The organism is Streptomyces sp. NPDC013187, assembly GCF_042899705.1.
GTDB lineage: Bacteria > Actinomycetota > Actinomycetes > Streptomycetales > Streptomycetaceae > Streptomyces > Streptomyces hawaiiensis_A.
Map to the genome: position 1 here is coordinate 364,735 of NZ_JBIBAF010000003.1, position 112,046 is coordinate 476,780.

Sequence of the window (112,046 nt, forward strand, 5' to 3'; positions counted from 1 at the left end):
CGCCCCTGAGGGCACGGGCCCGCCGCGTCTCACAGGGAAGAACCGCGCACCTTCGCCGCCGCCTTGCGGGCCGCCACCAGGACCGGGTCCCAGACCGGGGAGAACGGTGGGGCGTAGCCGAGGTCCAGGGTCGTCATCTGTTCCGCCGTCATGCCCGCGGTGAGGGCGACCGCCGCGATGTCGACCCGCTTGCCCGCGCCCTCCCGGCCGACGATCTGGACGCCGAGGAGGCGGCCCGTGCGGTGCTCGGCGAGCATCTTGACCGTCATGGGGGAGGCGTTCGGGTAGTAGCCGGCGCGGCTGGTCGACTCGATGGTGACCGACTCGAAGCGGAGCCCGACGCGGTGGGCGTCCTTCTCGCGCAATCCCGTGCGCGCGATCTCCAGGTCGCAGACCTTGCTGACCGCCGTGCCGACCACGCCCGGGAAGGTCGCGTAACCGCCGCCGACGTTGGTGCCGATGACCTGGCCGTGCTTGTTGGCGTGCGTGCCGAGCGGGATGTGCCGCTCCTGGCCGGAGACGAGGTCGAGGACCTCGACGCAGTCGCCACCGGCCCAGATGTCCTCATGGCCGCGCACCCGCATCGAGCGGTCGGTGAGGAGGCCGCCGTGCGGGCCGAGGGGGAGGCCGGCGGCCTTGGCGAGGGTGGTCCCGGGGCTGACGCCGATGCCGAGCACGACCACGTCCGCGGGGAACTCGCGGTCCTGTGTGACCACCGCCCGCACGGCCCCGTCGTCGCCGGTCAGGATCTTCGTGACCTCGGCGTCGTTCACCATCGTGATGCCCAGGCCCTCCATGGCCTCGTGCACCAGGCGGCCCATGTCGGGGTCGAGGGTCGACATGGGCTCGCTGCCGCGGTTGACGACCGTGACCTCGTAGCCGCGCTTGATGAGCGCCTCGGCCATCTCCACGCCGATGTAGCCGGCCCCGACCACCACCGCGCGGCGGCCCCGCGTGCCCTCCAGCGTGTCGAGGAGCGCCTGGCCGTCGTCCAGCGTCTGCACACCGTGCACCCCGGCCGCGTCCGCCCCGGGCATGTCCGGCCGGATCGGCCGGGCGCCGGTCGCGATCACGAGCTTGTCGTACGACGTCCAGGACTCCTCGCCCGAGCCGACGTCACGCGCGCGTACCCGCTGCCCGTCGAGGTCGAGCTCCGTCACCTCGGTGCGCAGGCGCAGATCGATGTCCCGGGCGCGGTGCTCCCGCGGGGTGCGGGCGATGAGCTGATCCCGGTCGGTGACGTCGCCGCCGACCCAGTAGGGGATGCCGCACGCCGAGTACGACGTGAAGTGGCCCCGTTCGAACGCCACGATCTCCAGCTCGTCGGGGCCCTTCAGACGGCGCGCCTGTGACGCCGCGGACATGCCCGCGGCGTCACCGCCGATGACGACCAGTCGCTCCCGTGTACGGCTCATGTTCATGCGAACACGCTACGGGAGCAGGGCATTTCAGTCCCCCTCACCCGGGTGTCGCGGCTGCGTGGACTCCGGCGCCGGCCGAGCCGTCGGCAGCGGGCCGAGCGCGGTCGTCGCGGGCACCGGCGCGGGGCGGCGCGGCAGGCGAGGGCGTACCAGGCGCAGCCACAGCAGGACGATCAGCGCCCCCACCGCCGCGAACGGCAGGACCGCGCCGAAGGCCACCGCGAGCCAGCGCAGCATCGTCACGAAGGCGCTCCAGCCGCCCGCGAGCGCGTCCACGAACCCGGGATCGTCGTCCTCGGCCGCCTTCTTCACCGGCGTCTCGGACAGCGACAGGGTGATGGTGGCCAGGCTGGTGCGGTCCTTCAGGGACTTCTGCCGGGCGAGCAGCGCCTCCAGGTCGGCCTGGCGGGTGCTCAGCTCACCCTCCAGGGTCACCACGTCACTGAGCTTGGTGGCCTGGTCCATCAGCTCGCGGATCCGGGCCACGCTGGCGCGCTGCGTCTTGATCCGGCTCTCCACGTCCACGACCTGGTCGGTGACGTCCTCGGCTTTCGCGCTGCGGTCGAGGAGCTTGCCGGAGCCCTCCAGTTCCGCGAGGACCTCGTCGTACTTCTCGACGGGCACGCGCAGCACGACCCGGGTGCGCTCGTGGCCCTCGGCGTCCCGGGTGGTGGTCTCGTTGCCGACGTAGCCGCCCGCGTTCTCCACGCCGGTGCGGGCCTGGTCCAGTGCCTTCGGGACGTCCTTGACCCGCACGGTCAGGGAGGCCGTGCGGATGATGTGGCTCGCGGCGAGCTTCGGCGGCGCCGTGGCCTTGGCGCCGCTTCCGGGGCCGCCGGGGGCGGCCTCCCCGGAGACGGCCTTGTCGTCCGCCCGGGAGGCGGCGGCCCCGCGGTCGGCGGTGGAACCGCTGCCGCCGTTGTCGTCTGCGCCGCCGCACCCGGTGAGCGCGAGGGAGGCGGCCAGCAGGAGCGCGGCCAGGGCCGAGGCAGGGTGTCGTACGGATCGTCGGGATCGTCGTGTGCGCATGCGGGCATCCCCCGGGGGTCGATTCTGCTGACGCTTCTTCGACGCCGGGGGAGCGCCGATCGTTTGGTCCGGGACGGTTCCGATGCGGTCACGGTCGGGACTCGTGAAGGACAACGGGGTGCGGCGGCGCTGTCAGAGGGGTCTGAGAAGCTGGAGGCATGCGCGAAGTTCAAGGGCGGGTCGTCGTCATCGGGGCGGGCATCGCGGGGCTGGCGGCCGCGCACCGGCTGCTGGACCGCGGGGCGAGGGTGACCGTGCTGGAGGCCTCCGGCCGGATCGGCGGCAAGCTGCTGCCCGGAGAGGTCGCGGGCGCGCGTGTGGACCTCGGCGCCGAGTCGATGCTGGCCCGCCGTCCCGAGGCCGTGGCCCTCGCCCGCGAGGTGGGCCTCGCCGACCGCCTCCAGCCCCCGGCCACGGCGACGGCCTCGCTGTGGACCCGCGGCGCCCTGCGCCCCTTTCCCAGGGGGCATGTGATGGGCGTGCCCGGCACCGCGTCCGCCCTGGCCGGCGTGCTGTCCGAGGAGGGCCTCGCCCGCATCGAGCAGGACGCCGAGCTGCCCCGTACCGAGGTCGGCGACGACGTGGCGGTCGGGGAGTACGTGGCGCGGCGCCTCGGCCGGGAGGTCGTCGACCGCCTGCTGGAGCCCATGCTGGGCGGGGTGTACGCAGGGGACGCTTACCGCATCTCCATGCGCTCGGCCGTTCCGCAGCTCTTCCAGGTGGCCCGGGCCCACACCTCCCTGACGGCAGGGGTCCGCGAGCTGCAGGCCAAGGCGGCCGCCTCCCAGCAGACCGGCCCGGTCTTCATGGGCATCCGGGGTGGCATCGGCACCCTGCCCCTCGCGGTGGCGGACTCGGTCTGGGCGCGCGGGGCTGAGATCCTCACCCGGACACCGGTCACGGAGCTGCGCCGCACGCCCGAGGGCGGATGGCAGGTCGCCTCCGGTGAGCGCGAGTGGCGGGCGGACGCCGTGATCGTCGCCGCGCCCGCTCCTGCGGCCGCCCGGCTGCTGCGTGCCGAGAGTCCCGGGGCCGCCGCCGAGCTCGACGCCGTCGAGTACGCCTCCATGGCCCTGGTCACCCTCGCCTACCGTCGTGCCGGGACGGCCCTGCCCGACGGCAGCGGCTTCCTCGTACCGCCGGTCGACGGCCACACCATCAAGGCGTCCACCTTCGCCTCGCAGAAATGGGGCTGGATCGCCGACGAGAACCCCGACCTGGTCGTCCTGCGCACCTCCGTCGGGCGGTACGGCGAGACGGAGATCCTGAAGCGCGACGACAGCGAGCTGGCCGACGTCTCCCGGCAGGACCTGAAGGCGGCGACCGGCCTCGACGCCACACCCGTCGCCACCCACGTCACCCGCTGGGACGACGGCCTGCCCCAGTACCCCGTCGGCCACCACGCGCGCGTGGCCCGCATCCGTGAGCACATCGCCCGCCTCCCCGGCCTCGCCGTCTGCGGTGCCGCGTACGACGGCGTCGGCATCCCCGCCTGCATCGCGAGCGCGTACGCAGCCGTCGACCGGATCCACGGTGACCCGGTAGCTGTGCAGGAGCTCACCGCCCACCCGGTGCAGAGCCTGCACGGCGGAGCGGGAGAATGAGAGGCATGAGTGACGACGCCTCCACCACGGCCTCCAGCGCCGGGCCCGACCGCATCCCGAACAAGGGCAAGCTGGCCAAGGACCTCAACGAGGTCATCCGCTACACGCTCTGGTCCGTCTTCAAGCTGAAGGACGTCCTCCCCGAGGACCGCGCCGGGTACGCCGACGAGGTCCAGGAGCTGTTCGACCAGCTCGCCGCCAAGGACGTGACGATCCGCGGCACCTACGACGTCTCGGGCCTGCGCGCCGACGCCGATCTCATGATCTGGTGGCACGCGGAGACCAGCGACGCGCTGCAGGAGGCGTACAACCTCTTCCGCCGGACGAAGCTGGGCCGCGCCCTGGAGCCCGTCTGGTCGAACATGGCGCTGCACCGCCCCGCCGAGTTCAACCGCGCGCACATCCCGGCGTTCCTCGCCGACGAGACGCCCCGCGACTACGTGAGCGTCTACCCCTTCGTGCGGTCCTACGACTGGTACCTGCTGCCCGACGAGGACCGCCGCCGCATGCTGGCCGACCACGGCAAGATGGCTCGCGGCTACCCGGACGTGCGCGCCAACACCGTCGCCTCGTTCTCCCTCGGCGACTACGAGTGGATCCTCGCCTTCGAGGCCGACGAGCTGTACCGCATCGTCGACCTCATGCGGCACCTGCGCGCCTCGGAGGCCCGCCGGCACGTCCGCGAGGAGGTGCCGTTCTACACGGGCCGCCGCAAGGACATCGCCGAGCTGGTCGCCTCGCTGGCCTGATTCAGCGGACGCTTCTGCGAGCCGCGGCCCCGGCCTTGTCCGGGGCCGCCGGTTTCGGCTCGGCGTGCGGGGCGCACTCCGCGCTCCGTCCCGGCAGCCGCCCCTCCAGCAGGTACGCCTCCACGTGGCCGTTGACACAGGCGTTCGGGCCGCCCGCCAGCCCGTGGGCGCCGGCGTCCCGCTCCGTCACCAGGACCGAGCCCGCGAGACGGTCGCGGAGGTCGAGGGCGCCGTCGTACGGGGTGGCGGCGTCCCGCTCGGCGGCCAGGATCAGCGTCGGCGGCAGCTCGCCCGGCCCGGCGCCGACGTCGAGCGGCCGCTGCCGGGGCGCCCGCCAGTAGGCGCACGGCAGGTTCGTCCACACGTTGTCCCAGGTCTCGAAGGGCGCCAGCCGCGCGAGCCGGGTGTTGTCCCGGTCCCACACCGTCCAGTCCGTGGGCCAGGGGGCGTCGTTGCACTCGACGGCCAGGTACACCGCGCGTGCGTTCTCCGCCTCGGCCGCCGCCTGCGGATGCTGCTCCGCCTGCTCGATCAGGGGCTTGGGGTCGCCCTTGAGGTACGCCGACAGCGCGTGTGCCCGGTGCGGCCACTGGTCGTCGTAGTACCCGGCCTGCAGGAACGCCCCCTGCAACTCGCCCGGTCCGACCTTCCCGCCCGCCGGCTCGGCGGCCAGCCGCGCGCTCGCCCGCTGGTAGCTGCGCAGCACCTCCCGCGCGGTCGCGCCCAGCCCGTACACGTCGTGGTGCCGGGCGACCCAGGTCCGGAAGTCCGCCCAGCGGCGCTCGAACGCCGCCGACTGGGCGAGGTTGTTGCGGTACCAGATCCGGTGGAGGCCGGGGTGGACCACCGAGTCGAACACCATCCGCCGCACGTGCCCGGGGAACATCGTCGCGTACAGGGCACCGAAGTACGTTCCGTACGACGAGCCCATGAAGGTCAGCCGCTCCTCGCCGAGCGCGGCGCGCAGCACGTCGAGGTCGCGGGCGTTGTTGAGGGAGTGGTAGTGCCGCAGGGCGCCGCCCACGCGCTCGGCGCAGCCGCGCGCATACGCCTTCGCCCGCGCGATGCGTTCCTTCTTGTACGACTCCGAGGGGTGGGCCGGTGCCTGCGAGGGCCCCTCGAAGAACTGCTTCGGGTCCATGCACGACAGCGGCGCCGAACGGCCGACCCCGCGCGGGGCGTAGCCGACGAGGTCGTACGCGGCCGCGATCCGCTTCCATTCGGGGAGCAGGCCGATGAGCGGGAAGTACAGGCCGGTGGCGCCCGGTCCGCCCGGGTTGAAGAGCAGGGCGCCCTGCCGTGCGACCGTCTGCCCGCCGTGGTGCGGGTCCTTCCGCGTGGCCCGGGCCCTGCTGACGGAGAGTTCGATCTGCTCGCCGTCCGGGCGGGCGTAGTCCAGCGGGACGCGCACCGTTGCGCATCGCATGCTGCCGGGCAGGTCCTGCGCGTCGGGGCAGGGGCCGAAGTCGACACCGGCCGCCTTCGCCCGCGCGGCGGCCACGGCGGCGCCGCGCCGCTCCGCCGCCCCCGTCGGGTCCTCGGTGTCCGGGGCCGCGACGAGGGTGCTCAGCAGCAAGGACCCGGCGGCCGAGTAGAGGAGGGCGGCTCTCATGCGTATCCCTTCGGTGCACTGTGGCGACGAAAGGGATGTTTCGTTCGGCGCGAGGCGAAGGCAAGCACCGTCCGCCGGTGTCGGGCTGCGTGCCCCGTGTGCGCCCCGGTCGGTCAGTCGTGCGACCCGCGGTGCGCGAACGCGGCGCGCAGGTCCGGTTCGCCGATCGCGCTGACGCCGCGCACGGCCACCGAGGTGAGGTACGTACGGTCGTCGGCTGTGCCGTCCGCCGTCCGGGTCAGGGTGCCGAGCAACTGCCGCCCGGCCGGGGAGGCCCAGCGCGAGTAGGGGTGGATCTCGACCCGCGCGACGGCCAGGCAGCTCAGGGTCAGGGCGAGCGGCAGCGCGAACCACAGGGCGACCAGGTGCCGCGGCATGTCCGGCGGAGCGGGCGTCAGCAGCGCGGCCACGCCCAGCCCGAGGACGGCGACGGCGGCCACGCGGACCTGCCGCACGGCCGTCGAGACCGTCGTACGGGCACTGTCCGGCACCGCGAGCCCCGCGCGCACCAGCCCCTCGGCGATCCCGCGTACCGCGTCGGCCGAGGCGGCCGTGGACCGCACCGGCGCGATCCGGGACTGCCCCTCGGGACCGATGGCCCCTATCACCGACCGCTCCATATCGTCCCGCCCGCGCGGGTCGACGACCGTCGCCCAGCCGGTGTGCGCCAGCAGCAGCCGACGCTGACGGGCCATCGCGACCAGCGTGACGTCGGCGACCCGGCGGGGGCCGCCGGAGAGGAACGCGGCCTCGTACAGCGTGAGTTCACGACCCGCGCCGGTGTTCGCGTCCACGGCCGCGGCGCGTACGGCGGCCAGGCACAGACGCGTGCACGCCGTGCCGGCCACGGCCCAGGCCGCCAGCAGGAAAAGAACCCAGAGCATATGTTGTTTGTATGTGACACGGTCCCGAAAACACCATGCCTTGTTCACGATCCGGACGGAGTGTTGTCGGTCTGTGACGTTCCGCTTCGGCTCGGTGGCGGGCTGTGGGCGGGCGGCGAACTCGCGGCGGTAGTGCGGACAGTTCGGGGGTGGTCAGGGACGAATGGGGAGAGGCAGAAATTCGCATACCTGGGTGAACAGGTGTGAAATGTACGGGCGTCTTCCGTGCGTGGGATCCAGGTGTCGGCCCCGCACACTCGGGCGCACAGACCCGGAGCCGGGCGACTAGCCCACCCGGGTCCTCTGGGCCGCCCGGACGCCGTCGCGGCGGTGTGCCCCGTGGCTGCCGCCCGCCCGATGGGCCATGTTGCTGAGCGTCGAGCCGATCGGCTCCGGCCGGACGCGAAGGAGGCCCCGCGGTGGGTGAGCTGTACATCGACGGCGAGTGGACGCAGGCGTCGGCCGGTGGCCGGCGTGAGGTGGTCAACCCCTACGACGCCTCGGTCGTCACCACCGTCGACGAGGCCGACGCCACCGACGTCGACCGCGCCGTGCGCGCCGCCCGGCGCGCCTTCGCCGAGGAGGACTGGGCGAACGCCCCCTCCCGCCGCCGGGCCGACCTCCTGCTGCGCGTCCACGACCTGCTGCTGCGCGACCGGGAGGACATCGCCCGCACCGAGACCCTCGACACCGGCAAGACGCTCACCGAGGCCCGCATCGACGTGGAGGACGTGGCGAACGCCTTCCGCTACTTCGCCGAACTCGCGGGCAAGGACGGCGGCCGGGTCGTCGACGTCGGTCCTGACGTCCTCAGCCGCGTCGTCTACCAGCCGGTCGGCGTGTGCGCGCTCATCGCACCCTGGAACTACCCGCTGCTGCAGGCCTCCTGGAAAGTCGCCCCGGCCCTGGCCGCCGGCAACACCTTCGTCCTGAAGCCCAGCGAGACCACACCCCTCACCACGATCGCCATGATCCGGCTCATCGAGGAGGCCGGAGCCCCGCCCGGCGTCGCCAACCTCGTGCTGGGCTCCGGGGCGACCGTCGGTGCGGCCCTGACCAGCCACCCCGACGTCGATCTGGTCTCCTTCACCGGCGGCCTGCACACCGGCCGGGCCATCATGGCCAGCGCCGCCGAGGGGCCGCGGAACATCGCCCTGGAACTGGGCGGCAAGAACCCCAACATCGTCTTCGCCGACGCCGACTTCGAGGCCGCCGTCGACTACGCCCTCGACGCCGCCTTCCTGCACTCCGGGCAGGTCTGCTCGGCCGGTTCGCGCCTGCTCGTCGAGGACGCGCTGCACGACCGGTTCGTCGAGGCCTACGCCGAGCGCGCCCGGGCGATCCGGCTCGGCAACGGCCTGGAGGAGGGCACCGAGAGCGGCCCGCTCAGTTCCGCCGAACACCGCGAGAAGGTCGAGGGCTACATCGCCGTCGCCAAGGAGGAGGGCGCCCGGCTCGTCACCGGCGGCACCCGCCCCGACGACCCGGCCCTCAGCCGCGGGTTCTTCCTGCTGCCGACGATCTTCGCCGACTGCGACCGGTCGATGCGCATCGTGCAGGAGGAGGTCTTCGGCCCGGTGGTCACCGTCGAGCGTTTCCGCGGCGAGGACGAGGCGGTGGAACTGGCCAACGACACCCGCTACGGCCTGGCCGGCGGGGTGTGGACCTCGGATGCGAGCCGCGCCCAGCGCGTCGCCCAGCGGCTGCGGCACGGAACCGTGTGGATCAACGACTTCCACCCTTACGTACCGCAGGCCGAGTGGGGCGGCTTCGGCCGCTCCGGCGTCGGCCGCGAACTCGGCCCCACGGGACTGCGCGAGTACCAGGAGGCCAAGCACATCTACCAGAACCTCGCCCCCGCCCCCTCCGGCTGGTTCAAGGGCTGACCAGCGCCCCACCGGCAACACCCCCACGGCCGGCCCGATCCACGACGAGACCGAAGAAGACCGTCCGCCGCGGCGCACCGGCCATCGAGGAAGGGCTGTCGGCCCGCGGCGCACCGGCCACCCGAGAAGGGCCGTCCGCCCGTGGGCACCGGCCGCTGAAGAAAGGCACCGCATGGCCACCACTCCCGCGCACGGCGACGAGTCCGCCTACGACTACGTCATCGTCGGCGGCGGCACCGCCGGCTGCGTGCTCGCCGCCCGGCTGAGCGAGGACCCCGACTGCCGCGTCTGCGTCATCGAGGGCGGTCCCACTGATGTCGGCGACGAGCGCATCCTGCGTCTGCGCAACTGGATCAACCTGCTCGGCTCGGAGTTCGACTACGGCTACACCACCGTCGAGCAGCCGCGCGGCAACTCGCACATCCTGCACTCCCGGGCCCGCGTGCTCGGCGGCTGCTCCTCGCACAACACCCTGATCAGCTTCCTGCCGCTGCCCCAGGACCTGGACGACTGGGTGAGCCACGGCTGCTCCGGCTGGGACCCGGAGACGATCCTGCCCTACCGCGACCGGCTGCTCACGCAGATCGTCCCGGTGGCCGAGGCCGACCGCAATCCCATCGCCGAGGACTTCGTCACCGCGGCCTCCCGTGCCCTCGGCGTCCCCGTCGTCGACGACTTCAACGCCGAGCCCTTCGCCGACGGCACCGGCTTCTTCTCGCTGGCCTACCAGCCGGAGGGCAACCTGCGCTCCTCCGCGTCCGTCGCGTACCTCCACCCGGTGCTGGGCCGGCCCAACCTCACGCTGAAGCTGGAGACCTGGGCCCACCGGCTCATCCCCGACGCGTCGGACCGGCTGACCCGGGTCGCGGTCCGGGGCGCCGACGGCGAACCCGCAACCGTGCGCGCCGAGCGCGAACTCCTGCTGTGCGCGGGCGCCATCGACACCCCGCGCCTGCTGATGCTCTCCGGCATCGGACCGGCCGACGACCTGCGCGCCCTGGGCATCAAGGTGCGGGCCGACCTGCCCGGTGTCGGGGAGAACCTCCTGGACCACCCCGAGTCCGTGATCGTCTGGGAGACCGCGGGACCGCTGCCGCCCAACTCCGCGATGGACTCCGACGCCGGCCTGTTCCTGCGCCGCGACAAGAGCCAGCCGCGCCCCGACCTGATGTTCCACTTCTACCAGGTGCCGTTCACCGTCAACACCGAACGACTCGGCTACCCCGTACCGCGGTACGGGGTCTGCATGACGCCGAACGTGCCGCGGGCCCGCTCCACCGGCCGCATGTGGCTGCGCAGCAACAACCCCGCCGAGCACCCCGCCCTGGACTTCCGGTACTTCACCGACCCCGAGGGCCACGACGAGCGCACCATCGTGGACGGTCTGAAGGTGGCGCGCGAGGTCGCCGCGACCGACCCGCTGCGGGACTGGCTCGTCCGCGAGGTCGCGCCCGGCCCGGACGTCGTCTCCGACGCCGACCTGTCGGAGTACGGCCGCCGCGTGGCCCACACCGTCTACCACCCGGCCGGCACCTGCCGCATGGGCGCCGCGGACGACGCCCTGGCCGTCTGCGACCCCGAGCTGAGACTCCGGGGCTTCGACGGCGTGCGGATCGTCGACGCGTCGGTGTTCCCGACGATGCCCACCATCAACCCGATGGTGACCGTGCTGCTCGCCGCCGAACGGGCCGCTGACCTGATCACCGCCGGACGGAGGTCCCGGCCGTGACCGGAACGCCACCTGCCGCAGCCGCGTCCGGCGTCCCGTCGGGGGAGCCCGGCTCCGAGTTCCGCAAGGACATGGGCCCCTGGGCCAACTTCGCCCTCGGCTTCACCTACCTCTCCCCGGTGGTGAGCACCTACACCCTCTTCGGCACCGCGCTCGCCGAGGGCGGCCCGCCGATGATCTGGGCGTTCGTGCTCGCCGGCTGCGGCCAGTTCCTGGTCGCGCTGATCTTCGGCGAGGTCGTCGCGCAGTACCCCATCGCCGGCGGTGTCTACCCGTGGGCGCGACGGCTGTGGGGCAAGCGCTGGGCGTGGATGACCGGCTGGGTGTACATGTGGGCGCTGCTGGTGACCATCACCTCGGTCGCCTACGGCGCCGGGCCCTACATCGCCATCCTCTTCGGCTTCGACCCGACCGTGCACACCACCGTGCTGTGCACCGCCGTGCTCATCGTCGTCGCCATCCTCATCAACTACCTGGGCACCAAGGCGCTGTCGGCGGCCGCCATCATCGGCTTCGCGGGGGAGCTCATCGGCGCCCTCGTCGTCGGCATCTACCTGCTGGCCACCCACCGCCACCACAACATCGGCGTCATCTTCGACACCTACGGCACCGAGGGAGACGGCTCCTACCTGCCGGTCTTCCTCGCCGCTGCCATCATCGGCTTCTACCAGTACTACGGCTTCGAGGCGTGCGGCGACACCGCCGAGGAGGTCGAGCACCCGGGCCGCGTCATCCCCAAGGCGATGCGCCGCACCATCTACATCGGCGGCGCGGCGGCCACGTTCACCTGCATGTCGCTGCTGCTGTCGGTCACCGACTACGACGCGGTCATCTCTGGGGAGCAGGCCGACCCGGTGGTGGACGTGCTGTACGACGCCATGGGCGAGACCGGGGCCCGGCTGGTCATGGCCGTCGTGCTGATCTCGTTCCTGTCCTGCACGATCAGCCTCCAGGCCGCGGCCGGGCGGCTCATCTACTCCTACGCCCGTGACGAGATGATCGTCGGGCATGGGCTGCTGCGGCGGTTCGTGCACGCCCGTGCGGTGCCGAGCTGGGCGCTGTTCGTCTCCGCGGCGGTGCCGCTGCTCATCGCCTTCGCCTCACTGGCCTCCGAGGACGCCCTCACCAACATCGTCTCGTTCGCGATCCTCGGCATCTACGCCTCGTTCCAGATGGTGGTCCTGGCCGCGTTGCGCGCCCGGCTCAAGGGCTGGCGTCCGGCGGGGGAGTTCACCCTGGGCCGCTGGGGCCTGGCGGTGAACATCGGGGCGCTGGCGTACGGCATCTTCGCCATCGTCAACATCTGCTGGGCGCGCACCCCGGAGAAGCCGTGGTGGGAGAACTGGATCGTGCTGCTCTGCGGCGCGGTCGTAGTGGGCACCGGTCTGCTCTACATGTTCACCACGCACCACTACGGCCGCGGCGACGCCCCGGCGGGCGATGCCGTGCCGGAGAAGGCCGGTGCGAGGACCGGCGGATCTCCTCCGCAAGCCCGGCGGGAGTGATACGAGGGGCGAGGGGCCGGGCCCCTCGCCCGTCAACGCCGCGACAGCACCCTGCGCGTGGCGCGGGCGAGGCGGTGACCGGGCCGCGGGGAGCGCGGTGCCGGGCCCGACCGCTCCAGCCACCATTCCCGCAGCTCCCGCCGTGCCCGCGTGTCTTCGAGGCGCCCGGCGGACAGCAGGTGCTCGGCGAAGGAGAGGGCGTCGCGCCGGTATCCGGCGGTCATCGGGCGCCTCCGGGCGTAGCCGAGGAATGCCGTGCGGTACCCGTCCCCGAGGATCACCGGCAACTCGGGAGCGACCTTCGCCACGACGTCCGCCCGCTTCGCGGCGAGCGCCCGCGCCTGGACACCGATCCGCACCCGGTCGAACCCCTCGGGTACGGGCGTGCCCGCGACCAGCGCCGACAGCAACGCGGCCTGCGCCAGCCCGAGCCGCTGCCGGGCGTCGCCGACCCCTTCCGGACGGGGCAGGCCGGAGACGCCCCGTGTCGCCCCGGCCGCCCCGGTCTCATGGTCGTGCCGCACCACGCGGCCCCCGTCCGCGACGGCTTGCCGCGCTCCGGCGCCGGTCGCCACGAGCAGCACATCACCGTGGCCCCGGGCCGCTTCCCGCGATCCGGCGCCGACCTCCCCGGCGCGGCCCGCGGCCGTGTCCCGTCGTCCTGCGGCGGCTGCCGCGAGGAGCGGTTCGCCGCTGACGGCTCCGGTCTCCCTGTCTCGCGTGGCGGCGAGCGCGGCCGACCGGAGTTCTGTCTTCACGCGTTCGACGGCCCCTGCCTCCAGCGCACGGCGGATCGTGGTCAACTCGGCCTCCAGCTCCGCCGGTTCCGGGAAGTTCTCGTCCCGTTCCAGGAGGACGCCGGGGGGACTGACGCGGGAGGCGAGGTCCGTCAGGATGTCGAGGACCGGCCGGGGGACGGGGTGGGCGTGGCTGTCGTGCCAGACGCCGTCGCGTTCGAAGCCGCCGGCGACATGGACGTAGGCGATGGCCTCCAGGGGCAGCTCGGCGAGGGCCTTGGACGGGTCCTCACCGCGGTTGACGTGGTTGGTGTGCAGGTTGGCCACGTCGATGAGGAGGCGGACGCCCGTGCGGTCGGCGAGGTCGTACAGGAACTGGCCCTCCGTCATCTCCTCGCCCGGCCAGCAGACCAGCGCCGCGATGTTCTCGACGGCCAGTGGCACCGGAAGGGCGTCCTGAGCGATGCGGACGTTCTCGCACAGGACGTCCAGAGCGTCCCGGGTCCGGGGCACGGGCAGCAGATGGCCCGCCTCCAGGTGCGGGGAGGCGGTCAGCGACCCGCCCGCCCGTACGAACGCGATGTGCTCGGTGACCAGCGGGGAGCCCAGCGCCTCGGCGCGCTCGGCCAGTGCGGTCAGGCGTCCGGCGTCGGGCCGGTCCGCGCCGCCGAGGCCGAGCGAGACACCGTGCGGCACCACGGTGACGCCGCGCTCGCGCAGCCGCCGCAGGGAGTCGGGCAGGTGCCCGGGGCAGACGTTCTCGGCCACCGTCTCGACCCAGTCGATCCCCGGCATCCGCTCCACGGCGTCCGCGATCTCCGGTCGCCACCCTATGCCCGTCCCCAGTCGCTCCATCGTCCCCTCCTCCACCCGGCCCGTTCCTCGAACGTGAGGGGGGTATGGCCCAGCCGTTCGCCCCCGAACCCCGCACGGCCCGCCTTCAGAGCAACATTTGAGGTTCGGGGGCCGGGCCGCCGCCCCCACCGACGGAGGCGCAAGGGTCGCGTCCCGGCCCGATACGTCGTAGACCGGACCTATGCCCGAAGGCAGCGAGCAGCCCCACCGCCCCGTGCGGAAGCGGGAGAAGGAGTTCGGGGCGGCCGCCGTCCGCCGGCTGCGGATCGGGGCCGGAGCCGTGCTCGTGGCGGGCGGCACGGCCTACTTCCTGTTGCCTCTGGAGGGCTTGGGCGCCGACCGCCCCTGGCTGGGCTGGCCGCTGTTCGTCCTGTGTCTGACGTTCGTCGCCGTACTGCTGCTGCGCCACGTGCGCGACGTCGTGCTGGAGAAGCCGCAGGCCCGGTCGGGCATCATGATCTCGCTGCTGATGTGCCTGGCCGTGCTGGTCTTCTCGTCCGGGTACTACGCCCTCGCGCAGCTGCCGGGCCAGTTCACCGGCCTGAGCACCCGGGTCGACGCGCTGTACTTCACCGTCGTCACGCTCGCGACCGTCGGCTACGGCGACATCACCCCGCGCGGGCAGGAGGCCCGCATGGTGACCGTCGTCCAGATCGTCTACACGTTCGTCTTCCTCACGGCGGCGGCCACCGCGCTGACGCGCCGGATGCACGCGGTGGTCGCGGAGCGCGAGCGTCGCCCGCCGCCTGACGCGGGAGGCCCTACACCGGGCGCGAGGAGCGGTAGTTGAACACCGACCAGAGCACGAACAGGCCGGTCACGATCATGATGATCGACCAGAACGGCTGGTAGGGCAGCCAGAGGAAGTTCGCGATGAGCGCCAGGCCGACCACGACCGCGCTCACCACCCGGGCCCAGGCGGCCCCGGCGAACAGGCCGAGTCCGGCGGCCACCACGAGCACCCCGACGATCACGTGGATCCAGCCCCATGCGGTCAGGTCGAACTCGAAGGAGTACTGGCCGAAACTCGTGTACACCTCGTCGCCGGCGATCGCCGCGATGCCCTGGAGCACCGCGAAGAGGCCGTAGACCACCATCAGGATGCCGCCGAGGGCGAGACCCCCGGCCGCCCACGGGGCACCGGAGTCGCCCGGGCCGGGGCCGCCGGGTGTGCGGTCGTCGGAGGCGGGCGGAGCGGGGGGAGGGGGCGCGGCGCTGGACATGGCTGCCTCCTGGAGTCGGGTCGGCTGGTAACCCCACTGGAGCACTCGTCCGGGACGGCCGCGCCCGAGGCTACGCCGAACGGGTGGGCGCCGCGCCACCGTTCCCGTGCGGCTCGCGGCGCAGCGCCGGGTGGTCCGCGACCACCGTGCACGAGCCGGGTGCGATCTCCGTGAACCCCGCGTCGCGCACCAACGGCAGCCCACTGCCGGTGAGTCCGGGCCAGTGGGCCGCGTCGGCCGTCCGGACGGCGAGCGGGAAACCCGCGTCGTGCCAGGCGGCTCGCTCCTCGTCGGACAGCTCCCACCAGGCCAGCTGGGCGGCGTGGCCGGCCTGCGCCATGGCCTTGCCGGCCGACATGCCGAGGTCCGGGTTCAGCCACAGCACGGGAGCGGACGGGTCCGCTTCCACCGGCGGCTGGGGGTCGTCCAGGTCGGTGCCGGAGACCTGAAGCCTGGCCAGGTCCTTGGGCCAGCCGTCCAGCGGGACGGGCGGGAAGACCCGCACCTCGGCGGCCTTGCCGGTGACCGTGATGCCGGGCAGCGCCTCGGCCCGCCGCCACTCGGCGCCGCGCGCCCGCCGCACGACCTTGCGGATCCTGGCGTCCTGCCAGTCCCGCATCGCCCCGGCCCACTCGCCCTCGCCGGCCGACCGCTCGTCGGCCAGGATCGTCAGCACCGCCCGCGCGGCCGTCTCCAGTGCGTCCGTGCGCGCCGGCGGGTCCGCCTTCTCCATCCGCACGACGAGCGGCAGCACGAACTGCGGTGCCTCGTCGCGCGCCGAGGGCTCGGACCGGAAGGGACTGCCGCTCTCGCTCACGGGCGTCGGGTTTTCGCTCACGAATCCCAGTGTGCCAGCCGGAAGATCGTGCAAGATGGCAGCATGCGACCCGACCTGTGCCTGCGCAACGCGGGCCGCCGTTACGGTCTGCGGGGCTCTTGGGTACTGCGCGGTGTCGACCTGGCGGTGGCTCCGGGCCGGCTCGTCCGCGTCGAGGGCGCCAACGGCAGCGGCAAGTCCACGCTGCTGCGGCTGCTCGCCGGCATCGACGCGCCGAGCGAGGGCCGGATCACCGGCCGGCCGCGCACGGCGTACGTCCCCGAGCGGTTCCCGCCCGCCTTGCCCTTCACCGCCGTCGGCTACCTCACTCACCTCGGCACCGTGCACGGCCTGACCCGGAAGGGGGCCGCCCGGGCCGCCGGGGAGTGGCTGGAGCGTCTCGGGGCCACCGCGTACGCCGAGACGCCGATGGCCCGGCTGTCGAAGGGCAGCAGTCAGAAGGTCGCGGTCGCCCAGGCCCTGCTGGCGGAGCCGGAGCTGCTGGTGCTGGACGAGGCGTGGACCGGTCTGGACACCGCTGCCCGCGCCGAGTTGGAGCGCGCGGTCGCCGAACGCACGGCGGCCGGCGGGTCCGTGGTCTTCGTCGACCACGACCCGCGCCGCCTCGCGGGCCTGCCCGACGCGACGTACGCCGTGCGCGACGCAGGCGTCGTTCGGCAGGAGCCCGCGCAGGCTCCGGCCGCGTCCGGTCCGCAGGTGCTGGTCGAGGCGCAGGGCCCGCCGGACGGACGACTGCCGGAGGAGGTGCGCCGGACGGTTTCCTCGGCCGAGGAGACCGGGCCCGGCACCTATCGCCTGTCCGTGCCCGCCCCGCACTCCGACGTCGTGCTCCGCACCCTGCTTGCGGCCCGCCCGCCCTGGCACGTGGTGAGCGTGGCCTCTCCGGAGACCGGCCCGGGGACGCAGGGGTGACAGCCCGCGGTACGGCACCGGGAGACTGCCGCCGAGAGCCGCCACCCACCGTCGTCAGGGTCAGCGCCGCCCGGTGGGCCGACCCGCGGGACGCCCACAGGAGCCGCCGATGACCGCCCTCATGCGCTACCACGCCGCCCTGCTGCTGCGCTCGCAGCGCTGGCTGCCGCCGTTTCTGCTGTACGCGGCCTTCCTCGCGATCAGCATCCAGGCCGGGCAGCCGGTGCTCGACTCGCTCGGGTACACGGCCGCCGCCCTGCTGCCCGTCGCCGCCTGGCTGGCACGCGTCTGCGTCACGGGCGAACCCGACACCGCCCGCGGCTGTGTGGCCGCGGCCGCGGGGCCCGGGCGAGCTCACGTGGCGTGCCTGCTGGTCGCCCTGGCCGGTGCGACGGCCCTCGGTACGCTCGCGACCCTGGTGGTGACGCTGCTCAGCGACCCGGTCTCCTCGGACCACCGCACCCGGGTGCCGCTCGCCGCCGCCTGCGGGGCCGGGATGCTCGCCGCCCTGGCCTGCGCCCTGCTCGGCACGGCCGTCGGCGCGCTCACCAGCAGGCCCCTGCTGCGCTCGCCCGGCCGGGCCGTCCTGGCACTGCTGCTCGCGGCGCTGCTGTCCCTGGTGGCCTCCGGCTCACCCGCCCAGGCGGCCGTGCAGGGCCTGGTGACCGGATCGCGGCAGGGCGAGGTCCCGCTGCCGCTGCTGCCCCTGGTCTGGGCGGCCCTGGTCACGGCCGCGGCGCTGACCCTGGCCGGAGCGCTGGCCTCCCGCAGATCACCCTGAACAGGCGGATCACCCTGAACAGGCCGTGCGCTGCGCCTCCTGCCACTCGCAGGCGGGGCAGAGCGTGATGCCCTTGTACGACTCGGGGTATTCCGTCGGCTCCCGGCACAGCACGCACTCCGCGTACGGCGGCCCGTCCGCCCGGGGCGGCCTGGTCGCGTCGATCAGGCAGTAGTCGTCCTCGCTCATACGTCCAGCGTAGGGCGGGGGCGGACCGTCAGAGGTCCCGCTGCTCCAGCGGTTTGGTCGCCGGGCCCTGGATCACCTTGCCGTCCGTGTCGAAACGGGAGCCGTGGCAGGGGCACTCCCAGGCGCGTTCGGCGGCGTTGAAGTCGACCAGGCAGCCCAGGTGGGTGCAGCGGGCGGAGACGGCGTGCAGCCCGCCGTCGTCGTCCCGGTACACCGCGACGCGGTGGCCGTCCGCGCGGACCACGGCGCCCTCGCCGGGCGGCAGGGACTCCACCGGCGGGGAGGGCCGCAGCCGGTCCCCCACGAAGTGCCCGGCGACCTTGGCCTGCGTCTTGAGGAACGTCGGCGCCTCCCGCAGCGCGGGCTTCACGCGGCGCGGGTCGTACAGCCCGCTCCACTCGCACTCCTCGCCCGTGATCTGCGCGGTGAGCAGCCGGCCCGCCATGATGCCGCCGGTCATGCCCCAGCCGCCGAAGCCGGTGGCCACGTACGTGTGCCGGGCGCCCGGGTGCAGGGGGCCGATCATCGGCACCGTGTCCGTGGGCTCGGTGTCCTGGGTGGCCCACCGGTGGGTGACCTCCAGGTCCGGGAAGTGGCCGGTGGCCCAGGCGGTGAGGCGTTCGAAACGCGCCCGCGGGTCGCCCGTGCCCGGCGTGAAGTGCTCACCGGTGACGATGAGCAGCCGCCGGTCGCCCTCGAAGGGCGCGGTGCGCACCGAGCGGGTGTCCTCGTCGGGCGTGATGAACATGCCGCCCGGGTCCTGGTCCGCGGGGATCGTCCCGGCGACGACCAGCTCACGGCGGGTGGAGAGACGAGCGAACAGCAAGGCACGGTCGAAGATCGGGTAGTGCGTCGCGACGACGACCTCCCGGGCCCGGACCGTCGCCCCGGTCGTGGTCGACAGCCTGCACGGCTCGCCCTCGTCCAGGCCGAGAACGGTGGTGTCCTCGAAGATCAGCCCGCCGCGCTCGACCAGGTCGGCGGCGAGTGCCAGCAGGTACTTGCGCGGGTGGAACTGGGCCTGCCCGGTGACCTCGACCGCGCCCGCCACCCGGAAGGGCAGCCCGGTCTCCGTCACGAACGCCGCGGGCAGCCCGGCCTCGGCCGCGGCCCGTGCCTCGGCGCGCAGCTGCTCCACGCGGCTCGCGTCGACGGCGTAGGTGTAGGCGCTCCTCGTCTCCCACTCGCAGTCGACGCCCAGCTCTTGGGCGATCCGGGCCGCGTGGTCGATCGCCTCCGACTGGGACCGCGCGTACAGCCGCGCGCCCTCGGGGCCGCGGGTGCGCCGCAGCTTGTCGTAGACGAGCGTGTGCAAAGCGGTGACCTTGGCGGTGGTGTGACCGGTGACGCCGGCCGCGACCCGGCCCGCCTCCAGGACGGCCACGCTCCGCCCGGCCCGCGTCAGTTCCCACGCCGTGCTCAGCCCGGCGATCCCGGCGCCGATCACCGCCACGTCGACGTCCAGGTCCTCCAACAGAGCCGGGTGGTGGCCGTCGGGTGCCGTCTGAAGCCAGTACGAGCTGCTGACCTGCTGGTTCTCGCTCATGAGCCGCCGAGTACCCCCGTCTGTCCGCTTCAGTGTCGGGCGGGCCCGCTTTACAGCCAGGGCGGACCGGGACTAATCTACAACCAAATGGTTGTAGATGAGTGGAGTGACGAGACGGTCGACCGGTTGTTCCACGCCCTGGCCGACACCACGCGCCGGGACATACTGCGCCGCTGCGTGCGCGCGGAACTGTCGGTGTCACGGCTGGCCGAGACCTACCCGATGAGCTTCGCCGCGGTGCAGAAGCACGTCGCGGTGCTGGAGCGGGCGGGGCTCGTCAGCAAGCAGCGCAGCGGACGGGAGCGGCTCGTGCGCACCGACCCCGATGCCGTGGGCCGCGCTCGCCAGGTTCTGGACGAACTGGAGTCGGCGTGGCGCGGGCGTGTGGACCGGATGGCCCGACTGCTCGCCGAAACCCCGGAAGCCGAAGAGAACGACACGACGGAAGGACCCGAGCGATGAGTGTCACCAGTGTCGACAAGGACCTCGACCACCTCGCCCTCACCCTGATCGCCGACTTCGCCGCCCCGGTCGAGCGGGTGTGGCAGCTGTGGGCCGACCCCCGGCAGCTGGAGCGCTGGTGGGGCCCGCCGACCTACCCGGCGACCGTGGAGCAGCACGACCTCACCCCCGGTGGAGAGGTCACCTACTTCATGACCGGCCCGGAGGGCGACCGGCACCGCGGCTGGTGGCGGATCACCTCGGTCGGCGAGCCGACGGACCTGCAGTTCACCGACGGCTTCGCCGACGACGACGGCAAGCCCAAGGACGACATGCCCACCATGTCCGTGACGGTGCGGCTCAGCGAACACGGCGGCGGCACCCGGATGGAGATGCGCTCCCTGTTCGACACCCGCGAGCAGATGGAGCAGCTGGTCACCATGGGCATGGAGGAGGGCCTGAAGGAGGCCGTCGGCCAGATCGACGCCCTGCTGGCCGCCTGACCCCTCGGATCAGGTCTGCTCAGCGCTGCTCCGCCAGCCGCTTCCGGCACGCGGCCACGAGGGCGGCCAGCCGCTCAAGGAGACGCAGTCCCTGTGTGCCACCGGGCCCCCTTCGCGGTCCTGTGCCTCGATGGTCCGGCGGGGCGCCGGGCTTACGCACCCGGCGCCCGGTCGGTGGCGGAGCGCCGGTCAGCGGCGCCAGGGGCCCGTCACCGCGAACGTGGTGCCGGGTGTGTAGCAGTTGACGTACATCGTGTCGCCGTCCGGGGAGAACGTCACCCCGGCGAACTCACCCCATTCCGGCTCCTGCTCGGTGCCGATGTTCTGCCGGTTGCGGGCCATCGCGTAGACCTCGCCGCGCCGGGTGACCCCGTAGACGTGCTGGGCGCCGTTGCCGTCCTCACAGACCATGAGGCCGCCGCTGGGCGCCAGGCAGATGTTGTCCGGCGACTCGCCCGGCAGCTGCACATCGGTGTCCGGGCCGAAGACGATCACCAGGGTGAGCCGGCGGCGCTCGGGGTCGTAGCGCCAGACCTGCCCGAAGTGGTCGGCGGCCGAACCGTCCGACCGGCGCGCGAACGACGACACGAAGTACACCGAACGGCCGCCCCAGTAGCAGCCCTCCAGTTTCTGCGCGTGCGTGATGCCCCCGCGGCCGAAGTCCTGGAACCGGATCGGCGTCTGCGCGGCCTGCGGGTCCGGGACGTCCACCCACTCGATGTGGTCGAACTCCGCGCCGACGTCCTGGATGGAGGACAGGTCCGGCACCCCGGGCACACGCATGGCCTGGAGCCGGCCACCCGCGCGCAGCGAACCCCTGCCGCCCAGCGGCCGGCTCGGCAGGAAGCGGTAGAAGAGGCCGAAGGGCTCCTCGAAGGCGTCCTCGGTCTCGTACACCACGCCCCGCCGGGGGTCCACGGCGATCGCCTCGTGCGCGAAGCGGCCCATCGCGGTCAGCGGCACGGCCCCGGTGCGGTGCGGATCGACCGGGTCCACCTCGAAGATGAAGCCGTGGTCCTTGGTGTAGCCGTTGGTGCCGGCCCGGTCCTCTGTCTCCTCGCAGGTCAGCCAGGTGTCCCAAGGGGTGGCGCCACCCGCGCAGTTCACGGCCGTGCCGGCGATCGCGACACGCTCCGACTGCACTCGGTTGCGGGAGTCGAGGGTCAGCGCCGTACAGCCGCCCTTGCCTGCCGGGTCGTAGGTGAGGCCCTCGACCGTCGGGACCGGGACCTTGCCGCTCACCCGGTTCTCGTGGTTGCGGACCAGATGGACCCGGCCGCCTCTGCCCCCGAAGGCCGACATGCCGTCGTGGTTGGAGGGGACCTTGCCCTCGCCGGAGCGGAGTTCGTCCCCCTCGCGGGAGAGGATCCGGTAGTGGAACCCTTCCGGCAGGTCGAGGACGCCCTTCGGGTCGGGGACGAGCGGGCCGTAGCCGGTGTGGCCGAGGCCCTGTGCGGCGGCGGTGCCCGAGAAGAGTTCGGAGAGGGCGCCGGAGAACGCGATCCCGACGCCCAGGGCGCCCGTTCCGGCGAGCATCCGACGTCGGGTGGCGACACGACCGGATGTGGTCATGAGGAAACCTTCCTGCTGGCGGACAGGAACTGTGATCCCGCTGTGTCTATCACCTGGTGCGGGCCGCGGGAACCACGCGCGTAGCGCGCGTCACTGCTCCACGGCCCGCCGCAGCCGTTCCATGGCCTCCCCGGCCTGCTCCGTCAGGTCGACGGTGCGCTGCTCGGTGAGGTCGACGGCGCGCTCCTCGATCTCCGCGCGGTCCGTGGGTTCCGCGCGGTCCGTGGGCTCCGTGCGGTCCGTGGGCTCCGTGCGGTTCGCGCTCTCCACGTCCCCCGCGTCCCGCGGCCGTCCCGGGCTCTCCGCCGCGGGCTGCGCCCCCCGCTCGAGGAACCGCAGGAGCTCCACCGGAATGGGCAGGACGAGCGTGGAGTTCTTCTCCGCCGCCACCGCCATGACGGTCTGCAGCAGCCGGAGCTGGAGCGCCGAGGGCGTGTCGGCCATCTGGTGGGCGGCCTGGGCCAGCTTCTTGGAGGCCTGGTACTCGGCGTCGGCGTTGATGAGCCGGGCCCGCCGCTCCCGGTCCGCCTCCGCCTGGCGGGCCATGGAGCGCTTCATGGTGTCCGGCAGGGAGACGTCCTTGATCTCCACGCGGTCGATGGTCACGCCCCACTCCACGGCCGGACTGTCGATCATCAGCTCCAGGCCCTGGTTGAGCTTCTCCCGGTTGGACAGCAGGTCGTCCAGCTCGCTCTTGCCGATGATCGAGCGCAGCGAGGTCTGCGCCATCTGCGAGACGGCGAAGCGGTAGTCCTCGACGTTGACGATCGCGGCCGACGGGTCCACGACCTTGAAGTACACGACGGCGTCGACCCGGACGGTCACGTTGTCGCGGGTGATGCCTTCCTGGGCCGGGATGGGCATGGTCACGATCTGCAGGTTGACCTTGCGCATCCGGTCGACCGCGGGGATCACGAGGTTGAACCCGGGCCGGCGCACGTCCCCGTGCAGACGCCCGAGCCGGAAGACGACCCCGCGCTCGTACTGCTTGACGACCCGCGCCGCGGAGGCCACGTACACCAGCGCACCGGCCCCGACCGCGGCCACCACGCCGACCAGCTCTTCGACCATGCCGACCTCCCGGTTCAGAGGTCCAAATCCGTCCGTTTCTGTAACGATATGCCCGAACCGGGGCGTGGGGCCATGCCCGGGGATCGCGCTCAGAGGGGGGCGGACGCGCAAGGTCCGGGGCGCGCAGCCGGCGCGCCCCGGACCAAGGGGTGGGTGATGGTCCGCCGGTCAGGCGGCGGTGACCTTCTCCGCCGGGGCCTCCTCGGGCTCCGTGACCTTCACCGGTTCGGTGCCCGTCGCGCTGTGGCGTGCGGCCCAGTTCTCCAGGGCCGTGCCGCAGGCGTGGTCGAGGTGGTGCAGGCCCGAGAGGTCCAGCTCGACCGGACGGTCCTGCGGCAGGCTCTCCAGGCTGTCGAGGATCTTCGGCAGCCGCAGGAAGGTCGCGTTTCCGGACAGGTACGCCTGGATCGGGCCGGCACCCTTGTCGATGATGTCGAGCTTGACGTGCGAGGCCTCCCAGGCGGTCTTGACGACCGACAGGGCCAGACCGATGAGCACACCCTCGAACATGTTCACCGCGACGATCGACACGGCCGTGACGATCAGGATGAGCGCCTCACCCTTGTGGGCCCGCCACAGCGCCGTGATCTGGCCGAACGGGATCAGCTTCCAGCCGGCGTGCACGAGGATGCCGGCGAGGGCGGGGATCGGGATCAGCGCCAGGGCCCACGGCATCGCGGCGGCGAACAGCAGCAGCCACACGCCGTGCAGCACCCGGGAGGCCTTCGTCTTGGCGCCCGCGTTGACGTTGGCGGAGCTGCGCACGATGACGGCGGTCATCGGCAGCGCGCCGAGCAGACCGCACAGGGTGTTGCCCGCGCCCTGGGCGATCATCTCCTTGTTGTACTCGGTGCGCGGACCGTCGTGCAGCCGGTCCACGGCGGCCGCGCTGAACAGGCTCTCCGCGGAGGCGATCAGTGCGAAGGCGATGATCGTGCCCCAGATGGCCGGGTTCGCCAGTTCGCCGAAGGCCTCGGCCCCGGGCGGCTGGATGACGCCCAGCAGACCCTCCACCTGGACGGTGGCGACCGGCAGGCTGAAGGCGATCGTGGCGACCGTGGCCAGGACGACCGCTGCGAGGGCGCCGGGCACGGTCTGGACCGCCTTCGGCAGCTTCTTCCAGAGCACGATGACGGCGATGGTGCTCGCGCCGATCGCGAGGGAGATCATGGCCTCGGTGCTGCCGAGCGTGTCGGCGAACATCCCGGGCAGGCCGGCGATCTTGCCGAGTCCGGACTCCGGTGCCTTCAGGCCTGCCGCCGCGTAGATCTGCCCGGCGATGATCACCAGCCCGATGCCGCAGAGCATGCCCTCGACGACGGAGACGGATATCGCCCGGAACCAGCGGCCGATCCCCAGGAAGCCCATGGCGAGCTGGAGCAGGCCGGCGAGCAGCACGATCACGCCGAGCGTGGCGACGCCGAACTGGCTGACGGCCTCGAAGACCAGCACGGTGAGTCCGGCGGCGGGGCCGGACACCTGAAGGCTGCTGCCGCGCATCAGCCCGGTGACGAGTCCGCCCACGATGCCGGTGATGAGGCCCAGCTCCGCGGGAACACCGGAGGCGACCGCCACGCCGACGCACAGCGGGACCGCGACCAGGAAGACGACGATCGAGGCGAGGAAGTCCTGCTTCAGGTAAGGGAACTTGGTCATGGTCGCCCTCACAGCTTCTCGAAGGAGTCGGTGTCCGCGCGGTGTTCGCGCACGGTGCCGGTGTGCACTTCGTAGAACCAGGCGTGCAGCCGGAGCCGGCCGTCCGTCAGGCGGCTCTCCACGCAGGGGTAGGAGCGCAGTCGCTCCACCTGTGCCAGGACATGGTTCTGCACGGCTTCGGTGACCGTCTTGTCGGTCGGGTCCGCGCACTTGGGCTCGTCACAGGCGTGCGCGAGCCAGTCGCGCACGGCGGGTACGCCGGAGAGGTCGTCACCGCGTACCACGGCGCCCACGGCGCCGCAGTGCGAGTGGCCGCAGACCACGATCTCCTTGACGCCGAGGACCTCCACGGCGTACTCGATCGTGGCCGCCTCCGACGTGGGGTGCTCGATGGAGTGCGGGGGAACGACGTTGCCGGCGGTGCGCAGCTCGAAGAGCTCGCCGGGGCGGGCGCCCGTGATCAGGGCCGGTACGACCCTGGAGTCGGAGCAGGTGATGAACAGGACGTCGGGGGACTGGCCCTCGGCGAGGTGGGCGAACTCCTCAGGGCGCTGTCCGAAGATGCGGGCGTTGTCGATGAGGGGTTGCATGAGTGTGGTGATCCTCCTGGCGCGCAGTGGGGGCGCGTCGGACGGGCATGGCAAGGGGTGGGGGGAACTGTTCCGCCGCTCAGCAGCGGAAGACCTGAAGTGCCGCTGGGGTGTGTGACGTCGAGGATCTCGACGTGTGGTCGTGCGCGGCGCCGGGTCTGACCGGTTCGGGCGCCGTCGTCCGGATGTGCCGTTGCAGCGGCCGCTCGGGGCCGGGGGGCGCGAGGTCCGCGGTGTGGGACCGGTCGCGGGTCCGCAGGGGACCGGTCGGGTCCCCGTGGTGCCTGGCGCGGCAGGTCGCCGTCTCGTCACGCAGCGCCTTCCCCAGGGACTTGTGGCCGGGGCGCGAGGACGTGCCGGAGGGCTTCGTTCCGGCCTGAGCTTTGGCCTCAACTTGACTGTGCGTGGGTGCGGATGCGAAGGACGCGGTCGGTGCGAAGAACTGAAGGGCGAGCAGGACGGCGGCGAGGATCGAAACCACGGTCCGTGCCGTCGTACCTCGGTACATGCGCCCCCCTTCCGGTGCTTCGCACGTCTAGTGCGGACCAACACTTGGTCAACGGCCGGTCAAGAAACACGTTAACCCTGCAAAGTCATTTGCAGGGTTAACTTAACGTTTCAAGCTGAAGAGAGCCTGAAAACCGCAGGTGGGATGGCTTGAACAGGCCCTACCCACGGGGCGGTTGGTGCGGTATGGGAGCTGTGGTCAGCGGGGGTCGGCCAGTGAACCCGCGTCGCGGGCGAGAGCGGTGAGCCGGGAAATGGCCCGGAAGTACTTCTTGCGGTAGCCGCCGTTCAGCATCTCGTCGCTGAAGAGCTGGTCGAAGGGCAGACCCGAGGCGAGCACGGGCACCTCGCGGTCGTAGAGCCGGTCCGCGAGAACGACCAGCCTGAGGGCCGTCGACTGGTCGGGAACCGGGTGCACACCGGTGAGGCACACGGCCTTGATCCCGTCGGTCAGAGCGCCGTACCGACTGGGGTGGACCCGGGCCAGATGGTCCAGGAGGGGCGAAAACGCGTCGAGGGACGCGCCCTCGGTGGCGTGCGCCGCGCGGGTCACCTGTTCGTCGGAGTACGGCGGCGGCGCCTCGGGCAGACCGCGGTGGCGGTAGTCCTCGCCGTCGATGCGCAGGGCGCGGAAGTGGGCCGACAGGCCCTGGATCTCGCGCAGGAAGTCGGCCGCGGCGAACCGGCCCTCACCGAGCTTGCCGGGCAGCGTGTTGGACGTGGCGGCGAGCGCCACACCCGCGTCGACGAGCTTGCCGAGCAGGGTGGACACCAGGACGGTGTCGCCCGGGTCGTCGAGCTCGAACTCGTCGATGCACAGCAGGCGGTGCCCGGACAGCGTCCGGACGGTCTCCTGGAACCCGAGGGCACCGACCAGGTTGGTCAGCTCCACGAACGTGCCGAACGCCTTGAGCGCGGGTTCGGCGGGAGTGGCGTGCCACAGGGACGCCAGCAAGTGGGTCTTGCCGACGCCGTAACCGCCGTCGAGGTAGACACCGCGCGGGCCGGTGGGGGCCTTCTTCGGCGCCCTGCCGAAACCGAACAGCCGCCGCTTGCCGGCTCCCGGGGACCCTCCCGAGTCGAGGCCCGCCGCGAAGCCCTCCAGGACCCGGACCGCCTCCGTCTGGCTGGGCTGGTTCGGGTCGGGGATGTACGTGCTGAAGCGGACGGAGTCGAACCGCGGCGGCGGCACCATCTCGGCGACCAGCCGGTCCGCGGGTACGTGCGGCTCACGGGCGCACAGGGACAGCGGGGCCGGGTCGGTTATGGGGCCGCTTCCGGAGGGGGCCAGGGGAGAAGACACGGTTCACCATGCTACGGCGCGTGGAACACTGCACGGCATGCGACGTCTGTTCCCTGTGACCGATGAAACAGCAGCTCCGGTGCCGGGCGGTGCGCCCGGTGAGCGTGCCGGGCGGGAGTGGAGCCTCCAGGAGCTGGCCGCCGCGTACGCCTATCCGGAGCCCGGGCCGGGGGGACCGGTTCCGTGGCTGCGCGCCAACATGGTGTCCACGCTGGACGGGGCCGCGCAGCACGACGGCCGTTCGCAGCCCATCTCCAGCGCCACCGACATGCGGATCTTCGGCACGCTGCGGGCGCTGGCCGACGTCGTGGTTGTCGGCGCGGAGACCGTGCGGCAGGAGGGCTACCGGCCCGCTCGCGCGCGGGAGGACTTCGCGGCGATGCGGGAGGCGGCCGGGCAGCGGCCCGCACCCGCGATCGCGGTGGTCACCGCCAGTCTCGACCTGGACTTCTCGCTCCCGCTGTTCACCTCGCCCCTGGTCCCCACCCTGATCCTCACGGGTGCCGCGGCCGCCCCGGACCGCGTCGCCGCCGCCGAGAAGGCGGGCGCCCGGGTGGTGACCGCAGGGGACGGCATCGGAGTGGACCCCGCCCGCGCCGTCCGGGCCCTCGCCGACCTCGGCCACACCCGGCTGCTCACCGAGGGCGGTCCACGCCTGCTGGGGCAGATGGTCGCGGCGGGCGTGCTCGACGAGCTGTGCCTGACCGTCTCCCCGATGCTCACGGCGGGCGAGGCCCAGCGCATCGCCGGCGGGCCGGCGGTCACCGTCCCGCACCGGTTCGGGCTGGTGTCGATGCTGGAGGAGGACGGCTTCCTGTTCACGCGGTACGGGCGCGCCCGAGCCGCGTACTGAAACGCCGGGCCCGGGGTACAAGGGCGGTCGGGAAATCCGGTCGACCGGGTACGCCGCGGCAGCGGGGTGAACCCGCCGTCGGTCCGTTCATCGGCGGAATATGCCGTTCTGTTTGCTTTTCGGAGGGCACACTGGATCCGGCGGTACCCGTGCGAAGACGGGGCAGGATGGTTTCCGCAGGGCCCGGCGCGGCCGGCCTGCGGCGAAGTGGGGCCTTGGGCCCCCGGAGCAGAAGGGGCGCCTGGTGTTCACCAGCGTATTGATGATCGAGAAGGCGCTGACGTCGGCCGACGTGGAGTTCGTCACCACCTTGCACGGCGAGGAGCAGGTCTCCTTCGAGGTGCTGCTGCAGCCGCGCGGCGAGCAGGCGGACCGCCTGCTGCGGGCCATCGACGACGTGGCGCTAGGCGAACTGGACGAGGCCGTCCGCGAAGGTGAGACGCCGGAGGGTGAGGAGGCGCTCAGCGTGGGGCAGCGGGCGCTGGAGGTGTCGCTCGCCGCGCTGCGCGCCTCGGGCAGTGCGGCGCAGGGACGGCTGATCGAGGATCATCCGCTGGACGCGCTGAGGTCCCTCGTGGAGGAGGTCGGGGCGGACGAGGTCATCGTGCTGACCGACCCCCACTACGTGGAGGAGTTCTTCCACCGGGACTGGGCTTCGCGGGCCCGGCACAAGGTCGGGGTTCCGGTGCTGAAGCTGTTCTCGCACAGCAAGGCGTAGGGGTGCTTCCGGACGCCCGCCGGGTGCGGATCGTGTGGGGTCGCTCCCGCCCACGCGACGGAGCCGCGTATCAGTACAGCCCCGCGCCCCTGATGGGCATGCCGGGCCTGCGCACGCAATAGGCTTGGCCCCGCTAACCTCGTCACCCGAACTTGGAGACACGCATGGCAGCCGGCCTTCCTCCCGCCATGGACCGACCGCACTTCATCGGGATCGGTGGGGCCGGGATGTCGGGGATCGCGAAGATCCTCGCCCAGCGCGGGGCCGTGGTCGCGGGCAGTGACGCCAAGGAGTCGGCGACGGCCGAGGCGCTGCGCGCGCTGGGCGCGACCGTGCACATCGGGCACGCCGCCGAGCACCTCGCCGACGACGCCAGCTGCGTGGTCGTCTCGTCGGCCATCCGTCAGGACAATCCCGAGCTGGCCCGCGCGGCCGAGCTCGGCATCCCCGTCGTACACCGCTCGGACGCCCTCGCCGCGCTGATGGACGGGCTGCGGCCGATCGCCGTGGCCGGTACGCACGGCAAGACGACCACCACCTCGATGCTGGCCGTGTCGCTGAGCGAGCTGGGCCTGAAGCCCTCGTACGCGATCGGCGGCGACCTGGACGAGCCCGGATCCAACGCCCTGCACGGCGAGGGCGAGATCTTCGTCGCCGAGGCGGACGAATCGGACCGCAGCTTCCACAAGTACGCGCCCGAGGTCGCCATCGTCCTCAACGTCGAACTCGACCACCACGCCAACTACGCCTCGATGGACGAGATCTACGAGTCCTTCGAGACGTTCGTGGACCGGATCACCGAGGGCGGCACCCTGGTGATCGCGGCCGACCACGAAGGCGCGCGCGAGCTGACGCGCCGCGTCCGGGCGTGCGACGTGACCGTGGTGACCTACGGCGAGTCCGAGGACGCCGACGTGCGCATCCTGTCGGTCGTGCCGCAGGGGCTGAAGAGCGAGGTCACCGTGGTGCTGGAGGGCGAGGAGCTGACCTTCACGGTCTCCGTCCCCGGCCGGCACTACGCGCACAACGCGGTCGCCGCGCTGGCGGCCGGCGCGGCCCTCGGCGTCCCGGCGGCCGAGCTGGCCCCGGCGATCGCCGCGTACACGGGCGTGAAGCGGCGGCTCCAGCTGAAGGGCGAGGCCGCGGGCGTCCAGGTCATCGACTCCTACGCACACCACCCCACCGAGATGACCGCCGACCTGGAGGCCATGCGCGCGGCGGCCGGTGACGCCCGGATCCTGGTCGTCTTCCAGCCGCACCTCTTCTCGCGCACCCAGGAGCTCGGCAAGGAGATGGGCCAGTCCCTCGCCCTCGCGGACGCCTCCGTCGTGCTGGACATCTACCCGGCGCGCGAGGACCCGATCCCGGGTATCACCAGCGAGCTGATCGTCGAGGCGGCCCGGGCGGCGGGCGCCGACGTGACGCCGGTGCACGACAAGGCGGACGTCCCGTCGGTCGTCGCGGGAATGGCGAAGCCGGGTGATCTCGTTCTCACCATGGGAGCGGGCGACGTCACCGACCTCGGCCCGCACATCCTGGACCGTCTGTCGAACTGAGGGGCTGGAAGCTCATGCCGTACGACGTCGAGAAGCCGGACGAACAGTGGCGCGTGGAGCTGAGCCCGGGCGAGTACGCGGTGCTGCGCCAGGCGGCCACGGAGCCCGCCTTCACCGGTGAGTACACCGACACCAAGACCCGGGGCGTCTACTCCTGCCGCGCCTGCGGAGCGGACCTGTTCACCTCGGACACGAAGTTCGAGTCGCACTGCGGCTGGCCGTCCTTCTTCGACCCGAAGGACACCGACGCCGTGGAGCTGATCGAGGACCGCTCGCACGGCATGGTGCGGACCGAGGTGCGCTGCGCACGCTGTGGCTCGCACCTCGGGCACGTCTTCGAGGGCGAGGGCTATCCCACGCCCACCGACCAGCGGTACTGCATCAACTCGATCGCGCTGCGGCTGGCCCCCGAGGAGGGCTGAGGCGGCGCTCAGCGGATCCGGCACTCCTTCTGGGTGAGGCGCTTCGTTTCCCCCGCGGTGCGACTGCACAGCACGTGGGTGTCGGAGGTGCCGTCGGTGGCGCGGCGGACCTCCTTGAGGACGATGCTGTGTCCGGTGCGGTCGCCGTAGAGCGGGGCGCCGGTGAAGTCGATGGTGCCGGTGGCCATGCCCTCGATCCTGACGTTGCGCAGGTTCACCCAGGTCGAGGCGCGGCTCTGCGGCCGGTCGTCGCGGGTGGCCGCCCAGAACAGGGCGCGGGTCGCGTCATGGGCGAGAGCGGTCTGGCCGCTGGCCAGGGCGGGACTGTCGTAGCGCAGGCGGTGGCCGCGCAGTCCGGGCAGGTGCTTGGCGGCGTCCAGGTAGAAGGCCGTCGCCTTGGCGGCCGTCTCCAGCTCCGCGAGGGCCGAGTGGTACAGCGTGACCTTCGGCGCGACGGACTGGCCGCCGCCTGCGAAGTCGGCCTTGGACAGGTCGTCGCCGGTGAGGATGGCCAGGGGCTTGCCGGCGCAGCCCGGCTCGGTGCCCAGCTGGGTCATCAGGGGGTCGATGTCCTCCACCCGGCCCGCGAAGTAGACCACGGACGGCACCCGGCCGCCCCGGCAGATCTCCTGGGCGTGCGAGCGGAGTTCGGGCTTGCCGCCGCTGAGGGTGTAGCGCCGCTGCTCGAGCAGGGTGAAGCCCTGTCGTTGCAGCATCTGCTGGCCGTAGCGTGCCTGTTCGTCGGTGTAGAGGTCGTCGGTCTTCGCCGTGTCACGGGCCAGGACGAGGGCGTACTGCCGCCGGTCGGGTCTGCGCAACTGGGCGGCGATCAGGCCGAGTTGCCGGGTCTGCCACTCGTCCGTGGCGGCCAGGCTGAACCAGTTGGCGAACTCGCGGGGCAGATAGGTCGCGGAGTTCGTGCCGGAGACGACCGGCAGCCCGGCCCGCATCAGGGTGCGGGTCGTCGCCCGGCTCGACTTCAGGTCGCGGCCGGTGCCGACGACCCCGACCACGGTCGGGTCGTGGGCGGCGTACGCGGCGATCGCCTTCGCCATCTCCTCCTGGTGGCCCAGGTCGACGCCGCCGTTGGCGACGAGGACCCGCAGCTTCACACTGGAGTTCTCGTTGATGACGGCCTGCGCCAGATACACGCCCGCCAGTTCCTCGGCGCCCTTCACGAGGGAGGAGCCGGCCGAGGCGTCGGCGCTGAGCGGCCCCGCGTAGACGACGGTGACGTACTTGCCGGCGTGGTGGGCGAGGACGTCCGCGTTCAGCCGGGCGATGTGGTCCTCCAGGTCGGCCACCGTCCAGGGCGTCTCGTCGTCGGCGTCGAGAGCTTTGACGTCGTCGCCGGGCTCGGGTGCGGGCAGCCAGTCGGCGAAGCGGACGTCGTGCGTCGCTATGCCGATGCACTCCGTGCTGCCGTCGGGCGCCGCCTCACGCCGCGTGTCCCGGTTGGCGGTCAGCACGGACGCCGAGCAGTACCGGTCGTGCAGGGCGTCGGCCCGCATGACGGTGGCCGCGGTGAGCAGGGCGATGACCAGGACCAGGGTGTGCAGGGCCCACACCAGCCGGGCGAGCGTCGGCCGGGAGGAGGCCCGCAGATGGTGGCGGCCCTCCTCGAGAGGGCCCAGCTGGTCGTGCGGCAGCGGGATCTTCATCACCCACGGCAGGACGGACCGCTCCCGGCTGGGTGACTGCTCGGCGCGCAGATTGCGGCCCCACTCCTGGTACCAGGTGCGCAGCCGGACGCCGAACGTCGGCGGCGTCGCGTCCGGGGCGGGCGGAGCCTGGACGACACTACGCTCCAGGCGCGGCACGTCGTGCGTGCGCACCGCGGCCACCACGAGCAGCGGGTCGAGCTCGCTGCGCCGGCTGCGGACGTCGCTGATGGCCCGGATCAGCTCGATGCCGCCGTTGCGGTCGTCCGCGTGCGGCAGGAACAGCATCGGCGGACGCGGCCGTTTGAAGCCGCGCAGGTCCCAGCTCCAGCGGCGGTGGTTGTCCCGCAGGTCCTCGCGCAGCGCCAGGACGCACAACTGGAGGTGGAAGTCGCCGCCCGCCGTGAGCGCCTCGGCCACGTCGTAGGCCCGGGCCGCGATCGCCTTCCAGGAGCGGACCGGCCGCAGCAGCGACACCTCGGTGGACTCCTCCTGGTCCGCCGCCCTCAGGAACGTCGTCGTCATGAACCAGCGGCTCTCCCGGCGCAGCCACAGGAAGATCGGGGCCCGGCCCGGCAGGACGTAGTTGAGGACCGTCAGCAGCAGCAGGAAGACGAGGCCGGCGCCGACCGCGACGTACCACTCGCTGCGGGCGAGGAGCGCGGCCAGGACGGTCACGAGGCTCGCCGGGAGGATGTGCGCCATGTCGAACAGCGGCAGGCCGGAACGCCAGCGGGCCGTGTTCTTCGGCCGCCAGCGCTGCTGCGCCAGCTCGTTCAGCAGCCGCTGCCGCTGGTCCTGCCCCGCCTCGGGGCTGCCCGCGGCGGGCGCGGGCCAGCTGTCGCCGAGCGCCGCGACCGCGTCGTCGATGGCGTGCACCAGCCGCAGCCGCGGGAACGCGTAGCGCCGGTAGATCGCCTTCGGGCCGCCCCACTTCCGCGGGTCGCTCAACGCCCGGACCAAGGCCGCGGCCCGGCGCACCTCCGTGGCGCCCTCGTAGGTGTCCTGCGTCACCGCGCAGCGTGTGCCGTGCGCCTCCTGACCCGCGTGCAGCTGGCGGACCAGCCCGGCCACCGCGTCGTCGTCCCCGCTCTCCTGGGCGTGCACGACGAACACCGGCATCGGCGGTTCGGTGCTCCTGCGGAAGTCCTGGATGAGCATCTCGAGCTGGTTCTGGAGATGGCGCCCGGCGTCGCTCTCCGGCATGCCGTCGTGGCCGCCAGGGCAGTCCGACGGCGTGCGATGGTCCTTCACCATGGGCAACCCCCCGTTAACCTTCGGTGACCTATGAGATTAACCGCTGCCGGTGGGGTGCGAGTGGGTGACGAACGAACTTCGAGGGCAACCTGGAACCGGAGAAGAAGTACGCGGGCCGCATACGCCGCACGGCGAGCTGAGCCCGGGCTCCGGGCCCCCGGGCCGGACGGCCGGGGTCCCCGCCGAGGACCCGGCCGTCCCGCGTCACCGCATCGGCCGAGGCCCGGGCCCCGGGTGCGGCCGGTTGTAGGACAGGATGCAGCAGCCGACCGGCCGGGCCGACGAACGCGCCGTCCTCACCTCGCTGTCCGGCCTGATCGCCCAGGCCCTCGACCGCGCCCTGCTCTACGACACCAAACACCGGCTCGTGCACGAACTGCAGCGCGCCCTGCTGCCGGACGGCCGGGGTCGCCGCCGAGGACCCGGCCGTCCCGCGTCACCGCATCGGCCGAGGCCCGGGCCCGGGCCCGCACCGAGCTTCAGCCCGGCGGGCTCTCTCCGAGGCCGCCGGGGTGACGTATGACGAGTTCGGCAACCTGTCCGACCCGCTGCCCGCCACCGGCACGCAGGCCCTCCCCCTCCCGCCCGGCGCGCACGCCCTGCACCGGGCGGACGGGCTGTCGCCGCAGGGCGCCGAGACCCCGGCGGCCTTTGAGCACCCGCACCTTGGCCACTGCTCGCCACCACCGACCGTCACGGGCCGGACTCACCTCCGTACCTGTGCCCACGGCCCTGCGGGACGTGCTGTCGGACGCCCGGTACGCCGACGCGGTGCCGCTCGGGCCGTGGGACGTCACGGCCCTGCAGGAACACTGGACGCGGCAACCGCCCGTCGTGCCCGGGGAGTTCCGGCCGCTCCGTGGGCTTCCCCAGCCCCGACGGCGGCCTCGGCTGCGTCGCCGGGGTCGGCTCCCGGGCGTGGGGACGGCTGTTCGGCGGCCCCCGGCCCGCCGAACTGCACCCGTTCCGCGAACTGGCCGGACCCCGGCACCACGCGCCGTCCACCCCGGGCGACCTGTTCCTCCACATCAGGGCCGCCCGCACCGACCTGTGCTTCGCGCTGGCCGCGGAGCTGGTGCGGCGGCTGCGCGGCGCGGTCACCGTGCGGGACGAGACACAGGCCTTCTCCTACTTCGACTCGCGCAACCTGCTCGGCTTCGTCGACGGCACCGAGAACCCGGTCGGGCAGGCCGCGGCGGACGCGGCACTGGTCGGCGAGGAGGATCCCGGCTTCCGGGGCGGCAGTTACGCGCTGGTGCAGAAGTACCTGCACGACGTGGACGCCTGGGACGCCCTCGCCGTCGAGGCGCAGGAGAAGGTGATCGGCCGCACCAAGCTCACCAACCTGGAACTGGACGCGCCCGGTTCGCACAAGGACGTCAACACCGTCCTCGGCCCGGACGGCGCGGAGCTGAGGATCCTGCGGTCGGCGATGCCGTTCGGCAGGCCCGGGCACGGGGAGTTCGGCACGTACTTCGTGGCCTACGCGGCCACGCCCGGGATACCCGAGACGATGCTGCGCAAGATGTTCCTCGGCGGACCGGGCTCGGGCCCCGACCCGCTGCTGGACTACTCGCGCGCCGTCACCGGCAGCCTGTTCTTCGTACCGCCGGCGGGTTTCCTGGAGGACCTGCCGGGCAGCGACTGACCGGCGCCGCCCGGTTCACGCCGCCGCGATCCCCTCCGCGCCCACCGCCGGGAATCCGGCACTGCGCAGCACCCGCCGGTCCGCGTCCACCGCGAACACCTCGCAGTTCTCGCGGGCGGCCGCCCATCCGACGCCCTCGCCGCCGAGTGCGAAGGCCGCCGTCGCGACCGTGTCCGCCTCCGTCAGGGTCGGCGCCACCACGGTCAGGCTGAGCAGGCCGGTCGCGGGGCGGCCGGTGCGGCCGTCAAGGATGTGATCACCGCGTTCGTAGCGGGCGGAGGTCGCCACGGCCCGGTCCGTGAGATCCAGGACCGCGCAGAGCCGGTCGGCGTGCTCGGGGTGGCGCACGCCGACGCGCCAGGGCCCGCCGGAGGCGATCACGTCGCCGCCGGCGTTGAGGCAGAAGCGGCGCGCACCCGCTGCCGACAGCAGTTCCGCTCCTCGCTGCACCGACCAGCCCTTCACCACGGCGCAGGGGTCCAGACCGCGGCCGGGCAGGCGCACGTCGAAGGCGCCCCCGGTGGCGATCCGGTACTCCTCGCACAGGTCCAGGACCTCGCGCAGTTCCGGGCCGGGCTCGCGCACCTCGCCCCGGTCCAGCCGTGACACCTCGCTGTCCGGGCGGAACGGGCTGAACCGCGCGTCGACCTCGCGCAGCCAGGCGAACAGACCGTCCACCGCCGCATCGGGGACGTCCTCGTCGTCGATCCGTACCGACACCGGGAACCCCATGACGTGCTCGACGCGGCGCATCCCCCTCATCCCGCTCCGCCCCTGGCGTCGATGGCGGCCTGCAGCGACTCCTTGTAGCCGTCGCTGGTGATCGTCGCGCCCGACACCGTGTCGATGTCGGCGCTCTGCGCCTGGAGCGTCTCCTCGATCAGCTGAGGAACCGCGGCCGTGGTCTGCGGGTGGTCCGGCTGCCGGAGCATCCGCACCGAGGTGATCCTGTCGCCGTCGAAGGTGACCTCGACCCGCACCGGGCCCTTCTCGGTGTCGACGAGGGACCCCGACACGACGGTGGCCGTGGTGCCGCCCGACGAGGAAGCCGAGGGGGTGGACGCCGGCGCCGCCGCCTCGGCGGGAGCCGACGACGAACCGGTGTCCTGCGAGGGCGCGTAGCGCCAGAGAGGGATCAGGCCCGCGACACTGAGGACGAGGACGGGCAGGGCTCGCTTCACGAATCTCTCCTCGTCATCCGGCCAGGCTGAAACGTTCGAAGTGGATCTGCGGCCCCGGCACACCCAGCTCGCGCAGGCTGCCGAGCACCGCGTTCATCATCGGCGGCGGGCCGCACAGGTAGACGTCCCGCTCCGCGAGGTCAGGCACCAGCCGGGCCAGCTCCGGCGGAGCCAGCCGGTCGGGCACGGGAGGGCCGGTGACCAGGTGCAGTTCGGCGCCCTTGGCGAGCGCGAGATCGCGCAGCTCGTCATAGAGGACGGCGTCCCGGTCCGTGGCCACCCGGTAGATCACGACCGCGTGGCCGTGCAGTTCCTCCAGCAGGGCCCGGATCGGCGTGACACCCACGCCGCCGGCGATGAGCACGGCGTCGGGGCGGGTGCGGTGCAGGGTGGTGAAGGCGCCGTAGGGGCCCTCGGCGAAGACGCGCGTGCCGACCTTCAGGTGCCGCAGGGCGGCGCTGCCGTCACCCGCCCGCTTGGCGGTCAGACGCAGGGTGCGGCCGTCCGGGGCGGCCGACAGGGAGAACGGGTTCGCCTGCCACCAGCGGTCCTTCGTCAGGAACCGCCACAGGAAGAACTGCCCGGCCCGGGCGGGCAGCCGGTCCAGGTCGCGGCCCGTGATGTAGATCGAGACGACGTCGTCGTTCTCCGGGACGACGGCCGTCACCCGCAGCCGGTGGCGCAGGTTGCGCCACAGCGGCAGCACCAGCCGGCCGGCGAACACCGCGGCGAGGGCCCCGCCCCACAGGGCGTACCAGTACGCCGTCGCCACCGGCGACGAGGCGAACGTCGTCCCGGCCGCGACCTGGTGCGTGAACGCCAGCACCACGGCCACGTAGGTGTACAGGTGGATGAAGTGCCAGGTCTCGTACGCCAGTCGGCGCCGGGCGTACCGGGCCGAGACCGCGCCCACCACCAGGATGATGGCCAGCGCGACGACTGCACGCAGCACGCCCTCGACCGTCTCGGCGAGGTCCACCAGCTGGTTCACCGGGTCCAGGGACGAGGAGGCGGCGTAGCCGAAGACGATGAACACCGCGTGCGCGAGCAGCAGCCACAGCACCGAGAAGCCCGTCCAGCGGTGCCAGGACGTCAGCCGGTCCATGCCGATCCGCCGGTCGAACCACGGCAACCGGGCCACCAGCAGCAACTGGAACGCGATCAGCAGCGCCGCGTACAGACCGGTCAGTCGGCCCAGCACGATCAGCGCGTTCGAGGCGAACCCGGCCTGCGCGAAGAGCACGGCCACCACGACCGCGTTCGCCAGCAGCACCGCGTACAGGCCGGCGCGGCCCACCACTCTGGGGCGCACACCGGGGCGGGCCGCCGCCACGGGAGGTTGTCGGAGGGTCGTCACGGTCGGCAGCTCCTCGATCGGCTCCTGGGACACCGAGCTTGGCGCGGGGGAGCTGTCGGGAAGCTGTCGCTCAACTTTCAAGTTTTTATCGATCCCGCGGCGGGAGGGCACGCGGCTATGGCGGCACCCGGCCCGTGCAGCACTATGAGCGCGTGGAGAAAGTACGACTTCTCGTCGTCGACGACGACCCGCCCATCGCCGATCTCGTCGCGACCGTCGCCCGCTACGAGGGCTGGGACGCGGTCACGGCGTACACCGGCGAGGACGCACTGCGGCGGGCCGCCGAGTTCCACCCGGACATCGTGGTGCTCGACCTGATGCTGCCCGGCGTGGACGGCTTCGGCGTCCTGGACCGGCTGCGCGCCTCCGGCACGATGGTGCCGGTGGTGTTCCTCACCGCCCGCGACGGCGTCGCCGACCGCGTCGCGGGCCTGACCCGGGGCGGCGACGACTACCTGGTCAAGCCGTTCGCCGTGGAGGAGCTGATGGCCCGGCTGCGGACCGTGCTGCGGCGCAGCGCCGGGCCCGCCTTCCAGCGGTCCGTGCTCCAGGTCGGCGACCTCACCATGGACGAGGACACCCGGGAGGTCCGGCGCGGCGAGCGGCTGCTGTCGCTGACCCCCACCGAGTACGAGGTGCTGCGCTACCTCATGCGCAAGTCGCCCACCGTGCTGACCAAGGCGCAGATCCTCGACCACGTGTGGGAGTACGGCTTCGGCGGCCGCTCCAACGTCGTCGAGCTGGTCGTCAGCCGGCTGCGCCGCAAGCTCGACGAGACCGATGAGACCGATGCGGGCGGATCGCCGCTCATCCACACCGTGCGCGGCTTCGGGTACGTGCTGCGGCAGGCCGCCGAGTGATCGCCCGGCTGCGCCGGGCCTACCGCGCAATGCGCCTGGGCACCCGGATGGCCCTCGGCCTCGGCGCCCTGTCCCTGGTCGTCTTCGCCGTCGTGGGCACCGCCCTGACCACGTACATGCGGGACTACCTGTCGGCCCAGCTCGACACCCAGCTCGCCCAGGCCCAGATCGCCCAGTCCAAGAGCATCGCGGACTACGGCACCCTCTCGGGCAAGAAGTACTACAGCTGGTTCTACGCCGTGTACGACGTGCGGGACGGTACGCCCGAGCTCCGCAGGCCCGAGGACCCGGCCGACCTGCCGGAGGACGTCGACGACTTCACCTCCCTCGCCCGGGCCCAGACCGCCGCGCACACCGAAATCCTGCGCACCGAGCAGCTCAGGGGCGCGGGCTCCTACCGGCTGCGCGCCTGCCAGGTCGAACCCGGGGTGGTCCTGGTCAGTGCCGCTCCCCTGGAGGACATCGAGGACACCGTCGGGCAGCTGATCACGATCCAGGTCGTCACCTTCGCCCTCGCGCTCCTCGCGCTGGTCGTCTTCGGCCGCCGGATGCTGCGCCGCGGCCTGAAGCCGCTCAGCGACATGGCGTCCACCGCGCACGGCATCGCCTCGCACGACCTGACCGAGTCGGCGGCCCGGCTGCCGCTGCGCGCCGACGGCCGGGACGGCGGGCCCGAGGTGGACGAACTGCGCACCGCCTTCAACACGATGCTGGAGCACATCGACGACTCCCTCGCCGTGCGGGCCGAGGCCGAGCAGCGGCTGCGCCGCTTCGTCGCCGACGCCTCGCACGAGCTGCGCACCCCGTTGATGTCGGTGCGCGGCTACGCCGATCTCTTCCAGTACGCCGCCGCCAACGCCCCCGAGGAACGCGACCGGCACCTGGCCCGGCTGCGCGCCGAGGCCGCCCGCATGGGCGTCCTCCTGGACGACCTGCTGCTGCTCGCCCGGCTGGACGCGGCGGAGGTGGAGGCGCCGCTGCGGCTGCAGGACGCCGATCTGGTCGAGCTGGTGGGCCAGGCCGCGGACGCCTTCCGCGCGAGCCGCCCGGACCATCCGCTGACCGTCCTCGCGGGGCCGGGGCCGGTGATGCTGCCGATGGACCCGCTGCGCATCCGGCAGGTCGTCGACAACCTCCTGACCAACGCGGCGGTGCACACCCCCGCCGGGACGAAGGTGTCGGTGGAGGTCGCCCTCGTGCCCGGAGCCGCCGAGGTGCGGGTCGCCGACACGGGGCCGGGCATCCCGCCCGACGACCGGGCGCGGGTCTTCGACCGCTTCTACCGCGTCGACAAGGCCCGCAGCCGCGATCGCGGCGGCAGCGGCCTGGGCCTGGCGGTCGCCCAGTCCCTGGTCCGCGCCCACGGTGGCCGCATCGAGCTGAACAGCGCACCGGGAGCGACGGTGTTCACGGTGCGCCTGCCCGCGCCGGGAGTCCACCCCGCCGACCGGTGAGAGGCGCCCTCTAGACTCGTCCGGAAACAGCCCGTACGACCATGGCCAACGCTTCCGCCAACCGAAGGGCTCCGGCGCCTTGATACGGATCGAATCAGTCACCAAGCGCTATCCGGACGGCACGGTGGCTGTCGACCGGCTCTCCCTGGAGATACCCGACCGCTCGATCACCGTCCTCGTCGGACCCTCCGGCTGCGGCAAGACCACCACCCTGCGGATGATCAACCGGATGGTCGAACCGAGCGAGGGAACCATCCTCCTCGACGGCGAGGACATCCAGCGCCGCCCCGTCACCACCCTGCGCCGGTCCATGGGTTACGTCATCCAGAACGCCGGCCTCTTCCAGCACCGCACGATCCTCGACAACATCGCCACCGTGCCCCGCGTGCTCGGCTGGGGCAAGCAGAAGTCCCGGGCCCGGGCGGCGGAGCTGATGGAACGCGTGGGCCTCGACGCCGCGCTCGCCAAGCGGTACCCGTACCAGCTCTCCGGCGGCCAGCAGCAGCGCGTCGGCGTGGCCCGGGCGCTCGCCGCCGACCCGCCCGTTCTGCTCATGGACGAGCCGTTCTCCGCGGTCGACCCGGTGGTGCGCAAGGGACTCCAGGACGAACTGCTGCGCATCCAGGACGAGTTGGGCAAGACCATCGTCTTCGTCACCCATGACATCGACGAGGCCATCAAACTCGGCACGATGGTCGCCGTGATGCGCGAGGGCGGTCACCTCGCCCAGTACGCGCCCCCGGCCGAGCTGCTGTCCAGCCCCGCCGACGCCTTCGTCGAGGACTTCCTCGGCGCCGACCGCGGCATCCGGCGGCTGTCGTTCTTCCCCTCCGCCGAACTCCCGCTGTCCACCGGACCGGTGGTCCCGGCCGACGCCACCGCCGAGCAGCTCGCCGCCCCCGGCGAACCCTGGCTGCTGGTCACCGACGCCGACGGCCGTCCCCTCGGCTGGGGTGAGCGGGACGACCTGACGGCCGGTGACATCAGGACCGACCGGCTCGTCCCGCACGGACGGCCCTTCGTCCCCGGCGCCGACTCGCTGCGGGCCGCCCTCGACTGCGCGGTGCTCTCCCCGTCCGGCCACGCCGTCGCCGTCGACGGCACCGGCCGCGTGACCGGCGTGGTCTCGCAGGCCACCATCGGCGAGGCGATCCGCAGCGCCCACGCCGGCGGCCACGCCGACGAGGCCAAGGTCGCGTCGTGAACGGCTTCTTCGACGGTTTCTTCGACATCCCGAGCGACCTCCAGCACAGCTACCAGGGCCTGATCGGACTGCACCTGCGCGAGGCCCTGCTGCCCGTGCTGGCCGGCCTGCTGCTCGCGCTGCCCCTCGCCCAGCTCTGCGTCCGCTTCCGCTGGCTGTACCCGCCGGTGCTCGGCGCCACCACCATCCTCTACGCCGTCCCGTCGCTGGCCTTCTTCGTCGTCCTCATCGACTACACCGGCCAGACCGAGCTGACCGTGATGATCCCGCTGGCCGTGTACAGCCTCGTGGTGCTTGTCCCGGCCATCGTCGACGGGGTGCGGTCCGTGCCCCAGGAAACCCTGGCCGCGGCCACCGCCATGGGGTTCGGACCCGTACGCCGTTACGTGCAGGTGCAGTTGCCGATCGCCGTGCCCGCCATCATCGCCGGGCTCCGGGTCGCCACCGTCTCCAGCATCTCCCTGGTCAGCGTCGGCACCCTCATCGGAAACCAGGGCGCCCTCGGCAACCTCCTCGCCGACGCGCAGAAGTACGACCGTCCCGAACTCGCCGTGAACTCCGTGATCACCACGGCCGTCCTGGCCATCGCGTGCGACGCCCTGCTGGTGCTGCTCCGCGTCGCGCTGACCCCGTGGATGCCGAACGGCGCCCGCAGGCGCCCGAAGCCGAGCACGCGGCAGAAGCTGCCCGCCCCCCAGGACGTGACCCGGTGAACGTACTGAACTTCGTCAACGCCTTCTTCAGCGACGGCGCCCACTGGCACGGCTACGACGGCATCCCGCAACGCCTGCTCGAACACGTTCAGTACTCCCTGCTCGCCCTGGCCCTGGCCGCCGCGATCGGCCTGCCCGTCGGGCTGCTGACCGGGCACACCGGGCGGGGCGGCAACGCGCTCGCCTTCATCGCCACCGCGGCCCGCGCCCTGCCCAGTTTCGGCCTGCTGGTGCTGATCGTCATCGTGATGGGCTTCGGCCTGCTGCCCGTGATGATCCCGCTGGTCGTCCTCGCCGTGCCGCCGATCCTGGTGACCACCTACGAGGCGGTGCGCACCGTCGACCCCTCTCCGGTGGACGCCGCCCGCGGCATGGGCATGCACGAGTCGCGGATCCTGTTCCAGGTCGAACTGCCGGTCGCGCTGCCGCTGATCCTGAGCGGTCTGCGCTCGGCGGCGATCCAGATCGTGTCGACGGCCACCATCGCCGCCTACGTCAGCCTCGGCGGCCTCGGCCGGTACATCGTCGACGGGCTCTACCAGCGCGACTACGAGAAGGTGGTCGGGGGCGCCACCCTGGTGGCCGTCCTGGCCCTCGTCACGCTGGCGCTGTTCTGGGTGGCGGGCCGGGTGGCCGTATCACCGGGGGTGCGCCGACGTTGATGGCCGGGTCTGTAACAAACCGTGACCAGGGCGCTCTTGACTGATCACAAAGCGGCTGGATTGGATCGGTGGATGACTTTCACCGCGAAGAGCAGCAGGTCCAGGACGAGGCACACCAGCGTGGCGGCCGTCGCGCTCACCGCCGCTGCGGCGCTGCTCGCGGGGTGTTCGTCCGGCGACTCCTCCGACAACCCCCTCGAGGGCGAGAAGGCGAAGGCCGGCACCGTCGTCGTCGGCTCCAACAACTTCGCCGAGAGCACCCTGCTCGCGGACATCTACGGCGAGGCGCTCAAGGCCAAGGGCATCGAGGTCTCCTACAAGCACAACATCGGCAGCCGTGAAACGTCCTACGGGCTGATGAAGAACGGCTCCGTCACCGTGCTGCCGGAGTACAACGGCTCGCTGCTGGCCTACCTGGACCCCAAGGCCGAGCAGAAATCGCCCGAGGCGGTGAACGAGGCCGTCAAGGCCAAGCTGGACAAGAGGCTGACGGTTCTTCAGTCGTCGCCGGCCGAGGACAAGGACTCGGTCACCGTCAACGCAGAGACGGCCCGGAAGTACAAGCTGACCTCCTCCTCCACCCTCGCGGACCTCAAGGACGCCGCCCCGGACCTGGTGATCGGCGGTTCGCCCGAGTTCCAGACCCGGCAGCAGGGTCTGAAGGGCCTGAAGTCGGTGTACGGCCTGGAGTTCAAGTCCTTCAAGGCGCTCGACGCGGGCGGCCCGCTGACCCAGGCGGCCCTGGCCAAGAACACCATCCAGGCCGCGGACATCTTCACCACGGACCCGACCATCGTGAAGGAGAAGTTCGTCGTCCTGAAGGACCCGGAGAACCTCTTCGGGTTCGCCAACGTCACCCCGCTGGTCAACAAGAGCGGCCTGAACCAGAAGGGCGTCGACGCACTGGACGCCGTCTCAGCCAAGCTGGACACCAAGACGCTCCTTCAACTGGACGCGCAGGTGCAGCTCGAGAAGAAGGACCCGCTGGAGGTCGCGACGGCGTGGCTGAAGTCGGCGGGCCTGAACTGACGGCCCGACGCTCCTGACGGGCCGACGGCCCGACGGCCCGACGGCACGACGGAGACCGGCCCGGGCGACCGCAACCGTCCGGGCCGGACCCTTCCGGCAGCCGCCCCTACGCCTGCACCGCCGAGGCGATCAACTGGTCGATCAGGGCGATCAGCACATCCCTGCACGACTCCCGGTCCCGGGCGTCGCACAGCAGCACCCGGACGTGATCCGGCACCGCCAGCGCCTCCCTGATGTCCTCGGGCGGATACGGGTGTTCGCCGTGGAAGCCGTTGACCCCGACGACGAACGGAATGCCCCGGCGCTCGAAGAAGTCGATCGCCGCGAAGCTGGACTCGGGTCTGCGCACGTCGATCAGGACCACCGCCCCGAGCGCGCCGAGCGCGAGGTCGTTCCACATGAACCAGAACCGCTGCTGCCCCGGCGTACCGAACAGGTACAGCACCAGTTCCCGGCTGATGGTGATCCGGCCGAAGTCCAGGGCCACGGTGGTGGCCCGCTTCTCCTCGATGCCGTCGAGGTCGTCGATGCCCAGACCGGCCATGGTCAGGGGTTCCTCGGTGCGCAGCGGGGCGATCTCGCTGACCGACCCGACCATGGTGGTCTTGCCGACGCCGAAGCCCCCGGCGATGAGGATCTTGACCGTGTCGGGTGCCGAAGACGCGTCAGTGGCAAGGTCAGAGCCGGCCAAGGCCGTCCCTCACTTTCTGCAGCAGGTCCAGGTCCGGGGAGGTACGGGAGACGAGGCGCGGCGGGCGGACGGTGATCCGGCCCGCCTCCAGCAGGTCGCACAGCATGATGACGACCACGCTCACCGGCAGGTCGAGCCGGGCGGCCAGCTCCGCCACGGCGACCGGCTCGGCGCACAGCCGCAGGATCCGGGTGTGCTCGGGCTGGCACCGGACCGCCGTTGCGGGCGGCGGATCGACCGCCGTGACCGTCGAGATGAGTGTGAAGTCGGCGCGGCTGGGCCGGGTCCGGCCGCCGGTCAGGGCGAACGGCCTGACGAGCCGGCCCGCCGGATCACCTACGTCCACCTCACACGCCGGGATCGACGACGGGTCCGGCCATGCCCCGAGGTGCCGCGCTGAGGTGCTCGCCGATCTTCTTCACCAGCATGTTCATCTGATACGCCACCACCCCGACGTCCGCACCCGGGCCGGTCAGCACGACCAGGTGGGCGCCCGGGCCGGCGGAGGTCAGGATCAGATAGCTGTTGGCCATCTCGATGAGCGCCTGGCGCACCGGACCGCCCCGGAAGTCCATGCTGACGCCCTTGCTGAGGCTCATCAGCCCGGACGCGGTCGCCGCGAGCCGCTCGGCGTCGTCGCGCAGGAATCCGGTGGACTTGCTGACCACCAGGCCGTCCTCGGAGAGCACCACGGCCTGGTTCACGTCGGCGACCCGCTCCACGAGTCCGGTCAGCAGCTGGTCGAGCTGGGTGTGCGTGGCGGGGATGGGGCGTGTCATTGCGGTGTCCTTCGTCAGCGGTCTGCGGGCGGAGTCGGGGCGACGGGATCGGCGGCGGCCTGCCGGGGCACCACGGCCGTCTCGTCGGGGTGGGGCGGCTCGGCGTCGTCACGGGCCCGGAGCGTGCCGCGCTGGAAGCCGGCCAGGGAGGACGCGGCGGCCTCCGCGGTGAAGTCGTCGAGTGAGCCGTCGTCGACGGCCGGTGCGGCCTCCTCGCGCAGTTCCTCCACCAGGCTGGTCTGCGGCACCCTGCGGGGGAGCGGGGCGAGACCGTCCCGGCGCGGGACGACCTCGCGGTCGGCGGACGGGACGACGGAGGCGGTGCGGGCCGTGACGAGGGGTCTGAGCTCGCGAACGGACCCCGCGGCGCCCCCGGGTCCCCCCGGCGCCCCGGCACGCTGCGGCGCCCCGCTCGGCCCGGCGTCCCTCGCATCCCCTCCGTCCACCGCCTCCACCGCCGACGGCCCGTCCTCCTGGACGTCGCCGTCCTCCGCGCCGCCGCCCGCTCCTCGCGGCCCGGCCGGGGCCGCGAGTCCGTTCGGGCCGGTTCCGGACCCGGCGGCCCGCGGCTGCGGCGCCGCGCTGCCCGCCGGCTCCCGCACCACGATCTCGTGCGGGATCAGCACGATCGCCGTGGTCCCGCCGTAGGGCGACGAGCGCAGGGTGACGGCGATGCCGTGCCGGTGCGCCAGCTGAGCGATCACGAACATGCCGAGGCGCAGGTCGTCGGCGAGCGCCACCACGTCGAACTGCGGGGGCACCGCCAGCTGTTCGTTGAAGGAGGTGTAGTCCTCCTCCGACATGCCTAGGCCCCGGTCCTCGACCTCGACGGCCAGGCCCTTGGCCACCATCTGGGCCCGCACCGTGACGGAGCTCGGCGCGGCGGAGTACGCGGTCGCGTTGTCGATGAGCTCGGCCAGCAGATGGATGACGTCGGCGACCGCGGGCGGCGCGACGCACACCTCCTCCTCGGTGAGCACCTCCACCCGCTGGTACTCGGCGACCTCCCCGACCGCGCTGCGCAGGATGTCCATCAGCGCCACCGGCTCGCTCCAGCTGCGGCCGGGCCGCTCGCCGCTGACGATGACCAGGTTCTCCTCGTAACGGCGCAACTGGCTGGCCGTGGAGTCCAGTTCGTACAGGCCCTTGAGGATGTCGGGGTCGGTGTGCTCGCGCTCCAGCGTGTCGAGCTTGCTCAGCTGGAGGTTGACCAGGTTCTGGCTCTGGCGGGCGATGCCCAGGATGATCTTCTGGAAGCCGCGCCGGGTGTCGGCGAGTTCGACGGCGGTGTGCACGGCCGTGCGCTGGGCGGTGTTGAACGCCCGTGCCACCTCGCCGAGTTCATCGTGTCCGTAGTCCAGGGGAGTGGTCGCCGACTCCGGGTCGACCGTCTCGCCCCGCTCCAGCCGCGCCACCACGTCGGGCAGCCGCTCCTGCGCGAGGCTGACGGCGGCCCGACGCAGGCCGCGCAGCCGCCGGGACAGCGAGCGGGTGATCCGCCACGACATGCCGACGCACAGCAGCAGCGCGAGCAGTCCGCCGGCGCTCAGCAGGGCCGCCTTGAGCAGCAGGGCGTCCGCCTTGTCGGCGCTGCGCTGCAGCAGGCTCGCCGTCTGCTGCTCGATGAGGGCCGTGTACTGATCGGACAGCCTGTCCATGGCGGCGGACCACTGCTTCTGCACGTCCGGCAGAGCGATCCGGTCGGCGCTGCCGGACGCGTTGCGCGAGGCCAGCACCCGGTCCTCGACGGACTGCAGCGTCTGCCAGTCCCGGCTCGCCAGGATCCGCTCGGTCTGCGTCTTGGCGCTGCCCGTCAGCTGCGGCATGACCTGGTCCTGGACCAGCCAGCGCCGGGTGTTCACCATCTCCGTGAACTGCGTCCAGGTCTTGTCGTCCAGGTGCCCGGTCGGCCAGGCCAGGCTCAGCTGCGCGTCCTCCCGGGAGACCAGCTCCGCCGCGTGCTCGAGACCGATCAGCGGGCCGGCCTGTGAGGTGAGGTCGCCGTCGTCGACCTGGGACAGCTCCTGGAAGGCGTGGATCTGGTCGTCGATGATCGACGAGTACTGGTCCAGTGCCTGCTGCGCGGTGATGTCCGTCGGGTGGTCCACCTGGTCCCGGTAGTACTCCAGGCTGCCCACCGAGCCCAGCACCGAGTACAGCCGGTCGGATATGCGCGCGGGTGCCTTCTCGATCGCGTCCGCCTGCCCGACCAGCTTGGCCACCGCCTTGTCGGTCTCCTCGCGCTGGGCGTCGAGCGCGGCCCGGGAGCCCTTCGCCGAGGCCAGCCAGGCGGCCGACAGGCTGCGTTCCCGCTGCAGCGCGAGCGTCGCGTCGGTGCCCATGGCGCCGGTCGACCGGCTGAGCTCCGTCTGGTCGCGCAGCCTGAGGCCCTCCGAGAACATCTGGATCGTCGTCACGCCCCACATCGCGGCGAGGGTGACGCTGGGCACGAGGGCCAGGAGCACCAGGGAGAGGCGTATGGAACCGAGGCGGCGCCGGGCACCTGTCCGTCGAGGCATCGTCGTCCTAGGGCGATCAGCGGGGGGTGAGGAACGGGGAGGAGGGGGAGAGGGCGGGGGGTGTGAGGGACGGGCGAGGGGGTGGTGCCGTCCCGGGCACGGCACATGGGATGCGCAGGATGTTATCCGTACAAGTGGACCTGCGGGCCGGGCCTGACCGAATCTTTGGCGACACCGTCACAACAAGCGCCCGGTCACCGGGTCCCGGCGGCCGCGAACCGCGCTACGGCGGACACGTTCGACCTGGTCACGAACGCGGGACCGGTGAGCACCGGCGCCGTGCCGCCACCGCTGACGTTGCCGTTGGTCCGGTACAGCCACAGGGCGTCCACCGCCAGGTAGCCCTGCAGGTAGGGCTGCTGGTCCACGGCGAACTGCACCTCACCGCTCTTCACCGCCTCGACCAGATCCTTGTTCAGGTCGAACGTGGCGACTTCGGCCCGGCTGCCGGACTGCCGCACGGCCTTGACGGCACTGAGCCCGTACTGGGCGCCCAGGGTGACGACCTCGTCGATGCTCGTGTCCTGCCGCAGTCGCGAGGCGATCGTGGCGGTCACCGCGTTCATGTCGCTGCCGTCCACGTACAGGTTGTCGGTGTCGCCGCGGAACGTCTTCCGCATCCCGGCGCAGCGTGCCTCGAGCGCGACGTTGCCCCGCTCGTGCACCACGCACAGGGCGTGCTCGGCCTTGACGTCGTCCAGCTTGTCGCCGACGGCCCGGCCCGCGACCGACTCGTCCTGGCCGAAGTACTCCAGCAGGCCCGCGGGCCGCCAGGCGTCGATGCCGGAGTTGAGTCCGACGACAGGGATGCCGGCCGCCCTGGCCCGGGCGATCGGGCCCCGCATCGCCGCCGGCTTGGCCAGCGTCACCGCGATGCCGTCGACCTTGTCGCGGACCGCGTCCCGCACCAGCCCGGCCTGCGCGGCCGGGTCGGCGTCGCCGGCGTACGTCAGGTCGACGCCGTCCTTGGCGGCAGCCGTCTCGGCGCCCTTGCGCACCAGGTCCCAGAAGGCGTCCCCCTTGCCCCCGTGGGTGATCAGGGCGACCTTCATCCCGCCGCCCGGTCCGCCCGCGGCGTCCCCGCCCGCCGCGTCGTCGGCCGCGCCCAGGACGGAGCAGCCCGACACCAGCAGACACAGGGCGGACAGCAGAGCCGCGACACGGACGCCTCTGCCGGAGGTGTGGGGCGGGCAAGGAGTGTTCATGGGGGGGCGGACCTCGCTGTGCGGCCGTGCAAGAGCAGGGTGAGAGTGCAGACGGGGCCGCAGGGCTGCACCGACCGGATGACTCTCGCTGGCCCGGAGCCAACCGTGTGTGACCACCGGTCGTCAAGTGAGCGGCCACCTGCCGTGAGTTGATGCTGCCGCATCGTGATGATCTGTCCGGCCGGTCGAACAAGGGGTGGTCGCGGATGCTCCCACCTCGGCTTTTCCATACCGTCCGCGCGGTTCGGACGCACGTGCGGACGGGTCTGACGACGTCAGAAACGCTTGCCGCGGGGGCCCTTCAGGGCCGCCTAGACTGGGCGGCGCACAGGCGAGGCAGGCGACGGAAGGGGCGGTGACGGTGGCGGCAGCCGGCGGTGGCTTCGAGGACCCCTCCGAGGACGTGCTCGCCCAGGCGGCCGCGTCCTTCGCTCTGCTCGCCTCGCCCGCCCGGCTGCACATCGTCTGGGCGCTGGCGCAGGGCGAGAGCGACGTGACCGGGCTCGCCGAGCGGGTCGGCGGCGCGCTGCCCGCGGTCAGCCAGCACCTCACCAAACTGAAGCTGGCCGGACTCGTCCGCTCCCGCCGTGAGGGCCGCCGGCAGGTGTACTACGTCGACGACCCCGACGTCGTCGAGGTCGTACGGCTCCTGGTGGACCGGCTCACCGACCGCGCCGCACCGGCGCGCCGCCGCCTCCGTGGCCTCTGAGCCCGCCGAGGGCACCACACTGGAGGTGCTGCGGCGGCTGGAGTCGGGGCCCCGCGGTCTGACCGACACGGAAGCCGCCTCCCGGCTGGCCGCGTTCGGCGAGAACACGCTGCCGGACCGCCGCACCCCCTCCTGGCCCCGCCGGTGCGCACGCGCCCTGCGCGACCCCTTCACCGCCGTACTCCTCTGCCTGGGCCTGGTGTCCGCCGCCGTCGCCTCCTGGGGCACCGCCGTGGTGATCCTCGCCCTGGTCGCGGTCAGCTGTGTGCTGCGGGCGAGCGGGGAGCACCGGGCCGACCGGTCCCTGGCCGCCCTGCGCGAACTGGTCGCGGGCACCGCCACGGTGCTGCGCCGCACCGACCCCGCCGAGCAGCCGGACCCCCGGGAGGTGCCGGTCGCCGAGCTGGTCCCCGGCGACGTGCTCCGGCTCGGTCCCGGCGATCTGGTCCCGGCGGACGTGCGGCTGCTGCGGGCCCGCGGGCTCATGGTGCAACAGGGGGCGCTGACCGGGGAGTCGGCGCCGGTGGCGAAGCGGGCGGCCGACGACGACGCCCCCGACGAGTCCCGGCTGTGCTTCCAGGGCAGCACGATCTCTTCGGGCAGCGGCACCGCCGTCGTGACCGCGACCGGCGCCGCGACGCGGTTCGCCGCAGCTCACCGGGTGCCGGACGTGCCCCGGCAGGGCGGCGCCTTCGACCGGTCCGTGCACGGCATCTCCTGGGTGCTGATCCGGTTCATGCTGCTGACACCGCCGCTGGTGCTGATGGCGAACGCGACCCTGCGCGACCGCGGCCTGGAGACACTGCCCTTCGCCGTCGCGGTCGCCGTCGGGCTGACGCCCGAGATGCTGCCGGTGATCGTCACGACCTGCCTGGCCCGGGGCGCCGCCCTCCTCGCCCGCGCGCACGCCGTGATCGTCAAACGGCTGCCCGCCCTGCACGACCTGGGCGCGGTCGACGTGCTGTGCGTCGACAAGACCGGCACCCTCACCCAGGACCGCCCGGTCGTCGAGAGGGCCCTCGACCCGGCCGGGCGGGACGGCCCCGAGGTGCTGCGCTGGGCCGCCGTCGGCGCCTGGTGGACGCTCCAGCTCGCCGAACTCCCGGCCCCCGACGCCCTCGACGAGGCCCTGCTGGAGGCGGCCGGGCCGGTGGGCGAGGAGTACGACGGGGTGGACGCCGTGCCGTTCGATCCCGTGCGGCGCACCTCGACGGCGGTGGTACGGGGCGGCCTCGGGCAGCACACCGTCGTCCTCACGGGGGCCGCGGAAGCCGTCCTGGAACGCTGCGCGACAGCACCCGGCGAACACGAGCGGCTGCTCGCCCTCGCCGCCCGGGAGGCGGACGCCGGCCTGCGCGTCCTGGCCGTCGCCACGGCCGACCGTCCCGCCGGCGCCCGCACGGCCGACGCCCGGGGCCTGACCTTCCGGGGTCTGGTGACCTTCCGGGACGCCCTCGCCCCCACCGCCGCCGAGGCGCTGCGCGCCCTGGCCGACCGGGGCGTCACCGTGAAGGTCCTCACCGGCGACCACCCGGCCACGGCGGCCCGGGCCTGCCGGGACCTGGGCCTGGACCCGGGCGAGGTGCGGACCGCCGCACAAGTCGCCGACGGCCCCGGCGACTCGACGGTCGTCGCCCGCTGCACCCCCGAGGACAAGGCCCGCGTCGTCGCCGCGCTGCGCGCCGCCGGGCACACCGTGGGCTTCCTCGGCGACGGCGTGAACGACGTGGCCGCGCTGCGCGCCGCCGACGTCGGCATCGCACCCCGCTCGGCCGTCGGCGTGGCACGGGAGAGCGCCGACGTGGTGCTCGCCGACAAGGACCTCACGGCGATCGGCCACGCGATCACCGCGGGCCGGCACGCCAGCGGCAACATCGCCTCGTACCTGCGCGTCACGCTCTCCTCGAACCTGGGCAACGTCGTCGCCATGCTCGCCGCCGGTCTGCTCCTGCCCTTCCTGCCGATGCTCCCGGCCCAGGTGCTCGCCCAGAACCTGTGCTTCGACGCGGCCCAGCTCGCCTTCGCCCACGACCGTCCGGGCGCTGCGGCCCTGCGTGGCCCCGCGGTGCTGAGGCCGCGCGCCTTCCTCCGGTTCGCCCTCGGCTTCGGGACGCTCAACGCGCTCGCCGACCTCGCGACCTTCGCCGTCCTCGCGCTGGCGCTGAACGGCCCCGACGCGGTGAACGACGAGGCCGTGTTCCATTCCGCCTGGTTCACCGAGAACCTGCTCACCCAGGCCGCGGTGATGCTGCTCCTGCGCACCGGCAGGCGCGACGCGACGGGCCGCGCGCCGGGACCGGTCGGCCTGGCGGCGGCCGGCCTTGCCGCCGTCGGCCTGCTCCTCCCGCCGAGCCCCCTCGGGGCGGCCCTCGGCATGACGGCCCTGCCCGCCGCGTACTACCTGCTGCCGGCCGTCGTCCTCGGCCTGTACGCCCTGGCCCTGGCGGCGGCCCGGACCCGGCACCGGCCGCGTCAGCCGTAGGTGAGGTTCGAACAGGGGTTGTCGTCCGCGGACCTGGCCCCGTCGGCGACCTCGGACGGCACGGCGGTCGGCGCCGGGGACGCGGAGGCGCCCGCCGCCGGGGCGTCCGCGTACGACTGCCCGAGGACGACGCTCACCCCGCTGCCGGTCGTGGACCGCAGCTCGGCCCCGGGGAAGGCCCGGGCCACGGTCCGGGCCCGGTCCTCCAGGCCCGGACCGTACTCGACCAGCGTGGTCGGGTGGTCCTGGTCGGCCGCCGTCGCAGTGCCCGTCACGGTGAAGCCGTCCCCGGTCAGGGTGGCGGCGGCGCGGGCGGCCAGGCCGGGGACGGCGGTGCCGTTGTAGACGGCGACGTCGGCGCCCTCACCGGAGACCGGCGCCGGGGATGCGGAAGACGCTCCCGAACCGGAGGTTCCGCTCTTCTTGCCGCCGGCGTTCTTGCCGTCGATCGTGCGGTCGGACCTGAGCGCGGCCCACAGGGCGTCCGCGTCCGGCTGCACGATCGCCACCCGGGATCCCTCGTAACGCCAGGGCAGGGTCACGAACTTGGTGTTGTGCAGGTCGATGTCCTTCAGGGACATCGCGAAGGAGATCAGCTTGTCGGCGGAGCCGAGGCCGGGGTCGACGGTGAGCGATTTCGTCGCGGCGTCGGCCAGCGGCAACAGCCTCGTGGGGGTGAGGCCCTTGCTCTTGACCTCCTTCAGCAGGCTCGCCACGAACGCCTGCTGGCGCTTGATCCGGCCGATGTCGGAACCGTCGCCGATGCCGTGCCGGATCCGGACGTAGTCCAGCGCCTTCTGCCCCGACACGGTCTGCTCGCCCTTGTGGAAGAGCAGCTTGCCCGGGGCGGTGAGATGCGGGTTGAGATCGTTCTCGTAGACGTCCTGCGGCAGGCACACCCGGACCCCGCCCACCACGTCCGTCAGGTCCGCGAAGCCCTTGAAGTCGACGACGATGGTGTGGTCGACGCGCAGCCCGGTGAGCTGTTCGACGGTGTTCTGGGTGCAGGCCGGGTTGCCCTTCGGCGTCTGGCCGACCGAATAGGCCGCGTTGAACATCGTGTCCGGCTGGGCCTTGGTCCACGTGCCGTCGGGGAGTTGGCAGGGCGGGATCGTGACCAGCGTGTCACGGGGGATGGAGACGGCGATCGCGTGCCGGTGGTCGGCGTAGACGTGCAGCAGGAAGGCGGTGTCGGAGCGGCCCACGTCGTCCTTGTCGCCGCCGCCCAGCGCGTTGTTGCCGCCGGTGCGGGTGTCGGAGCCGATGACCAGGACGTTCTGGCCCTTCGACGAACCGGCGTCCGGGCGGTTGTCGGAGAGTCCCCCGGAGTCGAACGTGCTGATGTCGCCGTCCAGCTTCAGATACAGCCAGCCGGCCCCGCCGGCGGCCAGGACGAGCAACGCCAGGGTGACCAGGAGGGCGGTGCGTACGCCCCCTCCGCTGCGGCGGCCGCGCCGGCGCCTGTGGTCCCGGGGCGCGCCCCGGTTGCCGCGACCGGTGCCCCCGCTCCGGTGCCGCGGCGGGTCCGTCGTCCGATTGCTGGTGACCGTCATCGGCGTCCGTTTGCCTCTCGCCCGTGGGTTGTACAGTTGCGCAATGTAGCAACTGTCGACGAGAGGGAGGGCAGGACGTGCTGCGCAACGGACTGGAGCCCTGGCATCTGCTGATCGTGGCGATCGTCGTGATCGTCCTGTTCGGCTCGAAGAAGCTGCCGGACACGGCGCGATCGCTGGGCCGCTCGATGCGGATCCTCAAGAGCGAGGCCAAGGCGTTGAAGGAGGAGGGCGCCGCGGAGCCGTCTCCGCCGGACGCGGCGCCCGACGCACCGCCCGTCAGCCGGTCAGAACCGGCAGCGACCGATGGCCGTGCGAGATGAAGGAGTCCACCGGCTCAAGCCCGCCCGCCGGTGCGGCGAGAGTGAGGCCGGGGAAGCGGTCGAACAGCGCCGGCAGGGCCACGCGCGCCTCCAGCCGGCCCAACGGGGCGCCCAGGCAGTGGTGGACCCCGTACCCGAAGGCCAGATGATCCTTCGAGGCTCGGGTGACGTCGAAGACGGCGGCGTCCGGGCCGTGCTGCTGCGGATCGCGTCCGGCGGCGGCGTACGCGGCGAGGATCGCCTCTCCCTTGCGGATCACCGCGCCGTCCGGGCCGCCCAGTTCGCCGAGGGGGAGGTCCTCGACGGCGTACCGCAGCGGCAGGCTGGCCACCGGCGCCTCGGCCCGCAACGTCTCCTCGATGACGTCGTCCCAGGAGGCCCGCCCCTCGCGGACGTGCGCGAGCTGGGCGGGGTGGGTGAGCAGGGCATGGACGGCGTTGTCGAGCAGGTTGACCGTCGTCTCGTGACCGGCGCTGATCATCAGCATCAGCGTGTCGAGCAGCTCCTGCTCGCTGAGCCGCGTGCCGCTCTCCTCCTCGTGGGCCGAGATCAGCGCGGAGGTCAGGTCGTCGCCGGGCGCGGCCCGTTTCGCGGCGACCAGTTCACCCAGGACGGCGTAGAACCGGGCGTAGATGTCGGCGACTTCCGCCGCGTCGGCCGAGGTGTGGAATACGCCGTCCACCACGACCCGCAGCTCGGCACCCAACTCTGCCGGTAAGCCGAGCAGTTCGCCGATGACCTGGATGGGCAGCGGATAGCAGAACTCCTCGCGCAGATCGACCGCGAGCCCCTCGGCCCCCGCCTTGGCGACACGGTCGAGGAGCGTCGCCGTGATCTCCTCGATCCGGGGCCGCAGCGCGGCGGTGCGGCGGGCGGTGAACGCCTTGGAGACGAGGGTGCGCAGCCGTGTGTGGTCGGTGCCGTAGGCCGTGAACATGTTCCGCACCGCGACCCACGTGTACAGCGGCCAGTCCGGTGATACCTCGCCGTCGATCCAGCGCTGCCAGTGCCGGCGTGGGTCCTTCGACACCCGCGGGTCGGTGAGCAGCCGCTTCAGGAGCGGCGCGCTGCTGACCGCCCAGGCCGGGACACCGTGGGGGAGTTCGACGGGTGTGACGGGTCCGCGCTCACGGATCCGGGCGGCCTCGCCGTGGATGTCGCGGCCGGTCGGGTCGATCACCATCGGGCGGCTGAACTCCATCGGACTCTCCCTGGGCTGACGGCTGGTAGCGGGACGCGCACACGCTGGCGGGCGAGCGCGCGACACGTCCAGCCAAGTGGCCGCGGCCGGGTGGCGCCAGGGGACGGAGGATCACTGACCTGATTCAGGCGGTCTGGCCGGTCCTGTGCTCCAGGGGCTGTGTCAGGGCCTGCGCCGCCTTGGCCTTCCTGCGGCGCTGCCTGCGGCCCACGCGGGGTTCCTGGTCCGGGAGCCAGCCGAAGGCGAGGCAGCTGCCGGTCACGCCCAGGAGCAGGCCGACGAAGAAGCCGCCCAGGTTGGAGGTCATCCAGGTGCCCAGGGAGACCAGGACGCCGATGACCGAGTAGAACAGGCGCTGGGTGGGGTTGAAGAGGATCAGCACGCCGCACAGCAGCATCACCACCGGGAGCAGATAGCCGGCCAGGCCCTGCATGCCGACGTGCAGGATGACGTCCAGCGACGCCTTCAGTGTGAGCAGCACCTCCACCCCGCCCAGGGCGAGCAGCAGCCCGCCCCAGAACGGGCGGCCGGCCCGCCACTGCCGGAAGGCGGGCCGGAATCCCTCGCGCGGACCGCGCGACATCAGCAGCCCGATCCGCTGAAGCCCAGTTTCAGGCCGGGCAGCTTGAACACGCCCGCCGTCGTGGCGTAGTTGGTCTGCCGCAGGTTGGCGATGTGCACCGTGTCGGACTGCTGACTGAACACGCCCTTCGGCCCGCGGCCCTTGGGGCCGGCCTTGTTCAGGGTGCTGGCGTCGTTGCCGATCTCGATGTTGGTGAACGCGGCGTCACCGGTCAGCACGGTGGAGTCGGTCGTCAGATCGCTGGCGGAGACCTTCTGCGCGCCCTCACCCGCCCTGATGACCAGGTTCGTGCCGCCCAGGTCCACGCTCTGGCACAGCTTGGAGAGCGTCGCGTTCTTGATCACGGAGGTGACGACCAGCACCTGGCCGCCGGTGTCGCCCGCGTTGGGGCTGCCTTCGGCCATCTCGTCCAGGCCGCCGAACTGCGCGAAGCCGGTGCCGTTCAGCTCGGTCGCGGTGACGGTGAACGGCATGCCGGAGATGGCGAACTGCACGCCCAGCGCTCCCTCGGCGGTGAGGATCGCGAGGCCGGCGGCGGCCAGGGTGGCCGGCACCGCCATCACCGCGGCGCGACGCGCCCGGACCCGGCCGCGTCGCGCGGGAGCGTCCTGGACGTCGGGGGCGGTGGCGCCGTCCGGTCTTTCGGGGGTGTGCTCGGCGGAGGTCATGTCTGCTCCAGGTGCATGTCGGTGCGGATCGGACTTCGGTGGCACGTTGCCCTGGCGCGGACATCGACCGCGTACGCACGTCTCCCGCAACCCCCGGCGGTTGCAAGGGCTTTCTCGTTACGCCGCAGTAGCCGTCGAGGAAGTTACCGGGGGTTACATGAGGGGTCAAGAGAGTTGTGAACAAAGAGTGTCGGTTGTGCGCCAGGGGTGAGCCGCCCATGCCCAGCAACACTCAGCACACATACAACTCCCTTGCAAAGCCTTGACGTTGACGGAGACGCAGGTCTACAACTCTCCTCGTCCCACCGGATCCGTGGCGCCGGATCCGTCACGCGGCACGTCCCCGTGTCCCGGACCCGCCCGTCCCCGTACGGGCATCTCGTCGCCCGGTGCGTCCGCACGGGCTTTCCTTCGCCCGAGCCCACGCCACGGCATGGCCGCTTCCCTGGCGCCGTGCCACCAGCCACCCCCCGCCCGGCCCGGCCGGAGGTCCCCTCCCGTGTGAACCTCCGGCCGGTGTCCGGCCTGCCGTTGCCGGCCCGTCACGTACGGAGAAGGCGTGACGGGCCGGCCACGGCGGACGCCCGGCGCCACCCCCTCACCCCCCGCTATGGAAAGAGGCACACCCGCATGCGTACACGCACCCTCCTCGCCCTCACCGCCGCCGTCGCCGCCCTGGGCCTCGCCGCCCCCGCCTCCGCGGCCGACACCCCCGTCCTGACCACCGCCGACGGCGCGGCCGTCGCGGTCGGCGACGTCCTCGACGCGTCCCTGGCGAGCGGCACCGCCGCCACCTTCTACTCCAGCGCGACCGGCACCAGCGGCATCTCCTGCACCAAGTCGGCGTTCTCCGCCACCGTCACCGACAACCCGGCCGCCCCCGGCACCGCCACCGAGTCCCTGACCTCGCACAGCTTCGACACCAGCGGCTGCACCACCAACGTCATCGGGGTGCTCGGCGTCAGCGGCATCACCGTCGACAACCTGCCCTACACCACCAGCGTGTCCTCCGGCGGCGCCGTCTCCGTCACCCCGGCCGCGGGCTCCACCGTCCAGTCCACGGTCAAGCTGCGCACCCTGCTCGGCAGTGTCACATGCGTCTACCAGGCCCCCGGCCTGACCGGCACGGCGAGCAACGCCGACAACAGCATCTCCTTCACCAACCAGCAGTTCACCAAGGTGTCCGGCTCGTCGCTGTGCTTCGCCAACGCCTTCTTCACCGCCAAGTACGCCCCGGTGACAGTGGGCGGCGTCGCCGTCAACGTCAACTAGGCCGCTGCGGGGCGCTGATTCAGCGCCGCCGCAGTCGTACGGCCAGGGCGGCGCCGCCGGTGAGCAACAGCACCGCCGCGGCGCCGCCCGCCAGCATGGGCGCGGACGGGCCGGAGGCCGGGCCGGAGGTGGTGGCCAGCGGCGTGTGGTCGTCGTCTTGCGGCGCGGGCCCGGAGGAGTGCGCGGCAGGGCTCGCCGCGGGCTTCCGCTTCTCGCTCTCCGTCCCGCTCTCCTTCTCCGGCTCGCTCTTCCGTCCGGGCTGCCCCTCCTGCGGCTCCTCCTGCTTCTGCTCCTCCTCCTGCTTCCGCTGCTCCTTCCGCGTCTCCGGGAACACCACGTCCGAGCACGAGTAGTAGGTGTCCGGCGTGCTGCTGTTCTGCCAGACCGTGTACAGCACATGGCCCCCGGAGCGGTCCGACGGCAGAGTCGCCTCGAAGCGGTACGCGCCGTCCGTCAGTGCCGGGTCCGTCACCTGGGCGAACGGCTTCTCGGGCAGGTCGGACCAGGACAGCGGCCCGGCCGGGTCGTAGCCGGGCTTCGTCAGGTACATACGGAACGTGCCGGTGTGCGGGATCGTCGAGACGTACCGCATCCGCAGGGTCGCGCCCGGCGTCATCCGGGTCGACGGCCAGTCGGCACGGGCGAGATCGAGGCCCCGGTAGGCGGGCAGGCCGCCGCTGCACAGCTTCCCGTCCGGGACGACCTCCCGGTCCCGGCCGTTCACGTTCGCCACCCGCAGGTTGTCCCACGCCGTGAAAGGCGTGCCGTTCGCCGCGACGGCCGCACGGCACGCCGCCGTGCCCGTGCGGTCACCACCCTCCGGTGAACAGGCCACCACCCGGCTCACCGGGTCCGTCGGAGCACCGTGCGCCCGGGCCGGCCCCGCCGCCCACAGCGGCAGCAGCAGCGGGGTCAGGAGGGCCGCCGCGAGTGCGGTGCGGTGTGCGGTCGTACGAGGCATCCGTCTGCTTCTCCTCGGCCCGGGCGGCGACGTTCGGTCATGCAGTACGGGAAATCGACCCGACGCGTTCATCACGCCACGACCTGCTCGAAAAGGGTCCATTGGGCGCCCAACCGCCCGCCATAGAGGGTGCTGTTCCAGCCTGATCGAGGGTTTCCCCCGTATCCCGGTGACCTTCCCTTTGCCTATCGTTCGACCACAGCTGACCCACAGGTAACCCCGAACGGTCCGCTTTCGCCTCACGCCTGGCCGGCCATCGCGTCGCTCTTCGCTTTTCGAACCACCCCCCTGCGCTTCGAGGACGAAGCGAGTCCACCGCCGCTCCGCCCAGCCCGGAGTTCCGGCCACGAAAGGCAACGACCGTGCGTACCTCCCCAGAGCTCAGACGGAAGCTGATATCCGTCGCCGCCGTCTCCGCCGCACTGCTGACCGCAGCCCCCGCCTCGGTCGCCGTCGCCCAGGAGTCCGCTCCCCGCCCGGCCGCGGTGCCGGCCGCCCAGACCGAAGCGGCCCCCGGCATCCAGGCCGAGCGCCTCATCGTCGGCTACAAGTCCGACGCCACGGAGGCCAAGTCCAACAAGGCCGCCGCCGCCGACGCCGCCGCAAAGGCCGAGAAGACCGGCGAGGAGATCGACTTCCAGCGCCGCCTCGGCACCGGCGCCGCCCTCGTCGAGCTGGGCGACCAGCCCGACCGTGCCTCCGTCGCCGACGTCGTCGCCCAGTACAAGGCCGACCCGCAGGTCGCCTACGTCGTCCCGGACCGCCTGAACAAGCCGACGGCCGTCACGCCGAACGACACCGAGTACGGCAAGCAGTGGGACCTGTTCGAGTCGACCGCGGGCATGAACGTCCCCGGCGCCTGGGACACCACCACCGGCAGCGGCGTCACCGTCGCCGTGATCGACACCGGCTACGTGGCCCACTCCGACCTGGCCGCGAACATCGTCGGCGGCTACGACTTCATCTCCGACACCGCCGTCTCCGTCGACGGCAACGGCCGTGACAGCAACCCGGCCGACCCGGGCGACTGGTACAACGACAACGAGTGCGGCCAGGGCATCGCCGCCTCCACCTCCTCGTGGCACGGCACCCACGTGGCCGGCACCATCGCCGCCGCCACCAACAACGGCAAGGGTGTCGCCGGTATCGCCTACGGCGCGAAGATCTCGCCGGTCCGCGTCCTCGGCAAGTGCGGCGGCTACGACTCCGACATCATCGACGCCATCACCTGGGCGTCCGGCGGCACCGTCTCCGGCGTGCCCGCCAACACCAACGTCGCCAAGGTCATCAACATGAGCCTCGGCGGGGGCGGCGCCTGCTCGTCCGCGACCCAGAGCGCCATCAACGGCGCCGTGAACCGCGGCACCTCGGTCGTCGTCGCGGCGGGCAACGAGAACCAGAACGTCTCCAACGCCTCCCCGGCGAACTGCAACAACGTCATCGCCGTCGCCGCGACCAACCGCGCCGGCAGCCGGGCCTCGTACTCCAACTACGGCTCGCTCGTCGACATCGCCGCCCCCGGCGGTGAGACCCGCACCTCCACCGCCAACGGCATCCTCTCCACGCTGAACTCCGGCACGAAGACGCCGTCGAGCGAGAACTACGCCTCCTACCAGGGCACCAGCATGGCCACCCCGCACGTCGCGGGCCTCGCCGCGCTGATGAAGTCGGCCAACTCCGCCCTCACCCCGGCGCAGATCGAGTCGGCCATCAAGGCCAACGCCCGCGCCCTGCCCGGCACCTGCTCCGGCGGCTGCGGCGCGGGCCTCGCGGACGCCGCCAAGACGGTCCAGGCCGTGAAGGGCGGTTCGTCCACCGGCACGACCTTCTCCAGCACCACCGCCGTGGCCATCCCGGACAACGGCGCGGCCATCGAGTCGCCGATCACCGTCACCGGCCGCAGCGGCAACGCCCCCTCCGCCCTCCAGGTCGGCGTGGACATCACCCACACCTACCGCGGCGACGTCGTCATCGACCTGGTCGCGCCGGACGGTTCGACGTACCGCCTGAAGTCCGCCGCGTCGGACTCGGCCGACAACGTGAACACCACGTACACGGTGAACGCCTCCGCCGAGGCGGCCAACGGCACCTGGAAGCTGCGCGTCCAGGACACCGCGGCGCAGGACACGGGCACCCTCAACGGCTGGAAGCTGACGTTCTGATCCTTGTGATCCTCCTTCGGGAACTCTGAACGAGGCGGGCCACGGAGCGGGCGGGCCGGCCGGTGCGGATGGGGCACCGGCCGGCCCGCCTTTACGTTTGGCCCCACATCCCCCACAGTTAGATACCGAACGCGCTGTTTTCTTTCACCAGTTGCGCTTGTTTTGCCGGATGTGCACCCGCACTCCGGCACACTGGTGTGATGAGCGCCGTCTCAGGGTGAGTTATCGTGTACGGGGGGTAAAAACAAACGGCATGACCCGTTCATTTCCGTCCCGGGAGAGTTCAGTCGATGGCGAGGCAGTTGCGAGCCGAGCAGACCCGCTCGACGATCATCACGGCCGCCGCTGACCTGTTCGACCGTCGCGGCTACGAATCGACCAGTCTCAGCGACATCGTGGAGCACGCTCACGTCACCAAGGGTGCCCTCTACTTCCACTTCGCGGCGAAGGAGGATCTCGCCCACGCGATCCTCGAACTCCAGTCGCACACCGCCCGCCGACTGGCGACGGAGACCGACAACCGCGGCCACACCTCTATGGAGGCGCTGATGCGCCTCACGTTCGGCATCACCCGCATGTCCGTCGAGGACCCGGTGCTGCGGGCCGGGCTGCGGCTCGCCACGGGCGGGATCCGGCCCAGGCCGCCCCTGAGTCACCCGTTCACCGAGTGGCTGGACATCGTCACGGCCCGGCTCGTCGGCGCGGTCAAGGAGTCCGACGTGCACCCCGACATCGATATCGACGTCGTGGCCCACTCGTTGGTCTGCTTCTTCGTCGGCACCCGCGTCGTGGGCCGTTCCCGCGAGCCGGTCGCGCGGCAGCCCCGCCGGACGGCCGAGATGTGGAACATACTCATTCGCGGCCTGGTCCCGGTCACCCGCCGGGCCCGCTATCTGAGCCTGGCGGCGCGCCTGGAGCGCGAGATCGCCCCCGTGTGACCGGAGGGCGGGAGGCTCGGCCCGCGCGAGGGGCGCGCGCGTTACGGTGAGGCCCATGCCCGACACCCCCTCCGCACCCGTGCTCCTCGCCAACCAGCCGGGCGGCTTCCCCCACAGTGTGCTGGCCGAGCGGCACCCCGCGATCATCCAGCAGGTCCGCGAGGCCTTCCCGTACGGACCGGCGCAGCACCGCGCCCTCGACGAACTGCTCGCCAACTGCACCGAGGGCCAGATCGAACCCCTCCCCGCCGACGCGCACGACCAAGACCACTGGGAGGCCTGGGGGCTGCGCGAACACACCGGACGCTCCTGGTTCGACGTGCCGTGGCTGTGGTCCGAGAGCTGGTTCTACCGCCGGCTGCTCCAGGCCGTCGGTTACTTCGGCCAGGGTCCCTGGCAGGGCATCGACCCCTTCCGCCCGTTCAAGCTCGCCGAACTCGACTCCGCCGAGACCGACCAGGAACTCGCCGCCCTCGACGACCTCGCCGACCGCCCCGCCGCCGAACAGGCACAGGCCCTGCTGCACGGCTCCCTGTGGGGCAATCGCGCCGACCTCGGCTTCCGCCTCTCCGCCGAAGGCGCGCGGGCCGCGGACGCCGCGCCCGGCCTGGTCGCCGACGACAGTGACCGGCTCTGGTCGCTGCTGGACGGCGCCGACGGGGGCACCCTGTGCCTGGTCGCCGACAACGCGGGCCGCGAACTCGTCCCCGACCTCCTCCTCGTCGCCCACCTCCTTCGAACCGGCCGTATCGAGCAGGCGGTCCTGCACGTCAAGCCCTACCCCTACTACGTCTCCGACGCCACCACCGCCGACGTCGTCGACGCGCTGCGCCGGCTGACCGGCGCGGGGGGAGCGGCCGCCGCGTACGGGCGGCAGCTGTGGTCCGCCCTGGCCGACGGCCGCCTCACCCTCCGTGCCCACCCCTTCTCCAGCGCGCCGCTGCCGTACGAGGAGATGCCCGGCGACCTGCGCGCCGAGTTCGCCTCGGCCACGCTCACGATCGTCAAGGGCGACCTCAACTACCGCCGCCTGGTGGGCGACCGGCTGTGGGCCCCGACGACCCCCTTCCCGGACGTCACGGCTTACTTCCCCGGCCCGGTCGCCGCCCTGCGCACGCTCAAGTCCGACGTGATCACCGGCCTCGACGCGCACACCGAGACCGCCCTGGTCGCGGCGGAAAACCAGCGCTGGCGCACCAGCGGCACGCACGCGCTGATCCAGGTACGGGGCGCCCGGTAAGCGGTGAGGGCAAAGCCGCGGTCGGCGGACGAACGCCGCAAGTCCCGGTCATGACTCCCGCGTTGGCCCCGATTCACGCGATAGTGTGATCATGTCCGGTCCGGTGGATGTCACTGCGGGCCTCCGGGTAGGGCCCGGCCATGACGCAGCCGTTCGAACTCCCGCACTTCTACATGCCGCACCCCGCGCGGCTGAACCCGCACGTCGACGAGGCCCGGGCGCATTCGACCGGGTGGGCGCGCGAGATGGGCATGCTGGAGGGATCCGGCGTCTGGGAACAGGCCGACCTCGACGCGCACGACTACGGCCTGCTCTGCGCGTACACCCACCCCGACTGCGACGGCCCCGACCTGTCCCTCATCACCGACTGGTACGTGTGGGTCTTCTTCTTCGACGACCACTTCCTGGAGATGTACAAGCGCAGCCCGGACCGTGCCGCCGGCAAGGCCCACCTGGACCGGCTGCCCCTGTTCATGCCGTTGGACCTGTTCGCTCCCGTGCCGGAACCCGAGAACCCGGTCGAGGCGGGCCTCGCCGACCTGTGGGCGCGCACGGTGCCGAAGATGTCCGAGGGGTGGCGCCGCCGCTTCGCCGTGGCCACCGAGCACCTCCTCAACGAGTCGATGTGGGAGCTGTCCAACATCAACGAGGGGCGGATCGCCAACCCCGTCGAATACATCGAGATGCGCCGCAAGGTCGGCGGCGCCCCCTGGTCGGCGGGGCTCGTGGAGTACGCGACCGCCGAAGTGCCCGCCAGCGTCGCCGGGACCAGGCCGCTGAGGGTGCTGATGGAGACGTTCTCCGACGCCGTGCACCTGCGCAACGACCTGTTCTCCTACCAGCGCGAGGTCGAGGACGAGGGCGAGAACAGCAACGGCGTGCTCGTCCTGGAGACCTTCTTCGGCTGCACCACCCAGGAGGCCGCCGACACCGTCAACGACATCCTCACCTCCCGCCTCCACCAGTTCGAGCACACGGCGTTCACCGAAGTGCCCGCCGTGGCCCTGGAGAAGGGTCTGAGGCCGGACGAACTCGCGGCCGTGGCGGCGTACACGAAGGGGCTGCAGGACTGGCAGTCCGGCGGCCACGAGTGGCATCTGCGCTCCAGCCGCTACATGAACGAGAACGCGCCGCGCGGTGACGGCCCGTGGCCGGGATGCTCCGCCATCGGCGCCTCCGCCGCCGACGTCCGTGCCCTGCTCGCGTCGGCCGGTGCCGAACGGCGGCTGCGCTCGTACACCCACGTGCCGTACCAGAAGGTCGGGCCGTCGCGGATCCCCGACATCCGCATGCCGTTCCCGCTGGAGCTCAGCCCGCACCTCGACAACGCCCGCAGGAGCCTGCGCGACTGGGTGGAACGCATGGGCATCCTCGCCGAGGGCGTCTGGGACGAGGACAAACTCCGCGCCTACGACCTCGCGCTCTGCTCGGCCGGCCTCGACCCGGACGCCACGTCCGAGGCCCTCGACCTGAGCGCGCAGTGGCTCGCCTGGGGCACCTACGGCGACGACTACTACCCACTGGTCTACGGCCACCGCCGCGACCTCGCCGCCGCCCGGCTGACCACGGCCCGCCTGTCCGACTGCATGCCGGTCGACGGCGAGGAGCCCCCGCCGCCGGTCAACGCCATGGAACGCGGGCTGGTCGACCTGTGGGCGCGCACCACCGCCGAGATGACGCCCGAGGCGCGGCGCACGTTCAAGGACGCGGTCGACAGGATGACCGAGAGCTGGGTGTGGGAGCTGTCCAACCAGCTCCAGAACCGCGTGCCCGACCCGGTGGACTACCTGGAGATGCGCAGGGCGACCTTCGGTTCCGACCTCACCCTGAGCCTGTGCCGGAGGGGACACGGCCCGGCCGTGCCGCCCGAGGTCTACCGCAGCGGGCCGGTCCGCTCCCTGGAGAACGCCGCGATGGACTTCGCATGCCTCCTCAACGACGTCTTCTCGTACCAGAAGGAGATCGAGTTCGAGGGCGAGATCCACAACGCGATCCTCGTGGTGCAGTCCTTCTTCGGCTGTGACTACCCGACCGGGCTCGGCATCGTGCACGACCTGATGAGCCAGCGCATGCGCCAGTTCGAGCACGTCGTCGCACATGAACTTCCCATCCTCTACGACGACTTCCGGCTCTCGGCACAAGCGCGCGCGGCGATGGGGGAGTACGTGACGGACCTGCGCAACTGGCTGTCCGGGATTCTCCACTGGCATCGGGAGGTGGACCGCTACAAGGACGCGTGGCTGTCCCGGCGCGCCCACGGCTTCCTCCCGGACCGGCCACCCGCCGTACCCGTGCCCTTTCTTCGCTGAGGCGGCGACGTCCCGGCCGGAAGAGCACCCTGGCCGTGTTCCTTCGCTGAGGCGGCGACGTCCCGGCCGGAAGGGCACCCCGGCCGTACCCCTTCGCTGAGGGCGGCGATCGCCCGGCCGGAGCGCCACACCGCCCGGGCGCCCTGCCTGCTCCACGGCTTGTATGGCGTCCGGCGACCCGGGTGCGATACGAGCCGTGTCCGCGTTCGGCGCCGTCCCTGGCCGCCCCGGCCCTCGGTCAGTCTCACTCGTTCGTGGCTCGTCGGCCGCCGATGCTCCGGGTAGAGCACCTGCCGAGATCGCTCCGGGATCCGCCGGAGCCGATCGGCACCATGCGGAGGCGAGCCATGGAACAGACCGCGCTGCGACCCAAGCCGATGCCGGGACAGGACCCCGACGGGGCCGCGCCGGCGACGGGGCCCGGCCCGTCACGGCCGCGCCCCGTCGCCGCCCGGCGCCGGGGGAGGCGGCTCCTCGACGTCCTGCTCGCCGGGTTCGCCGGCGCGGTCCTGGTGCTGTCCGGGATCGGCCTCGGGGCGATGGGGACCACGGTCCTCGGCAAGGGCGGACGCCTCGACCCACGCGGGTGGCACCTTCCGTCATCTCCCGTTGCCTCACCCGCCTCCGCTCCCTCGGCGCCCACCGCCGCCTCCCTCGGCGTTCAGGTCATGGACGCCCGCAAGCCGGGGGCCGTGGTCGTGGCACTGCACGTCCCCGGGCCGGCCCAGGCCGCCGGTCTGGTGCGCGGCGACGTCCTCCTCGCCTTCGGCACGACCCGGATCGACACGGCCGCCGATCTGGTCCGGGCCGTCGCCCGCGCCCGACCGGGCTCCGAGGTCAGGCTGACGGTCCGGCACCGCAGCGGCGGCTACGAGCAGCTGACACTCGTACCGGCCGTCGCCGCGTGAGCCGCGCCCTCACGGCACGACGCGGAAGTGGCTCGTGAGCCGGCCCGAGCCGTCCAGGACGTGGAGGGCGAACCCGGGCGGCGCCTCCCGGTCCGCGATCTGCCGGCCCTCCCAGGGCAGCCGCAGCGTCCAGGTCACGCCGGGCCCGACGACCAGCGGCCGCCCGGCGAACGTGGTGGCGGCGGGGGTGTGGGCGTGGCCGGTGATCAGCCCGGCGATCTCGGGCCGGCGGGCCAGCAGACCGGCCAGCCGGCCGGGGTGCCGGAGCGGGTAGGAGTCGGGCAGCGGGTGGTGCAGCGTCACCGGCGGGTGGTGGAGGGCGAGCAGGGCCGGGAGCCCGTCGTCGAGTTCGTCGAGGGCCGACTCGATCCAGTCGTACGTCTCCTCGTCCAGCTCCCCGTCGTCGCGGCCCGGGATGCTCGAGTCGCACATCAGCACCGCGCCGTCGTCGAAGACCTGCACACTGTTGACCGGCCCCTCGCCCCCGGGCCGGTCCAGCAGCGCCTTGCGGTAGGGCGTACGGCTGTCGTGGTTGCCGGGGCAGGTCAGCACCGGGAACGGGGCGTCACCGGCGCGCAGCCCCAGGATGCGGGCGGCCTCCTCGTACTCGGGTTCCGTGCCATGTTCCGCGATGTCCCCCGTCACCAGCAGCGCGTCCACGGGGCCCGGTAGCTCCCAGAGGCGGTCGCGCACCCGCTCGGCGCGTTCCGTGGCCCGCGCGCTCCCGTCCAGATGCAGATCGCTGATGTGTGCCAGTACCAGCACCGTCGTACGCCCCCCTCGGCCGAAAGCTAATGGAAGAGCTGCATCAAAACATTAGACCTAATGCCATGGCAATCCACTGCCGTTAGGCAGGTCGCGGGGTGAATGCCCGCAGACCGCTCGCGCTGCCCCCTTCGGCCGGGCAGGATGCTGCCCGTAGCCCCTTCGCCCGCCTGGGAGGCCCGGATGACCGGAAGCACGGCAGCGTCCTTCACCGCCGACGACTACCGGTCCCGCATGGAGCGCGCCGCGCGGACGGCCGCCGAGGCCGGTCTCGCGGGCCTGCTGATCGCCCCGGGACCGGACCTGGTGTGGCTCACCGGCTACACGCCCCCGGCGGTCACCGAGCGGCTCACCCTGCTGGTCCTCGCGGCGGGGCAGGACCCCGTCCTGGTCGTCCCCGCCCTGGAGGCCCCGGACGCGCACCGGGCGGCCGGCGCGGCCGCGCTGACCCTGCGCGACTGGACCGACGGCAAGGACCCCTACGCCGCGACCGCCGCCCTCCTGGACACCTCCGGCCGGTTCGGCGTCAGCGACAACGCCTGGGCCCTGCACCTGCTGGCCCTCCAGCGGGCCCTGCCCGGCAGCTCCTACGCCTCGCTCACCGAAGCCCTGCCGATGCTGCGAGCCGTCAAGGACGCGGCGGAACTGGACCTCATGACGGCCGCGGGCGCCGCCGCCGACGCGACGTTCGAGGAGATCCGGAACGTCCCCTTCGCCGGACGCCGGGAAGCCGAGGTCGCCGCGGACCTCGACCGGCTGCTGCGCCGGCACGGACACGAACAGGTCGACTTCACCATCGTCGCTTCGGGCCCGAACGGCGCCGACCCGCACCACGAGGCGGGCGAGCGCGTCATCGCCCGGGGCGACATGGTCGTCCTCGACTTCGGCGGCCTGCGGGACGGCTACGGCTCCGACACCTCCCGCACCGTCCACGTCGGCGAACCCACCGACGAGGAGCGCCGCGTGCACGACGTCGTGCGCGAGGCCCAGGAGGCCGGCTTCCGCGCGGTGCGGCCCGGGGCGGCCTGCCAGGACGTGGACCGGGCCGCCCGCCGGGTCATCGCCGACGCCGGCTACGGCGAGTACTTCATCCACCGCACCGGTCACGGGATCGGCGTCACCACCCACGAGCCGCCCTACATGATCGAGGGCGAGGAGCGGCCCCTCGTGCCCGGCATGTGCTTCTCCGTGGAACCGGGCATCTACCTGCCCGGCCGGTTCGGTGTCCGCATCGAGGACATCGTGACCGTCACCGAGGACGGCGGGCGGCGCCTGAACACCACCACGCGCGAGCTGGTCATAGTGGAGTGAGGCCCCGATGTCCCCAGCACGCCTCCCGAACGGCAACGGCGCGACCATGACCCAGGCACCCACACCCACCGCGGACACCGTCCGCCGGCTGGTCCAGTCCCTCCTCGACGACGCCAAGGACGGCAGGAACGCCAAGGACGCCAGGAGCGGCAGGGGCGGCAAGGAGAACCGGCAGGGCGGGAGCGGCCCAGGCCCCGACGTCCGGCCCGCCACCTCGGATGCCGAACCCGTCACCTGGTGGGTCGGCACCCGCCACGTCCTGCGCCTGGCCCCCGACCGGGAGGCCACCCTGCGCCAGCGCCGCGAACTGCGCCTGCGCGACCTCGTCCGCCCGCACGTCCCGATGGCGGTGCCGGTCAGCGTCGCGCACGGCGAGTGGGCGCCCGGCCTGAGCTACACGCTGGACACCAAGGTGCCCGGCGGCTCGGGGGAGGAGCACGACGTGTCCGCCGTCGGCGAGGCCGACCTCGCCGGGCTCCTCACGGGCCTGCGCGAGGTGCCGGTCCGGCAGGCCGAGACACTCGGCGTGCCGCGTGCCGCGCCGCGCTCCCTGGAAGCGCTGCGCCGGGCCGCCGTACGCGCCGCCGAACGCCTCGCCGGCGCCGACGAGTTCGACCCCGCCCGTCTGAACCAGCTCACCCCGCCCGCCGCGTCCCAGCTCGCCGCGCAGCCCGGTTCGGCGGTCCTCACCCACCACGCGCTCACGGGCGGCCACCTCGTGGTCAGCGCCGACGGCAGGGTGCGCGGCGTGCTCGGCTGGGCGGGCACGGCCGTCGGTGACCCGGCCGAGGACATCGCGGGTCTCGCTCTCGCCGTCGGCTCACCCGCCGCCGTACGCGCCGCCACCCTCGCCGGCTACGGCGCCCGCCCCTGCCTGCGCGGCCTGTGGCTCGCCCGCTGCGACGCCGTAGTCCATCTCGCCGACGACCTCACCGGCAAGGACGCCACCTTGCTGCGGACCCGGCTGCGCCGCGCCTGGGAGCCGATCCTGCTGGAACGGGTGACGGACCTGGGGGACGCGGACGACGCCCTGTAGCAGGCCGGGCGGCGCAGGTGCGCAGGGCTATCCTCCGCTCATGAAGCGCACCACCGCGGCGGGCATGTCCCTGCTGACCATCGCCGCCGTCATCTCGCTGGCCGGCTGCTCCGCCACGGCCACGGAATCCATGCCCGGCGCCACGGCTTCCCCGAAGCGGCAGCCGACCCCGGCGCAGCGGGTCACCGCGCTCCTGGTCGCCCGGGCCGACCTCGGCACCGGTTGGTCGGTGCGGGAGTTCGACCCGACCAAGGGGAAGTCCGTCTTCGCCAGGTCCGCGCGGGAGATCACCGGCGACGGGCCCTGCATACCGCTGGCGGCCATGACACACCAGTTGCCCCTGGGCAGGCCGCAGGCCTTTCTGAGTCGCGTCGTCTCGACCGAGGAGGCGCCCGGCACCCGGATCTACGTCACCCTCGCCACCTACGACCAGGGCATGGCGATGACGGCGATGGACACTCTCCTCGGCGACGCCGTGCAGGGCTGTTCCCTCGGTTTCACCGTCAAGGCGAACGGCCACGGCGAGCTGTACTACCCGTTCGAGCCGGAGGAGACCCCCGACGCCGGCGACGAGGCCCTCGCGTACCGCGGCATGATCACGGAAAAGGGCGGCGGCTCCCGGCCGATCCGCACCACCGTCGTACGCCACGGGGACGAGATCGCCGTCTACACCGCGGTCGGCGGCGCCTACATCGCGAGGCCGGCGCTCCTCACGCCCGTCATCGAGGCGCAGGACGCCAAACTCCCCTGACGCGCCGGGCGCTCACTCCTGCAGCAGCACCACCGCCGACTCCCCGGGCAGCCGCACCACCCCGTCCGCCCCGGGCCGGTCCACCGGCTCCCACGCGGCCAGCACACGCGCGTGGGGCACACCGAGCGGCAGGGGCGCCTCCTCGGAGGCCAGGTTCACGGCCACGAGGACGTCCCCGCGCCGGAAGGCGATCCAGCGGCGCTCCTCGTCGTGGGCCACCTTGGTGTCGGCGAGGTCGGGGTCGGTCAGGTCCGGCTGCTCGTGGCGCAGGGCGAGGAGCTGCCGGTACCACGCCAGCATGCGCGCGTGCGGCTCGCGTTCCGGCTCGGACCAGTCGAGGCAGGAACGGTCCCGGGTCGCCGGATCCTGCGGGTCGGGAACCTCCTCCTCCTTCCAGCCGTGCGCGGCGAACTCCCGCCGCCTGCCCCGCCGTACGGCGTCCGCGAGCTCCGGGTCGGTGTGGTCGGTGAAGAACTGCCAGGGCGTGCCCGCCGCCCACTCCTCGCCCATGAAGAGCATCGGGGTGAAGGGCGCCGTCAGGATCAGCGTGGCCGCGCACGCCAGCAGTCCGGGGGAGACCAGGGCCGAAAGCCGGTCCCCCTGGGCGCGGTTGCCGATCTGGTCGTGGGTCTGCCCGTAGCCGAGCAGCCGGTGGCCGGCCACCCGCGTGCGGTCCAGCGGGCGCCCGTGGTGGCGCTCCCGGAAGCTGGAGTACGACCCGTCGTGGAAGTAACCGCCGGTCAGGGTCTTGGCGAGGCCGCCGAGCCGAGCTTTCGCGAAGTCGGCGTAGTAGCCCTGCGACTCGCCGGTCAGGGTGGTGTGCAGGGCGTGGTGGAAGTCGTCGTTCCACTGCGCGTGCAGCCCGAGGCCGCCCTCGGCGCGGGAGGTGATGAGCCGCGGGTCGTTCAGGTCCGACTCGGCGATCAGGAACAGCGGCCGGTCCGTCTCGGCGGCCAGGGCGTCCACGGCCGTCGACAGCTCCTCCAGGAAGTGGCACGCGCGCGTGTCCACCAGCGCGTGCACCGCGTCCAGGCGCAGACCGTCGATCCGGTAGTCGCGCAGCCACGCCAGCGCGCTGCCGATCAGGAACGCGCGCACCTCGTCCGAGCCGGGCGCGTCCAGGTTGACCGCGGCGCCCCACGGCGTGTGGTGGGTGTCCGTGAGGTACGGACCGAAGACGGGCAGGTAGTTGCCGGACGGCCCGAAGTGGTTGTGCACCACGTCGAGCACCACGCCCAGGCCGAGTGCGTGGGCCCGGTCGACGAAGCGTTTCAGCGCCTCGGGCCCGCCGTACGGCTCGTGCACCGCCCACAGCGAGACACCCTCGTAGCCCCAGCCGTGCGTGCCCGGGAAGGGGCACAGCGGCATCAGCTGAACATGAGTGACGCCCAGTTCGGCGAGATGACCGAGCCGCTCGGCCGCCGCGTCCAGGGTGCCCTCGGGGGTGTACGTCCCCACGTGCAGCTCGTACAGCACCGCGCCGGGCAGCGGCCGTCCCTGCCACGCCGCGCGCCACGCGTAGCGCTCGTGGTCGACGACCGCGCTCAGCCCGTCCGGGCCGTCCGGCTGCCGCCGCGAGCGCGGATCGGGCAGCACGGGCCCGTCGTCCAGCGCGAAGCCGTAGCGGGACCCCTCGCGCGCCTCGGCCTCGCCCCGCCACCACCCCGCCCGCTCCGGATCGCGCTCCAGCGCGTGTATGACGTCGTCGCACCGGAGCGTCACACGACCGGCCTGTGGTGCCCACACCTCGAACTGCACGGACGGTTCCCCTTCGTCTGTTCACCGTGATGTAGCCCGTCCATGGTGCGTCAAAAGAGATCAATCCGCTGGTGCATCCACCCATTTGCGGCGGGTCTACCCGGGTACGCGCGCGTGGCGGCCGATTTCCCGTTTTCTGGACAGCCCGGCCGCGCTGCCCGACAATCACCAGCGTGACGTCGTCCTTCGAGTTCAACACGTCCCCCGCGCGGCTCTCCGACGCGGAGCGCGACCGGGTGCTGAAGGTGCTCCGCGACGGCGTCGCCGTGGGCCGTCTGTCCCACGACACGTTCGTCCACCGCATGGAACTGGCGCTCGCCGCCCGCCGCCCCGACGAACTCGCGGCGCTCACCGCCGACCTGCGCACCGAGAGCCGCCTCTCGCGCCTGGTGTTCGGCACCGTCGAGGCCGTCTCCGGCTTCTCCCTGCGGCTGCGCAGGGCATGGCAGGCCGAGCGGCTGCCCAAGCTGCAGCTGCCCCACCCCTCGCTCGGCCATCCGCTGCGCATAGGCCGCGATCCCGCCAGCGGACTGCGCCTCAACCACGAGACCGTCTCCCGCGTGCACGCCGAACTCCGTCACCAGGGCGGCCTGTGGGTTCTGCGCGACCTCGGCTCCACCAATGGCACGACGGTGAACGGCCGGCGCGTCGTCGGCGCGGCCGTCGTCCGCGAGGGCGACCAGGTGGGCTTCGGGCGGATGACGTTCCGGCTGTCGGCCGGGTGACCTTCCGGCTGCCTGCCGGAGGCGATCCGGCTGTCGGTCGGACGGCGGTCCGGCTGTCGGCCGGGTGACCGGAAACGGAACCACGCCTCGGCTCTGGCCTGGTCCTTACGGAAGGCGGGTCCCGGGAGGTTGGCCGAAATCCCGTCGCGGTCCGCTGCGTTGACGGTGTTGACGTTCCCCTGAAGTCGTGACTGACTGTGCGTACACCATCTACACCTGGTGAAGCGACGGCACCGCATTGGGGAGGTGTGCCCTGCCGCCCCTGCTGCGCTACCCGACCGTCGACGAACTGGGTGCCCGGGCCGCCGCCCTCGTCGCCCGCCATCCCCGTGACGCCAGGCTGCGCCGGGTCGGCACCTCCCGCGCGGGCTCCCCCATGTGGCTGCTCTCCGTGGGGCACGGCAGCCGTCAGGCGCTGGTCGTGGCCGGCCCCCACGCCAACGAACCGGTGGGCGGTGCCACCGTGCTGCGACTGGCCGAGCGGGCCCTGGCCGACCCGCGGCTCACCGAGGGCGCCGACGCCACCTGGAACCTGCTGCTGTGCCTCGACCCGGACGGGTCGCGCCGCAACGAGGGCTGGCTGCCCGGCCCCTACACGCTCGGCCACTACATCCGGAACTTCTTCCGGCCCGGCTTCCTGGAGCAGCCCGAGTGGCTGCCCGACGGCGCGGCCGGGGCCGCCCTGCCGGAGACCCGGGTCCTGCTCGACCTCCAGGACGAACTGCGCCCCTTCCTCCAGTGCTCCCTGCACGGTGTCGACATCGGCGGCGGCTTCGTCGAGCTCACCCACGACCTGCCGGGCCTCGACCGGCGCCTGGCCCACATCGCCGCCCGGCTCGGCATACCGCGCGAACTCGGTGCGTACGACGCCCTGTACTGGCCCGGCCTCGGGCCCGCCGTCTACCGGATCCCGCCGCCTCGCCGGGCCGATCTGGTCGCGGCCATCACGGAGGCCGCCGTCGAGTCCACGTGGTTCCACCCGTACCGGCACGGCACCGTCACCGCGGTCGTCGAGGCGCCCATGTGGGGCGTGACGGCCGTGGCGGACGGCTCCCCGCCCACGGACCGGGACGCCGTGCTCCGGGCCGTCAGCCGCACCCTGCGCCACGACTCGGGCCTCCTGCGGCAGCTCCTGGCCCGGATCCGGCCGCACCTCGCCACCGTGCCCGACGCGGCCCGCCTCCTCGCCCCGGTCGGCGACTACCTCCTGGTCTGCCCCGGCCTCGCCGACGCCTGGGACCCCGACACCGGCGACAGCCCGGCCCACCCCCTCCCGCCCCTGAGCACGGCCCACCTGGTCGCCCTGCGCATCTCCGGGCGCCGGCTCGCGCTGCGCACCGCGGGACTGCTGCACCAGCTCGTACGGGCCGCCGGCCGTGACCCGGCCGGGGTGCTGACGGAGCTGGACCTGCTGATCGACCAGTGGTGCGCGGAGTACCGCGACGACTGCGGGGCGCGCTGGATCCCGGTGGCCCGGCAGGCGGAGTACCAGGCCCGTGTGGTGCTCGCCGCGTTCGAACTGGCCGGACGGCACGACCGCGCGTGCTCCGGTCCGGGCGAGCCGGTGCCGATGCGGCGGGACTGAGCCAGGGCCGTGCGACCGTGCCTGAGTGCCTGAGTGCCTGAGTGCCTGAGTGCCCGAGTGTCAGTGCCAAGTGCCAGGTGGTAGACGCCCGGTGCCCCATACCCGGTGCCCAGGTGTCCGGGACGCCGCCGCCCCGCACGGCCCCTACGGCGCTGCCGCTACGACGCTGCCCCTACGGCGCTACGACGCCCTCTCGCGCGCGTGCAGCGCCGCCGCGACGACCGTGCGGGACTGGTGCTCCACCTGGTGCTCCAAAGGCACCCAGCGGGCGCGGAACCGTTCCGCGAAGGCGTCGCTCCAGCTCGAGACGAGCCCCTCGAGCTGCTTGGCCGCCTCGTCGTCGGTCCCGCGCAGCACCCGCAACAGCATCGCCGCCGCCCGCAGCGGCACGCGGCGCGCGAACGCGTCCACGCTGCCGACGTACGCCCGGGTGAGGTCGGCGGGCGGGGTGTGCAGCAGGTCGGAGGCCAGCCCCGGCACCAGCTCGAGACCCCATCGGGCGGCCCGCAGCAACGGGCCGTCCAGGTCCGCCAGCCGGGGCAGCGCATGGTCGAGCACACGCGTCACCTCCAGCGCGTCCCGCTGCAGCCGGCGGGCCAGCAGCCCGATCGCCGCCGCCGGAGCCGGATGCGGAGCCGGGTCGTCCACCAGGTCGCTCGCCCACATCGGCACTTCGACCACCGCGGTCAGCCCGCCGTACCGGTGGGCGTGGTACCAGGTGCTGTGCCGCGCGTCGTCCGGCAGGCTCGGGTACGCCGGCCCGATCCCCGGCGCCGGCATGACGTGCACGCCCGGCCCGGACGCGGGCCAGCCGGCGGCGTCGGAGGCGCCGGTCTCCACCGGGATGTGCAACTCGGCCGCCGACTTCGCGAACGGCTCCGCAAGCCCGGGCACGTCCCTCGTCAGCTGCACCCAACTGCCGCCCAGGTCCGTGCCGTGCAGGGTGACCTGGAGGTAGGGGCGCAGCTCGTCGATGACACCCGTCAGAGCCCGGGTCTCGGGCGGCAGCCGGTCCGGCGGCAGCAGGGACGGCGCCCACTCGGGCTGCTCCGGGCCCGCGGGCCGGAAGAACCCGAGGTGGTAGTCGAACAGGCTGCGCGGCGCCGGCGTCACGTGCAGACTCGCCCCGTCGGGGTCCGCGCACAGCAGGAAGTGCCAGGAGACGCCGTCGCGCAACTCCCGCTGCTCCAGGACCCGCCGGGCGACCGCCAGCAGGGTGCAGGAGCCGGTCGGCTCGTTGGCGTGGGCGCCCGCGACCACCAGTACGGCACGGCGGGCTCGGCCCACGGACAGCAGGTGCAGGGGCCTGCCCGCGCGTGAGGCACCCACCTGCCGCAGGGTGCACACACCGGGGCGCTGAGCGGTCAACGCCCGGGCAGCTGAGACCTGTTCGGTCACCGTCGGGTAGCGCAGCTCCGGCAGGACACTCACCCCCGTCACATCCGCCCGAGTTCGCCATCGCAGTACCCCACGGCCATGGTGCGGTGTCAAGGGCGCGACGGGGTGGTCCCCGGGGGGCGCCCGGAAGCATGACTCGTCGCCTACTGCTGGTGCAGCCCTCGCCCCGCCAGGTTGAGGAACACCTCGCCGACCGCCTCGGACAGGGCCGGGTGCGGGTGGATGTGCCGGGCCACGTCGGACGGCTCGGCGTCCCGGCCGACGACCAGCCGGCTCTCGATGATCATCTCCGACACGTGCGGACCCACCAGATGCACGCCGAGCACCCGCCCGCCGGCCTCGGTGACGACCTTCACCATCCCGCCCCGCCCGTGCACCATGCCCTTCGCCACGGCCGTCAGCGGCACCCGCGCGCGTCCGTGGCGAGCCCCGCCGCGGCCATGTCCAGGCCGTCGGTGACCGGGACCCGCCCGCCCGCCACCAGCAGCCGCTCGGCCTCCACCGTCAAGGTCTCTCCCCGGGCGTCGCGCACACGCGCCCGCACCCCGTCGGCGAGGACCTCGGCGTCCAGCAGGCGGGCCCCGGCCCGGACGCCGATGCCGCGGAAGCCCGTGGTCCGCGGGGAGCGTTTCCTCGACTGGGCGTGCGGACGCGCGGGCTTCACCCCGCGCACCGCCGTGTTTCACCGAGCACACCTCGACGGCGGTGCGGATGGCCGTTGCCGGGGGCGGCGTCTGGCCGCCCACCTCGTCCGCGAGGCGGTCGGCGCCGGCTGCGTCGTCCTCACTCCCGCCCCCGCCCGCAGGCGCGCCCTGACGGTCTTCTCGCGCCTGCCGCCGGCCGGCGCGGCGCAGAGGTTCGTCGACCTGCTGCGGACGTCCTGGCCGCGCCCGCGAGCCCCTCTGCCGGTGTACGAGGTCTGCCCTGAGGACGACTCGGCGGTCGTCTGAACTCAGTCGCCCACCCTCTCCAGCAGCGCCACCGGCAGCCCCTCGAACAGCTCCGCCACGCGCGCGTGCCCCGAGAACGCGCGCCCCGGCTCCAGCACGTCCGCCCAGCGGCCCGGCGGCAGCGGCAGCCGCGTGTCCCGCCAGCCGCCGGCCTCCGCGAGCCGCAGGGACAGGCGGGTCACGGCCGTCAGCACCTCACCGGAGCGGACGAACGCCAGGCAGTGCGCGGCCGCCGGTCCCTCCGCCGGCAACGCCATGTACGTCGCCGTGTCACCGAAGGCGCCGGGCCGCCGGGCCCGCAGTCCCAGCGCCGCCTTCGTCACCGCCGTCTTCTCCCCGGAGGTGCCGCCGGACTCCGCGGGCGGGAAGTCCACCGCCCGCCGGTTGTCCGGGTCGACCAGCGCCCGGTACTCGGCCTCCGTGCCCTGGTAGACGTCCGGGACGCCCGGCATCGTCAGCTGCACCAGGGCCGTGCCCAGCACATTGGCCCGGATGTACGGCGCCAGCGACTCCCGGAACGCGGCGACCCGCTCGCCCGGCGCCCCGCAGGGCCCGGCCGCCACGAACCGCTCCACCGCCTCCTCGTACGGCGGCTCCTGCTCGGTCCAGCTCGTGTACAGGCCCGCCTCACGCACGTGCTTCAGCAGCGCCCCCTGCACCCGCTCCCGCACCCCGGAGGCCGGCCCCAGCCCGAACACGGTCTGCCAGGCCGCCCACGCCAGCTGCGCGTCCGGCACACCCTCGCCGGTGCGGGTCACCTCCGCGAGCACGTCCGCGAAGCGGTCCGGGCACTCGGTGAGCACGTGCAGCGCCGCCCGGACATCCGCACTGCGCTTGGTGTCGTGGGTCGTGGCCACCGTCCCGGTGACGGGCCAGTCGCGCTGCACGCGCGCGCAGTACGCGTGGAACTCCTCCGGTGACAGGGCTGGGGAGCCCGGGTTCCCGCCCACCTCGGTCGCCGACAGCAGCGGCACGTACCGGTAGAACGCCGTGTCCTCCACCGACTTGGCCCGCAGCGCCGAGGAGGTCTGCGCGAACCGCGTCCGGAACTCCAGCTGGGCCGGCTCGTCGCCGTACCGTCCCAGGACCAGGTCCCGCACCACGTCCACCGCACCGGCCTCCTCGGGCACGGCGAAGGCGTGCCGGGCCTCGGCGGCGGCCTCTTCGGTGACCACGGACGCCGCGTCGGAGGACTCGTAGGGCCGGTAGACCTCCAAGCGGACGAGAAGCTCCTGGAGCGCGGTGCGCAGCGCCCAGGGGGCGCGGTCGCGCAGCGCGGGCTCCGGGGAGGTCGCGCACAGCCGGCTCGCCACCCGGGTGAGCCGGTCGGTCTCGGTCGCCAGCTCGTGCGTGAGGACCTTGTACGCCGCCCTGCGCACCGTCGCGTCCCACTGCCCGCCCCGGTCCGTCTGCGGGGCCGCGAAGCGCCGGTACCGCCCGAGCAGGTCCCCGAACCCGGCCGGGTCGGTGAACACCCCGTCCACGTGCCGCAGCGCGTCGTAGCCGGTGGTCCCCGCGACGGGCCAGGACGCCGGCAGCCGCTCGCCGTCGGCGAGGATCTTCTCCACGACCGTCCAGCGGCCCCCGGTCGCCTCGTGCAGCCGCCGGAGGTAGCCGTCGGGGTCGGCGAGCCCGTCGGGGTGGTCGATGCGCAGCCCGTCGATCACGCCCTCGTGCAGCAGCCCGAGGATCTTGTCGTGGGTGGCCTCGAACACCTCCGGATCCTCCACCCGCACCCCGATGAGTTCCGAGATGCTGAAGAACCGCCGGTAGTTGAGCTCGGTCCGGGCCAGCCGCCACCACACGGGGCGGTACCACTGCGCGTCCAGCAGATGCGGCAGCGGCAGGTCCTCGGTGCCCTCGCGCAGCGGCAGGACGTGGTCGTAGTAGCGCAGCACGTCACCGTCGACGCGCAGCTCGTCGAGCACCTCGCCCAGCGGCCCGCCGAGGACCGGCAGCAGCATCTGCCCGTCCTGCGCCTCCCAGTCGATGTCGAACCAGCGCGCGTACGGCGACTTCGGGCCCTCGCGCAGTACGTCCCACAGGGCGCGGTTGTGGCGCGGGGCCATGGCCATGTGGTTCGGGACGATGTCCACCACCAGGCCGAGACCGTGCTCGCGCGCGGTGCGTGCCAGCGCCCGCAGCCCCTCCTCGCCGCCCAGTTCCTCGCGCACGCGCGCGTGGTCGACCACGTCGTAGCCGTGCGTCGAACCCGGCACCGCCTCCAGGACGGGGGACAGGTGCAGGTGCGAGACGCCGAGCGAGGCCAGGTACGGCACGGCGGCCGCGGCTGCTCCGAAGGGGAACTCTGGCTGCAGCTGCAGCCGGTACGTGGCCGTGGGCACCACCGGGTCAAGTCGCTCAGGTGTCATGGAGACGTACGTACCCGCCCTGCCGCCGTTCGTGTCATCCCCCGCGCCAGGTGCGCCGCGCGTCGCCCGGACGAGTGGCTTTCCGGACGACGCGCACGCGCCGGGCGGTCACACGGGCCGCTGCAGCACCGTCATGCTCCGGTCGGTCAGGGTCAGCCGGTCCCCGGCCTGCACCTTGGCGCCGGTGTCCGACGGCACACCGTCCGCGAGGGCGGTGTCGACCACGACCTCCCACTGCCGCCCGTGGTTGACCGGAACCACGAAGTCCAGCGGCTTGGGGGAGGCGTTGAACATCAGCAGGAACGAGTCGTCGGTGATGCGCTCCCCGCGCGCCCCGGGCTCGGAGATCGCGTTGCCGTTGAGGAACACCGTCAGCGCCGACGCCTGCGCCGAGTCCCAGTCCCGCTGGGTCATCTCCCGGCCGTCCGGGGTGAACCAGGCGATGTCGGACAGGTCGTCGTGCGTGCCCTCCACGGGCCGTCCGTGGAAGAAGCGCCGGCGGCGGAAGACCGGGTGGTTGCGGCGCAGCCACACCATGGCGCGCGTGAAGGCCAGCAGATCTGTGCTCGCACCGCCCTGCGCGTCCTCACCGCCCTCGGTGTTCTCGTCGTTCTCGGGCCATTCGACCCAGGAGATCTCGTTGTCCTGGCAGTAGGCGTTGTTGTTGCCGCCCTGGGTGCGGGCGAACTCGTCGCCGTGGCTGATCATGGGCACGCCCTGGGAGAGCATCAGCGTCGCGATGAAGTTCCGCATCTGCCGCGCCCGCAGCCGCAGCACGTCCGGGTCGTCGGTCTCGCCCTCGGTCCCGCAGTTCCAGGACCGGTTGTGGCTCTCGCCGTCCCGGTTGTCCTCGCCGTTGGCCTCGTTGTGCTTGTCGTTGTAGGCCACCAGGTCGTGCAGAGGGAAGCCGTCGTGGCAGGTCACGAAGTTGATCGAGGCCAGCGGGCGGCGCCCGTCGTCCTGGTACAGGTCGGAGGAGCCGGTCAGCCGGGAGGCGAACTCCGCGAGGGTGCGCTGCTCGCCCCGCCACAGGTCGCGCACGGTGTCCCGGTACTTGCCGTTCCACTCCGTCCACAGAGGGGGGAAGTTGCCCACCTGGTAGCCGCCCTCGCCGACGTCCCACGGCTCGGCGATCAGCTTGACCTGCGAGACCACCGGGTCCTGCTGCACCAGGTCGAAGAACGACGACAGCCGGTCCACCTCGTGGAACTGCCGGGCCAGCGTCGCCGCCAGGTCGAAGCGGAACCCGTCGACGTGCATGTCCGTGACCCAGTACCGCAGCGAGTCCATGATCAGCTGGAGCACGTGCGGGGACCGCATGAGCAGGGAATTTCCTGTCCCTGTCGTGTCCATGTAGTAGCGGGGGTCGTCCGTGAGCCGGTAGTAGCGGGAGTTGTCCAGGCCCTTGAAGGACAGGGTCGGGCCCAGGTGGTTGCCCTCGGCGGTGTGGTTGTAGACCACGTCGAGGATCACCTCGATCCCGGCCTCGTGCAGCGCCTTCACCGCCGACTTGAACTCCAGCACCTGCTGGCCCCGGTCGCCCCAGGAGGCGTAGGCGTTGTGCGGGGCGAAGAAGCCGATGGTGTTGTAGCCCCAGTAGTTGTTCAGGCCCATGTCGACCAGACGGTGATCGTTCACGAACTGGTGTACGGGCATCAGCTCCAGGGCCGTGACCCCGAGCTCGGTGAGGTGCTCGATGATCGCCGGGTGCGCGAGGGCGGCGTAGGTGCCGCGCAGCTCCTCCGGGAGGCCGGGGTGGCGCATGGTGAGGCCCTTGACGTGGGCCTCGTAGATCACCGTGTGGTGGTACTCGGTGCGCGGGCGCCGGTCGTCGCCCCAGTCGAAGTAGGGGTTGACCACGACCGACGTCATCGTGTGCGGAGCCGAGTCGAGATCGTTGCGCCGGTCGGGATCGTCGAAGTGGTAGCCGTAGACCTCCTCGCCCCAGTTGATCGAGCCGCTGATCGCACGCGCGTACGGGTCGAGCAGCAGTTTCGCGGAGTTGCAGCGCAGCCCGCGCTCCGGGGCGTACGGGCCGTGCACCCGGAACCCGTACCGCTGCCCCGGCATGATGCCGGGCACGTACGCGTGCCGCACGAAGGCGTCGCTCTCCCGGAGCTCGATCGCCGTCTCCGAGCCGTCGTCGTGCAGCAGACACAGCTCTACTCGGTCCGCGGCCTCCGTGAAGACCGCGAAGTTGGTACCGGCGCCGTCGTACGTGGCACCGAGTGGATACGCCTCGCCAGGCCAGACCTGCATGGATACGACTCTTTCAGGTGTGCGGCGCCGGTGGGGACGCCTTGGTCCCGAGTCTCCCCGAAAGTGAGGGAACCTCCTATGACTTATCTCCCTCTTACCGAGTGACCAGTGCATACGCGGTATGCCAAACCAATGGGGCTATCACATACTCCCGGGACGTGGGGGAGTAGGGGGAAGACGTGCGCAACATAGTGCACCGCCATCTGGGCAAGATGGTGGCCGGTACCGCCATCGCGGTGGCCGGGACCGCCGTGATGGTGGCGGTGACCCTGCCGGGCACGGCGGGGGCGGACGACAACGGCTCCCGGGCGGGGCAGTCCGCCCCGCAGGCCGCCGGGGCCGCCGGAGCCGGTGAGGCGGCGGCGGGCGGTCGGGCCGTGGCGCCGGGGGTGGTCGAGGCGGCGCCCGCCGAAGGGCAGCGGGGCGAGGGCCGTGATCCGCTGACCGACGACGAACTGCAGCGGGCCGAGAAGATCGCCCTCAGCCGGCAGCTGTTCCGGAGCAGCGAGAGCGTGGACGGGGACCGCGGTCCGCAGCCCCTCGGCGTCGACCTCGCCGAGCCCGAGGCCGACGAGGCGGGCAAGCCGGACGCGCCCCGCCGGGCTGACGTGACGTTCTACGACTACCGGGACGACACCCTCGTGACCCGGACCGTCGACCTCGGCACCGGCAAGGTGGTGGCGACCGGCACCCAGCACGGCGTGCAGCCGCCCCTGAGCCGCGCCGAGAAGGCCGAGGCAGCCGGTCTCCTGATCGCCGACCCGCTCGGGTCGGGCCTGAAGGCCGACTACCAGGACGCCACCGGCAAGGCGCTCACCTCCCCGGACCAGCTCCAGCTCAGCGGAGCCGTCTACCGGGCCGCGCCGGGCGCCCAGCCCGCCGCGCTCGACCAGTGCGGAGAGCACCGCTGCGTCCGGCTGTTCCCGAAGATCAAGAACGGCCCGTGGGTCGACGCCCGGCAGCTGGTGATCGACCTGAGCGCCCGCAAGGTCGCCCGGCTCGACCGCTGACCCGCCCTCTTCGCTCACCCGTCCACCCCGCTCCTCCTCGTCAGGGAGTCATCTCGTCATGCGCGTGAACAGCAACACCAAGGCCCGTACCCGGGCGGCCGCGGGCCTGACCGTGGCCGCGCTGGCCGCGGGTGCCACGGCCGGCGCGGGACCGGCCACCGCCCAGCCGAAGGCCGCCCCCGCCGCCGCGGCGGCGGCCGACTGCAGCGCCGCCTACCGCATCGAGCAGAAGCTCTCCTCCGGAACCACCTGGCGGATGTGCTGGCGCTACGACGGCAAGGCCGGCCTCGTGCTGGAGAAGATCTCGTACCAGCCCAAGGGAGAGCCCAAACCGATCAGAGTCCTCAACAGCGCCCGCCTCGGCCAGATCCACGTCCCCTACGACGACGGCTCGGTCGAGTACGACGACCTCACCGGCTTCGACTTCGCCCAGGGCCTGATGAACCTGGCACCGGGCGAGTGCCCGGGCGGCACCATCAAGACCGTCAAGGTCCCGGACTCCTGGAACGAGGACCCGAACGTCAAGGGCCTGTGCACCACCACCCGCTCCCGCGGCCACGCCTACCGCATGCAGGGCGACACCGCGAACAAGGTCTTCCAGGCTGAGGGCAAGGACCTCCTCGTCTACACGGTCAACCAGGTCGGCTGGTACGAGTACATGACCGAGTGGCGCTTCCAGGACGACGGCGCGATCACCATGAACGTCGGCGCCACCGGCAGCCTGTCCTGGGACGACTACGACGCCGGCGACGGCCGCGGCTGGCCCATCGGCAAGGGCGCGAGCGCCAAGGCCACCAGCCACAGCCACAACGCCTTCTGGCGGCTCGACTTCGCCCTGGACGGCTCCACGAAGAACCACGTCGAGCAGTACGACTCCACCGTCAGCGCGCCCACCCGCGGCCAGCGCGCCCCCACCACCAAGACCACCCGCACCAAGGTGACCAAGGAACTGGCCGGGGACAGCAAGAACTACCGCTGGTGGCGCATGGTCAGCGCGACCGGCAAGAACAAGGACGGACACGCGCGCTCCTACGAGATCGTCCCCGGGGTCACGACCAAGTACCCGGGCCGCAGCTACACCAAGCGCGATCTGTACGTCACGCAGTACAACAAGTGCGAACTGTTCGCCAGCCACAACCCCGGCAACTGCGGCCCCGGGGCCGGGAAGTCCGTCGACAAGTGGGTGAACGGACAGACCCTGACCCACCCGGTGGTCTGGATGAACATCGGCTTCCACCACATAGCCCGGGACGAGGACCAGCAGCCCATGCCCGTCCACTGGCAGGGCTTCTCCATCGCCCCGCGCGACGTCACCGCGATGAATCCGCTCACTCCGGCCGAGCTCGGCTGGCAGAACGGGCACTGGCGGCCCCGGGGTTGAGAACTACCCTGCCCATCCGGCTGCACCGCCGACCGCTCCCGGAGTACCCTTCCTTGATCGTTGACAAGGGCAGTGTGCGGGGGAGCGGAAGGCGGTGCGCGGGTGGGCTCGGGAGGGCTGGAGCTGCCCCCTGGTGACGAGGGTCACGAGGGGAACTCCGCAGACGTCCCGACCGGTGCCGTGTCCCTGGCGCGGCCGATGGACGCGACGGGCTCGATCGGCCCGGAACTGGACTGGGACGCCGACGCCTGGCGCGAGGTGCGCACCCGCGCCCAGCGGGCCGGCCGGGCCTACATCTGGCTGAACCTCGTCGAACAGCGGCTGCGCGCTGTGGTCGCCGCCGTGCTGCGGCCCGTCTACGAACCCGTGCACGGCGAGGACTGGGTGGTGGCCGCCGCCGGACCGGCCGGCCAGGAGTGGGTGCAGCGCGCGGTGGCCGTCCGCGAGGTCAGCCGCCGCAAGGGCTATCTGCTCGACCCGGCCGACGACAACGTCCTCTCCTTCCTCACTCTGCCCCAATTGCGCGAGCTGATGGTGCAGCACTGGCCCTGCTTCGAGCCGTACTTCGACGACCGCCGGGACGTCGAACTCGCCCTGGACGAGCTGGAGGTCACCCGCAACGTCGTCTCCCGCAACCGGGCCCTGTCCGAGGCGGTGCTCAACCAGGCCGAGCGGGCCTCGGCACGGTTGCTGGAGATGCTCGGCGCGGGCGGTGACGTGCCCTCGGCGCGCCGATTGCCGATCGACGCGGTCGAGGACCTGGTCGGCGACCGGTACGCCGACGTCGTCGCCGTCCACCCGGACCGGGTGCGGCTGATGCGGCAGTTCCCGGCCGAGGACATCTTCGGCGGCGCCCGCCGCCTCGACGCCATCGGCATCGGCCTCAACCTGCTCGTGCAGAACTTCTCCGGCCGGCGGCTGGTGCGGCTGGCCGAGTCCGGCTGCCGGGTCAGGCTGCTGTTCCTCAACCCGGCCTCCAGCGCGGTCAAGCGCCGCGAGCGCGAACTGGGCATCAAGCGCGGCGAACTCAGCCGGGCCGTCGAGATGAACATCCTGCACATGCGCCGGGTGCGTGCCCGGCTGCGCGACCCCGGCGCCTTCGAGATCCAGGTGTTCGACGAGACGCCCCGCTTCACGGCGTACCTGGTGGACGGCGACGGCGCGGACGGCATCGCGGTCGTGCAGAGCTATCTGCGCCGCACGCGGGGCATGGAGGCACCCGTGTTCGTGCTGCGCAACGGCAGCAAGGTGGTCAAGTCGGGCGAGATGGACGAAAGCGGCCTCTTCCCCACGTACCGCGAGGAGTTCGAGGTGATGTGGGCGGATTCGCGGCCGGTGTCATGAACCGCGCCCCGGTGCGCGGTGGTTCTCCGGCCCGCTGCCGGGCATGAGCGGAACGCGATCCTCTGATTGTCAGTGGTGCATGCGAAGGTGGGGACCACTGGGGGAACGCACCACAAGAAGGGGGACCGCCCATGGGCTGGCACCGGGAGCTGCTGGTCGGCTTCGACCTGGAGACGACGGGTACGGATCCGCGCGAGGCGCGCATCGTCACGGGGGCCGTGATCGAGGTCAGGGGCGCTGAGCCGATCGGGCGCCGCGAGTGGCTGGCCGACCCGGGAGTGCCGATCCCCGAGGACGCGGTGGCGGTGCACGGCATCAGCAACGAGCGGGCGGCGGCCGAGGGCAGACCGGCCGACCAGGTGGCGGACGCCCTCGCCGACGTCCTCACCTCCTACTGGAAGACGGGCGTTCCGGTCGTCGCCTACAACGCGACGTTCGACCTCACCCTGCTCTCCGCGGAGTTGCGGCGTCACGGGCTGCCGTCCCTGCGGGAGCGCCTGGGCGGGGTGGACCCGGCCCCGGTCATCGACCCGTACACCATCGACCGCTGGGTCGACCGCTACCGCCGCGGCAAACGCAACCTCGAAGCGGTCTGCGCCGAGTACGGCGTCGTCCTCGACGCCGCCCACGACGCCATGGCCGACGCTCTGGCGGCGGCCCGCCTGGCCGGGGCGATAGCCGACCGCCACCCCAAGATCGCCGGCCTCGGCCCGGCGGCTCTGCACCACCGCCAGATCGAGTGGTACGCGCAGTGGGCGGCGGACTTCCAGAGCTTCCTGCGCGGCAAGGGCGACCCCACCGCCTCGGTCGACGGGACGTGGCCGCTGCGCGAGTTGGCGGACGAGCCGGTCTGAGGCGGCGGGCAGGCGGTCAGCGAGTCGGGCGCCGGACGGCCGGGCGCCAGGCGGTCAGAACGGATACCACCGCACCGTCTCGTCCCCGTCCCTGAGGGACCTCACCCGCCGCTCGAACTCGGCCAGCGCCTTGGGGTTGCTCGGCGCATGCTGCGCGACCCAGGCACAACTGGCCGTCTCCCGGGCCCCGCGCAGCACACCACAGCCCTCCCAGCCGCGTACGTCCCAGCCGTAGGCCTGCGTGAACGACGCGTACGCCTCGTCCGGCATCCCGTACCGGTCGTGGGACAGCGCCATCACCACGAGATCGTGCTCCCGCAGGTCCGCGGACACCGTCTCCAGGTCGACCAGCACGGGCCCCTCGGGTCCGACGTGCACATTGCGCGGCAGCGCGTCCCCGTGGATCGGCCCCGGTGGCAGATGCGGTGTGAGCGCTGCGGCCCGATCGGCGAACCCGTCGCGCCGCTCGCGCAGATACGCCGCGTCCGCGGGATCGATCGCATCCCCGGCGAGCCGCAGCCATCGCTCCACACCGCCCAGTAGATCGCGGGGCGGGAGGTCGAAGGGAGGAAGAGGTACGGCGTGCACGACCCGTAGCAGTTCGGCCAAGTCCCGCGGCTCTGCGGGCCGCACCGCGTCCGGCAGCCGGTGCCACACCGTCACCGGATGCCCGTCGACCAGCAGCGCCTTCGGCTCGGCCGCCCGCACCGCCGGCGCACCCGCCTCGGCGAGCCATACCGCGACGTCCAGTTCGCGGCGCGCCCGGTCGAGGAGTTCCGCGTCCCGGCCGACCTTGACGACCAGGTCACCAACGGCGAACACGGCGTTCTCGCCCAGAGCGAGCAGCCGTGCCGCCCCGGCCGCACCGGGCAGCACCCCTGCCGCGGCCAGTACGTCGCGCGCCCGTGCCTCGTCCATCGTCCGCCTCCGTCGTCCACGCCTCGACCGTCGGGTTCCGGCCATCCACCGGTCAGTGTCGCATCGGCACAGGTCGGACGGCGTACGCGGTGCCTTGACGAGGCATATGGCCTCCACGACCATGACCAGGCCGGCCGAGCCGCGCAAAGGGGCTGATTCCGTGACACCGGTGACCGAGGCAGCGTCTCCTTCGCCCCCTCCGCCGCCCTCACGGCCCGCGTCACCGAGATGGCGGTCCGGCCGCAGACCCGGCGGGGGCCGGCCCCGGCACGCCGTCGGCCACGGCGCCTGGTTCCTGGTGCTGCCCGCCCTCATCCCGATCCTCGTCCTCAGCGTCGGGCCGCTGCTGTACGGGATCCTGCTGGCCTTCACCGACGCCCAGTCGGGCCGCACCGCACCCACCCAGTGGATCGGCGCCCTCAACTTCCGGGACCTGCTGCACGACACGCTGTTCTGGGAGTCGTTCCGGATCGGGCTGGTGTGGGCGGTCGGCGTCACCGTGCCGCAGTTCCTCCTGGCGCTGGGCCTCGCCCTGCTCCTCAACCAGGACCTGCGGCTGCGCTGGCTGGCCCGCGCGCTGGCGATCATCCCGTGGGCCATGCCCGAGGTCGTCGTCGGCATCATGTGGCGGCTCGTCTACAACCCGGACGCGGGCATCCTCAACGAGACCCTGCGCGACATCGGCCTGGGCAGCGGCCGGGACTGGCTCAGCGGACTGGCGACCGCGCTGCCCGCCGTGATCGTCGTGGGCGTCTGGGCGGGCATGCCCCAGACGACGGTCGCCCTGCTCGCCGGGCTGCAGAACACCCCGCGCGAACTGCACGAGGCGGCGGCGGTCGACGGCGCGGGCGCCTGGCGCCGCTTCCGCACGGTCACCTGGCCCGCCCTCAAGCCCATCGCCCTCGCCATCACCGCGCTCAACCTCATCTGGAACTTCAACTCCTTCGCCCTGGTCTACGTGCTGACCAGCGGCGGACCCGGCGGCCGGACCCGGCTGCCGATGCTCTTCGCCTACGAAGAGGCCTTCCGGTACGGCCAGTTCGGCTACGCGGCGGCGATGGGCTGCGTGATGGTGGCCGTGATCTCGATCGCCCTGGCCGTGTTCCTCGCCGGCCGCCTCAGGGGAGGTGACGACGCGTGAGGACCGGCCGCCCGGCGCGCATCGGCCAGTACACCGCACTGCTCGCGTACCTCGTCTTCCTCGCCTTCCCGTTCCTCTGGCTGCTCTCCACCGCGTTCAAGCCGCCGCGCGAGCTGGGCAGCCTGCACCCGACGTGGATCCCCAAGGACCCCACCCTCGACAACTTCCGGCAGGCCTTCGACGAACAGCCGCTGCTGCAGGCCGCCCTCAACTCCCTGATCGCCGCGCTCGGAGCGGCCGTCATCGCCGTGCTGATCGCGACGCCGATGGCCTACGTCGTCGCCCGGCGCCGCACCCGGCTCGCCAAGGCGGTGACGGGCTGGGTGCTGGTCAGCCAGGCGTTCCCGTTCGTCCTGCTGATCATCCCGCTGTTCCTGGTGCTGAAGCACCTCCGTCTGATCAACTCGGTGCCGGGGCTGGTGCTGGTGTACGTGGTGTGGGCGCTGCCCTTCGCGCTGTGGATGCTCGCCGGGTACGTACGGGCCGTGCCGCCCGAGCTGGAGGAGGCCGCGGCGGTCGACGGGGCGGGCCGGGTGCGGACGCTGGTGTCGGTGACCGCGCCGTTGCTCGCGCCGGGCATCGTGGCGACCGGACTGTTCGCGTTCATCACCGCGTGGAACGAGTTCTTCTTCGCGCTCGTGCTCCTCAAGACTCCGGAGAAACAGACCCTCCCCGTGGTCCTCACCCACTTCATCGGCGCCGAGGGCGTCGCCGACCTCGGCCCGCTCGCGGCCGCCGCGTTCCTCGCGACCCTGCCCTCCCTGGTCGTCTTCGCGTTCATCCAGCGGCGGATCACGGGCGGCATGCTCACCGGGGCGGTGAAGAGCTGATGCGCGCACGCCTGCCGGCCCTGGTCCTGGCCCTGATGCTGCTGCTCGCCGGCTGCTCCTCGGGCGGCACCCGTGACGACGGCCGCATCACCCTGCGCTTCCAGTCCCTGGCCTGGCAGGAGGAGTCCGTCGAGGCCAACAGGCAACTCGTGGCCGAATGGAACGCCGCCCACCCGGACGTCCAAGTCGAGTACGTCCAGGGCAGCTGGGACAGCGTCCACGACCAGCTCCTCACCGCCTTCGAGGGCGGCGAGGCCCCCGACATCATCCATGACGCCTCCGACGACCTCGCGGACTTCGCCTACGGCGGCTACCTCGCCGACCTCAAGGGCCTGCTGCCCGCGAGGCTGAAGTCGGACATCCTGCAGCGCAGTTGGGAGACGACCACCTTCGGCGACGGCGTCTACGGCGTGCCGTTCCTCCAGGAACCGCGCGTGCTGATCGCCAACGCGAAGTGGCTCCGGGGCTCCGGCGTACGGATCCCGACGCCCGAGAAGCCCTGGAGCTGGGCCGAGTTCCGCCGGATCACCGAACGCCTCAGCGGCCGGGGGAGGTACGGGGTCGCCTGGCCGCTGAAGGAACCCGTCTCCGCCACGCTCAACCTCTCGCTGTCGGCGGGCGGGCGGCTGTTCCACCGCGGGCCGGACGGCAAGGTGACGGTGCGGTTCGGGACGGCCGACCAGGTGGTGCCGCGCACGGTTCACGCCCAGGCGAACACCGACCGCAGCGCCTCACCGACGACCCTGGGCAGCGGCGGCTCCGACACGCTGCCCGGATTCTTCGCGGGCCGGTACGCGATGGTCCCGCTCGGGTTCTCCTACCGGCAGCAAATCGTCCAGCAGGCCCCGAAGGGCTTCGACTGGCAGGTGCTGCCCGCCCCGGCGGGCGCCGCCGGACTCACCCAGGGCGTCAGCCCCCAGACCCTCTCCATCGCCGAGGACTGCCCGCACAAGAAGGAGGCCGCGGAGTTCCTCGACTTCTTCCTCAGGCCACGGAACATGGTCCGCCTCGCTCTCGGCGACTGGATGCTCCCCACCGGCGGACAGGCCCTGCAGGACCCCGCCCTGCACCGGACGAAGGACGGCTGGGACACCGGCACCGCCCTTGCCCAGCACCTGAGACCGGCACCGGCCCAGTCCGTCCGCGGCTACCCGGAGTGGAAGGACAAGGTCGCCACGCCCGCGTTCCAGGAGTACTACAGCGGGGCGATCGGCCTGCGTGAGCTGCGCGTCCGCCTGGAGGAGGACGGCAACCTGGTGCTGGCGCGCTACCAGCGCTGACCGCGCCGCTCTGCCCGGGGCAGCGCCGTCCGGCCGTACTGCATGGCCATGTGACTGCACGAGACGTCTCGTCTCGCTCATGTCGGCGCACGACCAGTCCCGTCCACATCGCCATGCTCTCGATCGGCAAGCACGTCGACCCGGAGGTGGCCAGGAGCCTGAAGGAACTGCAGGCGGCGACGGCCCAGGAGGGCGGCACGCGGCACGCGGCCGACCTCATCGAGGCCGAACCGGCCGCCGCGCGGGTTCTGCCGGCACCCCGCAGGGCTTTCGGCCGTTCCCTCACCCGTCAGGGGTCGCCGTCACACCGCGACGGCCTGACGGGTGAGGGTCAGGCGGGCGTTGTCGAGCGTGGCGTCCATGCGTGCCGACTGGCCCTTGGTGAACATGAACATCGCGGCGTCGTCGGTGTAGTCCATGTAGTTCATGAACATGTCGCCGTCCGGTCCGTTGCCGCACGTCACATGGGGGAAGGTGGGGGAGCCGGCGTTCGCCCCGGCCTGGTTCGGGGTGTCCGCAACGAAGTCGCTGCCGCTGCATCCCTCGTCGTCGTCGCCCCAGATGTGCCGCAGGTTCAGCCAGTGCCCGATCTCGTGCACGGCCGTGCGGCCGCCGTCGAAGGGGGCCGTCGCGGTGCCGGTGGTGCCGAGGGCGGTGTGGGTGATGACCACGCCGTCCGTGGAGGCGGCACCGCCCGGGAACTGGGCGTAGCCCAGCAGCCCGCGACGCAACTGGCAGACCCAGAGGTTCAGATAGATGTCCGCGGGCCAGGCGTCCTGGCCCCCGCTCAGGGTGAACTTGACCAGGTCGTCGGTGTCCCAGTCGTCGACCGCGCTCTCGGTGCGTGTGATGCCGTCCGTGGGGCGGCCCAGCGGGTCGGTCCGGGCGAGGTGGAACTGCAGGCGCGCGTCGGCCACCAGGTCCTGCCAGACCGCGGGCACCTTGCTCACGTCCGGATTGCTCGCGCGGAAATCCTGGTTGAGCACGTCGATCTGACTGTGGATCTGGGCGTCGCTCACGTTCTGTTCGGGGTTGCTGTGCACGACGTGCACGACGACCGGGATGTCTATCAGGCCCTGTCGTGCGGTGACCTGATCCATCGACTCGTAGGCGAACGCGGTGTTCTCGATCTGGGCCCGGTTCTCGGCGTACTCCGGGTTCAGGGTGAGGAGTCTGCGGTGGACCTCCATGGCGCCGCACCAGCGGCTGTAGTCGGGCGAGGTGGCGCGAAGGAATGCCTGCGCATCGGACATGGCGTGCCCTTCGAGGGGAGCGGGGTGTGCCGCGCACGCGGCTGTTGGAACTGCGCGTCTGAAACGCGTCGCGAGGGCCGGGCGACGCCGGCGGAGCGGTCGGTTGCCCGTTCCCTCCGAACCCATACACTGATAATTCTAGTCACTTCGGTGCAAGAGCGACAATGAAGGCGTCCACGGACGAGTGAGGTGGCCGGGTCATGCGAGAGCCCCCGCCGGGCCTTTTCCGCTCGTGGTTCCACTCCTACGAGGAGGACCACGACGACGTGCGGGTGTACAGGCCGGACGACTTCCCCTTCCCGCCCGCGCGCGGACGCCGCGGCATGGAGTTCGCCTCCGACGGCACCCTCGTCGACCACCCGCTGGGCCATGGCGACGCCCCCGGCGCCGTACCCGGCCGCTGGCGGCTCGTGTCGGACCGTCACCTCGCGCTGACCTTCGGGGGTGCCCGTCCGGACCGGGAGCTGGAGATCGTGCGCTGCGACGAGCGGGTGCTCCAGGTGCGGCGGCCGGCGTAGTGCCCGTCTGCGCACCTGAGCCATCCCTAGTTGAACGAGAAACCTTACGGTTGAGCCGTCAATCTCACGCCCCGTGGGATGACTTGCCACCCTGCTCTGAGCAGCGAGAAACGTGTCAATGATGACGTAGAGCCCACCGACACTCCGACTCCGCGCCGCCCCGACGGACGAACAAGGGGGTGACCCGGTGGAGAACGAACTGCACATCCTCCTCGCGGGCATCGCCTACCTGGTGGGCAGCGGCGAGTGGTGACCACCTGCCGCGTGCACAGCGCCGGTCGGGTGCTTCGGAACACGTGCTCGGCGGGAAGCCTGGAGGGGCCCGTCGGTCGCCCCGGCGACCGACGGGCCCCTCCACACGCCACAGCGGCGATCAGACCTTGAGGGGCTCGCCCTCGTCGTCCCGCGCCGCCGGTGCGGCGATCGCCTGCGGTGTCTCGTCGTGCGTGAGGTCCGGCAGCCGGTGCAGCCACTTCGGCAGGTACCAGTTGCGCTCGCCGAGCAGCGCCATCACGGCCGGCAGCAGCACGCCCCGGATGATCGTCGCGTCGATGAGCACCGCCGCCGCGAGGCCGACGCCCATCTGCTTCATGGACTGCATGGACAGCGTCCCGAAGATGGCGAACACGGCGACCATGATGACCGCGGCACTGGTGACCACCCCGGCCGTGGTGACGACGCCGTGCCGGATCGCGTCCTTCGTCGCCAGACCCCGCAGCCGCGCCTCACGGATCCGGGAGACCACGAACACGTGGTAGTCCATCGACAGGCCGAACAGGATCACGAAGAGGAACAGCGGCAGCCAGGTGATGATCGCGCCGACGCCCTCCGCGCCCACCAGCGACGCGCCCCAGCCGTGCTGGAAGACGGCGACGAGAATGCCGTACGCGGCGCCCACCGACAGCAGGTTCAGCACGATCGACGTGATGGCGATGGTCAGCGAGCGGAACGACAGCAGCATCAGCGCGAAGGCGAAGACCACGACGAACGCGAACACCGGGACGACAGCGCCCGCCAGCTGGTCGTTGAAGTCCTTGGAACCCGCGACCTGCCCGGTGATGGGCGCCTCGACCCCGTCGACCTTGCCGAGCGTGGCCGGTCGCACCTCGTCACGCAGCTTGTCCAGGCTCGCACCCGCCTTGTCCAGATCGGAACCGCCGACGAGCGGGACGTAGACGAACGCCATGTTCTGCGCGTCGTGCAGCTTGATCTCCACCGGGCCGCGCGAGGCGCCCGAACTGATCGCCCGGTCACGGAAGTCGGCGAGCGCGGACTTCACCTCGGGCGCGTTGATGTCGTGCGCCTTCACGACCACCTCGGCCGGCTCGGAACCGCCCGGGAAGGCCTCGTTGAGCCGGTTGTACGTCTGGACGATCGGCAGCGAGTCGCCGAACTCCTGGTCCAGCGTGAGCTGCTGGGTCTTCATGCCGAGCGCGGGAGCGGCGATGGCCAGCAGCGCTCCGGTCGCGACCGTCACCGCGATCACCGGCCTGGCGAGGACGCGCCGCAGCACGGCCGTCCAGAACCGGCTGTCCTGACTGCCACTGTCCTGCTTGCGCCGCCGCAGGAACGGGATGCGGCCCTTCTCGACGCGCTCGCCGAGCAGCGACAGCAGCGCGGGCAGCACCGTCACGGACCCCACCATCGCCACGGCCACCACCATCAGCGACGCCAGGCCCATCGCCTCGAACTCGGCGAGGCCGGTGAACAGCATGCCCGCCATCGCCACACACACCGTGACACCCGAGACGACGATCGCCCGGCCACTGGTGGCGGCGGCGATCCTGAGGGCCGTCTGCGCGTCGCGGCCGGCCTCGCGCTCCTCGCGCTCGCGGCGCAGGTAGAACAGGCAGTAGTCGACGCCGACCGCCAGACCGACCAGCAGCATCACGGAGTTCGCGGTGTCGCTCATCGGCATCACATGGCTGACGACGCCCATCAGACCCATCGTCGCCATGATCGCGGTGATCGCCAGCACCACCGGCAGCAGCGCCGCCACCAGCGCGCCGAACGCGATCAGCAGGATGCCGAAGGCCACCGGCACCGCGGAGTACTCGGCCTTCTTGAAGTCGTCGCCGTACGCGTCGGCGAACGTCTTCATCATGCTGGCGCCGCCGATCTCCTCGATCCGCAGCGCCTCGTGGTCCCGCTGGACGCCCTCGACGGCCTTCAGCACCGGTTCGATCCGCTCGCCCGCGGTGTCCGACTCGCCGCGCACGTCGAACTGCACCAGCGCGCTGCGGCCGTCCTTCGAGATCGTCTTCGTGTCGTACGGCGAGGTCACCTCGGTGACCCGCCCGGTCCCCTCGACCGCCCGCACGACGGCGTCGACGGCGTCCCGGAACTCGCCGTCCGTCGCCTTCAGATCACCGCCCTTGGCCTGGATCAGCACGGTCTCACCGGCCGGCTCGTCGATCCCGGCGTCCTCGATGATCCGTGCGGCGGTGTGCGTCTCACCCTTCAGCTGGTCGCTGTCCTTGACGTCGACCCGGCCCGCCGCCGAACCGAGCCCCATCGCCAGGACGACGAACAGCACCCAGATACCGACGGCAGCCCATCGGTGCCGGGCGCTCCAGCCGCCGGCCCGGGCGGCGAAGCCCCGCACCCGTGTGTCTCCGTTCCCCATGACCGGCTTGCCCCCTCGTGATGCGGCGGCGGCCCCCTGCCGCCCCCTTTCGCTTCGAAGGTATGGGCCGGATAAAGCCATTCCGTCGTGCTGTCCGGTGAAGTGACGGGGCCGGATCTCATCCCCACGGTGCGAGCTCCCTCCCCACTGGGGAGGACACCCAGAGACTGTGGTCCCTTACACCTATCGACAGACACATCGGGCTCCTCGGGTGTGTGGATCCTGAGCAGACGGTTGTGCCCCGCGAAGACCGGTGAGTAATTTACGGGGCCGGGCAGCTGCCCGCCGCGGCCGTCGTGCCCACCCCCACGGGGCACGACGGCCGCTTTATCGTGAGCGGATGACGACGACATACGCGGCTCTGCTGCGCGGCATCAACGTGGGCGGCAGCAGGAAGGTCCCCATGGCCGACCTGCGCACGCTCCTGACGGACCTCGGCCACGACGACGTCCGCACCTACCTGCAGAGCGGCCAGGCCGTGTTCTCCTCTGGACACGGCGGCGACGACGCGCTGGCCGCAGAGATCGCGCAGGCCATCGAGGAGCGCTTCGGGTTCGGCGTCGACGTGATCGTGCGCGACCACGCCTATCTGCAGGCGATCGCCGACGCCTGCCCGTTCCCGGCCGCCGACCTGGAGCCCAAGCAGCTCCACGTCACCTACTTCTCCGCGCCCGTCACCCCCGACCGCTTCGCGGAGATCGACCAGAACGCCTGCCTCCCCGAGGAGTTCCGCCTCGGCGACCGGGCCCTGTACCTGTACGCCCCGAACGGCCTGGGCCGCTCCAAGCTGGCCGAGCACCTGTCGAAGCCGCGCATCAACAAGGGCGTGATCGCCACGACCCGCAACTGGAACACCGTCGTCAAGCTGGTGGAGATGACGGGTGCCTGAGCACAACCCCGCCGTCGAGTCCGCGATGGAGGGCGAACTCGCCCTGCTCACCCCGAAGGTCCGCCGCTCGCCCGAACGGGTCGGAGCGCTGCTCCACCCCGACTTCCACGAGTTCGGCGCCTCCGGCCGGCACTGGAGCCGGGCCGCCATCATCGCCTCACTGGAGGCGACCTCCGACCCGGGAGCCCGCCCCGTCGCCGTCTCGGCCCTCAGAGGCGTCCAGCTCGCGCCGGACCTCGTCCACCTCACGTACGACACGGAGTACGACGGCAGCCGCGCACACCGCAGTTCACTGTGGCGGCGCACGGAGGGCCGCTGGCTGCTCTACTTCCACCAGGCGACCCCGTTCAGCGAACGGGCAACATGATCCGGCGCTCTCCCAGACAGGGCGCGTACGACGTGATGCAGGCCGGCACGGTCAGCCGCGGGTCCGCGAAGAGCCGCGGCCAGTCGTCCTCGGAGGGGGCCGCGGCGACCGCGTCGGCCGCCGCCAGATCGTCCTCGGTGAGAGACGCGCCCTTGCGGAGCCCCGGCTCCCAGCCGTCCCAGGGGAGCAGCTCCACACCGTTCACCGCGGCCAGGTCGCGCAGGACGTTGCCCCGTACGAACCACAGGCCGCGCAGCCCCTCGAGGGAGCCGACGCCGCACGTCTCGGGGTCCACCCGCCCTTCGCGGCAGGCCCGCCAGACGTCACCGGCCACCAGAAAAGCGTCCCGCGGGACGTCCATCGGGTCGAACGGCACGTCGTACCCGCTGTGGACCTGCGCGTCGGCCAGCCGCAGGCCGCCGTCCGGCGCGCGGTACTCCGTGACCCAGTGATCCTCGTACCAGCCGTCGGCGAAGTAGGTGGCGAACCCGCAGCGCAGACGCGCCGGCGTCCCCGTGGCCCGCAGCAGCGAGCACAGCAGGAGCGAGAAGTCCCGGCAGGTCCCCACGAACCTCCCGCCGGGCGCCCGGTGTTCGGTGAGGGGGGTGCTCCCGCGCGCCCGCAGGATCCGCAGGATCTCCGTGACGTAGCGGGCCTCGGCGTCGTGGTGCAGCCGCTCCTCCGGCACGTCGTACCCGAACCGCCCGCCCTCGCCCCGGTGGATGATCAGGCCCCTGACCAGCGCGGCCAGCCGGCGTGGCTCGCGGGGCAGCCCGCTCGTGTCCACGTCCCCGGGATCGCTGTACGGCGTCTGCCGCGAAAAGAAGTCCTCGTTCATGCCGGGACCCTCGGCCCTGCCCCAGGGGCAAGGTCAACCCGGCCGGCCGTTCACCTGAACACCGCCGCCGCCCCCTGCGTACCTAGGGACGGACGGCACGAGAACGGAGTCTCGCGAGAGGAATCGCACGGCCACCGACAGGAGCCCGCAGTCATGAGCGACACGAACCTCGTCTACGCCTACGCGGTCCTGCGCCGCACCCCCGAGGCCGCGGCGGCCACGCCCCATCTGCGCGGTGTCGCCGGAGAACCGATCCACCTGATCACCCCGGCGGTCACCGGCCCCCAGCTCGCCTTCGCCGTCGGCCACGTCCCGCCCGCCGATTACGACGACATCCCCCTCCAGGCCCACCTCCACGACGTGGACTGGCTTGAGTCCACGGTCCGCTCCCATCACGCCGTGGTGGCCGCTCTGGTCGCCTCCGGCGCGGCCGTACTGCCCCTGCGCCTCGCCACCGTCTACCGCGACGAGAACCGCGCCCGCCAGGCCCTGGACACCCGGCGTGACTACTTCCTCTCCCTGCTCGACCGCCTCACGGGCCACGTCGAACTCGGCGTCAAGACCTACGCCACCCCGGACATCACCCCTCCCGGAGCCGACACCGAACCCGCGCCGGACCCGGTCACGGGCCTCGGAGTCGGCCGTGCCTACCAGGTCATCCGCCGCCGCAGACAACGCCGGAACGACGAGGCCTGGCGTACGGTCACCCAGGCCGCCGCCCGCCTCACCGACACGGCCGCCGCCCTCGCCGTCGGCCGCGTCGCCCACACCCCCGAACGCGGCAGCCTGGCGGGCTCGGCCCCCGGCACCAACATCGGCAACGACGCCTACCTCGTCGCGGCCGACCGCGTCCACGCCTTCCGCACGGGCCTCCTCGCCACCGCCGAGGGCGTCCCCGGCCTCCGCGTGGAGATCAGCGGCCCCTGGGCCCCGTACTCCTTCGCCCTGCAACCGGAACCGTACGAGGAACCGGCGGCCTGAGCGTGGTGCCGCAGCCCGGCTGACGTCAGGCGCTCGCAGCCGCGGGCAGCGGCATCCGGGCCGCCTCGTACCGCTCCAGCACCACCCGTGCCACCTCCGGCGCCGGGCCCAGGACGTCCGCCAGGACGTCCGCCTCCGCAGCGCCTCGGGCGATACGGTCCGGGAGGAAGCCGGGGGCCAGCACGTACGGGGCGACGGCGACGCGGGAGCAGCCGAGGGCGCGGAGTTCGCGGACGGCGTCCTCCGTGCGCGGAAGGGACGCGGAGGCGAACGCAGGCCGCACGGCGCACCAGCCGGTGTGCCGCCACTCCCGCGCGATTTCTGCGATCACTGCGATCGCCTCCGGGTCGGTGGACCCCGCCGAGGCCAGGACGACCCCGGTCGAGGACTTGTCGGCGGGGGTCAGGCCCGCCTCGTGCAGGCGCCGTTCCAGCGCCGCCAGGAGCAGGGGTGAGGGGCCGAGGACGTCCGCCTGGTGGATGCGCAGCTGCGGGGGCGCGTCCGCGAGGACCGCGGGGATGTCCGCCTTCGCGTGGAACGCCCGGGTGAGGAGCAGGGGCAGGGCGACGACGTCGCGCACGCCCTGCACCGCCAGGGACTCCAGGACCCCCTGCACCGAGGGGACGTTGAAGTCCAGGAAGCCCGTCTCCACCCGTACGTCGGGGCGCGTCGCGCGCACCCGGCGTACCAGGGCGTGCACCGTCGCGGCATGCCGCGGGTCGCGGCTGCCGTGGGCGATGACGAGGAGAACGGGCTTGTTGTTCATCGGCGTCAGTTCTTCACCAGCAGGCCGCGGCTGCGCAGCACCCACCGCTCCAGCGGGCTGAAGATCAGCAGGTCGATGGCGATGCCGACGATCAGGATGAGCAGGATCGCCTCGAACACCATGGCCATGTCGCTGGCGTTGCGGCCGTTCTCCAGCAACTGGCCGAGGCCGACGCCGAGGTCGGGGAAGGACGCGATGATCTCGGCGGCCATCAGGGAGCGCCAGGAGAAGGCCCAGCCCTGCTTCAGGCCCGCCACATAGCCGGGCAGGGCGGCGGGCAGGACGATGTGCCAGGTGCCCTTCAGACCCGTGGCACCGAGCGTGCGGCCCGCGCGCAGGAACAGCGGGGGCACCTGGTCGACGCCGGAGACCAGACCGTTCGCGATGGACGGGACCGCGCCGAGCAGGATCACCGCGTACATCATCGAGTTGTTCAGACCCAGCCAGATCACCGCCGGCGGCACCCAGGCGACCGACGGCAGGGACTGCAGGCCCGACAGGATCGGGCCGATCGCCGCGCGGATGAACTTCACCCGGGCCACGATCAGGCCCAGCGGCGTGCCGATCAGCAGAGCGAAGAGGAACCCGAGCAGACCGCGCGAGACGCTGGTCCAGATGTAGCCGAGCAGCTCGCCCTGGAGCCACGCCGTCCGCACGACGTCCCACACCGCGGAGGGCGCGGGCAGCTTGGTCGGGTCGTCGACGACCTTGAACGAGACGAGGGCCTGCCAGACCGCCAGCACCAGTGCCACGGCGAGGACGGGCGGCAGGATCTTCTGGGTGAAGGTCTGCCGGAACGGGACCCGGCTCGTCTGCCGCGTCTCCAGCGCGTCGAGGCCCGCCTCCAGCCCGGCGAGATCGTTGCCGTCCTTGGCGACGGTCGTCGAATCAGTGCTGGCCATGACGGCGGATCTCCCCACGCAGTTCTTCGGTGATCTCGACGGACAGCTCCGCCACCGCGGTGTCCTCGATGCGGCGCGGATGCGGGATGCCGACGGTCCACTCCCGCGCGATCCGCCCGGGACGGGACGACAGCAGCACCACGCGCTGCGCGAGCCGCACCGCCTCGCGCACGTTGTGCGTGACGAACAGGACGGACACCTGCGTCTCGCGCCAGATGCGCGTCAGCTCGTCGTGCAGCACGTCCCGCGTGATGGCGTCCAGCGCCGCGAACGGCTCGTCCATCAGCAGCAGCTTGCTCTCCTGCGCGAGCGCACGCGCCAGCGCGACACGCTGGCGCATCCCGCCCGACAGCTCGTGCACCCGCTTGCCGTACGCGCCCTTCAGCCGCACCAGTTCGAGCAGCTCCTCGGCTCGCTCACGGCGCTCGGCCTTCGGCACGCCCCGCAGCTTCAGGGCGAGTTCGATGTTCTTGCCCGCGGTCAGCCACGGGAACAGCGCGTGCTCCTGGAACATCAGCGCCGGGCGGCCGTCCGTGGCGATCTCGCCGGCGCTGGGGCGGTCCAGGCCCGCCACCAGGTTGAGCAGTGTGGACTTGCCGCAGCCCGAGGCCCCCAGGAGGGTGACGAACTCTCCGGGCGCGACATCGAGGGTGATGTCGTCCAGGACGAGCTGCTGTCCGGCGGGGCCCGCGAACGACTTCGACACGTGCTCGATCCGGGCGGCGTGCGTGACCGACTCGGTGCCGTCGGCGGCCTTGGTGAGGGTCGTGGCCATGGTCGTCACCTCCTGGGAACTCTTCACAATGCGGCTTCGGATCGGGCTTACTTCGCGCCGAGACCGGCGTCGTCGACCGCGGGCTCACCCTCGGCCTTGAGGACCTTGTTCAGCGGAACGAGGTCGTAGATGCCCTTCAGGTCGGGCTTTTCCAGCAGCCCCGCCTTCACCGCGTGCTCCGCCTCGGTGTTGAGGGTGGAGGCCAGCGGGTCGTCGGTGAACCGGATCGACTTCCACGCCGGGTCGAGCACGTCGGCCGGCAGCGCCTTGCCGGAGTCCTGCTCCAGCTGCTTGTTCGCCGCCGCCTTCGCCGCGTCCGGGTTGGCGTTGATCCACTTGTTGGTCTCGACCGAGCCCTTGAGCACGGCCTCGACGACCTTCGGGTGCTTCTTGAGGAAGTCCTGCCGCACGATGATGTTCGTGATCACGAACTTCTTGTCCGGCCACAGCGTCGACTCGTCGAGCAGCACCTTGCCGCCCTCGGCGACCAGCTTCGACGCGGTCGGCTCCGGCACCCAGGCGCCGTCGATCGAACCGGACTTGAAGGCGTCCGGGGTGACCTTGTTGTCGCTGCGGACGACCGTGACGTCACCCTTGCCGGACTGCGGGTCGACCTTCCAGCCCTGCTCCGCGGCCCAGTTGAGGAAGGCCACGTCCTGCGTGTTGCCGAGCTGCGGGGTGGCGATCCGCTTGCCCTTGACGTCCTTCAGCGACTTGACCTTGTCCGGGTTGACGACCAGCTTCACGCCGCCGGACGCCGAACCGCCGATGATGCGCAGGTTCTTGCCCGCGGACTTGGTGTAGCCGTTGATCGCCGGGGAGGGGCCGATCCAGCCGATGTCGATGGACTTCGAGTTGAGCGCCTCGATCTCCGAGGGGCCGGCGTTGAAGATGGCCGGCTCGACCTTGGTGGCGCCGAGGGCCTTCTGGAAGATGCCCTTCTGGAAGCCCACCAGAGCGGTGCCGTGGGTGAGGTTGCCGAAGTAGCCGATCTTGACGGTGTCGAGACCGTCGATCTTCTTCGCCCCGGCGGCGACCTTGGCGGCGCCGTCGTCCTTGGCCTCGGACCCGTAGCCGCAGGCGGCCAGGGTGAGCAGGGGAAGCGCGGCGATGGCCGCGAGACTGCGGCGAAGAGCGGATGAAGCAGGCACGGGAGGTGGTCCTCTCGGAGGCCCGGCGGTCACGGTCTCTCAGGTCGTGGCCGGGAGGTCGGCAGGTTTTCGTCTACGGCGGTGGGGGGTGAGGGCGCGCAGGCAGTGCGCGTACGTCAGCGCACACATCGCGCCACTCCGCCCTGCCCGCTGCCGAGGGCACCGCTGCCGACGCGGCCGCCCTCCTTCGCGAACGTGGAGTAGAAGTCGGGAGAGTTCATGTCAGAAGTCCCACCCGTCGTCCTCGGACTCGTCCTTGACCGGCTCCGGGGCCGCGAAGGACTCGCCGACCATGCCGGCGGTGAGGGTCTGCCCGTCGTTCGGGTCGATCAGGATGAACGAGCCGGTGCGGCGTGAGTCGGCGTAGCTGTCGACCGGCAGCGGCTCGGCGGTACGGACCTTCACCCGGCCGATGTCGTTGGCGACGAGCTGTCCCGGGTGCGGGTGCAGGGACAGATCGTCGAGCGTGAGACGGGACGGGATGTCCTTGACGATCGCCTTGACCGTGCGGGTGCCGTGCTTGAGGAGCACCCGGTGGCCCACCGTCAGCGGGGCGTCGGCGACGTGGCAGACCGTCGCCTCGATGTCCTGCGTGGTCGCGGGCGCGTCCTTGCTCGGCACGATCAGGTCGCCGCGCGAGATGTCGATGTCGTCCTCCAGCAGGAGGGTCACCGACTGCGTCGTCCACGCCACGTCGACCGGCTCGCCCAGCAGGTCGATGCCGGAGATCTTCGAGGCCCGGCCGGACGGCAGCACCGTGACCGACTCGCCCACGTGGAAGGAACCGGCCGCGATCTGACCGGCGTACCCCCGGTAGTCCGGGTGGTCCGGGCCCTGGGGCCGGATCACGTACTGCACGGGCAGCCGGGCGTGGCAGTGGCTCAGGTCGTGGCTGACCGGCACCGTCTCCAGGTGCTCCAGCACCGTCGGGCCGCCGTACCAGTCCATGCTCGCGGAAGGCTCCACCACGTTGTCGCCGACGAGCGCCGAGATCGGGATCGCGGTGACCTCCGGGACGCCCAGCTCGGTCGCGTACGCCGTGAACTCCTCGGCGATGGCGGCGAACACCTTCTCCTCGTAGCCGACGAGGTCCATCTTGTTGACGGCCAGGACCACGTGCGGCACCCGCAGCAGGGCGGCGATGGCCGCGTGCCGGCGGGTCTGCTCGACCACGCCGTTGCGGGCGTCGACCAGGATCACCGTCAGCTCGGCGGTGGAGGCGCCGGTGACCATGTTGCGCGTGTACTGCACATGGCCCGGGGTGTCGGCGAGGATGAACCGCCGCCGGGGCGTGGCGAAGTAGCGGTACGCCACGTCGATGGTGATGCCCTGCTCCCGCTCGGCCCGCAGGCCGTCGGTCAGCAGCGCGAGGTCCGGGGCCTCCTGGCCGCGGCTCGCGGAGACGCGCTCCACGGCCTCCAGCTGGTCGGTCAGGACCGACTTGGAGTCGTGCAGCAGCCGCCCGACGAGCGTGGACTTGCCGTCGTCGACGGAGCCGGCGGTGGCGAACCGCAGAAGCGTCGTTTCCGCGAGTTCCTCGGTGGTGATGGTGCTCATCTCTAGAAGTACCCCTCGCGCTTGCGGTCTTCCATCGCGGCCTCGGACATCTTGTCGTCGGCGCGGGTGGCGCCGCGCTCGGTGAGCCGGGAGGCGGCGATCTCCACGATCACCTTCTCGATGGTGTCGGCGTCGGAGTCCACCGCGCCGGTGCAGGACATGTCACCCACGGTCCGGTAGCGCACGAGCCGCTTCTCGACGCTCTCGCCGTCCTTCGGTCCGCCCCACTCGCCGGCGGTCAGCCACATGCCGCTGCGGGAGAACACCTCGCGCTCGTGTGCGTAGTAGATCTGCGGCAGCTCGATGCCCTCGCGGGCGATGTACTGCCACACGTCCAGCTCGGTCCAGTTGGACAGTGGGAACACGCGGACGTGCTCACCGGGCGCGTGCCGGCCGTTGTAGAGGTTCCACAGCTCCGGGCGCTGGCGGCGCGGGTCCCACTGGGAGAACTCGTCGCGCAGGGAGAACACCCGCTCCTTGGCCCGGGCCTTCTCCTCGTCGCGGCGCCCGCCGCCGAAGACGGCGTCGAACTTCTCCGCCTGGATCTTCTCGGTCAGCGGCAGCGTCTGCAGCGGGTTGCGGGTGCCGTCCGGGCGCTCCTTGAGGACACCGCGGTCGATGTAGTCCTGCACGGACGCGACGTGCAGCCGCAGCCCGTGCTTCTCGACCGTGCGGTCGCGGTAGTCGAGGACCTCGGGGAAGTTGTGGCCGGTGTCCACGTGCAGCAGCGAGAAGGGCACCGACGCCGGCCGGAAGGCCTTCAGCGCCAGGTGCAGCATGACGATGGAGTCCTTGCCGCCGGAGAACAGGATCACCGGCCGCTCGAACTCGCCCGCCACCTCGCGGAAGATGTGCACCGCCTCGGACTCGAGGGCGTCGAGGTGGGAGAGCGCGTACGGGCTTTCGGTCCCCTCGGAAACGGTGGCGACGGTCGTCGTCATGCCAGTCCCCTTTCGCTGAGCAGGGCGTACACGGACGCCGCGGACTCCTGCACGGTCTGGTTCTGCGACTCGATGCGCAGGTCGGGCGACTCGGGTGCCTCGTACGGGTCGTCGACTCCGGTGAGCCCGGTGAGCTCGCCCGCGGCCTGCTTGGCGTACAGCCCCTTCACGTCCCGCTCGCTGCACACCTCGACGGGCGTGGCCACGTGGACCTCGACGTACCCGGTGCCGTTCGCCTGGTGGCGCTTGCGCACCGCCTCCCGGCTGTCCTGGTACGGCGCGATGACCGGGACGAGGGCCAGCACACCGTTGCGGGCGAGCAGTTCGGCGACGAAGCCGATGCGCTGCACGTTGGTGTGCCGGTCCTCGCGGCTGAAGCCGAGGCCCGCCGAGATGAACTCGCGGATCTCGTCGCCGTCGAGCACCTCGACCCGGTGGCCCTCCTCGCGCAGGCGGCCGGCCAGTTCGTAGGCGATCGTGGTCTTGCCGGCGCTCGGCAGACCCGTGAGCCAGACGGTGGCTCCGGTCGTCACGTCACTCTCCTGAATCGTCGTCGTCATCCGTGCAGCCCGCACTCGGTCTTGCTGCGGCCGGCCCAGCGGCCGGCGCGCGCGTCCTCGCCCTGAAGGACCCGGCGGGTGCAGGGGGCGCAGCCGACGGAGGCGTAGCCGTCCATCAGCAGCGGGTTGGTGAGCACACCGTGTTCGGTGACGTAGGCGTCCACGTCGTCCTGGGTCCAGCGGGCGATGGGGGAGATCTTGACCTTCTGCCGCTTCTCGTCCCAGCCGACCACCGGGGTGTTCGCCCGGGTCGGGGACTCGTCACGGCGCAGACCGGTCGCCCAGGCCTGGTAGTCCTTCAGCCCCTCTTCCAGCGGCTGCACCTTGCGCAGCTTGCAGCAGAGGTCGGGGTTGCGGTCGTGCAGCTTCGGGCCGTGCTCCGCGTCCTGCTCGGCGACCGTCTGGCGCGGGGTCAGGGTGATGACGTTGACGTCCATCACCGCGTCGACCGCGTCACGGGTGCCGATGGTCTCCTCGAAGTGGTAGCCGGTGTCGAGGAAGACCACGTCGACGCCGGGCATCGCCCGGGAGGCGAGGTGGGCGACCACCGCGTCCTCCATCGAGGAGGTGACGCAGAAGCGCTTGCCGAACGTCTCGGCCGCCCATGTGAGGATCTCCAGGGCGGAGGCGTCCTCCAGGTCGCGGCCCGCCTGCTCGGCGAGCTTCTTCAGGTCCTCGGCGGTGCGCTCTTCCTGAACGGTCGTCATATCTGTGCCCCTCCGGATTCGGATCGCTGCGCTCCCCGGGACAGCAGCCCGAGGAACTTCAGCGAGAAGGCCCGGCTGCACGCCGCGCATTCCCACGCGCCGTGCCTGCCCTCCGCGGCCTCGCTCGGACGCAGGTCCTCGTCACCGCAGTAGGGGCAGTAGAACGGGGCGGCTCGCTCGCTCACGACAGGGCCTCCTCGCCGGCCCGCGCCGCCCAGGTGGCGAACCGCTCGCCGTCCTCGCGCTCGGCCTGGAACCGCTTCAGGACGCGCTCGATGTAGTCCGGCAGTTCCTCGGAGGTGACCTTCAGGCCGCGCACCTTGCGGCCGAAGCCGGCCTCCAGGCCCAGCGCCCCGCCCAGGTGCACCTGGTAGCCCTCGACCTGCTCGCCCTGGTCGTTGAGCATGAGCTGGCCCTTGAGACCGATGTCCGCGACCTGGATACGGGCGCAGGCGTTCGGGCAGCCGTTGAGGTTGATGGTGAGCGGCTCGTCGAAGTCCGGCAGACGGCGCTCCAGCTCGTCGATCAGCTGAGAGCCGCGCTGCTTGGTCTCGACGATGGCGAGCTTGCAGAACTCGATGCCGGTGCAGGCCATGGTGCCGCGCCGGAAGGTGGAGGGCCGGGCGGTCAGGTCGAGCGCCTCCAGGGCCTCGACGAGCGACTCGACCTGGTTCTCCTCGACGTCGAGGACGATCATCTTCTGCTCGACGGTGGTACGCACCCGGCCCGAGCCGTGGGCCTCGGCGAGGTCGGCGATCTTCGTGATCGTCGCGCCGTCGACGCGTCCCACGCGCGGGGCGAAGCCGACGTAGAAACGGCCGTCCTTCTGCCGGTGCACACCGATGTGGTCGCGCCACAGCTGGGACGGCTGCTCCGGGGCGGGCCCGTCCACCAGCTTGCGCTTGAGGTACTCGTCCTCCAGGACCTGCCGGAACTTCTCGGCGCCCCAGTCGGCGACGAGGAACTTCAGGCGGGCGCGGGTGCGCAGCCGGCGGTAGCCGTAGTCGCGGAAGATCGAGATGACGCCCTCGTAGACGTCCGGGACGTCGTCGATCGACACCCAGGTGCCCAGCCGCACGCCCAGCTTGGGGTTGGTGGACAGGCCGCCGCCGACCCACACGTCGAAGCCGGGGCCGTGCTCGGGGTGGACGACACCGACGAACGCGACGTCGTTGATCTCGTGCACCACGTCCAGCACCGGCGAGCCCGAGATCGCCGTCTTGAACTTGCGGGGGAGGTTGGAGTACGCCGGGTTGTTCAGGACGCGGCGCTTCATCTCCTCCAGGGCCGGGGTGGCGTCGATGATCTCGTCCTCGGCGATGCCCGCCACCGGCGAGCCGATCATCACACGCGGGGTGTCACCGCAGGCGGTGACCGTCGACAGGCCCACGCCCTCCAGCCGGTTCCAGATCTCGGGGACGTCCTCGATGCGGATCCAGTGGTACTGGACGTTCTGCCGGTCCGTGATGTCGGCGGTGCCGCGCGCGAACTCCTGCGAGATCTCGCCGATGACCCGCAGCTGACGCGTGGTCAGCGCACCGCCGTCGATTCGCACGCGCAGCATGAAGTACTCGTCGTCCAGCTCCTCCGGCTCCAGGACGGCCGTCTTGCCGCCGTCGATGCCGGGCCTGCGCTGGGTGTACAGACCCCACCAGCGCATACGGCCGCGCAGGTCGTTGGGGTCGATCGAGTCGAAGCCGCGCTTGGAGTAGATCGTCTCAATGCGTGTCCGCACATTGAGACCGTCGTCGTCCTTCTTGAACTGCTCGTTGCCGTTCAGTGGGGTGTGGTGCCCCACGGCCCACTGGCCCTCACCGCGGTGACGGCTCACCTTGCGGCGGGGAGTCGCGGCGGCAGGCTTCTGCGGGGTGGCGGCCATGGTTGATACGTCCTTCGGGACAGGCGGGAAAGCGGCTCTGACCTGCGCGTGCGCGCATGGGTATACGTGCGCGTCATTGCGCGGGCAAGGAGAAGAGGAAGGGGATGTCGGGCGCGGGCTGAGTACGCTCAGTGCGCCGGACAGATGGCGCTGGACATGCGGCCGAGGTCGACGTGCCGCCGACTCACCAAGGCAATTCCAGTTCCAGACATGACGGAAGCGTGTCACGGCGATCTGGACACAGTCCAGCTTTGTCCAAGATTCGGACACCCTTGTCTCGCACAGCAAGACAAGGGTGGTGTTGGTCACATCGGGCGCCCCGAGGTGTCCGTCCAGGTCAGGCGGGGAACGCCCCAGGCCAAGGTCCCGGAGCGGCGACTTCCGCCTCCTCCTCGACCTTGGTGTCGAACAGCTTGAAGCCCCGCCGCCGGTAGTTGTCCATCGCGTGCTCGCCGTCCTTGCTGCAGGTGTGCAGCCAGACCCGCTTGGTCGGCGTCAGTCCCGCCCAGCGGTCCGCGAGGTCCCAGGCCCGGGCCGTGCCGTACGACAGCAGGTGCCCGCCGATGCGCCGACCGCGGAAGGCGGGGAGCAGTCCGAAGTAGACGATCTCCACGACCGCGTCGTCCTGCGCCTCCAGCTCCACGAATCCCGCGGGCGTGCCCCGGTCGTACGCCACCCACGTCTCCACGCCGGGCCGCTCCAGGTGCTCCACCCACCGCGCGTACGACCAGCCGAGCCGGTCGGTCCAGAGGATGTCGCCGCCCACCGACGCGTACAGGTACCGGCTGAACTCGGGCGAGGGCACCTCGGCGCGGACGATCCGGACGTCCCCGTCCGGCGCGACCGCCGGCAGCAGGTCGGTCGGCGCGGTCTGCTCCAGGGACCAGGTGGTCACGGCGATGGTGGTCATACGGGTCAGAAAATCATCTGACCCACTCGTCTGTCGATCGGTCCCGTGCTCCGCCGGGGGGCCGGTCAGCGCAGCGCCCGGTCGACCGACGCCAGCGGCAGCGCGAACAGCATCCGCCCCGACTGGGACCAGACCTCGCCGGTCTCCTCCCAGTAGGACAGGGAGCCGGATCCGCCGCTCCAGCAGCTCCGCGTCTCGTCCGCGCCGCACTCCGCCGCCCGGGCGCCCTCGGTGTCCTGGCGCCACAGCGTCCCGTGCCCGCCCGGACTGCCCACCGCGCGGTCCAGGTACCAGCGCGAGCGGTACGCCAGCACACCGCGCACCTCGGTCGTCTTGGTCTCGTACGCCTCGGTCGGAACCGCCTGCCCCGAGGGCTCGGTGGTGAGCGGGCCGGAGCGGTCGGGGTCCCGGCTCAGCGCGTAGCGCCACAGCCGGGTGCGCCGGTCGCCGTCCGCCGGCGCCCACTCGCTCGCGACCAGACTGTCCGGGGAGGTGCTGCGGTCCAGGGAGACGGTGGCGGGGCGGGATGTGCCGCTGCCGCCGGGCAGGGTGTACGAGCCGACGGCCGGCAGCACGAAGCGGTAGCCGTGCGCCGCCCAGCCGCCCCGCACCCGGCCGACCGCGTCGGACTCGACGGTGGCGCGCTGGATGCGGTTCATGTCGTACACGTACAGCGCGTCCCGGCCGCCCTCGCGGGTCGTCACCAGCAGCTTGTCCTGGTACCAGACCATGCCGGACAGGGGAGAGACCAGCCCGCGGTAGTCCCGCCCGCCGTCCACCGGCACGGCCAGCAGGGCCCAGGTGTAGCGCAGCGCGCCGGGGTCGTTCGCGTCGACGAAGGCGACCTTGGCCAGGCCCTGCCCGGGGGCCGGACCCTCCATCGAGCCGCCCTCGGCGCCACGGGTCCAGCCGGAGAGGATCACGCGGTTGCCGCCCCAGCGGCCGTCGTCGTCCGCGTCGCCCGAGGTCGTGACCGCGCCGGCCCGCCAGTCCCGGGTGTCGGAGCCGCCGAAACAGTACGCGCGGGTGGCCGCCGGTTCCACCGGCAGGCTGCGCTTCTCGGCGGTCGAGCAGCCGGCCGCGTCCCGCAGCGGGAGGTCCGCGCCCTCCAGGACCGTGCCCACGCCGACCGGGCGGCCCATCTTCGACGCGAGCCGGTCCAGCCACCGCCCGGGCACCCGGTGCTCGGCCAGGGCCGGCTGCCCGGCCCCGTCGGACGCGGCGACCGGCTTGAGGGCCCCGGGAGCGTCGGCGACGGTGGCCTGCGAGGCGCTGATCAGGGTGGCGGCGGCGGTGAGCGCGAGAGCCGTCCCGGCCAGGGTCGCGCGCAGCGCCCTGCCCCGCCTGCGCCGCCGGTGTCTGCCGCGATGCTTCATAACGTCCTCCCGAGACGGACCAACTGCGCCTGATGATCCGCACGTTGACGGAGGAGCAGGTGGGGTGGTCCGTAGAGGGATGCTACGGCAGGTGAGCGGTGCCGCGGACGAAGACCCCGCAAATATGCGAAAGATGCACCCCTCGGGGCGGCTTGTAGGCACGCGCGGTGAACCTCAGGGCGCCGCTGCGGCCACGCGTCGCCTGCTCACCGCCGGTGCGGCCGAGTGCGGCAGCAGATCCCGGGGGTCTGCAGGAAGCAGCACCTCGACCTCGGCCCCCTCGGCGAACCGGTAGGGCCGGTGTTCCAGGAACGCCCCCAGATACCGCCGCACCCGCGACATCTCGGCACGCACCGTCACCGTGCGGGCCGGATCCCCGAACACGTCCCCGGCCAGCTCCGAGGCGCTGCGGCCGGAGCGGTGGACGGCGAGGAGATACAGCAACTCCGCGTGCCGGGGACTCAGTTCCCGCACCCACGAGCCGGCTCCGCCGCGCACCTCCACCGACCGGCGCCGGGCCTGCCCGAGGTCCAGGACGATCCTGGCCGGACCGTGCGGCACCGGCTGGTCGGCGGCCGCCCGCACCAGCCAGCCCCCGGCCAGCGGCTCCACCGAGCACGGCCCGAGCGCCGGCAGCCGTATCGGGCCCGCCGACAGCGACTTCGGCAGGGCCACGCGCCGCACGTACGGCATCCCGCTGACCGCGGCGGTCCAGCCGTCCGGGTCGACGACCAGGGCACGGCCGCCGAGCCGGGCCAGCACCGGAGCCGCCACCGCGCGCAACCGCTCCAGCGACTCCGAGTGCATCTCCCGCAGCCGGGCCTCGGCCAGTCTGGCCACCGAACCGACCCAGGCGAGCGTGGCCGGATGCATCGTCTCCAGCGGCCCGCTCACGTCCACCACGCCGAGCAGCCGCCCGTCCCGCGGATCCGTCAGAGGGGCGCCCGCGCAGGTCCAGCCGGCCTGCGAGCGCACGAAGTGCTCGGAGGCGAAGACCTGCACGGGCCGGCGGACCACGGCGGGGGTGCCCACGCCGTTGGTGCCGACGACGTCCTCACGCCAATCGGCACCCAGCTCGAAGCCGAGCCCGTCCGCCTTGCGCAGCACCGGGGGGCTGCCCTCACGCCACAGCACCCGGCCGTCCTCGTCGGCCACCACCATGATGTGGTGGGCGACGTCCGCGGCCGCCAGCAGGCCCTCCCGCAGCACCGGCAGCACATGGCGCAATACCGATGTCTCGCGCCGCCGCTGCACCTCCTCGCGGGACAGCGGGTCCGCCCGCACGTCGTGGTCCGGGTCGATGCCGCCGCGCAGCATCCGCTCCCAGGACCGCTCGATCACCGGCCGCGGTGACACCGGAGTGGGCTGCCCGGACAGCCGCGCCGCGCGGACCTCGCTGAGGACCCGGGCCGCCCGTGTGCTGTCGACGGCGGCCAAGTGCGTGACGTCCATGCGCGTGCGCCCCCCGGAGTCGCTTTTGACTGTCCGTCTCATAGTGCCGCCTGCCCGGGGCGGGCGCGTACGGTCCGCACACAGTCAGCAGCAAGTTGCAACCCCCTGCAACCCTGGTGGACGGCCCGGCCGTGTCCGAAACTTGATCCGCGCCGTCCCGAGCGGCGTTCAGCGGCTCGAACGGGCCAGTGCGGCGGGGGTGGTGCCGTGTCGGCGCAGCACCACCCTCGCTCTTCGCGACTGCCGAACCCTCGCGGCGGAACCTTCGCGGACGAGGAACTCTCGCGGCTGCGGAACCTTCGCGGACGAGGAACTCTCACGGATGCGGAACCTTCGCGGCTGCCGAACCTTCGCGGACGAGGACCTCGGCGTACAGGGTGACGCGGATCAGCGGGCCGGATCAGGACACCGGCCGGGCCCGCTCCACCACCGACGCCAGATCCAGCGTGTGCGGCAGCGTCCCGAAGGCCGCACCCCCGTCACCGCCGAGCCGCCCCGCGCAGAACGCGTCGGCGACCTGCGGCGGCGCGAAACGGACCAGCAGCGACCCCTGGAGCACCAGTGCGAGCCGCTCCGTCAGCCGCCGGGCCCGCCCCTCCACGCCCTCCAGATCGGCGAGTTCGGTCAGCAGGCTCTTGATGGCCCCGTCCAGGCGGTGATCGGCGCCGCGCGCCTGCCCCACCTCCCGCAGATACGCGTCCAGCGCCCCCGGCTCCCGCTGCAACGCCCGCAGCACGTCCAGCGCCTGGACATTGCCCGCGCCCTCCCAGATCGAGTTCAGCGGCGACTCGCGCACCAGCCGCGGCATCTGGGACTCCTCGACGTAGCCGTTGCCGCCGAGGCACTCCGCGGCCTCCACGGCGACGGGCGGGCACCGCTTGGTCACCCAGTACTTGGCTGCCGGCACCGCGATCCGCAGCAGCGCCCGCTCCTGCTCGCCGCCGTCGTCGTAGGCCGCGGCGAGCCGCAGCGCCAGAGTCGTCGCCGCCTCCGACTCGAGCGCCAGGTCGGCGAGGACGTTGCGCATGAGCGGCTTGTCGGCGAGCTTCCCGCCGAACGCCTCGCGGTGCGTGCAGTGGTGCACCGCCTGCGCCACGGCCTGCCGCATCAGCCCCGCCGAGCCGAGCACACAGTCGAGCCGGGTCGCCGCGACCATCTCGATGATGGTGCGCACCCCGCGCCCCTCCTCGCCGACCCGGCGCGCCCAGGTCCCGTCGAACTCGACCTCGGCGGAGGCGTTCGACCGGTTGCCCAGCTTGTCCTTGAGGCGCTGGATCCGGAACACGTTGCGCGAGCCGTCCCGGAGCACCCGCGGCACCAGGAAGCAGGTCAGCCCGCCCGGAGCCTGCGCCAGCACCAGGAAGCCGTCGGACATGGGCGCCGAGCAGAACCACTTGTGCCCGGTCAGCTCGTACGTCCCGTCCTCGGCGAGGGGCCGCGCCGAGGTGCGGTTGGCCCGGACGTCGCTGCCGCCCTGCTTCTCCGTCATCCCCATCCCGAACAGCGCCCCGGCCTTCTGGTCCGCCGGCCGCAGCTCCTGGTCGTAGACCATGGACGTCAGCCGGGGCTCCCACTCGGCCGCCAGGTCCGGGTCGGCGCGCAGGGCGGGCACCGCCGCGTGCGTCATCGACAGCGGGCAGCCGTTGCCCGCCTCGACCTGCGTCCACACCACGAAGGCGGCGGCCCGCCGCAGATGCCCGGCCGGGCGG

General features: G+C 72.3%; 100 protein-coding genes and 2 pseudogenes (1 of these 102 running past the window's edge). 48 read left to right on the forward strand and 54 right to left on the reverse strand.

Going from position 1 to position 112,046, the window contains the following annotated elements; genetic code table 11:
- Positions 1 to 29: 29 nt before the first annotated feature.
- Both ACFY5B_RS07540 and ACFY5B_RS07545 read right to left on the reverse strand, forming a co-directional pair.
- Positions 30 to 1,421 (reverse strand): FAD-dependent oxidoreductase, encoded by a 1,392-nt coding sequence (locus tag ACFY5B_RS07540; protein ID WP_389965884.1) that lies wholly within the window; start codon positions 1,419 to 1,421, stop codon positions 30 to 32.
- 27 nt (positions 1,422 to 1,448) lie between these two features.
- Entirely contained in the window at positions 1,449 to 2,450 is a 1,002-nt protein-coding gene (locus tag ACFY5B_RS07545; protein ID WP_389965887.1) for a DUF4349 domain-containing protein, read from the reverse strand.
- Positions 2,451 to 2,608: 158 nt separating this feature from the next.
- Here ACFY5B_RS07545 and hemG point away from each other — a divergent pair, with 158 nt between their 5' ends.
- Entirely contained in the window at positions 2,609 to 4,054 is a 1,446-nt protein-coding gene (hemG, locus tag ACFY5B_RS07550; RefSeq protein WP_389965890.1) for a protoporphyrinogen oxidase, read from the forward strand.
- A 5-nt stretch (positions 4,055 to 4,059) separates the two neighbouring features.
- Complete coding sequence (hemQ, locus tag ACFY5B_RS07555; protein ID WP_389965893.1) at positions 4,060 to 4,803, forward strand: hydrogen peroxide-dependent heme synthase; 744 nt, start codon at positions 4,060 to 4,062, stop codon at positions 4,801 to 4,803.
- 1 nt (position 4,804) lies between these two features.
- Here the strand turns inward: hemQ and ACFY5B_RS07560 are convergent, their stop codons facing one another.
- Positions 4,805 to 6,415, reverse strand: a complete 1,611-nt coding sequence (locus tag ACFY5B_RS07560) for an alpha/beta hydrolase (protein ID WP_389965896.1) — start codon at positions 6,413 to 6,415, stop codon at positions 4,805 to 4,807.
- Positions 6,416 to 6,528: 113 nt separating this feature from the next.
- Positions 6,529 to 7,299, reverse strand: a complete 771-nt coding sequence (locus ACFY5B_RS07565) for a TIGR04222 domain-containing membrane protein (protein WP_389965898.1) — start codon at positions 7,297 to 7,299, stop codon at positions 6,529 to 6,531.
- Positions 7,300 to 7,718: 419 nt separating this feature from the next.
- On the opposite strand from ACFY5B_RS07565, the gene ACFY5B_RS07570 reads away from it, so the two are divergent.
- The 3 genes from ACFY5B_RS07570 (at position 7,719) to ACFY5B_RS07580 (ending at position 12,419) form a co-directional block, all read left to right on the forward strand.
- Positions 7,719 to 9,185 carry an aldehyde dehydrogenase family protein gene (locus ACFY5B_RS07570; RefSeq protein WP_389965901.1) on the forward strand — a complete coding sequence of 489 codons (1,467 nt, stop codon included), beginning with the start codon at positions 7,719 to 7,721 and terminating at the stop codon, positions 9,183 to 9,185.
- Between the two features lie 172 nt (positions 9,186 to 9,357).
- The gene (locus ACFY5B_RS07575) at positions 9,358 to 10,914 is read left to right on the forward strand and encodes a GMC family oxidoreductase (RefSeq protein ID WP_389965905.1); all 1,557 of its coding nucleotides are present in this window, start codon (positions 9,358 to 9,360) and stop codon (positions 10,912 to 10,914) included.
- Positions 10,911 to 12,419 (forward strand): APC family permease, encoded by a 1,509-nt coding sequence (locus ACFY5B_RS07580; protein WP_389965908.1) that lies wholly within the window; start codon positions 10,911 to 10,913, stop codon positions 12,417 to 12,419. The genes ACFY5B_RS07575 and ACFY5B_RS07580 overlap by 4 nt, the downstream gene beginning before the upstream one ends.
- Positions 12,420 to 12,451: 32 nt before the next feature.
- Here ACFY5B_RS07580 and ACFY5B_RS07585 read toward each other — a convergent pair whose 3' ends face one another.
- Positions 12,452 to 14,011: a DUF692 domain-containing protein gene (locus ACFY5B_RS07585; protein WP_389965911.1), complete on the reverse strand. Its 1,560-nt coding sequence runs from the start codon at positions 14,009 to 14,011 to the stop codon at positions 12,452 to 12,454.
- 181 nt (positions 14,012 to 14,192) lie between these two features.
- Between ACFY5B_RS07585 and ACFY5B_RS07590 the strand changes: the two genes are divergently transcribed.
- A complete protein-coding gene (locus ACFY5B_RS07590; protein ID WP_389965914.1) occupies positions 14,193 to 14,801 on the forward strand; it encodes a potassium channel family protein in 609 nt (202 codons plus the stop codon).
- Here ACFY5B_RS07590 and ACFY5B_RS07595 read toward each other — a convergent pair.
- The gene (locus ACFY5B_RS07595; RefSeq protein ID WP_389965915.1) at positions 14,773 to 15,234 is read right to left on the reverse strand and encodes a hypothetical protein; all 462 of its coding nucleotides are present in this window, start codon (positions 15,232 to 15,234) and stop codon (positions 14,773 to 14,775) included. The two genes, ACFY5B_RS07590 and ACFY5B_RS07595, sit on opposite strands and share 29 nt — an antisense overlap.
- 70 nt (positions 15,235 to 15,304) lie before the next feature.
- Complete coding sequence (locus ACFY5B_RS07600; RefSeq protein ID WP_389965917.1) at positions 15,305 to 16,072, reverse strand: aminoacyl-tRNA hydrolase; 768 nt, start codon at positions 16,070 to 16,072, stop codon at positions 15,305 to 15,307.
- 42 nt (positions 16,073 to 16,114) lie between these two features.
- On the opposite strand from ACFY5B_RS07600, the gene ACFY5B_RS07605 reads away from it, so the two are divergent.
- On the forward strand, positions 16,115 to 16,984 hold the full coding sequence (locus ACFY5B_RS07605) for an ATP-binding cassette domain-containing protein (RefSeq protein ID WP_389965919.1): 870 nt from the start codon (positions 16,115 to 16,117) through the stop codon (positions 16,982 to 16,984).
- 109 nt (positions 16,985 to 17,093) lie between these two features.
- Positions 17,094 to 17,765: an ABC transporter gene (locus ACFY5B_RS07610; protein WP_389965922.1), complete on the forward strand. Its 672-nt coding sequence runs from the start codon at positions 17,094 to 17,096 to the stop codon at positions 17,763 to 17,765.
- 9 nt (positions 17,766 to 17,774) lie between these two features.
- Here the strand turns inward: ACFY5B_RS07610 and ACFY5B_RS07615 are convergent, their stop codons facing one another.
- Both ACFY5B_RS07615 and ACFY5B_RS07620 read right to left on the reverse strand, forming a co-directional pair.
- Positions 17,775 to 17,954 (reverse strand): hypothetical protein, encoded by a 180-nt coding sequence (locus tag ACFY5B_RS07615; RefSeq protein ID WP_062929707.1) that lies wholly within the window; start codon positions 17,952 to 17,954, stop codon positions 17,775 to 17,777.
- A 28-nt stretch (positions 17,955 to 17,982) separates the two neighbouring features.
- The gene (locus ACFY5B_RS07620; RefSeq protein ID WP_389965925.1) at positions 17,983 to 19,500 is read right to left on the reverse strand and encodes an FAD-dependent oxidoreductase; all 1,518 of its coding nucleotides are present in this window, start codon (positions 19,498 to 19,500) and stop codon (positions 17,983 to 17,985) included.
- An 87-nt stretch (positions 19,501 to 19,587) separates the two neighbouring features.
- On the opposite strand from ACFY5B_RS07620, the gene ACFY5B_RS07625 reads away from it, so the two are divergent.
- Both ACFY5B_RS07625 and ACFY5B_RS07630 read left to right on the forward strand, forming a co-directional pair.
- Positions 19,588 to 19,962 (forward strand): ArsR/SmtB family transcription factor, encoded by a 375-nt coding sequence (locus ACFY5B_RS07625; RefSeq protein ID WP_389965928.1) that lies wholly within the window; start codon positions 19,588 to 19,590, stop codon positions 19,960 to 19,962.
- Positions 19,959 to 20,444, forward strand: coding sequence for an SRPBCC domain-containing protein (locus tag ACFY5B_RS07630; RefSeq protein ID WP_389965930.1), 486 nt, complete (start codon positions 19,959 to 19,961; stop codon positions 20,442 to 20,444). The genes ACFY5B_RS07625 and ACFY5B_RS07630 overlap by 4 nt, the downstream gene beginning before the upstream one ends.
- Before the next feature lie 189 nt (positions 20,445 to 20,633).
- On the opposite strand, the gene ACFY5B_RS07635 is transcribed toward ACFY5B_RS07630, so the two are convergent.
- The 6 genes from ACFY5B_RS07635 to zapE form a co-directional block, all read right to left on the reverse strand.
- Positions 20,634 to 22,016, reverse strand: a complete 1,383-nt coding sequence (locus ACFY5B_RS07635; protein ID WP_389965932.1) for a PhoX family protein — start codon at positions 22,014 to 22,016, stop codon at positions 20,634 to 20,636.
- 90 nt (positions 22,017 to 22,106) lie between these two features.
- A complete protein-coding gene (locus ACFY5B_RS07640; protein WP_389965935.1) occupies positions 22,107 to 23,087 on the reverse strand; it encodes a slipin family protein in 981 nt (326 codons plus the stop codon).
- 168 nt (positions 23,088 to 23,255) lie between these two features.
- Positions 23,256 to 24,743 carry a SulP family inorganic anion transporter gene (locus ACFY5B_RS07645; RefSeq protein ID WP_389965938.1) on the reverse strand — a complete coding sequence of 496 codons (1,488 nt, stop codon included), beginning with the start codon at positions 24,741 to 24,743 and terminating at the stop codon, positions 23,256 to 23,258.
- A gap of 8 nt (positions 24,744 to 24,751) precedes the next feature.
- On the reverse strand, positions 24,752 to 25,333 hold the full coding sequence (locus ACFY5B_RS07650) for a carbonic anhydrase (protein ID WP_389965941.1): 582 nt from the start codon (positions 25,331 to 25,333) through the stop codon (positions 24,752 to 24,754).
- 79 nt (positions 25,334 to 25,412) lie between these two features.
- Entirely contained in the window at positions 25,413 to 25,841 is a 429-nt protein-coding gene (locus ACFY5B_RS07655; RefSeq protein ID WP_389965944.1) for a hypothetical protein, read from the reverse strand.
- 198 nt (positions 25,842 to 26,039) lie between these two features.
- Positions 26,040 to 27,143, reverse strand: coding sequence for a cell division protein ZapE (zapE, locus tag ACFY5B_RS07660; RefSeq protein ID WP_389965947.1), 1,104 nt, complete (start codon positions 27,141 to 27,143; stop codon positions 26,040 to 26,042).
- Between the two features lie 37 nt (positions 27,144 to 27,180).
- Between zapE and ACFY5B_RS07665 the strand changes: the two genes are divergently transcribed.
- From ACFY5B_RS07665 to msrB, 4 genes are all read left to right on the forward strand, one after another.
- On the forward strand, positions 27,181 to 27,996 hold the full coding sequence (locus ACFY5B_RS07665) for a pyrimidine reductase family protein (protein ID WP_389965949.1): 816 nt from the start codon (positions 27,181 to 27,183) through the stop codon (positions 27,994 to 27,996).
- Between the two features lie 244 nt (positions 27,997 to 28,240).
- Positions 28,241 to 28,714 carry an indole-3-glycerol phosphate synthase gene (locus ACFY5B_RS07670; protein ID WP_389965952.1) on the forward strand — a complete coding sequence of 158 codons (474 nt, stop codon included), beginning with the start codon at positions 28,241 to 28,243 and terminating at the stop codon, positions 28,712 to 28,714.
- Between the two features lie 164 nt (positions 28,715 to 28,878).
- Complete coding sequence (murC, locus tag ACFY5B_RS07675) at positions 28,879 to 30,270, forward strand: UDP-N-acetylmuramate--L-alanine ligase (RefSeq protein WP_389965955.1); 1,392 nt, start codon at positions 28,879 to 28,881, stop codon at positions 30,268 to 30,270.
- Between the two features lie 14 nt (positions 30,271 to 30,284).
- On the forward strand, positions 30,285 to 30,692 hold the full coding sequence (gene msrB, locus ACFY5B_RS07680; protein WP_104778284.1) for a peptide-methionine (R)-S-oxide reductase MsrB: 408 nt from the start codon (positions 30,285 to 30,287) through the stop codon (positions 30,690 to 30,692).
- Positions 30,693 to 30,700: 8 nt separating this feature from the next.
- Here msrB and ACFY5B_RS07685 read toward each other — a convergent pair whose 3' ends face one another.
- Complete coding sequence (locus ACFY5B_RS07685; RefSeq protein ID WP_389965959.1) at positions 30,701 to 33,610, reverse strand: ABC transporter substrate-binding protein; 2,910 nt, start codon at positions 33,608 to 33,610, stop codon at positions 30,701 to 30,703.
- 256 nt (positions 33,611 to 33,866) lie between these two features.
- Between ACFY5B_RS07685 and ACFY5B_RS07690 the strand changes: the two genes are divergently transcribed.
- A complete protein-coding gene (locus ACFY5B_RS07690; protein ID WP_389966498.1) occupies positions 33,867 to 34,133 on the forward strand; it encodes a hypothetical protein in 267 nt (88 codons plus the stop codon).
- Positions 34,134 to 34,451: 318 nt separating this feature from the next.
- Positions 34,452 to 35,258 (forward strand): annotated as a pseudogene (locus tag ACFY5B_RS07695) (Dyp-type peroxidase); the annotation flags it as partial.
- 15 nt (positions 35,259 to 35,273) lie between these two features.
- Here ACFY5B_RS07695 and ACFY5B_RS07700 read toward each other — a convergent pair.
- The 3 genes from ACFY5B_RS07700 to ACFY5B_RS07710 are packed head-to-tail and all read right to left on the reverse strand — an operon-like array spanning position 35,274 to position 37,739.
- Positions 35,274 to 36,011 carry an FAD:protein FMN transferase gene (locus ACFY5B_RS07700; protein WP_389965962.1) on the reverse strand — a complete coding sequence of 246 codons (738 nt, stop codon included), beginning with the start codon at positions 36,009 to 36,011 and terminating at the stop codon, positions 35,274 to 35,276.
- Positions 36,012 to 36,016: 5 nt separating this feature from the next.
- Positions 36,017 to 36,439: an FMN-binding protein gene (locus tag ACFY5B_RS07705; RefSeq protein ID WP_389965965.1), complete on the reverse strand. Its 423-nt coding sequence runs from the start codon at positions 36,437 to 36,439 to the stop codon at positions 36,017 to 36,019.
- A 13-nt stretch (positions 36,440 to 36,452) separates the two neighbouring features.
- Complete coding sequence (locus ACFY5B_RS07710) at positions 36,453 to 37,739, reverse strand: ferric reductase-like transmembrane domain-containing protein (RefSeq protein WP_389966458.1); 1,287 nt, start codon at positions 37,737 to 37,739, stop codon at positions 36,453 to 36,455.
- Positions 37,740 to 37,948: 209 nt separating this feature from the next.
- Here ACFY5B_RS07710 and ACFY5B_RS07715 point away from each other — a divergent pair, with 209 nt between their 5' ends.
- The 6 genes from ACFY5B_RS07715 to ACFY5B_RS07740 all read left to right on the forward strand — a co-directional run bounded on the left by ACFY5B_RS07715 (position 37,949) and on the right by ACFY5B_RS07740 (position 43,718).
- Complete coding sequence (locus ACFY5B_RS07715) at positions 37,949 to 38,656, forward strand: response regulator transcription factor (RefSeq protein WP_389965968.1); 708 nt, start codon at positions 37,949 to 37,951, stop codon at positions 38,654 to 38,656.
- On the forward strand, positions 38,653 to 40,110 hold the full coding sequence (locus ACFY5B_RS07720) for a sensor histidine kinase (RefSeq protein ID WP_389965970.1): 1,458 nt from the start codon (positions 38,653 to 38,655) through the stop codon (positions 40,108 to 40,110). The genes ACFY5B_RS07715 and ACFY5B_RS07720 overlap by 4 nt, the downstream gene beginning before the upstream one ends.
- Positions 40,111 to 40,189: 79 nt before the next feature.
- Entirely contained in the window at positions 40,190 to 41,314 is a 1,125-nt protein-coding gene (locus ACFY5B_RS07725) for an ABC transporter ATP-binding protein (protein WP_389965973.1), read from the forward strand.
- Positions 41,311 to 42,027 carry an ABC transporter permease gene (locus tag ACFY5B_RS07730; RefSeq protein ID WP_389965976.1) on the forward strand — a complete coding sequence of 239 codons (717 nt, stop codon included), beginning with the start codon at positions 41,311 to 41,313 and terminating at the stop codon, positions 42,025 to 42,027. The genes ACFY5B_RS07725 and ACFY5B_RS07730 overlap by 4 nt, the downstream gene beginning before the upstream one ends.
- Positions 42,024 to 42,689, forward strand: coding sequence for an ABC transporter permease (locus tag ACFY5B_RS07735; RefSeq protein WP_389965979.1), 666 nt, complete (start codon positions 42,024 to 42,026; stop codon positions 42,687 to 42,689). Before ACFY5B_RS07730 ends, ACFY5B_RS07735 begins: the two co-directional genes overlap by 4 nt.
- A gap of 72 nt (positions 42,690 to 42,761) precedes the next feature.
- Positions 42,762 to 43,718: an ABC transporter substrate-binding protein gene (locus ACFY5B_RS07740; protein WP_389965982.1), complete on the forward strand. Its 957-nt coding sequence runs from the start codon at positions 42,762 to 42,764 to the stop codon at positions 43,716 to 43,718.
- A gap of 106 nt (positions 43,719 to 43,824) precedes the next feature.
- Here ACFY5B_RS07740 and ACFY5B_RS07745 read toward each other — a convergent pair whose 3' ends face one another.
- From ACFY5B_RS07745 to ACFY5B_RS07765, 5 genes are all read right to left on the reverse strand, one after another.
- The gene (locus ACFY5B_RS07745; RefSeq protein WP_389965985.1) at positions 43,825 to 44,409 is read right to left on the reverse strand and encodes an ATP/GTP-binding protein; all 585 of its coding nucleotides are present in this window, start codon (positions 44,407 to 44,409) and stop codon (positions 43,825 to 43,827) included.
- Positions 44,396 to 44,755 carry a DUF742 domain-containing protein gene (locus ACFY5B_RS07750; protein WP_389965987.1) on the reverse strand — a complete coding sequence of 120 codons (360 nt, stop codon included), beginning with the start codon at positions 44,753 to 44,755 and terminating at the stop codon, positions 44,396 to 44,398. Before ACFY5B_RS07750 ends, ACFY5B_RS07745 begins: the two co-directional genes overlap by 14 nt.
- A 1-nt stretch (position 44,756) precedes the next feature.
- Positions 44,757 to 45,188: a roadblock/LC7 domain-containing protein gene (locus ACFY5B_RS07755; protein ID WP_020271575.1), complete on the reverse strand. Its 432-nt coding sequence runs from the start codon at positions 45,186 to 45,188 to the stop codon at positions 44,757 to 44,759.
- Positions 45,189 to 45,202: 14 nt separating this feature from the next.
- On the reverse strand, positions 45,203 to 47,707 hold the full coding sequence (locus ACFY5B_RS07760) for a nitrate- and nitrite sensing domain-containing protein (protein ID WP_389965990.1): 2,505 nt from the start codon (positions 47,705 to 47,707) through the stop codon (positions 45,203 to 45,205).
- Positions 47,708 to 47,901: 194 nt separating this feature from the next.
- Positions 47,902 to 48,912, reverse strand: a complete 1,011-nt coding sequence (locus tag ACFY5B_RS07765; RefSeq protein ID WP_389965993.1) for a substrate-binding domain-containing protein — start codon at positions 48,910 to 48,912, stop codon at positions 47,902 to 47,904.
- A gap of 361 nt (positions 48,913 to 49,273) precedes the next feature.
- On the opposite strand from ACFY5B_RS07765, the gene ACFY5B_RS07770 reads away from it, so the two are divergent.
- Together ACFY5B_RS07770 and mgtA are read left to right on the forward strand one after the other, a co-directional pair.
- Positions 49,274 to 49,621, forward strand: a complete 348-nt coding sequence (locus tag ACFY5B_RS07770; protein WP_389966461.1) for an ArsR/SmtB family transcription factor — start codon at positions 49,274 to 49,276, stop codon at positions 49,619 to 49,621.
- Positions 49,611 to 52,103 carry a magnesium-translocating P-type ATPase gene (gene mgtA / locus ACFY5B_RS07775; protein ID WP_389965995.1) on the forward strand — a complete coding sequence of 831 codons (2,493 nt, stop codon included), beginning with the start codon at positions 49,611 to 49,613 and terminating at the stop codon, positions 52,101 to 52,103. The genes ACFY5B_RS07770 and mgtA overlap by 11 nt, the downstream gene beginning before the upstream one ends.
- Here mgtA and ACFY5B_RS07780 read toward each other — a convergent pair.
- Positions 52,094 to 53,656: an LCP family protein gene (locus ACFY5B_RS07780; RefSeq protein ID WP_389965998.1), complete on the reverse strand. Its 1,563-nt coding sequence runs from the start codon at positions 53,654 to 53,656 to the stop codon at positions 52,094 to 52,096. The genes mgtA and ACFY5B_RS07780 overlap by 10 nt on opposite strands.
- 77 nt (positions 53,657 to 53,733) lie before the next feature.
- Here ACFY5B_RS07780 and tatA point away from each other — a divergent pair, with 77 nt between their 5' ends.
- Positions 53,734 to 53,979, forward strand: a complete 246-nt coding sequence (gene tatA, locus ACFY5B_RS07785; RefSeq protein ID WP_389966001.1) for a Sec-independent protein translocase subunit TatA — start codon at positions 53,734 to 53,736, stop codon at positions 53,977 to 53,979.
- Here the strand turns inward: tatA and ACFY5B_RS07790 are convergent.
- The 3 genes from ACFY5B_RS07790 to ACFY5B_RS07800 all read right to left on the reverse strand — a co-directional run bounded on the left by ACFY5B_RS07790 (position 53,936) and on the right by ACFY5B_RS07800 (position 56,431).
- Positions 53,936 to 55,180, reverse strand: coding sequence for a cytochrome P450 (locus ACFY5B_RS07790; RefSeq protein WP_389966004.1), 1,245 nt, complete (start codon positions 55,178 to 55,180; stop codon positions 53,936 to 53,938). The genes tatA and ACFY5B_RS07790 overlap by 44 nt on opposite strands.
- A gap of 124 nt (positions 55,181 to 55,304) precedes the next feature.
- Positions 55,305 to 55,763, reverse strand: a complete 459-nt coding sequence (locus ACFY5B_RS07795) for a DUF6114 domain-containing protein (RefSeq protein ID WP_389966006.1) — start codon at positions 55,761 to 55,763, stop codon at positions 55,305 to 55,307.
- On the reverse strand, positions 55,763 to 56,431 hold the full coding sequence (locus tag ACFY5B_RS07800; RefSeq protein WP_389966008.1) for a DUF6230 family protein: 669 nt from the start codon (positions 56,429 to 56,431) through the stop codon (positions 55,763 to 55,765). Before ACFY5B_RS07800 ends, ACFY5B_RS07795 begins: the two co-directional genes overlap by 1 nt.
- Before the next feature lie 630 nt (positions 56,432 to 57,061).
- On the opposite strand from ACFY5B_RS07800, the gene ACFY5B_RS07805 reads away from it, so the two are divergent.
- Positions 57,062 to 57,703 carry a Tat pathway signal sequence domain protein gene (locus ACFY5B_RS07805; protein ID WP_389966011.1) on the forward strand — a complete coding sequence of 214 codons (642 nt, stop codon included), beginning with the start codon at positions 57,062 to 57,064 and terminating at the stop codon, positions 57,701 to 57,703.
- 19 nt (positions 57,704 to 57,722) lie between these two features.
- Here ACFY5B_RS07805 and ACFY5B_RS07810 read toward each other — a convergent pair whose 3' ends face one another.
- Positions 57,723 to 58,664 carry a lytic polysaccharide monooxygenase gene (locus ACFY5B_RS07810; RefSeq protein ID WP_389966013.1) on the reverse strand — a complete coding sequence of 314 codons (942 nt, stop codon included), beginning with the start codon at positions 58,662 to 58,664 and terminating at the stop codon, positions 57,723 to 57,725.
- Positions 58,665 to 59,026: 362 nt separating this feature from the next.
- Here ACFY5B_RS07810 and ACFY5B_RS07815 point away from each other — a divergent pair, with 362 nt between their 5' ends.
- From ACFY5B_RS07815 to ACFY5B_RS07835, 5 genes are all read left to right on the forward strand, one after another.
- On the forward strand, positions 59,027 to 60,826 hold the full coding sequence (locus ACFY5B_RS07815; RefSeq protein WP_389966016.1) for a S8 family serine peptidase: 1,800 nt from the start codon (positions 59,027 to 59,029) through the stop codon (positions 60,824 to 60,826).
- A 290-nt stretch (positions 60,827 to 61,116) separates the two neighbouring features.
- On the forward strand, positions 61,117 to 61,764 hold the full coding sequence (locus ACFY5B_RS07820) for a ScbR family autoregulator-binding transcription factor (protein ID WP_344463333.1): 648 nt from the start codon (positions 61,117 to 61,119) through the stop codon (positions 61,762 to 61,764).
- Between the two features lie 55 nt (positions 61,765 to 61,819).
- A complete protein-coding gene (locus ACFY5B_RS07825) occupies positions 61,820 to 63,004 on the forward strand; it encodes a damage-control phosphatase ARMT1 family protein (protein WP_389966019.1) in 1,185 nt (394 codons plus the stop codon).
- 140 nt (positions 63,005 to 63,144) lie between these two features.
- A complete protein-coding gene (cyc2, locus tag ACFY5B_RS07830; RefSeq protein WP_389966022.1) occupies positions 63,145 to 65,313 on the forward strand; it encodes a germacradienol/geosmin synthase Cyc2 in 2,169 nt (722 codons plus the stop codon).
- Positions 65,314 to 65,660: 347 nt separating this feature from the next.
- Positions 65,661 to 66,221: a PDZ domain-containing protein gene (locus ACFY5B_RS07835; protein ID WP_389966025.1), complete on the forward strand. Its 561-nt coding sequence runs from the start codon at positions 65,661 to 65,663 to the stop codon at positions 66,219 to 66,221.
- A gap of 9 nt (positions 66,222 to 66,230) precedes the next feature.
- On the opposite strand, the gene ACFY5B_RS07840 is transcribed toward ACFY5B_RS07835, so the two are convergent.
- Positions 66,231 to 66,986, reverse strand: a complete 756-nt coding sequence (locus ACFY5B_RS07840; RefSeq protein ID WP_389966028.1) for a phosphodiesterase — start codon at positions 66,984 to 66,986, stop codon at positions 66,231 to 66,233.
- Between the two features lie 183 nt (positions 66,987 to 67,169).
- Between ACFY5B_RS07840 and ACFY5B_RS07845 the strand changes: the two genes are divergently transcribed.
- From ACFY5B_RS07845 to ACFY5B_RS07855, 3 genes are read left to right on the forward strand one after another with little or no spacing between them, the layout of a single operon-like run.
- A complete protein-coding gene (locus ACFY5B_RS07845; protein WP_389966030.1) occupies positions 67,170 to 68,297 on the forward strand; it encodes an aminopeptidase P family protein in 1,128 nt (375 codons plus the stop codon).
- Between the two features lie 46 nt (positions 68,298 to 68,343).
- Complete coding sequence (locus tag ACFY5B_RS07850) at positions 68,344 to 69,333, forward strand: aminoglycoside phosphotransferase family protein (RefSeq protein WP_389966464.1); 990 nt, start codon at positions 68,344 to 68,346, stop codon at positions 69,331 to 69,333.
- A gap of 40 nt (positions 69,334 to 69,373) precedes the next feature.
- Positions 69,374 to 70,084 (forward strand): hypothetical protein, encoded by a 711-nt coding sequence (locus ACFY5B_RS07855; RefSeq protein ID WP_389966033.1) that lies wholly within the window; start codon positions 69,374 to 69,376, stop codon positions 70,082 to 70,084.
- 12 nt (positions 70,085 to 70,096) lie between these two features.
- Here ACFY5B_RS07855 and treZ read toward each other — a convergent pair whose 3' ends face one another.
- On the reverse strand, positions 70,097 to 71,842 hold the full coding sequence (gene treZ / locus ACFY5B_RS07860; RefSeq protein WP_389966036.1) for a malto-oligosyltrehalose trehalohydrolase: 1,746 nt from the start codon (positions 71,840 to 71,842) through the stop codon (positions 70,097 to 70,099).
- Between the two features lie 173 nt (positions 71,843 to 72,015).
- Here treZ and ACFY5B_RS07865 point away from each other — a divergent pair, with 173 nt between their 5' ends.
- The gene (locus ACFY5B_RS07865) at positions 72,016 to 72,567 is read left to right on the forward strand and encodes an FHA domain-containing protein (protein WP_389966039.1); all 552 of its coding nucleotides are present in this window, start codon (positions 72,016 to 72,018) and stop codon (positions 72,565 to 72,567) included.
- A gap of 238 nt (positions 72,568 to 72,805) precedes the next feature.
- Positions 72,806 to 74,152, forward strand: a complete 1,347-nt coding sequence (locus ACFY5B_RS07870; protein WP_389966041.1) for a M14 family zinc carboxypeptidase — start codon at positions 72,806 to 72,808, stop codon at positions 74,150 to 74,152.
- 180 nt (positions 74,153 to 74,332) lie between these two features.
- Here ACFY5B_RS07870 and ACFY5B_RS07875 read toward each other — a convergent pair whose 3' ends face one another.
- Both ACFY5B_RS07875 and ACFY5B_RS07880 read right to left on the reverse strand, forming a co-directional pair.
- Positions 74,333 to 75,583 (reverse strand): M14 family zinc carboxypeptidase, encoded by a 1,251-nt coding sequence (locus tag ACFY5B_RS07875; protein ID WP_389966044.1) that lies wholly within the window; start codon positions 75,581 to 75,583, stop codon positions 74,333 to 74,335.
- Between the two features lie 110 nt (positions 75,584 to 75,693).
- Positions 75,694 to 76,154: pseudogene (locus ACFY5B_RS07880) on the reverse strand (dihydrolipoyl dehydrogenase); the annotation flags it as partial.
- 73 nt (positions 76,155 to 76,227) lie between these two features.
- On the opposite strand from ACFY5B_RS07880, the gene ACFY5B_RS07885 reads away from it, so the two are divergent.
- On the forward strand, positions 76,228 to 76,500 hold the full coding sequence (locus ACFY5B_RS07885; protein ID WP_389966047.1) for a hypothetical protein: 273 nt from the start codon (positions 76,228 to 76,230) through the stop codon (positions 76,498 to 76,500).
- Positions 76,501 to 76,502: 2 nt separating this feature from the next.
- On the opposite strand, the gene treY is transcribed toward ACFY5B_RS07885, so the two are convergent.
- The gene (gene treY, locus ACFY5B_RS07890) at positions 76,503 to 78,872 is read right to left on the reverse strand and encodes a malto-oligosyltrehalose synthase (RefSeq protein ID WP_389966050.1); all 2,370 of its coding nucleotides are present in this window, start codon (positions 78,870 to 78,872) and stop codon (positions 76,503 to 76,505) included.
- A 108-nt stretch (positions 78,873 to 78,980) separates the two neighbouring features.
- A complete protein-coding gene (glgX, locus tag ACFY5B_RS07895; protein ID WP_389966053.1) occupies positions 78,981 to 81,131 on the reverse strand; it encodes a glycogen debranching protein GlgX in 2,151 nt (716 codons plus the stop codon).
- A 179-nt stretch (positions 81,132 to 81,310) separates the two neighbouring features.
- Between glgX and ACFY5B_RS07900 the strand changes: the two genes are divergently transcribed.
- The 4 genes from ACFY5B_RS07900 (at position 81,311) to ACFY5B_RS07915 (ending at position 85,720) form a co-directional block, all read left to right on the forward strand.
- Positions 81,311 to 82,141 (forward strand): Tat pathway signal sequence domain protein, encoded by an 831-nt coding sequence (locus ACFY5B_RS07900; RefSeq protein ID WP_389966056.1) that lies wholly within the window; start codon positions 81,311 to 81,313, stop codon positions 82,139 to 82,141.
- 58 nt (positions 82,142 to 82,199) lie between these two features.
- Positions 82,200 to 83,522, forward strand: coding sequence for a copper amine oxidase (locus ACFY5B_RS07905; RefSeq protein WP_389966059.1), 1,323 nt, complete (start codon positions 82,200 to 82,202; stop codon positions 83,520 to 83,522).
- A gap of 102 nt (positions 83,523 to 83,624) precedes the next feature.
- Positions 83,625 to 84,866: an SAV2148 family HEPN domain-containing protein gene (locus ACFY5B_RS07910; protein ID WP_351640690.1), complete on the forward strand. Its 1,242-nt coding sequence runs from the start codon at positions 83,625 to 83,627 to the stop codon at positions 84,864 to 84,866.
- Between the two features lie 131 nt (positions 84,867 to 84,997).
- Complete coding sequence (locus ACFY5B_RS07915; RefSeq protein WP_389966062.1) at positions 84,998 to 85,720, forward strand: 3'-5' exonuclease; 723 nt, start codon at positions 84,998 to 85,000, stop codon at positions 85,718 to 85,720.
- Positions 85,721 to 85,774: 54 nt separating this feature from the next.
- On the opposite strand, the gene ACFY5B_RS07920 is transcribed toward ACFY5B_RS07915, so the two are convergent.
- Positions 85,775 to 86,638, reverse strand: coding sequence for a phosphotransferase enzyme family protein (locus ACFY5B_RS07920; RefSeq protein WP_389966065.1), 864 nt, complete (start codon positions 86,636 to 86,638; stop codon positions 85,775 to 85,777).
- A 160-nt stretch (positions 86,639 to 86,798) separates the two neighbouring features.
- Between ACFY5B_RS07920 and ACFY5B_RS07925 the strand changes: the two genes are divergently transcribed.
- From ACFY5B_RS07925 to ACFY5B_RS07935, 3 genes are read left to right on the forward strand one after another with little or no spacing between them, the layout of a single operon-like run.
- Positions 86,799 to 87,779 carry a carbohydrate ABC transporter permease gene (locus ACFY5B_RS07925; RefSeq protein WP_389966068.1) on the forward strand — a complete coding sequence of 327 codons (981 nt, stop codon included), beginning with the start codon at positions 86,799 to 86,801 and terminating at the stop codon, positions 87,777 to 87,779.
- A complete protein-coding gene (locus ACFY5B_RS07930) occupies positions 87,776 to 88,609 on the forward strand; it encodes a carbohydrate ABC transporter permease (protein WP_389966071.1) in 834 nt (277 codons plus the stop codon). The genes ACFY5B_RS07925 and ACFY5B_RS07930 overlap by 4 nt, the downstream gene beginning before the upstream one ends.
- Positions 88,609 to 89,889 (forward strand): ABC transporter substrate-binding protein, encoded by a 1,281-nt coding sequence (locus ACFY5B_RS07935; RefSeq protein WP_389966074.1) that lies wholly within the window; start codon positions 88,609 to 88,611, stop codon positions 89,887 to 89,889. Before ACFY5B_RS07930 ends, ACFY5B_RS07935 begins: the two co-directional genes overlap by 1 nt.
- Positions 89,890 to 90,191: 302 nt before the next feature.
- On the opposite strand, the gene ACFY5B_RS07940 is transcribed toward ACFY5B_RS07935, so the two are convergent.
- Positions 90,192 to 91,142, reverse strand: coding sequence for a zinc metalloprotease (locus ACFY5B_RS07940; protein WP_389966077.1), 951 nt, complete (start codon positions 91,140 to 91,142; stop codon positions 90,192 to 90,194).
- A gap of 200 nt (positions 91,143 to 91,342) precedes the next feature.
- Between ACFY5B_RS07940 and ACFY5B_RS07945 the strand changes: the two genes are divergently transcribed.
- Positions 91,343 to 91,660 carry a hypothetical protein gene (locus ACFY5B_RS07945; RefSeq protein WP_389966080.1) on the forward strand — a complete coding sequence of 106 codons (318 nt, stop codon included), beginning with the start codon at positions 91,343 to 91,345 and terminating at the stop codon, positions 91,658 to 91,660.
- Positions 91,661 to 92,033: 373 nt separating this feature from the next.
- Here ACFY5B_RS07945 and ACFY5B_RS07950 read toward each other — a convergent pair whose 3' ends face one another.
- Positions 92,034 to 94,286, reverse strand: coding sequence for an MMPL family transporter (locus tag ACFY5B_RS07950; protein WP_389966082.1), 2,253 nt, complete (start codon positions 94,284 to 94,286; stop codon positions 92,034 to 92,036).
- A gap of 340 nt (positions 94,287 to 94,626) precedes the next feature.
- On the opposite strand from ACFY5B_RS07950, the gene ACFY5B_RS07955 reads away from it, so the two are divergent.
- Both ACFY5B_RS07955 and ACFY5B_RS07960 read left to right on the forward strand, forming a co-directional pair.
- Positions 94,627 to 95,175 (forward strand): DUF1697 domain-containing protein, encoded by a 549-nt coding sequence (locus ACFY5B_RS07955; protein ID WP_389966085.1) that lies wholly within the window; start codon positions 94,627 to 94,629, stop codon positions 95,173 to 95,175.
- Entirely contained in the window at positions 95,168 to 95,542 is a 375-nt protein-coding gene (locus tag ACFY5B_RS07960; protein WP_389966088.1) for a DUF4440 domain-containing protein, read from the forward strand. Before ACFY5B_RS07955 ends, ACFY5B_RS07960 begins: the two co-directional genes overlap by 8 nt.
- On the opposite strand, the gene ACFY5B_RS07965 is transcribed toward ACFY5B_RS07960, so the two are convergent.
- On the reverse strand, positions 95,523 to 96,380 hold the full coding sequence (locus ACFY5B_RS07965) for a transglutaminase-like domain-containing protein (protein ID WP_389966091.1): 858 nt from the start codon (positions 96,378 to 96,380) through the stop codon (positions 95,523 to 95,525). The genes ACFY5B_RS07960 and ACFY5B_RS07965 overlap by 20 nt on opposite strands.
- A gap of 153 nt (positions 96,381 to 96,533) precedes the next feature.
- Here ACFY5B_RS07965 and ACFY5B_RS07970 point away from each other — a divergent pair, with 153 nt between their 5' ends.
- Positions 96,534 to 97,361 carry a GvpL/GvpF family gas vesicle protein gene (locus ACFY5B_RS07970; protein WP_389966094.1) on the forward strand — a complete coding sequence of 276 codons (828 nt, stop codon included), beginning with the start codon at positions 96,534 to 96,536 and terminating at the stop codon, positions 97,359 to 97,361.
- Between the two features lie 25 nt (positions 97,362 to 97,386).
- Here the strand turns inward: ACFY5B_RS07970 and ACFY5B_RS07975 are convergent, their stop codons facing one another.
- The 15 genes from ACFY5B_RS07975 to ACFY5B_RS08045 all read right to left on the reverse strand — a co-directional run.
- Complete coding sequence (locus tag ACFY5B_RS07975; protein WP_389966097.1) at positions 97,387 to 98,127, reverse strand: sirohydrochlorin chelatase; 741 nt, start codon at positions 98,125 to 98,127, stop codon at positions 97,387 to 97,389.
- A 5-nt stretch (positions 98,128 to 98,132) separates the two neighbouring features.
- A complete protein-coding gene (locus ACFY5B_RS07980; RefSeq protein WP_389966100.1) occupies positions 98,133 to 99,029 on the reverse strand; it encodes an ABC transporter permease in 897 nt (298 codons plus the stop codon).
- Entirely contained in the window at positions 99,016 to 99,804 is a 789-nt protein-coding gene (locus tag ACFY5B_RS07985) for an ABC transporter ATP-binding protein (RefSeq protein ID WP_389966101.1), read from the reverse strand. The genes ACFY5B_RS07980 and ACFY5B_RS07985 overlap by 14 nt, the downstream gene beginning before the upstream one ends.
- A gap of 47 nt (positions 99,805 to 99,851) precedes the next feature.
- Positions 99,852 to 100,955 carry an ABC transporter substrate-binding protein gene (locus tag ACFY5B_RS07990; RefSeq protein WP_389966104.1) on the reverse strand — a complete coding sequence of 368 codons (1,104 nt, stop codon included), beginning with the start codon at positions 100,953 to 100,955 and terminating at the stop codon, positions 99,852 to 99,854.
- Between the two features lie 222 nt (positions 100,956 to 101,177).
- Positions 101,178 to 102,512: a sulfate adenylyltransferase subunit 1 gene (locus ACFY5B_RS07995; RefSeq protein WP_389966107.1), complete on the reverse strand. Its 1,335-nt coding sequence runs from the start codon at positions 102,510 to 102,512 to the stop codon at positions 101,178 to 101,180.
- A 2-nt stretch (positions 102,513 to 102,514) separates the two neighbouring features.
- Positions 102,515 to 103,453 carry a sulfate adenylyltransferase subunit CysD gene (gene cysD / locus ACFY5B_RS08000; RefSeq protein ID WP_389966110.1) on the reverse strand — a complete coding sequence of 313 codons (939 nt, stop codon included), beginning with the start codon at positions 103,451 to 103,453 and terminating at the stop codon, positions 102,515 to 102,517.
- Positions 103,450 to 103,986, reverse strand: a complete 537-nt coding sequence (cysC, locus tag ACFY5B_RS08005) for an adenylyl-sulfate kinase (protein ID WP_362239090.1) — start codon at positions 103,984 to 103,986, stop codon at positions 103,450 to 103,452. Before cysC ends, cysD begins: the two co-directional genes overlap by 4 nt.
- Before the next feature lie 23 nt (positions 103,987 to 104,009).
- Positions 104,010 to 104,720: a phosphoadenylyl-sulfate reductase gene (locus ACFY5B_RS08010; protein WP_389966113.1), complete on the reverse strand. Its 711-nt coding sequence runs from the start codon at positions 104,718 to 104,720 to the stop codon at positions 104,010 to 104,012.
- Positions 104,717 to 104,905, reverse strand: coding sequence for a hypothetical protein (locus ACFY5B_RS08015; protein ID WP_389966116.1), 189 nt, complete (start codon positions 104,903 to 104,905; stop codon positions 104,717 to 104,719). Before ACFY5B_RS08015 ends, ACFY5B_RS08010 begins: the two co-directional genes overlap by 4 nt.
- The gene (locus tag ACFY5B_RS08020) at positions 104,902 to 106,599 is read right to left on the reverse strand and encodes a nitrite/sulfite reductase (protein WP_389966119.1); all 1,698 of its coding nucleotides are present in this window, start codon (positions 106,597 to 106,599) and stop codon (positions 104,902 to 104,904) included. Before ACFY5B_RS08020 ends, ACFY5B_RS08015 begins: the two co-directional genes overlap by 4 nt.
- A gap of 128 nt (positions 106,600 to 106,727) precedes the next feature.
- Positions 106,728 to 106,811: a putative leader peptide gene (locus tag ACFY5B_RS08025; RefSeq protein WP_311241247.1), complete on the reverse strand. Its 84-nt coding sequence runs from the start codon at positions 106,809 to 106,811 to the stop codon at positions 106,728 to 106,730.
- Between the two features lie 125 nt (positions 106,812 to 106,936).
- Complete coding sequence (locus tag ACFY5B_RS08030; RefSeq protein WP_389966122.1) at positions 106,937 to 107,509, reverse strand: GNAT family N-acetyltransferase; 573 nt, start codon at positions 107,507 to 107,509, stop codon at positions 106,937 to 106,939.
- Between the two features lie 65 nt (positions 107,510 to 107,574).
- On the reverse strand, positions 107,575 to 108,885 hold the full coding sequence (locus tag ACFY5B_RS08035; RefSeq protein WP_389966125.1) for a hypothetical protein: 1,311 nt from the start codon (positions 108,883 to 108,885) through the stop codon (positions 107,575 to 107,577).
- Between the two features lie 174 nt (positions 108,886 to 109,059).
- Entirely contained in the window at positions 109,060 to 110,337 is a 1,278-nt protein-coding gene (locus ACFY5B_RS08040) for a GAF domain-containing protein (protein ID WP_389966128.1), read from the reverse strand.
- 400 nt (positions 110,338 to 110,737) lie between these two features.
- A protein-coding gene (locus tag ACFY5B_RS08045; RefSeq protein ID WP_389966131.1) for an acyl-CoA dehydrogenase family protein crosses the window boundary here: on the reverse strand, positions 110,738 to 112,046 show its 3' portion. 326 nt of this gene lie beyond the right edge of the window; only the last 1,309 of its 1,635 coding nucleotides appear in the window; its start codon lies off the right edge, out of view — the gene reads right to left on this strand; the stop codon is at positions 110,738 to 110,740.

What these genes read in the sequence shown, in the direction of transcription:
- ACFY5B_RS07905 (WP_389966059.1), top strand. Translation starts at nt 82,200, where the DNA reads ATGCGCGTGAACAGCAACACCAAGGCCCGTACCCGGGCGGCCGCGGGC.
- hemQ (WP_389965893.1), top strand. Translation starts at nt 4,060, where the DNA reads ATGAGTGACGACGCCTCCACCACGGCCTCCAGCGCCGGGCCCGACCGC.
- ACFY5B_RS07685 (WP_389965959.1), bottom strand. Translation starts at nt 33,610, where the DNA reads ATGGTGAAGGACCATCGCACGCCGTCGGACTGCCCTGGCGGCCACGAC.
- ACFY5B_RS07655 (WP_389965944.1), bottom strand. Translation starts at nt 25,841, where the DNA reads ATGTACCGAGGTACGACGGCACGGACCGTGGTTTCGATCCTCGCCGCC.
- ACFY5B_RS07585 (WP_389965911.1), bottom strand. Translation starts at nt 14,011, where the DNA reads ATGGAGCGACTGGGGACGGGCATAGGGTGGCGACCGGAGATCGCGGAC.
- ACFY5B_RS07955 (WP_389966085.1), top strand. Translation starts at nt 94,627, where the DNA reads ATGACGACGACATACGCGGCTCTGCTGCGCGGCATCAACGTGGGCGGC.
- ACFY5B_RS07945 (WP_389966080.1), top strand. Translation starts at nt 91,343, where the DNA reads ATGCGAGAGCCCCCGCCGGGCCTTTTCCGCTCGTGGTTCCACTCCTAC.
- ACFY5B_RS07810 (WP_389966013.1), bottom strand. Translation starts at nt 58,664, where the DNA reads ATGCCTCGTACGACCGCACACCGCACCGCACTCGCGGCGGCCCTCCTG.
- ACFY5B_RS07760 (WP_389965990.1), bottom strand. Translation starts at nt 47,707, where the DNA reads ATGCCTCGACGGACAGGTGCCCGGCGCCGCCTCGGTTCCATACGCCTC.
- ACFY5B_RS07980 (WP_389966100.1), bottom strand. Translation starts at nt 99,029, where the DNA reads ATGGCCAGCACTGATTCGACGACCGTCGCCAAGGACGGCAACGATCTC.
- ACFY5B_RS07915 (WP_389966062.1), top strand. Translation starts at nt 84,998, where the DNA reads ATGGGCTGGCACCGGGAGCTGCTGGTCGGCTTCGACCTGGAGACGACG.
- ACFY5B_RS07835 (WP_389966025.1), top strand. Translation starts at nt 65,661, where the DNA reads ATGGAACAGACCGCGCTGCGACCCAAGCCGATGCCGGGACAGGACCCC.
- ACFY5B_RS07545 (WP_389965887.1), bottom strand. Translation starts at nt 2,450, where the DNA reads ATGCGCACACGACGATCCCGACGATCCGTACGACACCCTGCCTCGGCC.
- ACFY5B_RS07995 (WP_389966107.1), bottom strand. Translation starts at nt 102,512, where the DNA reads ATGAGCACCATCACCACCGAGGAACTCGCGGAAACGACGCTTCTGCGG.
- cyc2 (WP_389966022.1), top strand. Translation starts at nt 63,145, where the DNA reads ATGACGCAGCCGTTCGAACTCCCGCACTTCTACATGCCGCACCCCGCG.
- ACFY5B_RS07975 (WP_389966097.1), bottom strand. Translation starts at nt 98,127, where the DNA reads ATGAACAACAAGCCCGTTCTCCTCGTCATCGCCCACGGCAGCCGCGAC.
- cysD (WP_389966110.1), bottom strand. Translation starts at nt 103,453, where the DNA reads ATGACGACGACCGTCGCCACCGTTTCCGAGGGGACCGAAAGCCCGTAC.
- ACFY5B_RS08035 (WP_389966125.1), bottom strand. Translation starts at nt 108,885, where the DNA reads ATGAAGCATCGCGGCAGACACCGGCGGCGCAGGCGGGGCAGGGCGCTG.
- ACFY5B_RS07825 (WP_389966019.1), top strand. Translation starts at nt 61,820, where the DNA reads ATGCCCGACACCCCCTCCGCACCCGTGCTCCTCGCCAACCAGCCGGGC.
- ACFY5B_RS08010 (WP_389966113.1), bottom strand. Translation starts at nt 104,720, where the DNA reads ATGACGACCGTTCAGGAAGAGCGCACCGCCGAGGACCTGAAGAAGCTC.
- ACFY5B_RS07740 (WP_389965982.1), top strand. Translation starts at nt 42,762, where the DNA reads ATGACTTTCACCGCGAAGAGCAGCAGGTCCAGGACGAGGCACACCAGC.
- ACFY5B_RS07820 (WP_344463333.1), top strand. Translation starts at nt 61,117, where the DNA reads ATGGCGAGGCAGTTGCGAGCCGAGCAGACCCGCTCGACGATCATCACG.
- hemG (WP_389965890.1), top strand. Translation starts at nt 2,609, where the DNA reads ATGCGCGAAGTTCAAGGGCGGGTCGTCGTCATCGGGGCGGGCATCGCG.
- ACFY5B_RS07590 (WP_389965914.1), top strand. Translation starts at nt 14,193, where the DNA reads ATGCCCGAAGGCAGCGAGCAGCCCCACCGCCCCGTGCGGAAGCGGGAG.
- treY (WP_389966050.1), bottom strand. Translation starts at nt 78,872, where the DNA reads ATGACACCTGAGCGACTTGACCCGGTGGTGCCCACGGCCACGTACCGG.
- ACFY5B_RS07645 (WP_389965938.1), bottom strand. Translation starts at nt 24,743, where the DNA reads ATGACCAAGTTCCCTTACCTGAAGCAGGACTTCCTCGCCTCGATCGTC.
- ACFY5B_RS07610 (WP_389965922.1), top strand. Translation starts at nt 17,094, where the DNA reads ATGACCGCCCTCATGCGCTACCACGCCGCCCTGCTGCTGCGCTCGCAG.
- ACFY5B_RS07765 (WP_389965993.1), bottom strand. Translation starts at nt 48,912, where the DNA reads ATGAACACTCCTTGCCCGCCCCACACCTCCGGCAGAGGCGTCCGTGTC.
- ACFY5B_RS07805 (WP_389966011.1), top strand. Translation starts at nt 57,062, where the DNA reads ATGCGTACACGCACCCTCCTCGCCCTCACCGCCGCCGTCGCCGCCCTG.
- msrB (WP_104778284.1), top strand. Translation starts at nt 30,285, where the DNA reads ATGCCGTACGACGTCGAGAAGCCGGACGAACAGTGGCGCGTGGAGCTG.
- ACFY5B_RS08025 (WP_311241247.1), bottom strand. Translation starts at nt 106,811, where the DNA reads ATGTCTGGAACTGGAATTGCCTTGGTGAGTCGGCGGCACGTCGACCTC.
- ACFY5B_RS07575 (WP_389965905.1), top strand. Translation starts at nt 9,358, where the DNA reads ATGGCCACCACTCCCGCGCACGGCGACGAGTCCGCCTACGACTACGTC.
- ACFY5B_RS07690 (WP_389966498.1), top strand. Translation starts at nt 33,867, where the DNA reads ATGCAGCAGCCGACCGGCCGGGCCGACGAACGCGCCGTCCTCACCTCG.
- ACFY5B_RS07615 (WP_062929707.1), bottom strand. Translation starts at nt 17,954, where the DNA reads ATGAGCGAGGACGACTACTGCCTGATCGACGCGACCAGGCCGCCCCGG.
- ACFY5B_RS07985 (WP_389966101.1), bottom strand. Translation starts at nt 99,804, where the DNA reads ATGGCCACGACCCTCACCAAGGCCGCCGACGGCACCGAGTCGGTCACG.
- ACFY5B_RS07850 (WP_389966464.1), top strand. Translation starts at nt 68,344, where the DNA reads ATGACCCAGGCACCCACACCCACCGCGGACACCGTCCGCCGGCTGGTC.
- ACFY5B_RS07755 (WP_020271575.1), bottom strand. Translation starts at nt 45,188, where the DNA reads ATGACACGCCCCATCCCCGCCACGCACACCCAGCTCGACCAGCTGCTG.
- ACFY5B_RS07790 (WP_389966004.1), bottom strand. Translation starts at nt 55,180, where the DNA reads ATGGAGTTCAGCCGCCCGATGGTGATCGACCCGACCGGCCGCGACATC.
- ACFY5B_RS07630 (WP_389965930.1), top strand. Translation starts at nt 19,959, where the DNA reads ATGAGTGTCACCAGTGTCGACAAGGACCTCGACCACCTCGCCCTCACC.
- ACFY5B_RS07595 (WP_389965915.1), bottom strand. Translation starts at nt 15,234, where the DNA reads ATGTCCAGCGCCGCGCCCCCTCCCCCCGCTCCGCCCGCCTCCGACGAC.
- ACFY5B_RS07920 (WP_389966065.1), bottom strand. Translation starts at nt 86,638, where the DNA reads ATGGACGAGGCACGGGCGCGCGACGTACTGGCCGCGGCAGGGGTGCTG.
- ACFY5B_RS07950 (WP_389966082.1), bottom strand. Translation starts at nt 94,286, where the DNA reads ATGGGGAACGGAGACACACGGGTGCGGGGCTTCGCCGCCCGGGCCGGC.
- ACFY5B_RS07965 (WP_389966091.1), bottom strand. Translation starts at nt 96,380, where the DNA reads ATGAACGAGGACTTCTTTTCGCGGCAGACGCCGTACAGCGATCCCGGG.
- murC (WP_389965955.1), top strand. Translation starts at nt 28,879, where the DNA reads ATGGCAGCCGGCCTTCCTCCCGCCATGGACCGACCGCACTTCATCGGG.
- ACFY5B_RS07605 (WP_389965919.1), top strand. Translation starts at nt 16,115, where the DNA reads ATGCGACCCGACCTGTGCCTGCGCAACGCGGGCCGCCGTTACGGTCTG.
- ACFY5B_RS07845 (WP_389966030.1), top strand. Translation starts at nt 67,170, where the DNA reads ATGACCGGAAGCACGGCAGCGTCCTTCACCGCCGACGACTACCGGTCC.
- ACFY5B_RS08020 (WP_389966119.1), bottom strand. Translation starts at nt 106,599, where the DNA reads ATGGCCGCCACCCCGCAGAAGCCTGCCGCCGCGACTCCCCGCCGCAAG.
- ACFY5B_RS07800 (WP_389966008.1), bottom strand. Translation starts at nt 56,431, where the DNA reads ATGACCTCCGCCGAGCACACCCCCGAAAGACCGGACGGCGCCACCGCC.
- glgX (WP_389966053.1), bottom strand. Translation starts at nt 81,131, where the DNA reads ATGCAGGTCTGGCCTGGCGAGGCGTATCCACTCGGTGCCACGTACGAC.
- ACFY5B_RS07565 (WP_389965898.1), bottom strand. Translation starts at nt 7,299, where the DNA reads ATGCTCTGGGTTCTTTTCCTGCTGGCGGCCTGGGCCGTGGCCGGCACG.
- ACFY5B_RS07780 (WP_389965998.1), bottom strand. Translation starts at nt 53,656, where the DNA reads ATGACGGTCACCAGCAATCGGACGACGGACCCGCCGCGGCACCGGAGC.
- ACFY5B_RS07700 (WP_389965962.1), bottom strand. Translation starts at nt 36,011, where the DNA reads ATGCGCCGCGTCGAGCACGTCATGGGGTTCCCGGTGTCGGTACGGATC.
- ACFY5B_RS07665 (WP_389965949.1), top strand. Translation starts at nt 27,181, where the DNA reads ATGCGACGTCTGTTCCCTGTGACCGATGAAACAGCAGCTCCGGTGCCG.
- ACFY5B_RS07540 (WP_389965884.1), bottom strand. Translation starts at nt 1,421, where the DNA reads ATGAACATGAGCCGTACACGGGAGCGACTGGTCGTCATCGGCGGTGAC.
- ACFY5B_RS08040 (WP_389966128.1), bottom strand. Translation starts at nt 110,337, where the DNA reads ATGGACGTCACGCACTTGGCCGCCGTCGACAGCACACGGGCGGCCCGG.
- ACFY5B_RS07620 (WP_389965925.1), bottom strand. Translation starts at nt 19,500, where the DNA reads ATGAGCGAGAACCAGCAGGTCAGCAGCTCGTACTGGCTTCAGACGGCA.
- ACFY5B_RS07970 (WP_389966094.1), top strand. Translation starts at nt 96,534, where the DNA reads ATGAGCGACACGAACCTCGTCTACGCCTACGCGGTCCTGCGCCGCACC.
- ACFY5B_RS07935 (WP_389966074.1), top strand. Translation starts at nt 88,609, where the DNA reads ATGCGCGCACGCCTGCCGGCCCTGGTCCTGGCCCTGATGCTGCTGCTC.
- ACFY5B_RS07795 (WP_389966006.1), bottom strand. Translation starts at nt 55,763, where the DNA reads ATGTCGCGCGGTCCGCGCGAGGGATTCCGGCCCGCCTTCCGGCAGTGG.
- ACFY5B_RS07625 (WP_389965928.1), top strand. Translation starts at nt 19,588, where the DNA reads ATGGTTGTAGATGAGTGGAGTGACGAGACGGTCGACCGGTTGTTCCAC.
- ACFY5B_RS07855 (WP_389966033.1), top strand. Translation starts at nt 69,374, where the DNA reads ATGAAGCGCACCACCGCGGCGGGCATGTCCCTGCTGACCATCGCCGCC.
- ACFY5B_RS07650 (WP_389965941.1), bottom strand. Translation starts at nt 25,333, where the DNA reads ATGCAACCCCTCATCGACAACGCCCGCATCTTCGGACAGCGCCCTGAG.
- ACFY5B_RS07560 (WP_389965896.1), bottom strand. Translation starts at nt 6,415, where the DNA reads ATGAGAGCCGCCCTCCTCTACTCGGCCGCCGGGTCCTTGCTGCTGAGC.
- ACFY5B_RS08030 (WP_389966122.1), bottom strand. Translation starts at nt 107,509, where the DNA reads ATGACCACCATCGCCGTGACCACCTGGTCCCTGGAGCAGACCGCGCCG.
- ACFY5B_RS07635 (WP_389965932.1), bottom strand. Translation starts at nt 22,016, where the DNA reads ATGACCACATCCGGTCGTGTCGCCACCCGACGTCGGATGCTCGCCGGA.
- ACFY5B_RS07640 (WP_389965935.1), bottom strand. Translation starts at nt 23,087, where the DNA reads ATGGTCGAAGAGCTGGTCGGCGTGGTGGCCGCGGTCGGGGCCGGTGCG.
- ACFY5B_RS07940 (WP_389966077.1), bottom strand. Translation starts at nt 91,142, where the DNA reads ATGTCCGATGCGCAGGCATTCCTTCGCGCCACCTCGCCCGACTACAGC.